Origin of the sequence: Sorangium sp. So ce381, assembly GCF_051473845.1 — a bacterium.
In the GTDB taxonomy this organism is placed as follows: Bacteria; Myxococcota_A; Polyangia; order Polyangiales; family Polyangiaceae; genus Sorangium; species Sorangium atrum.
On record NZ_CP150336.1, the window covers coordinates 2,418,356 to 2,533,698 of the forward strand.

Here is a 115,343-nt window from a genome sequence, read left to right on the forward strand (position 1 = left end):
AGCCCGAGCGCGCGCGGCCTCGCCGAGGCGCAGCGCGAATTCCTCGACGCGCTCGGCGAGCGCCTCCGCTTCTTCGAGGGGCTGATGTCTTTCCGCGATCTCCTCGGCCCCGGCGCGGCGCTCGGGCCGCCGCGCGCGCAGGGGGAGCCGGCGCCGCCCGACGAGGCGCGCGCGGATCTGCAGGCGGCTGTCGCGTTCCTCCTGGACGCTGCGCCGTGGCGCGAGTCCTGGGAGGTGCAGCGCTTCGGCGTTCTCGGATCGAGCGAGCAGCCGGTCGGGCACTGGTTCGTCCGGGCGACGATCCTGAGAGCGCTGCTCGAGATCGGGGAGGTCGGGCGCGACGTCCGCGCCGACGCCGCGGCGTTGCTCGATGAGATCCCGGCGGGAGAGCTCCGCTACTTCGGCGGGTTCCGCGACGTGCCGCCGGACGCCGACCTCCTCGGCGTCGTGCTCGAGCTGGTCGCCGAGACGGGCGCCGCGAAGGAGCGGGCAGCGTCGTGGATCGAGGTCATGCTGGCCAACGTGGGTGAGGACGGCGTCGTTCCGACCTGGTTCTACCGCGGGCCCGCGGGGCCGACCACGCCGGGCGTGGCGTGGGCCGGCGACGACTGCGCGACCGTCCGGCTGAACCTCCTCGTGGGCCTGCTCTCGTTCGACGCGGAGCGGTTCGCGCGGCTCATCGACGCGAACGCGCGGCGCGTGCTCGACGCCGCCTCGGAGGGCGGCATCGAGGGCGCTTGCTTCTATGATGCCTCGTACACGGATCTCGCGTTCCTCCGCTTCGCGCGGCTTTACCGGGAGAGGGCGGGGGACGCGCGGTGGGCCGACGACGTCGCGGCGGTCGAGGCCGCGACGCTGTCGCGGATGCTCCGATCGCAGCGGCTCGACGGCGGCTTCGGGGCGCCGCTCTCCACGGCCGCGTGCCTCGAGGGCGCGGCGATGATGGAGCGGCCCGATCCGCTGCTCCTCACGCGAGGGCTGCGTTACCTCGGCGAGCGCCAGCTCGTGGACGGCTCCTGGCCTGCGGAGCCGCTCTACCGGGTGCCCATGAAGCGCGGTCGCGAGGGGCTCCACCAGGGCAGAGCGCTCACGACCGCGCTCTGCGCGCGTGGGTTCGCCGCGGCGCGGTCTCGGCTGCGGCGCGGAGGGGAGCGGCGCACATGAGCATCGAGAAGTCACCCGAGATCGCGCGGATCATGGAGGCGCAGGAGATGCGCGGGGAGCAGATCGTGAACCACATCCGGTTCGCGTTCGCGCTGCTCAGCGCCGCCACCTTCATGCACGTGTGGCGGATCAACACCCCGGCCGCCAACCAGATCTTCGCGATACTGAACGGCGGGTACCTCGCCTATTCGCTCGTGCTCTACACGTTCTTCCGGCTGCGCCCCGGCGTCTACGTGGGCTGGCTCAAGTACGTGAGCATCTTCGTCGATCTCGCGCTCCTGACGCTCACGGCCCTGGGGACGGCGAGGAACCACTCGGGGATCATCGAGTACTTCACGAGCTACCTCGCGACCGTCTACGTGCTCTGGAACCTGATGTCGGGCTTCCGCTACAGCCTCGCGGCGTGCCTGTACTCGGCGGGGCTGTCGGCCGTCTTCAACTCGATCGTGCTCGCCGTCACGGTCGGCTCCGGCGCGGTCCCGATCAGCTCGGTGTCCGTCTACGGGAAGAACGCCATCAACATCGCGGACCAGTGCCAGCAGATCCTCTTCATCGCGCTCCCCGGCGTCGTCGCCGGCATCATCGCGCGGATGTCGCGCAACCTGGTCGTGCGGGCCGAGGTGGAGTCCATGGCCCGCCTCCGGCTCGAGCGCGAGAAGCAGGAGCTCGGCCGGTATCTATCGAAGGATCTCGTCGACTTCGTCCTGTCCGATCCGAGGCGGCTCAAGCTGGGAGGAACGCGGCGGCACGTCTCGGTGATGTTCACCGACATCCGCAACTTCACCCCGCTCACCGAGTCGGTCGAGCCGGAGGCCGTGGTCTCGTTCCTGAACGAGTACTTCACGGAGATGGTCGACATCGTGTTCCGCTACGGGGGCACCCTCGACAAGTACATCGGCGACGGCCTGATGGCGGTGTTCGGCGCGCCGCTCTCGGTCGAGGACGCGCCGAAGCGCGCCGTGATCGCGGCGATCGAGATGGTGCAGGCGCTCGAGCGCATGAACCAGCGGAAGCTCCTCGGCGGCGGCGAGATCCAGATGGGCGTCGGGATCGCGACCGGCACCGTCATCTCCGGCAACATCGGCTCGCTCCAGCGCATGGAGTACACCTGCATCGGGGATACGGTGAACACGGCCGCGCGCCTCGAGCAGTTCAACAAGGAGCTCGGCTCCAAGATCATCATCTGCCAGACGACGTACGCGACCCTCGACGACTGCGTCCCGGCGCAGCCGACCGGCGCGCTGAGCATCCGAGGCAAGAGCCGTCAGGTCCACCCGTACATCGTGGACCACATGGATCTCTCTCCGGCGCGCCTGGGCGAGCTCCGGCGAGAGCTCCTCTCGAGGGCCCGTCCCATGGACTCGATGCCGCCGCGGGCGCCGGCCGCCCTGCGCAGCAAGGAGTAGCCGAAGGCTCGCGGCGCGCTCCGCGATCGGGTCGAGGGGGGGTGACGAGGGCGTGGCTTACGAGGGCGTGGCGCGGAAGCGCCGGACGCGCGCCGAGCCGGGCCCGCCGTCCTGCGTCGACAGGCCGAGCGCCGTGCGCGCCGGCGCGTGGAGGCGCTGGAGGACGCGATCGAGCAGGCGGAGCGCGCCGTCGCTCATCTTCACGCCGCGCGGCGAGCGGTAGCCGAACGCGACGCCGTCCACGACCTTGTAGGCGTTCTCCGTGGGCGAGGCGGGGCGCATCTCGACGACCAGCGCGCCGTCGCGCGTCTTCATGATGACGACGATCTCGCCCGGGCGCGCCGAGGCCTCCACGAACGTCCACCCGCCGGAGGTCGCCTCCTTGATCCCGAGCTCGAGCACGCGCTGCAAGTCCTGGCCTGCAGGCGCGAGCGTCGTCGCGCCTTCGACCCGGATCTCGGCGCCCGGCGGGACCACGCCGCTGCCGAGCGGCATCGCGGGCCGCCGCATCTCGCGAGGCCCGGGGAACGACCACATGTCCGGCGTGATCTCGCCGCCTTCGCGGTAGGCCATCTCGATGAGGCGGCTGCGCTCGCGAGAGAGCGCGTCCTCGGACCAGCCGAGGCAGGAGCGCATCATCAGCGTGAACGGGTCGAAGCGGAGCTCGAACGAGGCGGGCGCGCGGACCATGAGGTCGTCCGGGAGGACGAGGCTGTGGAAGATGCGGACCTTGCACGGGAGCTCGCGCGCGCGCTCGAGCGTGCGCCGGAACGTGATCGGACCGTCGCCCGGGAGGCCGAGGAGGATGTCCACCTCGATGTCCGTGAACGTCGAGAGCTCCTCGATCACCTTCGCGAACTTCGACTCCCTGAAGGGGCGCTGCGTGCCGTCGCCCGTCTCCTTGTTGAGCGGCGGCAGCCGCGCGTCGAGCGAGACGCGCGCGACGCCGCGGAGGAACTCGAGGTGCTCGTCGTGCACGTGCTCCGGATCGATCGATGCCGTCAGCGTCGCCTGCTTGAAGAAGCCGACCTGCTTCTCCGCGGCCACCAGGTTCCGGAACGCCTCCGCGCTCAGGTTGAGCGGGGCGTCGACGATCTGCGCGCCCGGCGCGCCGGCGGCGCGGAGCGCGCTCAGCTCTTCGACGAGGTAGGCCTCGGAGAAGACGCCGCCAGCGTCGCCCGTGGAGACGCCGCACGTCGCGCAGCTCATGGCGCCCCCGCGGCAGATCTCGAGCGGGACGATGCGATCGCTCGGGAGCAGCTTCATCCGGATCGGCGAGGGGAGCTCGTCGGGCGCCACGTAGGGCGGTTCGCCTGTCGAAACCCAGCCGCCGGCCGTGGAGACGTGCAGCCCCGGCACAGCGCGCAGCGCCTCGGGAGAGCGCTCGCTCAGCCGGACGATGTTCCGGAACGTGAGCTCGTTGCCGTGCACGAGGGCGTCGATGCAAGCGGTGGCGTCGCGCCAGGGCGCGAGCGCGAACATCGCGGGGCGCGCGAGGGGCCCGCAGAGCGCGATCGTGCGCCCCGGCCGGTTGCGCTGCAGGTGGCGCGCGACCTCGATGAACGTGGGGAACGACCAGACGTGCGCGGCGAGGCCGACCACGTCCGCGTCCACGGTCTCGACCTCCGCGACCCACGCGTCGAGATCCCTCGTCTGCGCGTCGATCACGTGGATCGGCACGCCGGCGAGGTCCGGATCGGCGAGCAAGGAGGCCTCGACACGACGGACTCCATGGCTGGACGGCGCTCCCCCCCCGTCCGGCATGGTTGGCTCCATCGCGAGTAGCGCGACGCGGCGTTCGCCAGGCATCCATGAGAGTCTACCAGGGTGTCTCCCCTGTCGGGGAGTCCGTTCGCGCTCTCTGTCTGCTTGCGCTCTGCTCGCGCTCTTCGCCCCCCTGGTGCCCCCCCCCGGCGCCCCCCGGTCGGTTCCTTGCGCCCGGAGTTGCTCCTTCTGCCCGGAGTTGCATCCGGCGCGCAGTCGGGCTTTCATACTGCCCTGGGCGGGAGAGGGGGAACGGAACGTACCGGATCGGCGGACAGCGGCGGACTGTCGGGCTGCGCACTTCGCGGCGTGGTCGTGGGGGTGGCGCACCGCGGCGAGCGCTCCGGTGTGTCCGGGCGATTCGTCACACCGGGCGCATCACCGAGGTTGCTTGCGCTGCGCTGGCCAGTGGAGGCTCGGGCGGCGTCGAGCGCCCATCCAGTCCTCCCCCAGCATGGGGAAGAGAGGGCGCGCTGCCCTGGCGAGCGACCCCCGCTACTGAAGAAAGCCGAGGGGAGCCATGTGTGGCAAGCACGTGATCCTGGTTGCGGAGGACGACGTTGACACTGCGACGATGCTGGAAGAGCTCCTGACCCTGGAAGGGTACGAGGTCGAGCTGACCGCGACCGCGCGCGCGGTGCTCGATGCGCTCGCGGAGCGGCGCTTCCACGCGGTCCTCCTCGATCTGACGATGCCGGGCATGACGACGGACCGATTCGTCTCCGAGATCGAGGGGCTCGGAACGCCTTCGCCCCTCATGATCTTCTCGGCCCGCCTCCCCCACGAGATGCAGGCGATCGCCGAGCGGCTGCATGCGGCCGCGCTCATCCCGAAGCCGGTGGACATCGACGTCCTGCTGGGCACCCTCTCGAAGGTGGTGCTCGGCTCGCTCGGCTCAACAGACATCGACCGTTGACGCTGCCCGTTCGGACCACGCCGCGAGCGCCTCGGGCCGTCGTTCCGGCGGACGCCAGGCTGCTGCGCCCCTCGGCGTCGGTGGTAGGATCGCAGCTCATGACGTGCTGGATGGCGACCAAGCCGTGCTGCGCTCACCCTGGCTGGCCGCAGATCGGGTACAGAGCGGCTTCGCCGGAGCGCCACCGTGCTGTAACATCGGGCTCGACCGCCGACGATCGATCCCCGTGATGCGTACGCCCGAACCCGCCTGCCAGAGCTGCCGGGCTCAACCCACGTCGACCTCGCGCCGCCGCATGGCGGCCCGAGCGACGCGGGAGCGGGCTCCGCTCCAAGGCGCGTTTGCGGCGCTGATTGCCGGAGAGAGACGTAGAGAGACCTTCATGCGCCCCCTTCCTCGCAGAACGAGCCCGATCAAGCGGAACCCGAGCAGGGATTCAGGGCTTTCCCTGTTTCGCCGTGACGTCAGGCTTTCGCATAGTGGTTGATGCACCGTGCCTGCCACTCCCTTGAAGAGGATCCTCGTTGTCGATGACGATCCGGATATTCGAGAGACCCTCGCCGAGCTCCTGCAGGAGGAGGGCTACGCCGTCGCGTCGGCGGCGCACGGCGGCGAGGCGCTCAGCGCGCTTAGAACGGATCCGAGACCCGGGCTCATCCTGCTCGATCTCATGATGCCGATCATGGATGGCTGGCAGTTCAGGGCGGAGCAGAAGAAGGATCCGGAGCTCGCCGCGATCCCGGTGGTGATCATCTCGGCGACGGGCCGCGACGAGTTCGTGTCCTCGCTCGGCGCAGCGCAGTTCCTCAAGAAGCCGATCAACCTCGAGCAGCTGCTCGCCGCGGTCGAACAGCACTGCCGGTGACGGCGCGCCTGTTCGTCTACGGCACGCTGATGCGCGGCGAGCGCGCGCACGCGCTGCTCGGGCGCGCGCGTCGCCTTGGGGACGCGCGCACCGCCCCGTCGTTCGAGCTCGCCGATCTCGGCGCCTACCCGGCGCTCGTGCGCGGGGGCTCGGTCGCGGTCCTCGGGGAGCTGTACGAGCCGGACCCGGAGGCGCTGCCCTCGCTCGACCTCTACGAGGGCTGCCCCGACGTCTTCAGGCGTGAGCCGATCGAGCTCCACGGGGGCGCGCTCTGCGAGGCCTACCTGATGCCCGCCGGGCAGGCGATGGGGTGGCCTCGGATCGCCTCCGGGGACTGGCGGACACGGCGGCGATGAGCGCGTCAGCCGGGGCCGGGGCGGCGCGCTGGCCGCACCCTGGATGGAGCGGCCGGGTCGATCTCGGGCGCCGTCCTGTCCTCGACGACGAGCAGCAGGGCCGGGAGCTCGCCCTCGTCGGCCTGGAGCCGGAAGGCTGAGAACGAGAGCGTCCTGCGGCCGGCGTGCGCGAGCACGGCCTCGAGGCGGAAGTCGACGAGCGCGGCGCGGCGGTGGAGCACGTCCCGGAGCTGCTGCTCCAGCTGAGGGGTGTTCCATCCGGCATCGATGGCCGAGAGCGATCGTCCCTCGATGTCGCCGAGAGGGACCATGAACTGCTCGCAGTAGCGCCGGGTGACCGCCCGGATCCGGAGCTCCCCGTCGAGCAGGAGGAACGGATGGCGCAGCACCTCGAAGACGGCGGAGAGGCCGCCGCGCGCGCCCGCGAGCTCGCGCGCGGCGCTCCTCGGCGCCTCGCTCTCCAGCCAGCAGATCACCGCGCCGTCGACCTCGTCGTCGGTGGTCCGGGAGGGGCGCGCCCGCATGAGATAGCAGCGCCCGTCGCGGTCCTCGACGTGCCGTTCGACGGTGCTCCTCTTGCCGAGCACCTCGGCGACGACGGGCGCGATGTCGGCCACGCTCCTCGACTTCACCTCGAGGATGGATCTGCCCACGTCGCTCGCGGCGAGGCCGAGCAGCTTGTCGGCGGCGCCGGCGACGCGGCGGATCCGCAGGTCCGCGTCGACCATCAGCATCGGGATGTTCATGTCGCCGAGGTGCTTGCGCAGCTCGTCGTTGGCGAGGCCGAGCGCGACGTTGCTGCTGCGGAGCTCCTCGTTGATGGTCGTGAGCTCCTGGTTCGCCGACTGGAGCTCGTCGTGGGCGCCCTCGAGCGCGTCGTTCACCCTCTGCAGCTCGTCGTTGCTCGCGAGGAGCTCGTCGTTCGTGCACAGGAGCTCTTCGTTCGTCGCCTCGAGCTCATCGATGAGCGACTGGAGGTACTCCCTCGTGGTCACGAGCTCCCTGCGGAGCTGGACGATCTCCAGATCCTTCTGGGCGTCGCTCGGGGCCGGGTCGCTGCCCGGCCGGTCCAGCCTCGCGGCGCCCGACTCGGAGAAGGTGACGAGGAAGCAGCGCCCTTGCGGGAGCCGCACCTTGAGCGGCCAGACCTCGACGTCGACGTACCGGATCTTCTCGTCCTGCCTGACCTTGATCTGCTCCCTGCGGGCCATCGCCCCCGAGTTCATCGACGCGTCGATGGCGGCCCGGATGCCGAGGACGAGCCCCTCTCGGGCCATCTTGAAGAGGTGCAGGCTAGCGTCGCCCGGTGACGGCTCGAGGTAGGGCCCCGTCTTGCCCCGGAACTGGACGATCTGCATCTCCTCGTCCACGACCACGCCGGCGGGGGCATAGCGCGCCATGACGATGGCGTCGGCCTCCCTGCGCACCGCCTCCATGCCGAGCCCCTCGGGCTCCCGCGGCCCCTCCGTCGCCAGGGCGACCACCGGCGCGCCGGGCAGAGCGGGCGCGGCGAGGGCGAGCGAGTGGGCCGCCTCCGGCGCGGCGCGCTTGCAGAAGATCCTGTGGGTCCTGTCCACGACCCCGAACAGATCGGGCGTCGTGGTGAGGCTCTCGGACGAGCCGAGGAGCAGGAACCCCGTGGGCTTGAGGGCCTGGTGGAACGTCTGCAGCAGCCGGCGCTGCAGGCTCGGCTCCAGGTAGATCATCAGGTTGCGGCAGCTGGTGAGATCGAGCTTCAACAGGGGCGGGTCGGCCGCGGCGTTGTGGCGCGAGAAGATGCACAGATCGCGGACCGATTTGTTGACCTGAAAGCCGCCTTGTACCCTGACGAAGAAGCGGCGCAGCCGGCTGGGCGAGACGTCCATCGAGATGCTCTCGATGTAGATCCCGGACCGCGCCTGCTGGATGGCGGCCTCGCTCAGGTCGGTGCCGAAGATCTGGATGGCATGATCGGTCGCGTCGGCTTCGAGGAATTCGAGCAACGAGATCGCGAGAGAGTAGACCTCCTCGCCCGTCGAGCAGCCCGGCACCCAGATGCGAACAGGGGAGTCCTGCGGCCTGCTGTGCATGAGCACCGGGAACACGTGGGTCTTCAGCGCGGCGAAGGCGCCCGGATCGCGGAAGAACGTGGTGACCTTGATGAGGAGGTCTTGGTAGAGATCCTCGATCTCGCCGGGGTGCGCTTTCAAGTGCTCCAGGTAATCCTGGAGGGTGGCGAGCCTGTGGAGCGTCATTCGCCGCTGGATGCGCCTCCGCAGCGTGCTCTTCTTGTACTGGCTGAAGTCGACGCCCACCGCGGCGTGAAGCAGCCTCAGGAGCTTGCTGAGATCGGGGTCCATTCCGAGGGGCGCACCCTGCCTGAGCCATGGAGCGAGCACGTGCCCGGGGCGACCCATCCGCACGAGCTCCGCCGCGATCTCCTCGACGCTCAGGACGAAGTCGACGCCTCCGGCCGCGATGGCGCTCCGCGGGAGCGCCGGCCGCTCGGCGCCGCGCGGGTTCTCCGCGAAGGTGACCCCGCCCTCGGCCTTCACGTCCTTCAGCCCCAGCGCGCCGTCGCTCCCGGCGCCGGACAGCACGACGGCCACGGCGCCCGACCCCAGCTCGCCCGCGAGCGAGCGCAGGAAGAGATCACCTGGGCCCGGGCCGCCCTCGCCCCGCGGCGCGAGGTCGACGCGGAGCCCCGCCAGCGTCGCCTGCGCCTCCGGGGGCAGGACCTGGACACGACCAGGCGCGAGCTTCATCCCCGATCGGAGCTCGGCCACAGGGAGAGGGCTGCTCTGCGCCACGAGCTCGAGGAGGGGGAGCTCCCCTGGATCTGCGCTGTAGATCAGGACGAGAGAGAGGCTCGTATCTCTGCTGGGCAACCGCCGGAGGAGCTCCGCGATCGCGCCGCGCCCGCCGGCCGAAGCGACGACACAGACTACGGGAAAGCGCAGCTCGCCCTCGGGGCGCGGCTCGACCGCTGCGGCGCTCTCGCCGGCGCCCTGGAGCGGGACCGGCGCCCGCCCCGGCGCGGACGCCCTGCCGGCCTGGGGCGCGGCGTCGCTCTGGCCCGGTGCCCCGAGTTGCGTCCGGCGTGACTTCTTCTGTTCGGGCATTGTCGGCTTGAACGGTTGGGCGCTCTCTCACGCGTCTCGCTATGGCGAGAGCCTGACAGGGACTAAGCCAGGGTTCCGGTGGGCGGTCGGTCAACGATGGCTGTCGTCGTCCATGTCGCGCATGGGACACGGCGCCTCACGGTCATCTCACCATATCAGCGCGCCCCTTCCAGGCGCTTCAGGAGTTGCTCGAGCCGCTCGATGATGTGTGCGGATCGATCGGATACCATTCGGGCAGAATCGTTGAGCCTCCTCAGGGTCATCTCATCCATCCTCCCGCCGGGCTGGAGCCTGGTCAGGGCCTCCAGCGCGGCGTCGTGGCGCGCTCGGGCGACCTGGGCTGCCGCGATCGCGCGGCGCAGGCGTGCGCGCGGCGGCTCCGGGTTCTCGACCCCGGAGCATCTCCTCTCCGGTGGAACGTGCCGGGCTTCGCCGTCGGATCGCCCCAGGTGATCGGGGGGCGCCGCGAGCGGCGGCGCCGGCGCCTCGAGCGCCGCGAGCAGCGCGGGAGCCTGCGCCCCTCCCAGCGATCGAGCCGCCTCGTTCCCCGCGTCGTGCGTGCGCTCCGTACGCTTGCCATCGGTCGGAAGGCGCATGTCGACGCTGATCTGCCGAGCCTCCCCGGCCTCTCCGGCGTCCTCCCACCCCCGTTCGTCGACGATCTGCCTCGTCGCGTCGTTGACGAGAAAGACCTGATCGGCGTCGTGGAACCGCTCTGCCCGGAAGGACCGCAGCTGGAACCGCGCCGTCTCGAGCGAGCGGATGTGCCTCATGAGCGCGAGCCGCCTGCCCCGGAAGCGAACGTAGATGCTGTAGCTGGTCTGGGGCGCCATCTCTATCGCCTCGTGGGCCCGGTCGCGTTCTCGGCGTGCGTCCTGCTCGCGGTCTCACGCCCCCGGTACCGCCGTCAAAAGCACCAGCGTCCCGGCGGTCTGCTCGGCCGTTCTGCAGGCGGTGCGCACGAGCTGCCACTCTTCCTTCACGAGCTCCGCCATGAGCGATCTGTCCTGACACAGGGCTTTGCTCAGCGACTCCTCGGCGTCTTCGCCGAAGGAGAGCACGCGTATCGCGATGGCGAGCGCAAAGTCCTTGGTCAGCCGGACGCGCAGGTCGACGTCCGGCGTGGAGACGTGGAGCGCGTGCTCGGCGAGGGCGACCTCGATCCTCTCTGCAATCGACGTTGCGGTGTCCGCACGCCATTGGATCGATCGGCAGGTCTGCCGGAGCAGCTCGTGGATTAACCGTCCATCACGACCCGTCTGTATGCCCATTCCGCCCCCCTCGACAGTTCCGTTCCTCTGCGGAGAGCCGTCCAGAGAGTGCCCGTGACCGGCCAGAGCGCGCGACGGTCAGCCTGGCGCGATTGAACGGCAGGACCGCTCTCCAAGGCTGCGCTCTTCCCGAGTTGCCTGAACGGTTCCCCTCCGGCCCCCCGATCCACCCCCTCACTGTCCTGCCGAAAATCCCGTTGACTGCTAGCTGTAGCTCAGCTGCTGCCCGACCGACCGCTAGGGCGATGTGGAATCGTTCGTCAGGGATTCCCTGTAAGCTGTCCTGGTACCGCCGGGTTTCCGGCCATTTCATTCAGGCAAAGCCCTACGGCTGGCGGCGGACTGGATCCTGTTTCCAAGGCTCCTGCTCTATCGGCGGTTCCGACGGCTCCAACGTTTCCGATGGAGGCGGAGTGCGCCGACGACCGCGGGAGCGCGGTGCGCGGTGCCCCCTCGTCAGCCAGGTCACCTAGGTCGTCTTCGCCTTGGAGCGCCGGCGCTCGCTGCTCGACGCCGAGGCAGGCGCCGGATCGGCGGTCTGCCGCGCGCTGCGCGGGGGGGCTTCCATGACCGACTGGTCAGCGACGGCGCGCACCTCCGGGGCGAGCAGGCCGTGCGTGAAGAGCTGGAGCACCTGCGCAGCCCAGGCCGCGATGTCTGGCCTGCACGGCGCGTCGATGAGCTTGCGCACCAGGCGATCGAAGGCGCCGGACATGAGCGCGGCGATGACGCTGGGATCCAGATCGCGCCGGTAGAGGCCGATGTCGATCGCGTACCGGAGGCGGCCCTCCACCTGCCGGGCGACGCGCTGGGCGAACTCGTCGATCAGGTAGGCGTACGGGGTCCCACCGCCGCCCGCCAGCATCATCCTGAGGAGCGCCCGGTTCTGCCAGCAGAACTCGAGCACCTCCATGTCGTGGGCGAGGAGCCGCTTGAAGTACTCATTCACCGACGCTCGCTCGGCCTCGAAGACGACGGGCGGCGGCTCCACGCAGTCGGCGAGGCGCGCGATGAAGGTCTCGACGATCTGCTTGAAGCAGTCGTCCTTGCTCTGGAAGTGCAGGTAGAACGCGCCCTTCGAGACGCCCGCGCGCTCGGTGATGTCCTCGACCCTCGCGGCGGCCAGGCCGCGCTCGGTGAAGGCAGCCTCGGCGGCGCGGAGAAGCTCGATCCTGGCGCGGCGATCGGCGAGGCGGGGCATTCTGACTGGTCGGTCAACGTCGGAGGACCGTGGCACTATGGGAAGGCTGCCGGATGCCGTCAAGACGCTCGTCGGCCGCGCTCCTCGCGACGCGGCGCGTTCGACCGCGCCGCATTGCCCATGGCACGAGCGATGCTGCGGAGGCGGTCATGGCGACCGTGGCGAGACGAAATGCAGCAGGGCGCGGCGTCGGCGAGGCGACGGCGGCGGCGCTCGTCCCCAGCCCTCCCTCGTTGCCGAGCCTGCGCGAGGCCGCCGCGCGGTGCCAGGCGTGTCCGCTCTGGGAGCGGGGGACGCAGACGGTGTTCGGCGAAGGCGCGGCGCGATCGGACGTGCTCCTCGTCGGCGAACAGCCGGGGGACAAGGAGGACCTGGCCGGTAAACCGTTCGTGGGCCCAGCGGGGCAGCTGCTCGATCGCGCGCTCGAGGCGGCGGGGATCGAGCGGCGCCGGGCGTACGTGACCAACGTGGTGAAGCACTTCAAGTGGGAGCCGCGCGGCAAGCGCCGCATCCACATGAAGCCGGACGCGCGCGAGATCCGCGCGTGCCTGCCGTGGCTCGCCGCGGAGATCGCGGTGGTGCAGCCGGCGATCGTGGTATGCCTCGGCGCGACGGCGGCGCAGGCGCTGCTCGGCGGCTCGTTCCGGGTCACGCGCGAGCGCGGCAGGATCGTCGCCTCGCCGCTCGCGCCGCGCGTGCTGGCGACCGTGCACCCCGCGTCGATCCTCCGCATGCCGGACGAAGCGACGAGGCGAGCCGAGCTCTCCCGCTTCATCGAAGATCTCACCGTGGCGGCGCGCGCGCTCGGCTGAGCCGTCGCGCTCCGCCTCCTCGCGAGGCGCGCTCTCGATGGAGTAGGATCCGCCCCCGATGACGATGAGCCCACGACCGGTCCCTGCCGCAGAGCGCCCCGCGCCCTCTCCGATGGCCGAGCGCGCCCACATGGGGAGCTCGAAGAAGATGTGGCCGCTGATGCTGGCCGCGCTCGGGGTCGTCTACGGCGACATCGGGACGAGCCCGCTCTACGCGATGAAGGAGTGCTTCAGCCGCAGCAGCCCGCACCACGTCGCTCCGACGCCCGAGAACGTGCTCGGGGTGCTCTCGCTGATGTTCTGGTCGTTGATGATGGTGGTGACCATCAAGTACGTGACGTTCATCACGCGGGCCGACAACGAGGGCGCGGGCGGCATCCTCGCGCTGCTCGCGCTCGTCCCGAGCGGCGATCGCAAGGGCGACGGCCGCGGCCTCCTCGTGCTCCTCGTCCTCTTCGGCGCGGCGCTACTTTATGGCGACGGCGTGATCACGCCCGCGATCTCGGTGCTCTCGGCCGTGGAGGGCCTCGAGGTCGCGATCCCGAAGCTGGACCCTTCCGTCGTGCCGGTCATCACCTGCGGCGTGCTGCTCGCCGTGTTCCTCGTGCAGAAGCGCGGCACGGCCGGGGTCGGGTCGATCTTCGGGCCCGTGACGCTCGTGTGGTTTGTCACGCTCGTCCTCCTCGGGGCCAAGGAGATCATCGGCAGCCCCGGAGTGCTCCGGGCCGTCTCACCGACCTACGCGGTGAGCTTCTTTGTCGAGAATCAACTGCATGGCTTCCTGATCCTCGGCGCGGTCGTCCTCTGCATCACGGGCGGCGAGGCGCTGTACGCCGACATGGGGCATTTCGGCCGCGTGCCGATCAAGTACACCTGGTACACGATCGTCTGGCCCGGGCTGCTCATCAATTACTTCGGCCAGGGCGCCAAGCTCCTCGCGGACCCCACCGCGGCGGCGAACCCGTTCTATGCGCTGGTCCCGTCGTGGGCGCTCTACCCCACGGTGGCGATCGCCACCGCGGCGACGGTCGTCGCGTCCCAGGCGCTCATCTCCGGGGCCTTCTCGCTGACCCAGCAGGCGGTGCAGCTCGGGTATTTCCCGCGCGTCACGGTGGTCCACACGTCGAAGGACGAGGCGGGGCAGATCTACATCCCCGAGGTGAACAGCGGGCTCCTGATCTCGTGCATCGTGCTGGTTCTCACGTTCAAGAACTCGAGCGCGCTCGCGGCTGCCTACGGCATCGCCGTCACGGGGACGATGGGGATCACCACGGTGGTCTATTACGTGGTCACCCGGAAGACGTGGGGTTGGCCGGTCTGGAAATCGCTCCCGCTCGCCGGGCTCTTCCTGGTGATCGATCTCGCGTTCTTCGCGGCGAACAGCGCCAAGTTCTTCCACGGGGGCTGGGTGCCCATCGTGATGGGCGCGGCGATCTTCACGGTGATGACGACCTGGAAGACGGGGCGCAAGCACCTCGCAGCGGCGATCAAGTCGGCGATCTTGCCGCTCGACATGTTCCTCGAGGACGTGAAGCGCGTGAAGCCGCACCGGGTGCGCGGGACGGCGGTCTTCATGGCGTCGAGCCCGGAGGGCACGCCGCCGATCCTGCTGCACCACGTGAAGCACAACCAGGTGCTGCACGAGCAGGTGGTGCTCCTCTCGATCCAGGTGACGAACGTGCCGGAGGTGCCGGCGGAGCGGCGCACGACGGTGATCCCGCGGGGCGAGGGGATCTACCAGGTCACGGCGTGTTACGGCTTCATGCAGACGCCGAACGCGCCGTCGGTGCTCGAGGGGTGCAAGCGGCACGGGCTCGACATCGATCTCGGGAGGACGAGCTACTACCTCGGCAGGGAGACGCTGCTGACGACCGGGCGCTCGAAGATGTCCCGGTGGCGCAAGGGGCTGTTCGCCTTCATCTCGCGGAACGCGCGGCCGGCGACGGCGTACTTCGGTCTGCCGCCGAACCGCGTGGTCGAGCTCGGAATGCAGGTCGATTTTTGACGGCGGGGGCACGCGCCCCCGCCGCCCCGCCGAGCGAAGCTCGTCGGGGCCCCACCACCCCGCGAACCACGCTTCTCGTCTTGCGCGCAGTGCCGCTTCGGACCTGACGTCGATGGCGTCAGGAGGCTGCGATCAGGGCCCCGTGTACCGGGCGCGCGGCCGGAGCATGTACCCCGCCTCGCGCTGCTCGAACGCGTGGGCGATCCAGCCGGCGGCGCGCCCCACCGCGAAGAGCGCCGCCGCCGTGCCGGCCGGCAGGCCGAGCGCGGCCGCGATCGCGACGAGGCCCAGGTCGAGCGACGGCGGATCGAGGCCGGCGTCGCGCAGCGCGTCGACGAGCGCGAGCACCGTGCGCAAGGCCGTGCTCTGCGGGGCGAGCGCGCGGGCCGTGTCGAGCAGCAGCTGGGCGCGGGGGTCGCCCTCGGGGTAGAGCCTGTGCCCGACGCCTGCGATGGGCTCGCCGCGGCGCAGCCGCTCGTGGACCGCGGCGGCGGCGCGCTCGGGCCGGCCCGCCTCGGCGACCAGGGCCTCCACCCGGTCGGTCATGCCGCCGTGCCTCGGGCCGGAGAGCGCGGCGAGCCCCGCGCTGACGCAGGCGTAGAGGTCGGCGCCGGTGGACGCGGCCACCCGGACCGCGAACGTCGAGGCGTTCAGCTCGTGATCGGCCGAGACCAGGAGCGCCCGGTTCACGGCGCGCTCGGCCTTCTTCGAGGCGTTCGCGCCGAGGGCGATGAGCAGCCGCCGCGCGGCCCCGTCGGCGTCGAGGGCGTCGGCCGCCCTGCGCGCGTCCCGCCCGAGGCCCACGAGCGCCGCGAGCGATCGCACGAGGGCCCGCGCCCGTGTGCGCTCCGCGTCGCCCGTGGGGATGCGCCCGTCGCCCGAGGGGGCGCCCACGTGGCGGGTCGGGTCGTGCGCGCCGAGCGCGGGCACCACGAGCGCGAGCGCGACGAACGGCGGCGCGCCTTCCGGCAGGAGCGCCGCGAGCTTGGCCGGGCGGACGCTCAGCCGGCCTGGCCGCGCCGCCGGCGCGCCCTCCGCCGGCAGCTCGCCCGTCCAGAGCAGCTCGGCGACCGCCTCGAAGGGCACGTCGTCGAGCGCCAGCGCGACCGCCTCCTTGCCCCGGTAGACGGGCCCGCGCGGGCCGATCGCGGTGAGCGCCGACTCGAGCACCGGCTCGCCCCACCGGAGCGCCTCGGCGGCGACAGGGCCGTGGCCGGCGCGCGCGTCGTGCCGCGCCTTGAGCCGCTCGATGTCCGCCCGGAGGTAGAGCCGCGCGCGCCCTCGCCCGCCGGGCACCCCCCGGAGCACGCCCCGGCTCGCGTACGCGTAGAGCGTCTCCCGCTTCACGCCGAGCAGCTCCGCCGCCTCGGCGCCGGTCACGTACGCCGACGGCCGTTGCCCGGAGTCAGGTAGATCCACCATGAGCGCCCATCAACGTCGCATCCATCCTGTCTTCCGATGCACGAGGCGCCGGCGTCGCGCGCGCCGGCGACACCCCTCCCTCCTAGCACCGCCCTCCTCGGCTTCCTCCGGGATTCTTCCTCGACGCGCTTCGAGGCCGTGCATGGTTGATTGTACAATCAAGGTTGATCAACCTCGTGCGGTGCCCAAGATGTCGTCAGCGGAGGTGATCGGAATGAGGGATGTGGCGGCGCCGCTCGCGAGCGGCCTGGAAGGCGTGGTGGTGGCGGAGACGCGGCTCTCGGAGGTGGACGGAGAGCGGGGGAGGCTCACCCTCGCGGGCCACGACGTCGAGGAGCTCGCCGGCGGCGGCGGGGTGACCTTCGAGGACGTGTGCGGGCTGCTCTGGGGCGGCGCGCTGCCCGGGGCGGCGGAGCGGGAGTCGCTCCGGCGAGCGATCGCCGAGGGGCGGACGAGGGCCTTCGCGCTGCTCGGGCGGCTCGGGGACGCGCTCCAGGCCAGCGACGGGATGGATGCGCTCCGCGCCGCGGTCGCGCACCTCTCGGCCGACGTCCCGCCCGCGGCGATCGCCGGGGCGGTCGCGACGTTCGCGGCGGCGTGGGCGCGGCGCTGCGCGGGGGAGGCGCCGGTCGCGCCCGATCCGGCGCTCCGGCTCTCCGCCGACTACCTGCGCATGGCGCGGGGGGCTGCGGCGAGCGAGGCCGAGGCGCGCGAGCTCGACACGTACCTCGTGACGGTCTCGGATCACGGCATGAACGCGTCCACCTTCACCGCGCGCGTTGTCACCTCGACGGGGTCGGACGCGATCTCGGCGGTGGTCGCGGCGATCGGCGCGCTGAAGGGGCCGCTCCACGGCGGCGCGCCCGGGCCGGTCCTCGACATGCTGGACGCGGTCGCGGCGAAGGCGGGCGAGGGCGGCGCGCCGCTCCCGGGCTGCGCCGAGCGCTGGATCCAGGCCGAGCTCGCGGCGGGCCGGCGGATCATGGGCATGGGCCACCGGATCTACCGGGTGAGGGATCCGCGGGCGGCGGTGCTCGAGCGGGCGATCGAGCGGCTCGGGCGGACGGCAGGCGGCGCGCAGAGCGCCCGGCTCGCGCTGGCGCGTGAGGTCGAGCGGGCGGCGGAGGCCGCGCTCCGCGCGCGGCACCCGGATCGCCCGCTGCGCGCGAACGTCGAGTTCTACACGGCGGTGCTGCTCGACGCGCTCGGGCTGCCACGCGCGCTCTTCGCGCCGACCTTCGCGGTGGGCAGGGTCGCCGGCTGGTGCGCGCACATCGACGAGCAGCGGCGCGCGGGGCGGCTCATTCGCCCGAGCTCACGCTACATCGGGGGCGTCCCTGCAGCGGCAGCTCCGCCGCATTGAGGCGTCGGGCCCGCCGCGCGCGCGGCGAGGCTGCTGGCAGGAGCGCTGGTCATCGCCGGCCATGAGGTCGACCTGCCCCGGTCGGACTTATTGAAGAGCCCGTGACGGCATTCGCTTCATCCCCGTCGTCCTGCCATCCTATCTGCACAGAAATTGCCGGAGAGGCCGCTCCAGAGCCCTGGGAGGGCGAAAGGAGAACGCCACGGGCGCAGGTAGGACGTTGTTCGTCCTGCAAAGTTGGCAGCCGCGCGGGGGCACTGTTATCGTGTTCAGTATGTCGTCCGCCGCTCTTGCCGCTCCGCTTGCCCGGGACCTCCTGCGCCATACCCTCCCCGAGTTCGAAGCGCGCGCCAAGACGCTCCCGCTCGGCCTTCGGGAAATCAACGACGCGCTCCCGGAAGGGGGGCTGCCGCGCGGGGGGGTGGTGGAGCTCGCCGCGCCGCGGGGGCTGGGGCGGTCGACCTCGCTCGCCCTCTCCGCGTGCGCTTCGGCGCAAGCGGAGGCGCGGCTGCGCGGGACGAGCGCGACGGCGGGGGCGTGGTGCGCGTGGATCGACCCGAGCGGCTCGCTCTTCGCGCCGGCGGTCGCGCGCGCGCAGGTCGATCTGAGCCGGCTGCTCGTGGTGCGGCCCCCGCCGGAGGTGCTCGCGAAGGTCGCGGTCCGGATGGCGATGAGCCGGGCGTTCGCGGTGCTCGTGATCGATGTGGCCGGGGTCCCGGGGGCCTTCGGCCAGGGCGCGGGGAAGGGGGAGCGGAGCGCGCCCGGGGCGGCGCGCCGCGAGGAGGACCTCGCGCGCTGGGTCAACGTGGTGCGCAAGCTCGCCCTGGCGATCGAGGGGAGCGACGGGACGATCCTGCTCCTCACCGATCGCCAGGCGGCGCGGCCGATGCCCTTGCCGGTCGCGATGCGGCTGGAGCTCGAGCAGGTCGCCGAGAACCGGTTGATGGTCCGCGTCGCCAAGGACCGCCGAGGGCGCGTGACCTCGCCGACGCCGGTGGTGCTCGGGGAGCGGCCCGGGGACAGGGCAGAGCGGACGGCGGGCGGCGAGCCGCGGCCCGCGCTGTCGCGGGCGTGAGGGAGGAGAGGCGATGGCGGTGAAGCGCATTGTGGCGATCGTGCTCCCGCAGCTCGCGTGCGAGCTGGTGAAGCAGCGTGGGCCGGTCTCGCCGAGCGGGAAGGCGCCGCTCGCGGTGATCCTCGGGGGCGACGAGGACCGCCGCGCGGCGGCCGCGCCGCGGCCCGAGCGCGAGCCGCAGGCGCCGGCGGCGGTGATCGACGTGGTCGACGACGAGGCGAGGCGGTACGGGGTGAGGCCGGGGCAGAAGGTCGTCGAGGCGGCGGCGCTGGTCGCCCACCTCGCGATCCACCGGGTGACGTTCGCCGAGATCGACGCGGCGCTCGGCCGGGTCGCCGAGGTGGCGCTCGGGCTCGGGGCGACGGCGGCGATCCAGCTCGGCGAGCAGGGCGCCCCGCGCGCCGGCGCGTCGCGGGCGAGCCGCGCTCCCGAGCGCGCCGCGAGCGAGGCGAGGAGCCCCTGGGGCGACGGCCCGTACGACACGGTGTGGCTCGACATCACCGGGGCGTCGCACCTCGTCGGCGGCGAGGAGGCGCTGCTCGGCGAGCTCGGCGAGCGCGTCGCGGCGCTCGGCCACCGGGCGCGGCTCGCGATCGCCGACGGGCCGCGGCTCGCGCAGGCGCTCGCGCGCTTCGGCGCGCACGCGGACGGCGGGGGAGGGGCGGAGGCCCCGATCGCGCCGCCGGGCAAGGGGGCGCAGGCGATCGGGCCCTTGCCGGTGCAGGCGCTCCCGGTCGAGCGCGAGGTGGCGAGCTTCCTCGTCCGGCTCGGCGTGCTCCGCGTCGAGGATCTCGCGCGCCTGCCGCGGGCGCAGGTGGCGGCGCGGCTGGGGCCGCGGACGGCCGACGTGATGGAGCTCCTCGCCGGGCGCGATCCCGTGCCGCTCCTGCCGTTCGAGGTGCCCCGGCTGCTCGAGGAGGAGGTGCTCTTCGACGAGCCGATCGAGAGCGCCGAGTCGCTCCTGTTCGTGCTGCGCGGCATGACGTCGCGGATCGCTTCGCGGCTCGCCGCGCGCGGGGAGGCGTGCGGGCGGCTCAACGTGGCGATCGCCTACGATCGCTCGATCGCGCGGCTCCGCCTCGGCGAGCGCGAGGACGACGTCGCCGCCGCGGCGCTCCTGGAAGACGACGGGCGCGGCCCTTCGCTGCGCTTCCACGTCGACATGCCGGTGCCCCTCTCGGACGCGGGCGATCTGCTCCGCCCGCTGAAGGCGAAGCTCGAGCGGATCGAGCTCGCGGCGCCCGCGGTGGGGGTCCACGTCATCGCCTCGCGCATCGCGCGGGCTCGTCGGGTGCAGCTCGATCTGTCGCGTGACCGGTCGGTCGATCCCGACAGCCTGCCGGCGCTCCTGGCCGAGCTCTCGGCGGAGATCGGCCAGGAGCGGGTGGGCATCCTGGAGATCGCCGACGCGCACCGCCCCGAGGCGCGCTCGCGGCTCGTGCCGGCCTCCGGCGAGGCGGCCATGACGCGCGCGTCCGCCGCGGCCCGCGCGCGCGCCGCGGCGGATCGGGGCGCGGCGGAGCAGGCGGAGGGCGCGGACGCGCCGGCGCTCGAGCCCGCGCGGCTCCTCGCGCAGCCGATCCCGCTCGGCCGGGTGGGGCGCGGGGCGATCGTGGCCGTCGATCGGCACCTCTACGCGATCGAGCGGCTCTCCTTCGTGATGCGGATCGACGCGGTGGAGTGGTGGACGCCCACGCCGGCGTCGCGCGATTACGCGCGCGCCTGGCTCGTCTCGGGCTCTCCGTCCGGCAAGGCCGCCCCGGCGCGCCTCGGCGAGCTGCGCCCTCCTCGAGACGGTGCGAGCGCGAGCTCCTGCGGCGAAGCGTGGATCTACGTCGACCGCGCGACGGGCGAGGCCTTCCTGCAGGGGTGGTGCGAGTGAGCGCCGGCGCGTCGGTCCCGTTCGTGGAGCTCTGCGGCCGCTCCTGCTTCTCTTTCCTGGAGGGCGCCTCGCACCCCGAGGAGCTCGTGCACCGCGCCAAGGAGCTCGGCCTCGAGGGGATCGCGCTCTGCGATCGCGACGGGATCTACGGCAGCGTGCGGGCGCACACGGCGGCGAAGAAGGTCGAGCAGCGGGTGATCGTCGGGGCCGAGCTGACGCTGGGCGCGCCGCGCGGGGGCGCCGAGCGCGCGCCGGAGGTCCGGCCGTCGGTGGTCCTCCTGGTCGAGGACAGCGAGGGGTACGCGAACCTCTGCCGCCTGCTCACGATCGCGCACGCCGAGTGCGAGAAGGGGATGGCGAGCATCTCGGCGGAGGCGATCGCGGCGGCGCAGCGGGGCCTCTCGGCGATCGTGCCGCTCGACCCTCTCGTGCCCGCGGGCGTCTCCGGCGCGCTCATCGGCACGCTGCGCGACGCGTTCGGCGAGCGCGCGCTCGTCGCGACCTGGAAGCACCTCGACCGCCGCGACGGCGAGCGCGTCGCGGCGGCCCTCGCGGCGGAGCGCCGCTACGGCCCCTGCGTGGTGGCGACGGCGCGCCCGCTCTATCATCACCCGTCGCGCAAGCCGCTCGCGGACGTGCTCGCGTGCATCCGGACCAAGACCACGCTCGATCAAGCGGGGACGCGGATCGCGCCGAACGCGGAGGCGTACGTGCGGTCCGGCGCGCAGATGGCGGCGCTGTTCCGCGATCATCCGGCCTGGATCGCGCGCACGGTGGAGGTCGCGTCCCGCTGCCGCTTCTCGCTGTCCGAGCTCCGCTACAGCTTCCCGAGCGACGCCCTCTGCATGCCGGGGGAGACGTCGGATCAGGCGCTGCGCCGCCTCACCGAGGAGGGCTGCCGCGACCGTTACCCGGAGGGGACGCCGCCTCCGGTGCGCGCGCAGATCGAGAAGGAGCTCGCGTTGATCGCGAAGCTCGGCGTGGCGCCCTATTTCCTCAGCGTGCAGCAGGTCGTGAAGATCGCGCGCGCGCGGCAGATCCTCTGCCAGGGCCGCGGGAGCGCGGCGAACAGCGCGGTGTGCTTCGTGCTCGGCGTGACGGCGGTGGACCCGGCCCGGTCGAGCCTGCTCTTCGAGCGCTTCCTGTCGGAAGAGCGCCACGAGCCCCCGGACATCGACGTCGATTTCGAGCACGAGCGCCGGGAGGAGGTGATCCAGGCGATCTACGAGATGTACGGGCGCGACCGGGCGGCGATGGTCTCGGAGGTGATCGCCTACCGCGGCAAGAGCGCGCTCCGCGAGGTGGGCAAGGCGTTCGGCTTCTCGGCGGATCAGGTCGATCGGCTGAGCGGCCTCGTGCTCCACCATGAGGCGGACATCACCGAGCAGCGGGTCAGCGAGGCGGGCCTCGATCCGGACGACGTGCGCGTCCGGCAGGCCGTCATGATGGCGAGCGCGCTCGAGGGTTTCCCGCGCCATCTCTCGATCCACGTGGGCGGCTTCGTGCTGTCGTCGGAGCCGCTGCACAAGGTGGCCCCGGTCGAGCCTGCGCGAATGGAGGGCCGCACGGTGATCCCGTGGGACAAGGACGATCTCGACGATCTCGGCTTCTTCAAGATCGACGTCCTGGCGCTCGGCATGCTGACGGCGATCCGCAAGGCGCTCGGTTTGATCCACTCGGACCGGTACGCCGGGCTCGCGGGTCCCTTGGTCGACGCGGCAGGGGCCCCTGCGCCCGCGGGGGCGTTGCTCGACGCGGGCCGAGGCGCCGCGTTCGATCCGATCGCGGCGCTCGCGCAGATCCCGCCAGAGGACCCGGCTGTCTACGAGGCCATCGGCCGGGCCGACACGGTGGGGGTGTTCCAGATCGAGAGCCGCGCGCAGATGGCGATGCTCCCGCGGCTGAAGCCGAGCAAGTTCTACGACCTGGTGATCGAGGTGGCGATCGTGCGCCCCGGGCCCATCCAGGGCGGGATGGTGCACCCCTACCTGCGCCGGCGGACGGGGCAGGAGCCGCCGGTGTCCCCACACCCGTGCCTGGATCCCATCCTGGAGCGCACGCTCGGCGTTCCGCTCTTCCAGGAGCAGGTGATGCAGATCGCGATGGTCGGCGCGGGCTACACGCCGGGCGAGGCCGACCAGCTGCGCCGCGACATGGCGGCGTGGAAGAAGCACGGGCGCCTGGAGCGGCACCGCGGGCGGCTCATCCAGGGCTTCGCCGAGCAGGGGATCTCGGCGAAGTTCGGGGAGATGCTCTACCAGCAGATCCAGGGCTTCGGGGAGTACGGCTTCCCGGAGTCGCACGCGGCGAGCTTCGCGCTCCTCGTGTACGCGTCGGCCTGGCTCAAGGTCCACCACCAGGCGGCGTTCACCTGCGCGCTGCTCAACGCGCAGCCGATGGGGTTCTACAGCCCGTCGGCGCTGGTGCAGGACGCGCAGCGGCACGGCGTGGACGTGCGGCCGGTGTGCGTGGTGCAGAGCGCGTGGGACGCGACCCTCGAGCCCGGCGCCGAGCCCTCGGCGGGCCCGGCGCTGCGGCTCGGCATGCGGCTCGTGAAGGGGCTCGGCGAGGCGGCCGTGGCGGCGATCGTGGCGGCGCGCGAGGAAGCGCCGTTCACGAGCCTCCCGGATCTCGTGAGGCGCACGGAGCTGAAGAAGAACGAGGTGGAGGCGCTCGCAGAAGCGGGCGCGCTCGCCGCGCTGGTGCCTGCCCGGAGAGAGGCGCTCTGGCGCGCGCGCGCCCCCCGCGTGGAGGGGTTGTTCGAGGGCGTTCCGATCGAGCAGGACCGGGACGTCGGGCTCCCTCCGCTCAGGCCGCTGGAGCAGCTCGCGCTGGACTACGGGCGCGTGGGTCTGTCGCTGCACGACCACCCGATGCGGCACGTGCGGCGGGTGCTCAAGCGGCGGCGCGGCGCCGGGCGCGTGCGTACCGCCGAGGAGATCAAGGCCGCGCGCGACGGGGAGAGCGTGCGCGTCGCCGGGATGGTGGTCGGACGCCAGCGGCCGGCGACCGCGAGCGGCGTGACGTTCATGACGCTCGAGGACGAGACCGGCGTGGTCAACGTCATCGTCCAGAGGCAGGTCTTCGCGGAGTACGAGCACGTGGCGAGGAACGCGGCGCTCTTGCTCGTCGCCGGGCGGGTCGAGCGGCAGGGCCAGGTCGTCCACGTCCTCGCGCGCGAGCTCGATCGGCTGGAGCTGCCCAGCGGCGAGGAGATCGCGCTCAAGTCGCGCGACTACCGCTGAGGGCGCGCCGGCGTCGCGCTCCCGGAGCGCAGGGCGATCGGCGGCGCGTGAGGAGAGCACGCGCGCTCGTCAGACGGGCGGCGACGACCTCGTCGACCAGCGCGCTCGTCAGAGGGGCGGCGACGACCTCGTCGACCAGCGCGCTCGTCAGCGGGCGGCGACGACCTCGTCGACCAGCGAGAGCAGCGTCGCCGCGTCGAACGGCTTCAGGAGCAGCCGGGCTTCGACCTGCTGTAGGAACGCCTTGCTGCGCTCCGTGAAGGCGCCGCCGGTCAGGAACACGACACGGCGCTGCTGCTCGGGCGCGTGCTCGGCAAGCGAGGTGTAAAAGTCCATTCCCGTCATGTCGGGCATCATGAGGTCGCACAGGATGGCGTCGTACCGCTCTCCGGCGCGGATCCGGCGGAGCGCGTCGCGCGCGCTCGCTGTCGCGGTCGTCTCGTGCCGCGGCTCGAGCGTCCCCGCGATGGCCCGCGTGAGCAGCGGCTCATCATCGATGATGAGGACCCGTTGCCGCGGCGCCGCCTCCGGCGCGAGCGCGGCGAGGCTGCCGCTCTCGCGCGGCCACCTCGACGCGCCGGGGCCGGGCGCCGCAGAGGCGTGCGCCTCGCTGGCCGCGGCGGCGGGGAGGACGAGGCGGAACGTGCTCCCCTTGCCGTGGCGGCTGTCCACCTCGATCCGACCCCCCAGCGCCGTGACGATGGAGTGGCAGATCGCGAGCCCCAACCCGAGCCCTTCGCCAGCTTCTTTGCTCGTGTAGAACGGCTCGAAGATCCGCCCGAGCGACTCGGGCGCGATCCCGGCGCCCGTGTCGCGCACCTCGACGACGACCGCCCCCTCGGCGTCACAGCGCGTCGAGAGCTCGATCTCGTTCTGCTCGGCGAGCCCCTCGGGGATGGCCTGCGCGGCGTTCATGATGAGGTTCAGGAAGACCTGCGCGAGCCGCGGCTCGTTCGCCTGGACGGGCGGCACCTCCTGGAAGCTCCGGACGACGCGGGCGCGATGCCGGATCTCGTTCATCGCCATGTGGATGCAGGAGTCGAGCACCCGCCGGGGGTCGACCGGCCCGCGGCGGTCCTCCTCGGCGCGCGAGAAGCTGTGGAGATCGCGCACGATGATCCGCACCCGCTCGGCGCCCTCGCGCGCGTCCTCCAGCAGGCTCAGCACGTCGGAGAGCTCGCTCGATGACGCGCGGCCGTCGCCGTGAGAGCGAGCCCAGGGGCCGCCGCGCGCAGCGCTGTTCCGCCGATCGAGCGAGCCGATGCGCCGGATGGCCGCGTCGACGTTCGTGATGACGAAGGCGAGGGGGTTGTTGATCTCGTGGGCGACGCCGGCGGCCAGCGTGCCGACGCTCGCCATGCGACCGGCGCCGACGAGGCGGACCTGCGTCTGCGCGAGCGCCCGGCGCGAGACGGCGTCGCGCGCGGCGCGCTCGCGGACGACGGAGAGCCGCGCCCGGGGGCCCGCGCCGTCGCCGCCCGCGAGCAGGAAATCGCTCGCGCCGGCCGCGAGGATGCCGTCGATGTCCGCGTCGCGCTCGGTGATCGCGAGGACGAACACCGCATCGCCGCCGGGCTGCGCCCGCACGCGGCCGCAGAACGCGGCGGCGCTGGCGGGCTCGCTCCAGTCGACGGCGAGCACCGGCGGCGCCTCGCCGAGGCACCGCTCCAGGGCGTGCGCGGGATCGGAGGTGACGCCGACGTCCGGCACATGGCGTCGGATCAGCGCTTCGAATCGCTCGCTCGCCGCGGCGCACCCGCGGAGGAGCAGGATGGCGGCCGGCTCCGCGCAGCCCATCGACGTCCTCTCAGCTGTCCTTCGAAGACCCGTTTCAGGAGTCCTTCGAAGATCCTTACCGCATCTCCATCCCGGCGTGCAGGCATGGTGATCCGTTCCGCTGCGCCTGCCAGGCACCTCGCCGCGTCGCCGGTCTCCTTCGAGCCGCTCGCCAGCCGCTCGGCTCGTCCGCTTCGCGCGGCTATCGAGGGCTGGCCGTCGCGTCGTCGTCCGGATCGCCGTCGTCGGCGACCCTCGTCGCGTCGTCCGTGAGCGGCGGGTACAGGCTCTCGACGAACTTCTCGGAGAGCCGCCCCGCGAGGTGCGCATCCATCCGCGCCATCGCCTCGCGCAGCCGATCGATCTCGGCCGAGAGCGCTGCCTTGAGCGGCTGGCGCTGCGCCTGTTCCATCCAGGTGAGCTCCACAAGCGCCTCCTCAAGGTGCGCGCGCGCCGCACCAAGGTGCGCGCGCGCCGTGCCGCCCGCCTCGCCCGCGTCGGATTCTCGGACCAGGTACTCCGCGACGCGCACGCGCCCGCGGTGGCGGACCCGCGTCCGCTCGAGGAAATCCCGGTACGGCTTCACCGCCCCGCTGAGCGCCTGCACCGCCGCCGCGAGCGCGCTCGCCTCGCCCTGGAGCGCCTCGCGATCGGCGCCGGAGAGCGCCGGGTTGTGCTCGAGGTGGGCCTCGAGCGTCGCCAGCACCTCGCGGGCCCAGCGGAGGTGCCGGAGCCCCGAGGCGCCGCGCGACAGGCGCTGCACGGCCGCCTCCTCCGCGCTCACGCCACCGCCGCCGCCGGCGTCGCCTCGCGCTCCGGGCGCTTCGCCGTCTCGTTGATCTTCACGCTGACGAGCTTCGAGACGCCGGGCTCCTGCATCGTCACGCCGTAGAGCACGTCGACCGACTGCATCGTGCGCTTGATGTGCGTGATGAGGATGAACTGCGAGTGGCTCGTCATGCTCCGGATCGCCTCGTTGTAGCGGGCCACGTTCGCCTCATCGAGCGGCGCGTCGACCTCGTCGAGGATGCAGAACGGCGACGGCTTGAACTGGAAGATCGCGAAGATGAGCGACACCGCGGTGAGCGCCTTCTCGCCGCCGCTCATGAGCTCGATGTTCCCGAGCTTCTTGCCCGGCGGCTGCGCCAGGATCTCGATCCCCGTCTCCAGCATGTCGTCGGGGTTCGTGAGCCTGAGCTCCGCCTGCCCTCCGCGGAACATCTTGGGGAACAGCGCCTTGAAGCGCGCGTTGATGCCGTCGTACGTCGTCTTGAAGAGCCGCTTCGACTCGCGGTTCATCTGGGCGATCGCCTTCTCGAGGTCGTCGAGCGCCTTCTCGAGATCGGCCTTCTGGCTCGAGTAGTACGTGTACCGCTCCTCGGCCTCGGCGTGCTCGCGCACGGCGTCGAGGTTGACGGGGCCCATGCGGTCGAGCAGCTCCGTCAGCTCCTGGATGCGCGCGCGGTGCGAGGCGTCGGCGGGCGGCCGCTTGTGGTAGTCGCCGACCACGCGGGCGAGCTCCAGCCCGCGGAAGCGCTCGCGCACCCCCTCGATGAGGTGGTCGTGCTCGACCCGCAGCCGCTCGAGCGCGAGCTCGTGCTTGCGGAGCCGCTCCGACACCTCGGCCAGCTCCTGCCGCAGCCCGCGCAGGTCGGCCTCGCGCACCCCGTGCGCCTGCCGCGCCTCGTCCAGCGAGCGCCGCGCCTCGGTCAGCGCGGCCTGCGCCGCGTGCGCCTCCGCGACGGCGCGGACCAGCGCCTCCCGCGCGATCATGATCGTCGCCGCGGCCTTCCCCGCGCCCACGGCGCTCTCCGTCCGCTCCTGGTCGAGCCGGGCGATCCGGCCCCGGAGCTCGTTGCACGACCGCGTGAGCCGCTCGACCGTGCCCCGCGCCGCCGCGGCGCGCTCGCGCACGCGCGCGAGCTTCACCTTGCGCTCGGTCACGACCGACTGCTGCCCGAGCACCCGCTCGCGCCACTCGGCCGCGACCTGCTCGGCGTGCTCGAGGCCGGCCGCCGCCGCCTCGCGCGTCGCTCGCCCCGCCTCGAGCTTGTCGCGGGCCGCTTGCTGCTCGCTCCCGCCGGCGTCGAGGTTGTCGGCGAGGTCCTCGAGCTCGGAGCGCACCACGCCCTCGCGCTTCTGCGCCGCGGCGAGCTGCTCCTCCGCGCGGCGGAGGTCCTTCTCGGCCGTCACGAGGGCGAGCTCTCCCTCGTGCGCCTCGCTCCGCGCCCGCTCCAGCGCCGTCCCCACCTCGGTGATGCGCAGGCGGAGCTTCTGCTGCGCGTCGAGCAGCGCCGTCACCTCCTCCGACTTGGTCGCGACGAACTCGTGCAGCGCGCGCATCTCACGCTTCTGCTCGATCATGCCGGCCGCGACCGCGTCGCCCGAGCCGCCGCTCACCACGCCGTCCTCGCGGAGGACGGTGCCGTCGAGCGTCACGAGCGTGCACCCCGCGCCCTCCGCCGCGAGCCGCGCCGCGACCTCGGCGGAGGCGACGACCACCGCGTCCCCCACGAGCGCGCGCGCCAGCGCCTCGTCCTCGGGCGCGAAGACGAGCCGGTCCACGAGCGGCCCGAGCACGCCCTCCCCGCGAGGGGGCCGCCGCGTCGCGCCGGCCACGAACGAGGGCCGCGCCGCGATCACGCTCGCCCGCCCGCGGTTGTTCTTCGAGAGATCCGCGAGCAGCGCGATCCCGCGCTCGACGTCGCTCACGACCGCGCACTGCAGCCGGTCCCCGAGCAGCCCCGCGAAGGCCGCGGTCAGCTCGGCCGGCGCCTCGATCCGGTCGGCCACGAGCCCGAGCAGCGCCGGGTCCTTGGTCTTGAGGAGGTTCTTCACCCCGGCGCCGACGCCCTCCAGCCGCGCGTGCAGCTCCTCGAGCGCGCGGAGCCGGTTGCGCCGCTGCCCGAGCTCGTTCTTGGCGTGCTCCACGGCGCGGTCGCTCGAGACCGCCTGCTCGCGCAGCGCCTTCATCTCGACGTCGAGCCGCGACCGCTCCTCGGCCGAGAGCCGCTTCCCCTCGGCGAGCTCCGCGACGTTGCGCGTCAGCGACGAGCGCCGCCGCTCGAGCTCCTCGGACTCGTACATCAGCCGCCCGAGCTCGTCCTCGAGCTTCGCCCGCCGCTGGCTCATCTCCGTCATGCGCCGATCGAACCCGGCGAGCGACGCCTCGGCGGCCGCGACCGCCGCGGTGGCCTCGGCGGCCCGCCGGCGCAGGGCGGCGACCTCGTGCTCGGCGGTGCGCTCGCCGTGGCGCAGCTCCTCGAGCCGCTCGTGCTGCTCGAGCGCGAGCTCGCTCTCCCGCGCCTCTTCCTCGTCGACGCCGGCGAGCTGCGCCTCGAGCTGCGCCTTCTCTGCGCTGAGCTCCTCGACCGTCTTCTCGAGCTCCCCCTGCTCCTTGGCCGCGGTGACGAGCCGCTCCTCGAGGTGCCGCAGGCGGTCGCGCGCCCGCGCGATCTCCGCCTCGTGGGTGCGCACCTGGTTGTCGGCCGCGAACGCCTCATTCTGCGCGCGCTCGGCCCGCTCCTCGCAAGCGAGGGCCTCGAGCCGGGTGACCTCGATCTCGGCCTCGCGCGCCGAGAGCGCCGTGCGCGACGCCTGCTCGCGCTCCGCGTGCGCGGCCCTGCCGAGCGACTCGTGCTGCGTGAGCACCGTGAGCTCCAGGAGCTTGTGCGACGCCTCGTGGAGCACGAGGTCCTCCAGCTCCTTGCGGTAGTTGACGTACCGCTCGGCCTTGGCCGCCTGGCGCTTCAAGGACGCGAGGTTCCGCTGGATCTCGGAGACGATGTCCCCCACGCGGAGCAGGTTCTGCCGCGTCTGGTCCATCTTCTGCTCGGCCTGCTTCTTCCTGGCCTTGTATTTCGTGATGCCGGCGGCCTCCTCGATGAGCATCCGCCGGTCCTCGGGGCGCGCCGAGACGATGAGCCCGATCTTGCCCTGCTCGACGATGGAGTAGGCCTTCGTGCCGACGCCGGTGCCGAGGAAGAGGTCGGTCACGTCCTTGAGCCGGACCTGGGTCTTGTTGATGAGGTACTCGCTCGTCCCGTCGCGGAAGAGCCGCCGCGTCACCGCGATCTCCGCGTAGTCCCGGTACTCGAGCGGCAGCTGCGACGCCGCCGTCGGCTCGCTGTTGTCGAAGGTGAGCGTCACCTCGGCCATCCCGTGCTGGGCGCGGGTCTCGGAGCCGTTGAAGATGACGTCCGACATCGACTTGCCGCGCAGGTGCTTCGCGCTCTGCTCGCCGATCGCCCACCGGATGGCGTCGACGATGTTCGACTTGCCGCAGCCGTTGGGACCGACGATGCCCACCACGTCCGTGTCGAAATGGACCACCGTCCGGTCGACGAACGATTTGAACCCGCTGATCTCGAGCTTACGAATGCGCATGACGTCCCTGGGACCGGCCGGGCGGGCTTAAACGTATCGTCACAGCACGCCACGTACCGTCACAACTGGCGTCTCGGGGTCTACGTGGGCTGGCGCCGCGCGGCAAGCTCGGAATCCTGGCTCCGCCCGCGCACCGAGGACCAAGTCTTGCGCATCCCGCGGGTGGTGCGATGTCCACGGCGCAAGGTGTGCTTTTGGCAGCCGCCTTGACAGGTGGCTAACGTGACCATACTCCTCGGGTTGTTCCGAGGAGTAGAAACGTCATGCCGACTTACGAGTACGCCTGCACATCTTGCGCGCATGAATGGGAGGCCGAGCAGTCCATCAAGGAGGCGCCGCTCTCGGAGTGTCCGTCGTGTCACAACGCGACAGCCCGGCGGCAGATCTCGCGCGGCACGGGCTTCATCCTCAAGGGCAGCGGCTGGTACTCCGACCTCTATGCGTCGGGCTCGAACAAGCCGCCCGCGAAGTCGGACGGCGGGTCGGGCAGCTCGTCAGGGTCGGAAGGGGCGAGCTCGGACTCGGGGTCGAGCAGCGCCTCGTCGGCGAGCGGCGGCACCAAGAGCGACTCCAGCGCGTCGTCCGCCTCCTCCGCGGCGGCCTGACGCCAGCTCGGCGAGCAGCGACGGGGGTGTGGCCAGCGCGGCGCAGCGCGCAGCGGCGCCGTCGTGGTGCGCCGGCAGTGCTGCGTGCCCACCGGCGCCGGGCGCGGTGCTAGGGTGCCCTGGATGGATGAGAGAAAGCGACTTGAGGAGCTCCGCCGGCAGCTCACGGAGCTGGATCAAGAAATCCTTCGCAGCATCGAGCGGCGGGCTCGCATCGCGCACGAGCTCGCCAAGCTGAGGACGGGCACAGCCCGGTTCGCCCCCACGGCCGACGCCGCCCACGTGCAGGCGCTCGAGCGCGCCGTGACGCCGCCGTTCCCGCAGCGCGCGGTGCGGCCGATCTTCGTCGCCATCGACGCGGCCTCGCGCGCGTTCGAGGTCGCGCCCCGGGTGGCGTACCTGGGGGCCGAGGGCGACTACGGCTGGACCGCGGCGCACGATCACTTCGGGATCGGCGGCGAGTTCGTCCGCGCCGACAGCCCCCTCGCCGCCATCGAGGAGGTCGCGCGCTCGCGCGCAGACTTCGCGGTGGTCCCGTACGAATCGCTCAAGGAAGGGCCGATCTTCCCGACGATCCAGGCGATCGGCGGCGCCGACCTCAAGGTGGTCGGCGAGCGCCAGCTGGTGCAGGCGCTCGACCTCGTGAACCGGACGGGCAACCTCGCCGACGTCGAGCGGGTGTACGCCTCGCCCCAGGACCACGTGGCCTGCGTGAACTACCTCGAGCTCCAGCACCCGCGCGCGCTGGTGCTCGACGTGCGGGGCCCGCAGGCCGCCTGGGATCTCGCGGCGGAGAACGAGGGCAGCGCCGCCATCGTCCCCCGCGGCTTCGCGGGCGGCGGGCAGGAGCTCAGGGTCGCGCGCGAGAACGTCGGCGACGAGGGGGAGCTCCGGATCCGCTACGCGGTGCTGTCCCGGCTCCCCTCGCCGCGCTCGGGCCACGACGCCACGGCGGTCCTCTTCAGCGTCCACGATCGGCCCGGCGCGCTCCACGACATCCTCCAGCACTTCAAGGAGCGCAGCTGCAACCTCCGGCGGGTCCACTCCCGCCCCGTCCCCGGCGAGGGCTGGGACTACGTGTTCTACGTAGAGGTCAGCGGACACACGACCGATCGGGCGCTCGTCGCGGCGCTCGAGGGCGTGAAGCGCGAGACGAAGATGCTGAAGATCATCGGCTCCTTCCCGCTGGAGCGCCCCGACCCGCCGCACGAGCGAGCTTGATGGCGAGCGCGATGGTGCGGACGCTGTTCCATTCCCGAGGCGCTGCCGCCCTGCGCCGCGCGGCGGGCGCGATCGCGATCGCGGCGCTCGCCCTCCCGGCGCTCGGCGGCTGCGGTGGCGCCGACGACAGCCTCGCGCTGGTCGGCGGAGAGAAGATCGACGCGACGGCGATCGATCGCGACCCGCTGGCCGTCCTTCCGAGCGGCGCGGTGATGCTCGGTTACCTCGACGCGGCGGCCATGTTCACCTCCGGCCTGGGAGGCGAGGTCAACCAGATCGTCACGAGCCTGCTCCCGCTGGGCCCCGAGTCGAACTTCGTCCCGTCGCGCGACATCGTGAAGGTCTACGGCGGTCTCTACGCCATGCAGGGCGCGGACTTCTGCGCCGTGATGCAGGGCAACTTCGACGTCGACGCGATCCGCCGCTCCGCCGACGCCAGGTCGGTCACCGTCATCGGCGCGCCGCTCGTGAAGACGCGCTACGCGGACAACGATCTCTTCACGGCCGGCAACGTCGGCTTCGTCGTGCTCACGCCGCACACGATCCTCACCGGCAACGAGACCGGGATGCGGCGGGCCCTCGATCGGCTCCGCTCCGGCAAGCTGAAGCGCTCCGTGCCTTCGTGGATGGTCGAGCTGCTCGGGACGAAGGGCGCGTCGTTCGCCGTGGCCGGCGACCTCTCGAGCCAGGCGGCGGTCTCGTCTGCGGCGGGGCAGCTCCCCTTCCTCGCGGGGCTCCAGTACGTGCGCGTCATCGGCAACTTCCAGCCGCCCGGGGTCAACTTCGCCGGCGCCCTCACGTACACGGACCCGCAGAGCGCGGCGAACGGCGCCGTCGCGCTCCGCAACCTCGAGCAGATCGCCAGGATCGCGAGCGTGCTCTCCTCGTGGGGCTTCGGCTACGGCTCCGTCCCTCCGATGCAGGTCGCGCAGCGCGAGAGCGACGTCGCGTTCACGTTGCCCCTCGGCGAGGGGATCGTGCGCATGCTCCTCCGCACGGTCGCCGACACGGCGCGGAGCGTGGCGGTCGTGCGCTGACTCAAGCCTTGCGGAGCGGCGCGCGCGAAGGCGGCGCGGCGTGGGCGGGGTCGTCCGGCCACGCGTGCTTCGGGTAGCGGCGGCGGAGCTCCTTCGCGATGGCGGGATAGTGGCGCGCCCAGAACCCCGACAGATCGGTCGTGACCTGCACGGGGCGCTGGTTCGGCGCGCACAGGTGCAGCACCACGGGCACCCGGCCACCGGCGACGCGCGGGCCCTCCGCCATGCCGAAGAAGTCCTGCAGGCGGGACGCGAGCGACGGCGGCGCGCCCGCCGCGTACTCGAGGCGCGCCCGTCGGCCGCCGGGCAGGACGATCGACTCGGGGGCGAGCTCGGCGAGCGCTCGCGCCTTCGCGGGGCTCAGCGAGGCCTGCACGGCGCTCGAGAGATCGGCGTCGCGGAGCTCGGCGAAGCTCCTGCGCCCGTCGCAGAGCGCCTCGAGCGTTGCGAGCACCGCGTCCTCGTCCACGTCGGGTAACGCGGCGTCGGGGCAGTGCGCGCGCACGAACGCGACCCGCAAGAGCCAGCCCTCGAGGGCGTCGCCCTTCACGAACGCCCGCCACCCCTTCGCCCTCGCCTGCGCCGCGAGCTCCCGCGCCGCCGCTTCCGCCAGCGGACCGCCCGCGCCCGCGGCCGGCCGCGCCTCCTCGAGCACGAGGGCGTCGTACGACAGCCGGCGCACGACCTCGGCGCGCTCCGCGGCGGCGTTCCACGTCGCCTCCGTCGTGTCCCGGATCGCGTCCGTGAAGAGGTCGAGCAGCCAGTCGGCCTCGATCGCGCTCGCCGCCCGGACGACCGTGCGCGCCGAGCGCCCCTCGCTCCGCTCCTCGATGTCGACCGCGACCACGAGATCGACCTCGTCGATGACGCTCGCCTCGGAGAGCGCGGCCGTCCCGCCGGCGGCGAGCACGACCTCCCGTCCGGTCCGCCCCGTCGCGCTGGTCGGCCGGCGGAGGCGCCCGACACGGTCGGGGTATCCGGAGAGGATCGCGATGCGCTGGGCGATCTCGCGGGCCTCGACGGTCTCCGGCGGCGCGGCGCTGCGGTGATCGGCGAGCCGCGAGAGCTGCTTGCGCGTCCGCTCCACGGTGAGCGCGCGCGCCGCGTCCACGCCCAGCCACCGCAGGCGGTCCACCGCGAAGCGCGCGCGATCCGCCTCCTCGAAGGCCTGGAGCGCGGCGAGCAGGTCGGAGCTGTGCCGCGCGTCGCTCCTCCGACCGTGGGGCTCCCGCGCGCCCGACGGCGCGCCGAGGTCGCGCTCCGCGACGAGCGCCGCGAGCGTGCAGCCGTCGTCGGCGACGCCGCGCCGCTCGGCCTCGACGATCATCCGCGCCTGGCGCGGGTGCGCCGGGAAGCGAAGCATCCGCCGTCCGGTCGGCGTCACGCGCCGCCCCGCGTCGAGCGCGCCGAGCCGCACGAGCAGCGCCTCGGCCGCGGCGAGCCCGGCGGCGGGCGGCGCCTCCAGCCACCCGAACCCCTCGAGATCCGTGACCCCCGCGGCGCAGAGCTCGAGCACCGTCTCCGCGAGGTCGAGCCGGCGGATCTCGGGCGCCTCGTGCTCCGGCCGCGAGGCGAGATCCCCGCGCGTGTAGAGCCGGAGGCAGCGGCCGGGCCGCGTCCGTCCGGCGCGCCCCGCGCGCTGCGCCGCGGAGGCGCGGGCGATGGGCGCGACGCGGAGCGTCGGCAACCCAGACCACGGCGCGTGCGCGGCCACGCGCGCGAGGCCGCTGTCGACGACCGCGACGACGCCGTCGATGGTCACGGAGGTCTCGGCCACGTTGGTCGAGAGGATGATCTTGCGCCGATCCGCGGGGCGCACCGCGCGGTCCTGCTCCGCCGCGGACAGCGAGCCGTGGAGCGGCAGGAGCAGCAGGTCCTCGCTCTTCGCGATGGCTGCGCACGCGTCCATCGCCCGCCTGATCTCCGCGGAGCCTGGCAGGAATACCAGCACGTCGCCGTCGAGCCCCTCCTCGACGAGCTGCCGCACCGACGACGCGACCAGGCTCTCGAGCGTCCTGTCGCCCCAGTGCGCCCGGGCGCGGCGGTCGCCCGCGGCGTGGGTCGACGCGCTCACCCCGGCGCTCGGCAGGTACTCGATCGCGACGTCGAACATCCGCCCCTCGGCGCGCAGGGTCGGGGCCATCGAGGCTCCGGCCGCCGTCGCGTCGTGGCCGCGTCCAGCCTCGGCCGCCGGGGCGGGCTGCGCCTCCGGCCCGCCGAGGAACGCCGCGATCGGCCCGGCGTCGAGCGTCGCGGACATCACCACGAGGCGGAGATCGGGCCGCGCGCCGCGCTGCAGGCGCCGGAGCAGCGCGAGCGCGACGTCGCCGGCGAGGTGCCGCTCGTGGAACTCGTCGAGCACGACGGCGCTCACGCCCCGGAGCTCGCGGTCGACGAGGAGCCGCCGCGTCAGCACGCCCTCGGTCACGAAGCGGACGCGCGTGGCCGGGCTGGACGCCTCTTCGAAGCGCATCGTGTAGCCCACGGTCTCGCCCACGCGCTCGCCGAGCTCTTCGGCCACGCGCCGCGCGGACAGGCGCGCCGCGAGCCGCCTCGGCTCGAGCACCAGGATCTCGCCGCGCTCCGCGAAGCCCGCGTCGAGCAGCGCGCGCGGTACGCGCGTCGTCTTGCCCGCCCCGGGCGGGGCCTCGAGCACCACGCTCGGGCGCGCGCGCAGGGCGGCGCAGAGATCGGGGAGGATCGGATCGATCGGCAGCGGCTGCATGGCTTCGGCGCTCTCCGCGCGATGGGCGCGCGGCAGCGGAGCCTAGCAATCCTTGGCGCGCGCGGACCTGTGATACTCGTCGAATCGCCGTGAGCGCATCGACCGATCCGACCCATCTTTCAGCGACCGTGCTCGCCGCGCTCCTGGCGGCGCGCGAGATCAGCTCCGAGGAGCTCACGCGGGCGCACCTGGCGCGCATCGACGCGCTCGAACCGCGGCTCCACGCGTTCACCCAGGTGCTCCACGACGAGGCGCTCGCGGCCGCCCGCGGCCTCGACGAGGAGCGCCGTCGCGGGGACATCCGCGGCCCGCTCCACGGGCTCCCGATCACCGTGAAGGAGTCGCTCGACATGGCCGGCATGGCCTCCACGCTCGGCGTCGCTTCCCGCAGGGGGCACCGGGCGACCAGCGACGCGACGGTGACGGCGCTGCTCCGCCGCGCCGGGGCCGTGATCCTGGGGCGCACGAACGTCTCGCAGCTGCTCCTGTACAACGAGGCGCGCAACCCGCTCTTCGGGCAGACGGCGAACCCGTGGAGCCTCGATCACAGCCCGGGCGGCTCGTCCGGCGGCGAGGCGGCCGCCATCGCGGCGGGGATGTCGCCGCTCGGCATCGGAACGGACATCGGCGGCAGCATCCGCGTCCCCGCGCACTGCTGCGGCATCGTCGGCCTCAAGCCCACGCTCGATCGCTGGACCAACAAGGGGAGCAACACGGCGCTCCTCGGGCAGGAGGCGATCCGCGCGCAGATCGGACCGATGGCCAGGAGCGCCCGCGACGTCGCGCTCGTCATGTCCGAGCTCGATCCCGCGTCGATGGCGGAGCTCGACGTGCGCGTGCCGCCGCTCCCGATGGTCGAGCCGGCGAGCGTCGAGGTGGCGCGCCTGCGCGTCGGGTTCTACTGCGACGATGGGCTGGTCCCGCCCTCGACCGCCGTCGCCCGCGCCGTCGCGAAGGCGGCGTCGGCCCTGCGCGCGCGGGGCGCGACGGTCGTGCCGTTCACGCCGCCCGGGATCCCCGACGCGGTCTACGCGTATTTTGCAGCGCTCTCGGCGGACGGCGGCGCGACGGCGCTGTCGCTCCTCGACGCCGGCGAGGACGGCAGCGAGCGGACGGACATCGACGTCTCGCTCCGCTCGCTCCGCACGATGGCCTCGCTCCCGCCGTTCGCGCGCCGCGCCGCCGCGCGCGTCGCTGGCCTCGCGGGCGAGCGGCGGCTCCAGCGCCTCCTCGAGGTCACCGGGCCGAAGTCGGTCTCGGAGTTCTGGCGCACCACGCACGCCCTGCGCGAGGCGCGCGCCGCGATCGCGTCGGCGATGCGCGCCGAAGCGCTCGACCTGCTGCTCTGCCCGCCGTACGCCACGCCGGCCTTGCCGCACACCGCGTCGCGCGACTTCGTCCTCGCGGGCAGCGCCGCGATGCTCTGGAACCTCACGCAGTTCCCGGCCGGCGTCGTCCCCGTGACCCGCGTGCGGCCCGAGGAGGCGCGCCGCGAGCGGCCGCGCGACCGGCTGGAGAAGCGGGCCGCCGAGATCGATGCGAAGAGCGTCGGGCTGCCCGTCGGGGTGCAGGTGGTCGGCTTCCCGTTCAGCGAACACCTGGTGATGGCCGCCATGATCGCCATCGAGGACGAGCTCGCCGGCGAGAGCGATCGGCCCGTCACGCCTGTCTCACCGCCCTCGCTCACCGGATGACGCGGCGAACGCCGGGAGCCGGCTGACCAAGACGACACCGGAACTCGATGATGCCGCCGCGCGGCCGCTGTCCGGCGCGTTCACAGTCGACAAAAGCTGAAGCCCTACAAAGCCGAAAGGTCCGCCGGAGAACTCTCCGCCGGACCAGTCGGGGCGAGTGGATTCGAACCACCGACCCCTTGACCCCCAGTCAAGTGCGCTAACCAGGCTGCGCTACGCCCCGAGCCACTCCGCCGCCTCGTTTCGCTGCGGAGCGAGGGCGCACCGTAGTCGAAGCCTTGGGAATTGCAAGGGGATCGCATCGAGGATCGTGGACTCGCTCCAGACGGGGCGTTTGGCGCTGGTGCAGCGGGGCGCGTGGCGCGGATCGGCCGGCGAGAACGCCGGGGCTCTCCGCGCGACGCCGCGGGCGCGCGATCCGAGCGGCGCGGTCAGATGCCGCGGAGCGCGGCCGCGAGGCTCTGCGCGGTGCCGTCAGCGACGAGGATCCCGTCGTCGCTCCTCGACCATGCGACCACGTCGCCCGCGTCGCAGGCGATGACGGGCACGCCGAGCGCGCGCGCCTCGCGGATCACCGTGGGGGCGGCCTCGTGCGATGAAGGGTGCAGCAGCACGTCTGCTGCGCCGATCCATGCGAGCGCTTCCCTGCGCGGGAGCGTGCCCGTGAAGCGCACCTCCGCGCTGCCCTCGCTCGTCGCCGTGACGCCCGCGCCGCGTGAGCTCCCTGCGTCGAGGTCGCCGCCGCTCGCGAGGCGCTCGAGCGCGCCGCGCTCTGGACCGTCTCCGACGACGACGAGGCGCAACCCGGGTCCCGCAGCGCGCACCGCCTCGATCGCGAGCTCGACCCGCTTCGTCGGGATCAGCCGGCACGCGACGACGGCGAGGCGCTCGCCGGGGCCCTTCACGATCTCGCGACGGAGCGCGGCAGCGCGCCCGGCCACTGGCGGCAGATCGAACACGGGGGGCTCGACGCGCGAGGCGAGGTCCAGCGCGCGAGCCTGCTCCGGGGCGAGCGAGCCTGCGAGCGCATCGCGCAGCGCGCGCGCCGCGAAGACGAAGCGCGCGTCGCGCCGGAGGAGCGCGCTCACCACCGCGGCGCGCGCCGCGCGCGGCGCGCGGAGCAGGAGCCGGACGTCGGCGCCGTGCGCGTGCACCTCGAGCGGCGTGCGCGGCAGGGCGAGCAGGAGCGGCCACGCGCACGGGATGATCCAGTGCGCCACCGCGCGGTCGACCGGCCCGATCTCACGGAGCCGATCGAGCACGCCGGCCGCGAACGGCGCCGCGGAGAGCAGCCGGAGCGGCGACTCGCGCGCGCGGGCCACGGCGCCGGGCCACGAGAACAGCGCGCCCCCGCCTGCACGATGGACGACGAGCCGGCCGTCTCGATGAGGCGGATCGAGCACCGAGCCCCCGGCGGCGATCACGTGGACCTCGGCGCAGCTGCGCGTGAGCGCCTCCGCCGACGACCGCACGAAGTGGCCGGAAGGATCCTCGTCGCTGACCGGATAGGACGTCGTGAGCACCACGGCGCGCATCGGGACCTCGCCAGGCTGGACGCGGCGCGGGCACCGCCGCCGCGTCGCTCAGGCGCGGTTGCACCACGCCGCCGGGGCGACCGCTGGACGAACAAAATGACAAGACGCAGAGCACGCCGCGGACGCTCGAATCAAGCGTCCGTGTGCGTCTTCTGCGTCTTGGCCGGCTGCTCTCGCGCGGGGGCGGTCGCTCCAGTCGCTCCAGTCGCGCTAGGCGACCATGTCCATCTTGGACCGCTTCCGGCGGCGACGAGCGGCCTCCGAGGCCTTCTTCCGTCGCTTCACGGACGGCTTCATGTAGTGCCGACGCCGCTTCAGCTCGCGGAGGATCCCCTCGGCAGCCATCTTCCTCTTGAGATGTTTGATGGCGCGCTCGATGCCCTTGTCGCCCACGGCGACCTCGAGCGGTTTGCACTGAATGGCGTCGGTCGGCATGTCTAGAAGCGTCCTCTGCTGGGAAAAAAACTGGCCCAGTTGGCGGGCAGAATGCAAGCCGGCGGGGGCCGGCAGCGCGGGGCGCGCACTATGGCAGAGGCCCTCTAGCCTCGCAAGACCTCCCGGCGGCCGCAGAGCATGGCGTCGCGGCGCGACGTCCGGGTTGTTTCGTCAGCTTCGTCAGCTTCGTCAGTTTCGTCGGTTTCGTCAGCCCCGACAGTTTCGCCAAGCTCATCCAGCTCGCCAGGCTTCGCCCAAATCCGCGTCAGCCCCGGATTTTTCTGGCGGTCCGTCGGCAATTATTAGGACTTGCAGCTGAGAAACCTTCTAAGTACACATCTCGCTGTGGCTACCTCGCGGATAGCTGCTGCAAAGGGGGCCGCGCCCCGCGATGCCCGGGGGCGCGCGGTCGGCTTCGAGCGCAGGGCGGTCGAGGAGGATACCCGGATCGCTTCCATGCTGGCGTGCGTGCGAGCGTCGGGGCTCAAGCTGACGCCGCAGCGCCTGGCGATCGTGCGCGAGCTCGCGGCCGATCCGACGCATCCGACGGCGCAGGAGCTGTTCGAGCGGCTCCGGCCGGCGCTGCCGACCATGAGCTTCGCCACCGTCTACAACACGCTCGACGCGCTGGCGTCCGCGGGGCTGTGCGTCGCGCTGTCGCTGTCGCCGGGCGCCTCGCGCTTCGACCCGAACATGGCGGCGCATCATCACGCGGTCTGCGATCGCTGCGGGCTCGTCCGCGATGTGCCGTGCCAGCCGGGCGACCCGTCCGCCGAGCGCTCGGACGAGATCGTCCCCGCGCCCCTCGCGGCCGCGCCGGGCTTCGAGGTCCGCGCCGTCGAGCGGATCTACCGGGGGCTCTGCGCTGCCTGCGCGAAGGGCACCCGGGGTGGCGAAAATGCGCGGGGCAAGGCGCAGGACGCCGGGCGAAGCGCGGCGAGCAGTCGAGTTCGCCCCGCAGGGGTTCGAGGAGCGCGGCGCCCTGGACGTGTCTAGCGGATCCACCGCGCCGCCGAGCTGACCTGCGCGGGCATCAGGGACCTATCATCGCAGCCGTTCAACCGAAGGAGAGCGAACCCATGACAACCAAGCAGCTTACGGGCACGAAGACGCACCAGAACCTGAAGGACGCGTTCGCCGGGGAGTCGCAGGCGAACCGCCGCTACCTGTACTTCGCAAAGGTCGCGGACGTCGAAGGTCGCCCCGAGGTCGCCGGTCTCTTCAAGGACACGGCGGACGGCGAGACCGGCCACGCGCACGGCCACCTCGACTACCTCAAGCAGGCGGGCGACCCGGCGACCGGCCTGCCGATCGGCAGCACGGAGAAGAACCTGAAGGCCGCCGTCGCCGGCGAGACCCACGAGTACGAGACGATGTACCCGGGCTTCGCGAAGGAGGCCCGCGACGAGGGCTTCGAGGACATCGCAGAGTGGTTCGAGACGCTCGCGAAGGCCGAGAAGTCGCACGCCGGGCGCTTCACGAAGGCGCTGCAGTCGCTCGACTTCTGAGGGCGACCGACGCGAGAGCGCGAGCGCTCCGGGGCGCGCCGAACCGACGGCGACTCGACCCGGGGCGCACGCGCCATCGCGACCTCGACGGCCGTCCGGCGCCGGGCCGCGCGGCGAGCCGTCCCTCCGCGCCGTACCCCAAGTTGAAGCTTTTGAGAGGAGCCGACCAGTGAGCGTCATCCGGCGTGCACCAGACCGTCCACCGGCGACATCGCCGAACGACGAGCGATATCTCGAGCCCCGCGATCTCGAGGCAGAGCTGCGGCGGACGTTCCAGATCTGCCACGAATGCCGCATGTGCGTCGGATACTGCGGCTCGTTCCCCGCGCTCTTCGCCCGCGTCGACAGGGACATCGAGGCCGGCGTCGCCGAAGGCGCCGAGGCCCTCACCTACGATGACTTCAAGGCCGTCGGCGACGAGTGCTGGCAGTGCAAGCTCTGCTACATCAAGTGCCCGTACACGGCCGACGAGCACGCCTACGAGCTCCTCGATTTCCCGCGCGTGCTCGCGCGAGAGCGCGCGGTGCGCGCCCAGCGGGACGGCATCCCGCTGGTGGACAGGATCCTCGGCGAGCCGCAGCTGATCGGCGAGCTGGGCTCCGGCGCCGTCGCGCCGCTCGCGAACCTCGTGCAGGCGAGCCGCCTGCTGCGCAAGGTGCAGGAGAAGGTGACCGGGATCTCGTCGGAGTTCCCGCTCCCGGAGATGGCGCGCAAGCCGTTCTCGTCCTGGTTCGCGGAGCACGGCGCCGCGGCCGACGCCGGCAAGCAAGGCGACGTGGTGCTCTTCGCGACCTGCTACGGCGAGTACAACACGCCCGCGGTCCCCGAGGCGGCGGTCCGCGTCCTCGAGCACAACGGCTACGCGGTGCACGTACCGGGCTGCTCCTCGGCGGACGAGCCGCGAGGCACGCCGGCGGGGGCGCTGACGTGCTGCGGGATGCCGAACCTCGACGGCGGCGATCTCGCGGCCTTCACCGCGAAGGTGAAGCACAACGTCGCGCTCCTGCTCCCGCACGTGCGCAGGGGGAGGAAGATCGTCGTGATCGGCCCGACGTGCGGCTACACGATGAAGAAGGAGTGGCCGGAGTACCTGCAGACGGCAGAGGCGCGCGAGGTCGCGGCCGCGACGGTCGACATGATGGAGTTCCTCGTCCAGCTCGGCCGCGAGAAGAAGCTCAACCGCGAGTTCAAGAAGGGGCTCGGCACGATCGCGTACCACGCCGCGTGCCACCTGCGCGCGCAGAAGATCGGCTTCCCCGGCGCCAGGGTGCTCGGCGTCGTCCCCGACACCGACGTGCGCGTCATCGAGCAGTGCTCGGCGGTCGACGGCACATGGGGGATGAAGGCGGCCCACTACGAGACCGGGCGCAAGTACGCGTCGAAGCTCGTGCGCGGCGTCGGCGGCGCGGACGTCATCGTCAGCGACTGCACCCTCGCGGGTCTCAGGATGGTCAAGGAGAACGGCGCGAAGGTGCTGCACCCGGTCGAGGCGCTCGCCCACGCGTACGGGCTCGGTCCGACGCCGTGAATCTCGGTCCGAAGTCGTCAAGGAGAGGAGCGTCATGCGTCCCATCGATCGCAACGAGGTGCTCGGGATCGGCGAATACGAGGCGATCCGCGAGCGGTTCCGGAGCCGCATCATCCAGGAGAAGCGGCCCCGCCGCGTGCCGATCGGAGACCACCTGACCGCGGTGTTCGAGAACCGCGACTCGGTGCTCTTCCAGATCCAGGAGATGCTCCGCACCGAGCGCATCACGAGCGAGAGCGGCATCCTCCACGAGATCGAGACGTACAACGATCTCATCCCGGGCGCAGGGCAGCTCAGCATGACGCTCTTCGTCGAGATCCCCGATCGAGCGCTGCGCGACCGGATGCTCGTCGATCTGGTGGGCCTCGAGGACACGGTGTCGATCGAGGTCGACGGCGTCGCCGCGCGGGCGCTCGGCAAGCGCGACGGATCGATGGAGGATCGCACGACGGCCGTGCACTACCTCAAGGTGGATCTCCCGGCCGAGGCGCAGGCCGCGATCAAGGCGAAGAAGGCGACGGTGTCGATCGTCGTCGGGCACCCGCGCTACGCGGTGAAGGCGCCGCTCGGGAGGGCGACCCTGGACAAGCTCGCCGAGGACCTGTCCTAGCCGCGATGGTCTCCCTCGAGCGCCCGATCAAGTTCGAAGACGTGGACGCCGCGAACATCGTCTTCTTCGCGCGCTTCCTCAACTACGCGCACGAGGCGATGGAGCGGTTCTTCGCGCCGCTCGAGGGAGGCTACGCCGGGCTCATCCTCGAGCGGCGGATCGGGCTGCCGGCGGTGCGGGTCGAGGCCGACTACGCGGCGCCGGTGCGTTACGGCCAGGCGCTCCGGATCGAGACGTCGGTCGTCCATATCGGCCGGCGGAGCGCCACGCTCCGGTACCGCATGCACCGCGCCCACGACGGCGTGCTGTCGGCGGAGCTGCGGCACACGGTGGTGACCACCGACCTCGTGCAGCTGGTGTCGGTCCCGATGCCGGAGGACGTCCGGGCCCTGCTCAGCGCCCATCTCGAGCTCGATCAGGCGCCTTCCAGCGCCGGTCGACGGGCGTGAGCGCTCGGCCGGCGCGCCCGCGGGCGCGGGCACGCGCGGGGACCGAACCCGAGGCGAAGGCGCGATCGCCGCTGAAGCGGCGCGTCGAGCTGACGCTCCTCCGCGACAGGGCGCACTACGACGCGCTCGTGATGGGCGCCGTCGCGAACGCGCGCGTCTCCGTGTGGATCGCGACGGCCAACGTGAAGGAGCTGCGCGTGGAGGCGCCCATCGGATCGAGGGCGCGGGCGCGCGGCCGGTACATGTCGTTCCTCGACCTGCTCGACGCGCTCGCCGCGAGGGGGGTCGAGCTGCGCCTGTTGCACGCCGGCGTCCCGTCGCGCGCCTTCCGCGCCGAGCTCCGCCGGCGGCCCCGGCCGCCGATCGAGATGCGCCGCTGCCCGCGGGTCCACCTGAAGATGATCGCCGTCGACGGCGCGCTCCTGTACCTCGGCTCCGCGAACCTCACCGGCGCCGGGCTCGGGGCGAAGGGCGAGGGGCGGCGGAACTTCGAGGCGGGCGTGCTCACGGACGACGACCTCCTGCTCGACGAGATGCAGGGGACGTTCGAGGCGATCTGGACCGGCGCCGAGTGCAAGGGCTGCAGGCTCCGGCCGCTCTGCCCGGGGCCGCTCGACGAGCTCGACAAAATCCCGTTGCGCTGACGGTCCCGATGGCCGATGAGCAGCGCATGAGCACCGCGGGACCGGACCCCTCCGACCTCGATCGAATCGCCAACGCCGCGCTCGCGCGCGTGGACAGCGGGATGCTGCTCGGGCTCGGCACCGGGCGCGCGTCCGAGGCCTTCATCCGCCGCCTCGGGGAGCGCGTCCGCCGTGGGCTCCAGATCAAGGGCGTCGCCACGTCGGAGCGCTCGGCGGAGCTCGCCCGCCGCGAGAACATCCCGATGGTGTCGCTCGAGGAAGTCGAGCGCTTCCACGTCGCCGTCGACGGCGCCGACGAGGTGGCGCCCGACCTCGGCCTCATCAAGGGCCTCGGCGGCGCGCTCCTCCGCGAGCGCGTGGTCGCCTACGAGGCCGCGGAGTTCATCATCCTCGTCACGCCCGAGAAGCTCGTCGAGAAGCTCGGCTCGCGCGTGCCCATCCCCGTCGAGGTGGTGCCCTTCGCGAGCACGACGGCCGCGCGGCACCTGACCGCGCTCGGGGGCAAGCCGGCGATCCGCAAGAACGCGGACGGGTACCCCTTCCAGACCGACAACCACAACTGGATCCTCGACACCGCGTTCGGCCCGATGGACGCGCCCGCAGCGGTCGACGCGCGCATCCGCAAGATCCCCGGCGTCGTCGACACGGGGCTGTTCCTCGACATGGCGACCCTCGTGCTGGTCGCGGACCCAGGCGCCGTCCGCGAGCTGACGCGGAAGCGCTAGCTCCGCGCGTCAGGAATTCCATCAGGGATCGCTGACACGCGGAGCCGGGCCCCTGACCTCGGGCGGGCGGCGACGGCGCGGCGCGCGCGCCCACCGCGGGAGCTCTGACGGGCGGAGCTAGCGGGCGTGGCGATCGAGCCTGCGGGCCAGATCGTCCAGCGCGAGGTTGCCCGGAGCTCCGAGCGACACGCGCGCGCGGAGGCTCGCCGCGGCGTCGCCGGCCGGCAGCGCCGCGATCTCGGCCGCGACCTTGCGGTACGCCTCGCGGAAGGGGACGCCCTCCACGGCGAGCTCGACGGCGCGATCCGTGGCGAAGCACTCCGGCGTGATCGCGCGGGCCATGCGCTCCCGGTCGAACGCGAGCCCCTCGACGAGCCGCGGCAAGAGGCGCGACGTCGCGAGCGCCTCGTCGAGCCCGCGCATCGTGGGGCCCTTCGTGAGCTGGAGGTCGCGGTGGTAGCCCGACGGGAGCGCCACGATCGACTGCACCTCGGCGAGCGCCCCCTGGACGACGGAGCACGCGGCGCGCATGAGCTCGACGACGTCGGGGTTGCGCTTCTGCGGCATGATCGACGAGCCGGTCGTGAACGCCTCCGGGAGGCGGATGAACGCGAGCTCGCTCATCGCGAACAGGCTGAGATCCCACGCGAGCCGGCGGCTCACGGCCATCACCTGCCACGCGGCGGCGAGGATCTGCGCCTCGATGATGCCGCGCGACGTCTGGGACGCGAGCGGGTTCAGCGCCACGCCGGCGAACCCGAGCTCGCGCGCGACGCCGACGCGATCGAGCGGGAGGTTCACGCCGAAGCCCGCGGCGCCCCCGAGCGGGCAGCGATCGACGAGCGCCCGCGTCGCGCGCACCACGTCGATCGCGTCGGTGAGCCCCTCGACGAACGAGGCGGCCCAGTAGCCGACGGACGACGGTACCGCCCGCTGCAGGTGCGTGTAGCCGGGCATCGGCGTCTCCGCCTCGCGCCTGGCGAGATCGAGCAGCGCGCGGGCGCCGGCCGTCGCGTTCTCGGCGAGCTCGTCGAGCGCGTCGCGCTCGTACAGGCGCGTGGCGACGAGCACCTGATCGTTGCGGCTCCGGCCGGTGTGCACCTTCTTGCCCGCGTCGCCGATGCGGGCGACCAGCGCGGCCTCGATCGCGCTGTGGCCGTCCTCGTCGTCCTCGGTGAGCCGCAGCTCGCCGGCCTCGTTCTGCGCCGCGAGCACCTCGAGCTCGCGGACGAGCGCGTCCCGCTCCGCCTCGCTGAGCACGCCGATCCGCGCGAGCCCGCGGACGTGCGCGACGGTGGCCCGCAGGTCGTACGCGAGCAGGCGCTGATCGAGCTGCCAGTCGTCGCGCGAGGTGTAACGCAGCATTTGGGCGTCGGTCGCGCCCCCTTTGTCCCAGAGTCGTACGCTCATTCAGCTCCCCAGGCTCTCGTCCACGAGAGCACGGATCTCGGCAAGCTTCTTGGCCTTGCCCTCGTCCAGCGGTCGCGGCTTCGCCGCGCCGGCCGCGGGCGCGAGCTCTCGCTCGAGCTCGCGCAGCTCGTCGTCCGCCGTCCGCGCCGGCCGGCGCTTGCCGAGGCCGAGCGCGCGGGCCAGCCAGCTCCTCGACTCGCCGATCGCGTAGTCGTCCGCGGCGATCCGGTCCGGCGCGGCGCGCAGCATGCGGACGAGCGCGGCGTTGGAGCTGGCCCAGACGGCGGACTCGTCGAAGTGGGCGCGCGGCGTCACGTCGAGGTGCCGCGCGGCGGTCCGATCGGGCACGTCGTGCAGCCGGCAGTAGATGGCGAGCGCGAGCGCGAGCTCGTCGACCGGCATCTTGGTCGCCGAGTGCACCTGCACGCCGCCGCAGCCCTTCGCGTACAGGTAAGAGCCGTTCGTCGCGAGGACGCCGAAGCCGAGCAGCACGGCGGCGAGATCCACGGCGGGCTCGCGGTCCGACGGCGCGAGCGCGTCGAAGGCGCCGGCCTCGCTCAGGAACATGTACGCCACGGCGCGCACGAACGCCGTCGTGAGCACCGTGGGGTTGCGGAGCTCGCCCGCGGAGAGCGCGACCCGGTACCCGCCGTCGCCGCGCGGGGCGACGCGCTCCAGCTTCGACTCCAGCGCCATCCCGCCGCACGCGCCGCTCGAGCAGCTCACGGTGCTGGCCTGCCCCTCCGGGGTGACCACCGCGAGCTCCACCGGGAGATCCTGGAGCCCGGCGTGCTCCTGGACCCGCAGCATCAGGGCGGCCACCGTCTTCGGCGAGCCGTCGAACGCGTCCGGGAAGAACTCGGCCGTCGGCTGCACCAGCCCGCGCACCGGCTCCGCGCCGTGCTGGAGGAGCGCTGCGGTCGTGCGAAGGATCCAGCGGATCTGCGGTTCGTCCGGGAGGTCCATACAGCTACTGTATGCCACCGCCGCGCGGCGGTCGCGCGGTAGTTCCCCCGTAGCTACAGCAGAAGGCGGACCGGGCGGCAACGCCTGGCCCGGGGGGGCGAATTTTGGCGTTTCTTTGTCCATGCCACTTCCTTTTCGACGGCGGTCGGCGACCGCGTAAAGTTGTGCCCCCATGACGGAAGAGGCGAAGGACATCTCCGAGAGGAAAGCGGACCACATCGAGCTCTGCGCGACCGGTGATGTCGGGTTTCGAGCCAAGACCACGCTGCTGGAGCAGGTCGAGCTGATCCACGACGCGTTGCCGGAGCTCTCCCTCGACGCGATCGACACCTCGGTGCTGCTGCTCGGGAAGCGGCTCCGCGCTCCGCTCCTGATCGCGGCCATGACCGGCGGGACGGCGCGCGCGCACGCGATCAACCGGGAGCTCTCGCAGATCGCCGAGGAGCGCGGGTACGGCTTCGGGCTCGGGAGCCAGCGGGCGATGCTGAACGGCGACGCCTCCGCGACGTACGAGGTCCGCGCGCACGCTCCGACCACCCTCCTCCTCGGGAACATCGGCGCCGTGCAGGCGCGATCGCTGTCGACGGAGGCGGTCGCCGAGCTCGTGGCCCAGGTCGGCGCCGACGCGCTCTGCGTCCACATGAACCCCGCGATGGAGCTGGTCCAGCCGGGCGGCGACCGGGACTTCGCCGGCGCGCTGGACGCGATGGCCCGGCTCGCGAGCGGCCTCAGCGTGCCGGTCATCGCGAAGGAGACCGGCTGCGGGATCGGCCCGGGGACGGCGTACCGCCTGGTCCGGGCAGGCGTCCGCGATCTGGACGTCTCCGGGTCCGGAGGCACCTCCTGGGTCGCCGTCGAGACGGCGCGCGCCGAGGGAGCAGCCCGCTCCCTCGGTGAGGCGCTGCGCGAATGGGGTGTGCCCACGGCCGCCTCGGTGCTCATCGCCCGCGCTATCCGTCCTCGTTTCAAGACCATCATCGCGACCGGGGGCGTCACGAGCGGCCTTGACATCGCTCGAGCGATTGCCCTCGGCGCGCATGCTGCCGGGATCGCGCGTCCGGTCCTCCAGGCGTTCGTCTCGGGGGGACGGGACGGAGCGGTGCGGTACCTCGAGACCGTCGAGGCCGAGCTCCGGGCGGTCATGCTGCTCGTCGGGGCGCGCGACATCGCGTCGCTCCAGAAGTCACCCGTGCTGCTCGGACGGGAGCTGCGCAGGTGGACCAGGTTGCTGAAGCAGATGAAGCAGCTGGAGAGGGCGTAGTCGTGGCGGTGGGGGCAACGGGGGCAGGGGGGCCGAGACGGCGGGGTCCGGTCCCCGGGGTAGGGCCGGCGGGGCCGAACCGACGTTGTCCGCGGGGACGGCGACGCGGCTGCCGGTCGCTGCCCTCGGCGGGGGCGCCGGGCACCCCTCTGGCCCGCGCTCGACGCTTCCGTCCGGTCAGCCCCGCATGATACGGTCCGAAGCTCTGGAGAACCCCGGGATAAAATGACGGAGAAAAAAGGGCGTCCGAGCGATCGTCCCCCCGAGGACCTGAAGAAGGAGCGCGATGCCTTCATTCAGCAGTTCTTCCGCAAGGGGGCGCAGCTGACCGAGGAGCTCCTCCGCGAGAACGAGCGCCTTCGCGACAAGATCTCCGAGCTCGAGTCGGAGAACGGCAAGCTCCGCGCGCACCTCGCGAGCGACTCGGCCATCCGTGATCTGCTCCGCAAGATCGAGGAGCTCGAGCAGGAGAAGCGCGACCTCGTCACGCAGTCGGTGCGGATGGTGGCGGCCTCGGACCGCTTCAACAGCCGCTACTCGGAGGCGGAGGGAGAGCTAGCGAACCTCGCGAACCTGTACGTCGCGCTGTCGCAGCTGCACGCGGCGCGCAACGTGCGCCATGTCCTCCGCAACCTGAAGGAGCTCCTGGCGCAGTTCCTCGGGGCGGGCGCCTTCTCCGTGTACCTGGCGTCTCCCGATGGTAAAGAGCTCGTCTCGATCGCGAGCGAAGGCGTCGCGGTGGAGGAGATCGTGCGCATGCCGGTGACCGAAGGCGTCGTCGGCCAGGCATTCTCGAAGGGGGAAATCTTCTTCGACGAGACCAAGGACGTCTCCAAGGGGAGCATCGAGGATCCCGCTGCAGTGATCCCGCTCGACTTCAACGGGCGCACCGTGGGTGTCATCGCGATCTTCAGCACGCTCCCGCAAAAGACGGAGTTCGTGAACGTGGACACCGAGCTCTTCAAGCTCCTCGGGGCCCAGGCCGCCCCCGCCCTCATCAACGCGCGGCTCTTCACCGACGCCGGCCGGAAGGTGCCTGGCGTCCAGGCATTCCTGGACCTGGAGGACTGATCATGGCCGAGTACTCGTGTCTGATCGTTGAAGACTCGCCCATGATGCGGCAGCTCTTGGTCTTCGCGCTGGCGCGCGTGAAGAACCTCCGCGTCACCGAGGCGGACGATGGCGTCGACGGTCTCCGCAAGCTCGCCTCGACCAAGTACGACGTGATCATCACCGACATCAACATGCCGATCATGGACGGGCTCAAGCTCGTCAAGCGCGTGCGCACGGATCCGGTCCACAAGGACACCCCGATCATCATCATCACCACCGAGGGGTCTCAGGAGGATCGTCAGCGCGCGCTGCAGCTCGGCGCGAACGCGTACATCACGAAGCCCATCCAGGCCCCGCAAGTCATCGCCAAGGTCAAGGAACTCCTCAAGATCGACTGAGGCGCGCGCCAGCGGCCGCGCGCTGTCGCCCGGTCGCCCCGCGTTCTGCGGGCGCATCGTCCGAGATGCCCCGGTGGCGCGGCGGCGTGGCGCGGAGCCTTACCGCGGCCGCGGCCGCGCGGGTCGGCGCTGCGATGATCCGGGCCCCGCTCTACGGCTTCGCGCCGAACTTCAGGAGCACGCGGTTGCGGCCGGTGCGCTTCGCCTCGTAGAGCGCCTCATCGGCCGCCGCGATGAGCTCCATGCCGGTCTGCACCGAGAGCTCGGGGTGCGCCGCGACGCCGACGCTGATCGTCGTCGGCATGCGAACGCCCTCGTGCTCGAAGACCGACCCCTCGATGAGGAGGCGCAGCCGCTCGCCGAGGATGCCCGCGTTCTCGAGCCCCACGCCGCGGCACAGGATGCCGAACTCTTCACCGCCGTAGCGCGCGAACACGTCCTCGGTCCGCACCGTGTGGCTCGCGATCTTGGCGATCCTCGCAAGCACGTAGTCGCCGGCGAGGTGCCCGAAGGTGTCGTTGATCCTCTTGAAATGATCGACGTCGAACATGAGCAGCGACAGGTGCGCGCCGTGCCGCCGGGCATAGGAGACCTCGGTCTCGAGCCGATCCAGGAAATACTTCTTGTTGAAGGCCTTGGTGAGGGCGTCGCGCAGCGCGGCGTCGTACATCTGCTGCTGAAACGACTCATCCAGGTGGTCGTGGTAGGTGAACTTGAGGATGGTCGTCGAGCCCAGGCGGATCTTGTCGCCGTCGTGCAGGGCGACGCGCGTGACGTGCTCGCCGTTCACCATCGTCCCGTTCGAGCTGTTGAGATCCTCGATCAGCACCTGGCTGTCCATCTGGAGGAGGCGCGCGTGGCGCCGCGAGATGCCGTCATCGTTCAGCCGGATGGTCGCCCCGGATGCCCGGCCGATCACGATCTCGGCGCCCTCGACCCGGTACATCTCGCCGACGTTCGAGCCAGCGAGCACGATGAGGTAGGCGCGGTCCTTCGGCGAGCGCGCCGGGATCTCCTTGTGGAGCTCCCCAACGTTGGCCACCCGCGTGGCCTCGAAGTCATCGTCGGGGAGGTAGCTGCCCATGCTCCCTGAGGATGATCCTAAATCCTTGAAATAGGTTCAAGCGGGAGGGCATGGCACAGGCGATGTTCCCTGTCGGGTAGGGTGCGTGACGGAGCGTCGCGCGCGGTTCGCGTGGTCCGCGTGGTCCGCGTGGTTCGAGCGTTTCCCATGACTTGCGCGGCGCTCCCGACGGAGCGCACCCGCGCACCTGCTCACCCGCGCGCTCACGCAGCCCTGCCGAGCGGCACCACGACCTGCTCGACCCAGAGCTCGCCCGCCCGGATCTCGATGAACGTCGCGTCGGCGTGCATCGCGCCATACGCGGTGACGGAACCGCTCCGCACAAGCTCGCCAAGCTCGCCAGGGGCGCGCGCACCGACGCGCACGTGATCAACGGCGCCCCGCACGTCGCTCCGCAGCGAGCACGGCGCTTCACCCACCGAGCCGACGTTGATGATGCGCACGCCGCCCACCATCCGATCGAACGGGACGTGGGAACCACCACAGATCACGACATCCGCCGGATCGTCGCCGAGCAGGGAGAGCACCTCCTCGTCCGTCATGTCGTGAGAGATCGGCTCGAGCGGATCCGCCGGGGAGCCGTGGACCAGGACGAGCTCGCCGCCGTCCTCGAGCGGCAGGCGGTACGTCGGGGCGAGCCGCGCCAGCCGCGCAAGGATCAGCTCGCCGAGCTCGGTGCGCGTCTGGGACAGGCGATCGAGCCGCGCTCGCTCGTGCTCGCTCCGCGCCCTGACCTTGTCGAGGTCCAGCGTCGCCAGGGCGCGATCCGATACGCCCTGTACGCAAACCGCCTTGGCCTGGGTGAGCCGGCGCCACGTCTCGAGCGGCTTCGGGCCGGGAAAGCAGAGATCCCCGGCGACCAGGAGCTGGGTGTACCCTCGGCGCTCGGCCGTGGCCAGGACCGCCGCGAGCGCGTCGGCGTGGCCGTGAATATCCGAGACGCAGAGCAATCGCACCCGGCGAGCATAGGATCTGAGAGCGACGCCGCCAAGGCGCGAGGTGGGGCCAGGTCGCGATAAACCGGCGGTCGGGCCCTGCGGAACCGCCGTTCACGCCCCCACGGTCTTGCTAGCCTCCCGCCATGCAACAGGTCTCGAGGCTCCTGGAGATCGCCAGCGCGATCGATGAGCAACGCGTGAAGGACCGCGCGGAGCGGCTGTCGTCTCGGCTTCGTCCCGGGACGATGCCGTTCGCCATCGCGGCGCTCCTGACGGCCGCCTACCCCGCGATCGGCGCGATCATCGAGGCAAATCCGGACATCGTGGAGCGGCTCGCGGCGGAAGGCCACCAGACGGCCCGCGATCGCGCCACGTACCTGGCGCGGATCCGGAGCCGCGTCGGCGACGTCTCGGACACGGACCGCGTCCGGCGGGAGCTCCGGCGCGTGGCGCGGGAGGAGCGGATCCGCGTCGCGCTGCGCGAGCTGCTCCCGCCGTCGGCGGGCGGCGCGGACATCGACGTCACCGCGCGCGAGCTCACCGCCCTCGCCGAGGCCACGATCGAGGTCGCGCTCGCCGAGGCCGTCTCCGCCGTGACCGCGCGGTTCGGAGAGCCGCGCACCGCGACGGGCGCGCGCTCGAAGTTCGTCGTGCTCGGGATGGGGAAGCTCGGCGGCGACGAGCTCAACGCGGGCTCCGACGTGGATCTGATCTACCTCTACGACACGGACGACGGGCACGTGGGCCTGCCCGGCGATCGCGCCGTCTCGGTCACCCTGCACGACTTCTGGGCCCGCGTCGCGCGCCGCCTCACGTCGACGCTCGAGGAGGTCACGGAGGACGGCTTCGTCTGGCGCGTGGATCTCCGGCTCCGCCCCGAGGGCCGGAGCGGTCCGCTCGTCAACTCGCTGGCCGCCGCCGAGCGCTACTACGAGTCGTTCGGCCGCCTCTGGGAGCGCGCCGCGCTGCTCCGCGCCCGCGAGATCGCCGGCGATCTCGACTTCGGCGCCGAGGCGCTCGGGGTGCTCGGCCCGTTCGTGTGGCGGCGCCAGGTCGATCCGCAGCTCGCCGTCGACATGATCGAGCTCGTCGAGCGCGCTCGCGCGGAGCTCCCGCACGACGCGTCGCGCGACCTGAAGCTCGGCCCGGGCGGGATCCGCGAGGCGGAGTTCTTCGTGCAAGCCCTGCAGCTCATCTGGGGCGGGCGCGAGCCCCGCGCGCGCGCGCAGGGCATGCTCGACGGCCTGCGGCGCCTGCGCGCCCTCGGGTACGTGACCGACCGGGAGGGGCGGGAGCTCGTGGAGGGCTACCTCGCGCTCCGGCGCGCGGAGCACGCCGTGCAATCCGCGACCGGCGTCCAGACGCACCTCCTCCCCGACAGCGAGGCGGAGATCGCGCGCCTCGCGCGGACCCTGCGCTTCGAGGACGCCGCGGCGTTCCTGGCCGACACCGCGCAGCGCCGGGGGCGCATCAAGGCCCGGCTCCTGTCGCTCCTGCCGAAGGGGAGCTCCCGGCCGTCGCGGTGGATCGACGCGATGGCCGCGCTCGACCACGGCGATCGCGACGCGTTCGCCGAGGCGCTGGCGAAGCACGCCGTGCTGGTCCTCGGCGGCGAGCCGGCGGCCGGCGCCGGCGGCGCCGCGCCCGAGCCCGCCGCGCCGCCGGAGCCGCACGCGGCGCTTGCGGCGCGCTTCCGCGACGTCGCCGACGATCTCTTCGAGCTCTCGCGTCACCCGGACGGCCTGCTCGGCGCGCGCAGCCGCGAGGCGTCCTCGTCCCTCGCGGAGACGCTGCTCGCCGCGGTCGTCGACGCCGCCGATCCGGAGCAGGCCGCGCGCTTCCTCCGGCTGTGCTTCTCCCGCATCAGGCACTCCTCCGTCTACGCGCGCATGCTCGGCGACGATCCTCGCGCGCTCCGCAGGCTCGTCGAGGCGCTCGGGTCGAGCGCGTTCATCGGCGACGCCATGGTGAGGTACCCCGAGCTCGTCGACGCCGTCCTGTTCGCGCGCGGCGCGCCGAGCGCCGAGCTGATCCGACACACGATCGAGGCCAGCCTCAGCGAGGCGTCGCCGGACGAGGATCCGGAGGAGGCGCTCATCGGGGCGCTCCGGCGCGCCAAGGCGCGCGTCACGATCGAGGTCGGCCTCGCCGACCTGAGCGGCGAGGTCGGCACGCGCGAGGCGACGCTGGCGCTCTCGGATCTGGCCGACGCGTCGCTCGAGGCCGCGACGCGCTTCGCGCTGGGGACGCCCGCGGGCGAGCCCGTGAGAGGGCTCGCCGTGATCGCGATGGGCAAGCTCGGCGGCCGCGAGATCGGCTACGGCTCGGATCTGGATGTCTTCTTCCTGTTCGACCCGGCGTGCGCGCCGCCCGGCGAGCACGGGGCCGCGTCGGACCCCGGCACGTACTACGCGCGGCGCGCGCGGCAGATCATCCGGCTCATCTCCATGTCGCACGCGGCGGGCCCCGGCTACGAGCTCGACACGCGCCTGCGCCCGTCGGGCAGCCAGGGGCTGCTCGTCACGTCCGTGGACTCGTTCGCTCGCTACCACGGCATCCGCCGCGCCGACGCGGCTTCCCCGGCGCCCGCGGAGCCGGAGTCGTCGCCCGGCGCGCGGCACATGCGCGCGGCGATCTGGGAGCGGCTCGCGCTGATCCGGGCGCGCGCGTCGGCCGGCGATCCCGAGCTCGGGGCGGAGGCGATCGCCATCGCGCACGAGGCCGCGTACCTCCAGGCGGACGACTTCGATCGGATCGCCGAGGAGATCCACAGGCTCCGGCTGCGCATGGAGCTCGAGCTCTCGCACGAGCGCCGCGGCCGCCGCGACTTCAAGCTCGGGCGGGGCGGCCTCGCGGACATCGAGTTCGCGGTGCAGCTCCTTCAGATCCGGCACGGCACCGATCCGCGCGTCAGGACCACCGAGACGCTCGCGGCGATCGACGCGCTCGCCGCGGCCGGACACCTCTCGGCCCAGCACGCCGAGACGTTCCGGGACGGCCACGCGTTCCTGCGCAAGCTGGAGCAGCGGATCCGCATCGTGCACGCCGACGCCTCGCAGCTCCTCGAGGAGGACGCGCCCGGGGTCCCGACCCTCGCGCGTCGGACGGGCATCCGGGGCCGCACCGCGGCCGAGGCCGCGCGCGAGCTGCTCGCGCGCTACGGCGCGATCACCGAGCGCGTACGCCGGGCGTACGAGGCGATCGTCGCGGGCGGCGCGGCGTCTCTCGGCGAGGCGAGAGAGGCGAGCACGGCGAGCGCGGGGGAACCGGGGGAACCGAAGGAACCGGGGCGACCGGGCGAAGACGAGCGCTGACGGTTGCCGTTGACCCTTGTCGGACGCGGTGGAATGCCAGGCGTTCCGATGACCACCCAGAGCGAGCAGAGCGCACGCCCGTCCGTCGGGCACCGTCATGGCACCAGGACGACCTCCCTCGACAGCCTCGTGGGCGCGCACCCGGGTACGCTGAGGCAGTTCTACGAGGCAGGGAAGCCGGCGGATCCGGCGGAGCTCGGCGATCTACCGCGAGGGCGCCTGCTCGCCCTGCAGCCGACGGCCGGGATCCACCTGGCGACGCGCCCGCTGATCACGGCGCTCGCGTCGCGCTGGATGCCCTGGAAAGGGAACGAGTTCGATCATGGCGGCAACTCCGGCACCAACGTGGTCTTCGGGAGCCGGGTGTGCCGCTTCAAGGCGCAGCTGCTCCCTTCGGAGCTCGACGGCGAGCCGACGCTCGCGCTGACGTATGGCGAGAAGGCGTTCGGCAATCCCTGGCCCGTGAGCGCGCTCAAGGACGAGCTGCGGACCGTGGAGCCCGGGCTCGCGATCGGGCCGATGCTGCTGAAGTGGCACGAGCGGTGGCACGCCGTGCTCTGGTTCGGGCTGACCCGCGTCGATCCGCAGTAATCCGCCGGCCCGGCCCGAAGCGGGCTCAGGCGAGCCGGAGGCGCGAGAGGCGCTCGTCGCGGGGCCTCGCTCGCGGCGCGATTGCGCGGAGCGCCAGGGCAACGCGCTCGTCACGAATCATCTATCCGTCAATCCCTCTTGTCATTGCGTCACGCACCATGTCGGACGCACGGAGATCCGCTGTCCAGGCCGTCCGACCGCGCGACACGCGTGTCCCCCGCGGACGCGGTAGTCAGAGGTATCAGGACTCGCCCTAATAACCCATCGCTCCATTCCTGCTCTTTGCTGGACATACTTCCCGATTTCTACAGTCTGGCATACGATAGAGACTGGGCGGCAGCAGAGCACCTTTGCTCGCGTCGCCGGGAGGCTCGAAATGGTGACTTGGTCGGGCAAGGCGGGAGTCTTGATGGCTGCGATCGCTGTAGCACCGGGCGTCATGGCTGGATGCTCCTGCGGAGATACCGGGGGCACGGCGCCCATAGCGTCCGGCGGCGCGGGGCCTGGCGGCTTTGGGCCTGGCGGCGGGAGTGGAAGCGGCGGTGGCTTCGGCGGCTTCCCGGCGATCGCCAGCGGGAGCGGCGTCGGAGGCGCAGGGGGCTGCGAGGGCCTCGAATGCCAGCAGGTCGAATGCGAGAACGGGGCGAAGACCACGGTGAGCGGCACCGTATACGACCCCTCGGGCAAACTGCCGCTCTACAACGTGATCGTCTACGTCCCGAATGCGCCGCTCGATCCCATCCCCGACGGCGCGACCTGTGATCAGTGCAGCGCGACGCTCTCCGGCTCACCCCTCGTGACGGCGCTGACCGATACGGAAGGAAAGTTCGTCCTGGAGGACGTGCCGGTCGGCGAGAACATCCCGCTGGTGGTCCAGGTGGGCAAATGGCGCCGCGAGATGACGCTCCCCGTGGTCAAGCGATGCGAGGACACCGCGACGGACGCCGGGATCATCCGGTTGCCGCGCAACCAATCGGAGGGGCACATCCCGAAGATCGCGCTCACGACGGGCGGCGCCGATCCGCTCGAGTGCTTGCTGCACAAGCTCGGGATCGATGAGAGCGAGTTCACGCCGGAGACCGGGACCGGACGGATCAACCTGTTCGCCGGCCGCGGGGACGTCGATCACGTGGTGACGACGCGCTATGCGGATGGCCTGAATCAAGGCGCGGAGTTCACCCCGGCCACGAGCCTCTGGGGGACCGTCGAGGCCCTGCGCCAGTACGACATGGTGATCCTCGCCTGCGAGGGCGATCCGCACCAGGAAGACAAACCCGGCCCCGCGCGCCAGGCCATGTTGGACTATACCTCGCTCGGCGGGCGCGTGTTCGCGTCCCACTGGCACAACGTCTGGCTGAAGAAGGGGCCGGCGCCGTTCCCGGACACGGCGGTCTGGGACAACAACATCGAGGACCCGGAGAGCCCCCTCACGGCGCTCGTGGACACCACGCTCCCGAAGGGGCAAGCGCTCGCGGAGTGGCTCGTCAACGTCGGCGCGTCGGACGTCCCCGGCGAGATCGTGATCAACGGCGCGCAGCACACGGTGAGCGACGTGACCGAAGGCATCTCGACCCGGTGGATCTATTACGATGAACCCGAGCCGCCCGGGGTCCAGTACTTCACCTTCAACACGCCCGTCGACGCCGCAGAAGATCAGCAGTGCGGGCGCCTCGTGTTCACGGACATCCATGTCTCTGCGGCGGACCTCACGGGCCCGCCCTTCCCTGGGGGGTGCTCCACGGAGGAGCTGAGCGCTCAGGAGAAGGCGCTGCTCTTCATGCTGTTCGACCTGTCGTCCTGCATCGTGCCCGACGACGAGCCGCCGCCGATCCCCATCCCGCAGTGACCTGCCTCGCTCGCGTCCGCCGCTCCGCCGGCGCCCGTGCGCCGGCCCCGGAGCTTCGCGCCAGGGCTGAAGGACGCATGTCGGTATTCTCCTGAGCCACGTCGTCTCCATCCCGAGCTGCCCCGCAAACGATCCTTGACGATGGGCGGAGAGCGTCCTCTCCGCTCGACCCGGCGAGCGCCGCGCGCCATCGGGGCTCGCCTTCGCGCCTCTCCGGGATGTCCTGTTGCTATCCGCCTCGCCTGATCGCTGGAGAGCGCGAGCCGGGGAGCGTCTGTGCTCCATTGCGCGCGAGCCGGCGGCGGGGCACGCTGCCGCGCTGCGCAGCCATGTCGCCGCCCTGCCCTCCGCGTGCGCCTCGGAGATATCGATTGAGCAGGGGGAGCAGACGGCAGCGTACGAGACGACAATCATGACGACAGCCGAGACAACAGGCTGTCGCGGTGGGAAGCACCACGCAGATACGGAATGTCATCCATGCATGGTCCGGGGATCCTGCTAGGATGAACCTCGCCCGCAGTGCGGGGTTACATCCGGAGCCTGGGCCGCTTGTGTTCGGCTCGGCAGAAGGAACATTCCTACGATGGTCCAGCATCGCCCTACGCCAGCGGCTGCTTGTCGGGCCATCGAGCGCTGGCTTCGCGAGGGCGGTCGCGCTCCGCTGTCGCGCGGGGCGTCGCAGGAGATCGGGCGCACGGAGGCGCTTCCGCTGCAGGGCGAGATGGGGGGGTTGCGCGGAGTGATGGAGGGCGATGAAGTTCAGGTCTGTCCTGCGTCGCCGCCGTCCTCGCGCCGGTACCTGTTCGGCCGGCGCGGCGACGCGGGCTGCCCCCTCTGCGCGCGGCGCGGGCGGTCGGCGATACCAGGCCTCGGCGGGGCGCCGTATCCCTTCCTGGCCGCCACCTGGGTGGTCCTCATGGTCGGCGAGCCGTTGCCGTCACCGCCCTGATCGCGGCCGGGCGCGGAGGCTCGACAGCCGAGCCTCTGCCGGCGCCTTCTTCGGATGTCCGTGATGGGATGCGACGGGAAAGGTGCGGTTGGGCGCTCCGCGGCGAGCGGCGCGCCCGATGCTGCAGCTCAGCTGGCCGCCGACCGCTTGCCGGCGGTCGCGCGCTTCTGCCCCGCCCTCTGCGCGCCCGGCTGCGCCGCCTTCGTTCGCCGTGCTGCTCCGCGCCCGACGCGAGCGCTGGCGGACGGCTTCCTCATCGCTGCTGCGCGCTGCGGCGTCGCGCGCTTCGCGCCCGCCGCGCGCGTCGTCTTGCGCCCGCCGGCAGGCGTCGCGCCGGCCGAGCTCCGGCCGCGCCCCGCCGCGCCACCGGTGGCGGTCCGCTTCCTCGTCGTGGCCGCCCTCTTGGCCGCGCCGCTCTGCTGCCGGCTCGTCTGTCCGGCGGTCGTCTTCCTCGACGCGCTGCCGGTCTTCTTCTTCTGCGCCGTCGCGGTGCTCCGCGGCGCGCTCGGTCGCCCCGCGGCGCTCGCTCCTGCCTTGCTCGCTCCCTTCTTCGCCCGGGTCACCCGCCGGGTCGACCCAGCGGCCATCCGTGCGCCGGCAGCGGCGTTCGTCCGCCTGCGCGGCGCCTTCCGACCGGCCTCACCCTGGGAGCTCGCAGGCGCAGCTTGCTCGCGCTCGCTGCTCTGAACCCGCTTCCTCTGCTTGGACGTATCCTTCGATGTCTCGCCTCTCGGCATTGAGCCCTCCCCCCGAGCTCTCTCGACATGAGCTCGCTCGTGGACTCATGGTGCCACAGCCTTCCCTCTTTCCCGGTCGGAAAGTCGGCGGGAAGCACCGGAATCGAAATCAGGATCCGCTGTAGCCAACCCCGGCGGAAGCGCCTATTGCGCGTCAGGCGCCCGGCAAATCCGCGCTCCAGACGCGCTCGGAGGAGCCGCAGGCGCGGCGAGCGCGTCGCCCGCGCGAGACCCTCTCCCCTCGCGACGCCATCGCGCCCCGCGTCAGAAGCAGGTGCCGCCGCCGCAGCTCGTGCCCACGCAGCGCAGCAGCTGCAACGTCTCCGGGCTGTGGATGCACTCGAAGCCGCAGACGGCGGGGCCGCTCCCCTCGTCGAGGCAGCCGAAGAAGCACGCCACGTCGTCCGCGCAGGCGGAGCGGAGCAGGCACTGGTTCAGCTGCGCGCAGCAGCTCTCGGCCACACATCCTCCGCAGCCCGTCCCGTCCGATGGGCAAGCGGGGCCGCCGCAGAGGCCGTCCTGGCAGCTGCTGTTGCAGCACTCGCCGGCGTCCGCGCACGGCTGGCCATCGGGCGTGCACGGGGGCCGGCAGACGCCGTCCTCGCACGCGCCGCTGCAGCACGCCTCGCCGGACGCGCAGCGGCTGCCGTCTTCGGCGCACTCGGCGCAGACCAGCCCGCAGAGCCTGGGGACCTCGCCGGCGCAGATCTCGTCCCAGCTGGTGGTGCAGCAGAACGGATCGAACCGGCAGAGCTCCGCCGCGCACCCGCCGCACTCCGCGGCGAGCGGCGCGCCGATCTCGCAGGGCGCGTGCGAGCACGCCGCGCCCCCGCACACGCCCTGCGCGCAGGCGCCGGAGCAGCACGCGTCGGCCGAGCCGCACGCGTCCCCGTCCGAGATGCACCCGCCGCAGATGCCCGCGTTGCAGCGCCCGGTGCAGCAGTCCGCCGCGCTCTGGCACGGCGCCCCGTCGGCGGAGCAGCCCTGCCCGCAGAGCCCGCCTGTGCACAGGCCGGCGCAGCAGTCGCCCGGGGCGGCGCACGGCGCGCCGTCCCGCGCGCAGCTGTCGCCGCCGCAGATCCCCTGCGCGCACACGGCGCTGCAGCAGTCCGCCGCGCCCTGGCAGGGGAGCCCGTCCTCCCGGCACACCGGCGGGTCCGGGGGCGGCGCGTCGGGGGCGCCCCCTGCGCCCGCGAGATCGGGCAGCCCGGCGAGCTGCTCTCGGGAGCCGCACCCGAGGGCCGGCCCCGCGAGGACCACGAGCACGAGGAACACGAGGAGGGAGCGCGCTCGGAAAAGCACGGCGCCGAGGCTAACACGGGGTCAGTTCACGACGGGCGGGCGTGGCGGTGGGGCAACGGCGGGGACGTGGGGAAGGGGAAGTGGAGATGGAGATGCCGAACGGAAGCGGGGAAGCGGCGAAGCGACGCCCCCGGGGCGGGAGACCTCGGCGGCCCGCCGAACGTGCGGACCCGAGGCGGCTTCCGATGCTACACTCGCGAGCGTGTCGTTGAAGATCGACCAGGATCACGGGCGCTTCCGTCAGATCGTTCGCGGCCGCATCCGCGAGAACCTGCGCAAGTACATCTCGCAGGGCGAGCTCATCGGGCGAAAGGGGAAGGACCTCGTCTCGATTCCCATCCCTCAGATCGACATCCCGCGCTTCCGCTTCGGCGACAAGCAGCGCGGCGGCGTGGGGCAGGGCGACGGCAACCCCGGCGACCCCGTGGGGGGCTCGGACGACAAGCAGCCCGGCCAGGGGCAGGCGGGCAGCGGCGAGGGGGACCACCTCCTCGAGGTCGACGTCACGCTCGAGGAGCTCGCCGGCATCCTCGGCGAGGAGCTCGAGCTGCCCGACATCCAGGACAAGGGCAAGAGCAAGATCTCGAACGCCCACGATCGCTACTCCGGCATCCGCAGGGTGGGCCCCGAGTCGCTGCGCCACTTCAAGCGGACGTACCGCGAGGCGCTGAAGCGGATGATCTCGAGCGGGACGTTCCGCCCGACGGCGCCCGTCGTCGTCCCCGTCCCGGACGACAAGCGCTACCGCTCGTGGAAGACGATCACCGAGCCCGTCGCGAACGCGGTCATCATCTACATGATGGACGTCTCCGGGTCGATGGGCGACGAGCAGAAGGAGATCGTGCGCATCGAGTCGTTCTGGATCGATGCGTGGCTGACCCGCCAGTACAAGGGCCTCGAGTCGCGCTTCATCATCCACGACGCGATCGCCCGCGAGGTCGACCGGGACACGTTCTTCCACACGCGCGAGTCCGGCGGCACGATGATCTCGAGCGCCTACAAGCTCTGCTCGCAGATCATCGACAACGACTACCCGCCGGACGAGTGGAACATCTATCCGTTCCACTTCTCCGACGGCGACAACTGGTCGATGGACGACACGCTCTCCTGCGTGGACGTGCTCAAGACCCAGATCCTGCCGCGGGTCAACATGTTCGCCTACGGGCAGGTCGAGAGCCCGTACGGCTCGGGCCAGTTCATCAAGGATCTGAAAGAGCACTTCTCGCAGGACGATCGGGTGGTGGTGAGCGAGATCAGGGACAAGGACGCCATCGTGGGCAGCATCAAGGATTTCCTGGGGAAGGGGAAGTAGAGCGGTATGAGCAAGTTCGCCCTGAACACCGCGCTTCCCCGCTACTTGCGCACCGAGAAGGAGCGCATCGAGAAGATCGCCCAGGACTACGGGCTCGACTTCTTCCCCGTCATCTTCGAGATGCTGACGTACGACCAGATGAACGAGATCGCCGCGTACGGCGGCTTCCCCAGCCGCTACCCGCACTGGCGGTTCGGCATGGAGTACGAGCAGCTCTCGAAGAGCTACGAGTATGGCCTCTCGAAGATCTACGAGATGGTCATCAACAACAACCCTTCGTACGCGTACCTGCTCGAGGGCAACTCGCTCACCGACCAGAAGCTCGTCATGGCGCACGTGTACGCGCACGTCGACTTCTTCAAGAACAACTTCTGCTTCCGCTCGACCGATCTCGACCATCGCGGCCCGATCCTCGACCCCGTGCGGAAGAGCGACGCCTACGATCCGGACCGCAAGTGGATCGACAAGATGGCGAACCACGGCGCGCGCGTGTCGCGCCACATCGAGCGCTACGGCATCAACAAGGTCGAGGCGTTCGTCGACCACTGCCTCTCGCTCGAGAACCTGATCGACCCGTGGGCCCCCTTCAGCGGCCGTCCTGCGCCCAAGGAGGACGAGGAGCCCACGGAGGAGCCGATGGACACCTACAAGCTCCGGGCCAAGGAGTACATGGACTCCTTCATCAACCCGGAGGAGATCCTCGCGGCGCAGCGGAAGAAGCGGCAGGACCAGAGAAAGCCGGAGCGCAAGGTGCCGGAGCGCCCGGAGCGCGACGTGCTCAAGTTCCTGCTCGATCACGCGCCGCTCGATCGGTGGGAGCGCGACGTGCTCGAGATCATCCGCGAGGAGGCCTACTACTTCGTCCCCCAGCGCCAGACGAAGATCATGAACGAGGGGTGGGCCTCGTACTGGCACTCGAAGATGATGACCGAGAAGGTCCTCGATGCGTCCGAGATCATCGACTACGCCGAGAACAACGCCGGTGTCATGGCGACGGCGCCGGGCCGCTTCAACCCCTACAAGGTCGGCGTGGAGCTCTATCGCTACATCGAGGAGCGATGGAACAAGGGCCGCTTCGGCCGCGAGTGGGAGGAGTGCGCGGACCTCGACGCGAAGCGCACCTGGGACATGCGGCTCGGCCTCGGCCGCGAGAAGATCTTCCAGGTGCGCGCGCTCTACAACGACGTGACCTTCATCGACGAGTTCCTGACGCCGGAGTTCGTGATCGAGCAGAAGATGTACACGTTCGGCTTCTCGGGGCGGAACGACAGGTTCGAGATCGAGAGCCGCGAGTTCAAGGAGGTGAAGGAGAAGCTCCTCTTCCAGCTGACGAACTTCGGCGACCCGTACATCCGTGTCGTCGACGCCAACTACGGCAACCGGGGAGAGCTCCTGCTCGAGCACGTGCACGGCGGCTTCGACCTGCGCGCCGACTACGCGCGCGAGACGCTCGTGGCGCTCGTCCGGTGCTGGAAGCGGCCGGTCGGCGTGGCGACGAAGATGGATAACAAGCCTGTGCTGCTCCGCTACGACGGCAAGGAGCACGCGATGACCCCGTACAAGCTGTGAGCGCCTGCGGAGCGATCCGCCGGCTCGGCGTCCTGCTCGCGCTCGCCGGCTGCGCCCCGGCGGCGTCGCGCTCGCCGGCGCCGGCGTCGCGACCCTCGGCGGAGGTCCCCGCGCCGTCTACCCGGCTCGATCCGCAGGCGAACGCGGCGCCCGCGCCGCCTGCGGGGAGCGTCGCTGCCCCGGGCGAGGTGGGCGCGCCGGTCGGCTCGGGCGTCCCGCTCGACGCGCCGTCCACCAGCGAGGCAGCGGCGGCGAGCCCTCCTCCGCGCGTCGCGCGCGGCACCGGCACGCCGGCGGACAGGAAGCTCGAAGAGGGCGACGCCGCCTATGCGAGCGGCGATTTCGCCGCTGCCGAGGGGGCCTATCGCGCGGCCGCGCAGCTCGACAGGAAGGACGCCGCCGCGATCGTCGGCGCCCAGCGCGCGGCGATCGCCAGGGCCGGCGTGTCCACCGACTACAACGGGGCGCCGGGCGACAGGACGCTGCTCGCCGCGCTCCCGGAGCTGAAGCGCGCGGTGACGCTCGAGCCCGATCACGCGCTCGCGCACCTCGAGCTCGGCCGCACACTCCTCGTCCTCGGCCGCGCCGACGCGGCGCTCGGCGAGCTGACACGTGCCGCGGAGCTCGCCCCGAGCGACGCCGAGGCACACTCCGCGCTCGGCGTCGCTCACCTCGCGCTCGGCAACCTGCAAGACGCCGTCCGCGAGCTGACGCGCGCCGCGGAGCTCGCCCCCGGGGACGCGGAGCGGCAGGCGAACCTCGGGACAGCGCTCCTGGCCGCGGGGAGGACGGCCGACGCGATCCGCGCTTACGAGCGCGCAGCGCGGCTCTCGCCGGCGGACGCGCGCCTGCAGAACGACCTCGGGACGGCGCTCCTCGCCGCGAACGATCCCGCGCGCGCCGTTCCGCATCTGGAGGCGGCGGTGGCGCGCGACCCGGCGCGCGCCACGTACCGCTCGAACCTCGGGTATGCGTACCACCTCCGCGGCGACCTGCAGAAGGCGACCGCGCTCTACCGCGAGGCGCTCCGGCTCGACGACAAGCTCGGGAGCGCCTGGATCAACCTGGGCAACGCGCTGGCGCAGTCGGGCCAGCTGAAGGACGCGCGCGCGGCGTACGAGAAGGCGCGCGCCGTCGATCCCACGGATCCGCGGGTGAAGGCGGTGATGGACGAGCTCGACGCCATCGAGCGGCGCGGCGCTGCGCCGCGGTGACACGGAGGCGCCGGTCGCGCGCGCCGCGGCGGCGCTGCACGGCGCGAGCCCGCGATCGGGCCGCGCTGCGCGCTGCGCTCGGGAGGCGGGGCGCAGCAGCGCCGGGCAGCGCAACGGCGAACACACGTGGCCTCCGTGGTTGATTGTCAAGCTCAATCGTTGCCATGTCCGACCTCGCGCGTTGGTTCGCCGTTCGCGCCGTTCGCGCCGCTCGCGCCGTTCGCGCCGCTCGCGCCGCTCGCGCCGCTCGCGCCGCTCGCGCCGAAGGCAGGGGCGCTCGGTCGAGCGGCGCCCCGCAGCAGGTCGAGGGCCGCGGCACCATCCATATTGTGAAGCGCTCCCGGGGCGCCAGACGACACCCGGCGCCAGCCGCGAGCGCCCGCCCGGCGCGGGCGCGTCGCGGCGCTGCCCCGAGACGCCGACTCCCGCGCGAGAGGCCCGCATACCGAATCCGCGTCCGAGAGACGCACTCGGCCCAGGCGCGCGATGGGCTAGGTGGTAGGTGGGCGCACGGATCTCCTCGCACTCCCGCGGCGACTCGCGGGACCACACGATGTCTGAGCGCGCCTTCGTCGCGCGCAGGAAGGGGTTGACAGCAGCGACGCACTTTCGATTACCTCTCTTCTGCTGCTCTAAATGGTCTGATGGTCAACCACTGTGCGCTCCGCCGATGGCGAGCGGGGAGTACATGTGTAGCGAATTACAAATGGCGCCGCCGGCGCGGGTGCTCTGTGGACAAAATGTCTGCCTGTCGTGGTGACCCACGAACATCGCGTGCCGAGGCAAGCGGAGCCCGTTTCACCCGGATCAGCGCGAAACGGCCGAACGGAACCGTCGACCAGCAGACGGTGCCCTACATCGGTTCACCTGGTCATGGGGCCAGTGATCTTCGATAAATGAGAGCTGCATCACAGAAAGTTTACGGCGCGGTGGCATGCCTGGTGCAACCGACCGGGCGGCCGCTGACGTTTCTGCCGCGTGAAGGCCCGGATGGCGCTCGCTGGAAACCTCGCGATGCACTCGACGGGGCACCCCGAACCCGGGTAACCTCGTTCGTGCCTCACTTGTCAACCAACCCCCGAGGCTTTGATGTCCGTTTCCAAGCAGGCCGACATAGCTCCGACCTTGCGACCGCCGCCCGCATTACCGGCGGACGGCATGGTCATTTCCGCGAACTTCTCGGTCGGTGGCTTCAGTAAACGGTGGAACCACTGTCATCAGCTAGCCAATTTCCTCGCGAGGTACGCGAGCGCCAATGAGGATGACCCCGAGCGCCACGCGACCTTGCTATCGACGTTCTTCAACGAATTGCTGGAAGCGATATACCGGAATCACGGCGCCACCGGCGAGATCAAGATGCGGTTCCGCAAGAAGCAGAACCACATCCTCGTCGAGGCGGAGGTCCCGATCAACGAGCAGAGCGCCAAGTTCTACAACCATGCTGTCCAGCTGGCCAATCAGCCGGACCCGATGGCCTGGTATCGAGAGCAGCTAGAGCACGATGTTCCGGATGATGACGCTCAGGCGCTCGGGCTGCTCGAACTCGCGGTCGTCTACGGCTCGAAGCTCAGTATCTCCGAACCCACGAGCGGGGACTGGCTCCTCCTGGCGATTCAGTTCCCGTTCACTGAGGTAGAAGAACTATGACAGCTCCGATCGGTCGCGAATCCGCCGTACCGCCCTCGTCTGCGAGCGGCCTCCCTTCGTGGCGCTCGCAGGTGACCTTCAGCATGCGCGTCGACCAGACCGACCAGGAGGTTGCGCTCTCGGGCATGCTGCGGCCGTTCGGTGCCGATCAGATGAGGGCCATCCGCGGCACGCTGGAGACCGCGGCCAAGAACGCGAGCGGCGAGCTCTGCCTGGACTTCAAGCGGCTCAAGTACATGAACAACGTGGCATTCCTGGAGATCAACAGGTTTGTCCGTTGGGCCGTCGAGGCTCGTCCCAACCTCAAGATCAGGCTGATCATCTCCAGCGTCATCCCCTGGGCGATCCGCAAGTTTCAGGTCATCGCGGAGATCTACTCGAGCGTCTCCGTCGAGATCTACGACGTCGCGTTCTACCCGAGCCAGGGAATGCTCGAAGATGCCGAGTTCATCGACGTCCTCCGCCTCCAGGAGCGGATCATCTGGGAGCACGAGAAGACGGGGCTGACGAACCACGGCCTCTACCCGGGGATGAAGATCGCCGACATCGCGTGCGGCTTCGGCGACTTCGCGATCTTGCTCCAGAAGGAGTTCAAGCCAGAGCACGTCACCGGGGTCGATCACTCCCGGCCCGCGCTCCGGTACGCGCAGGACCACATACGGAGGCTCGGGCTGGAGAACGTCGAGTATCAGTACGGGGACGCCGCGGCGCTGCTCCTGCCGGACAACTCGTTCGACTTCGTGTCTTGCCGTCTGTCTCTCCAGGTCTTTCCGCAGCCCGAGCGCATCATGCAGGAGCTCTACCGCATCTGCAAGCCGGGCGGCCGGATCTACATCACGAACGAGCTCCTGTCGTGCGCGTACGGCTATCCGGAGCAGGACCTCATCCGCGCGACCTACAAGCGGTTCGTCGAGCTCGGCAGGTCGATCGGGATGGATCTCGATACGGGGATAAAGACGCGGCAGATCCTGGGGGAGGCCGGCCTCGAGGACATCCGCGTCAACCTGATCGACATCAACAACATGAACACGGACTGCTTCGACTTCGCGCGCGTCGTCGAGTGCTGGATCTCCGTGACCGCCAACATGGCCCGGACCGCCGGCGCCCCGCCGGACTACCACGCGGAGCTGAGCACCGGGCTACGCGCTCACATGGCGGCCATCACGCACCCGCACGGCCTCGCCTCGTGGCCGATCTATGCCGGCTCCGGCCGCAAGCCGATGCGGGTCATGTGAGGGGAGGCTGGGTCATCATGCTCCGTCGCGTCGTGATGCCGATCGAGTGGCCCAGGGCCGTGCCGTTAGGAGATTGCCAGCCGTGAGCGTCCAACCTCGGAACCCTGGCGAACAGCGGGCTCAGAGCCTGCTCTTCAGGTTCAGGAAGTTCAGCACCAAGATCATCTTCGTGACGGGCGTCAGCGTCCTGCTCGGTGCCGTGTGGAACGTCGTCGTCGGGCGGCAAGGCATCCACCGGCTGAGCAGCGAGGCCGCCGCGGAGATCGAGGCAGGCCTCAACTCGGCGAACCGCGAGTACCTCACCAATCACCTGGAAGACAAGGCCACTCACGTCAACCTCAGGCTCGGCGAGGCGTACAGGGATCTCCAGACGCTCGCCGGCATCCTTCAGACCGTGATCGATCGCGAGGAGGAGATCGCCCCGTTCCTGCGGACGGCCGCCGACTTCCCGTATTTCCGCGATCAGATGAAGTACAACCCGAAGGGGAACTGGTACCAGAACGATCCGAGCGAGCCGAGCGTCGTCAGCGTCTGGGGTTATCTGGGGAAGGACGGGACGATCCGGCCCGAGGTCCAGAGGGCCGTCGACGAGACGGCGTTTCTCGATCTGATCCTGCCCGCGTTCGGCAAGTACGGCGCCGACAAGCTCCAGATCTATTACATCGGCCCCGAGGACAAGCCGTATGTGCGGCTGACGCCGTACACGGACATGGCGTCGACCTTCGACAGGCTGTATCCGGGGCACAACGACCAGGGGTGGTACAAGTTCTTCTTCCCCGGCATCGCCGAGAGCTGGAACGAGTGGGCGAAGGACCCCGCCGGGCTGGATGCGCACCCGGATCAGACCACGGTCACGGCGCCGTACGACGACGCGGCGGGCGGCGGCATCGTGATGACGGCGTTCCACCCGCTCTGGGCGAAGGACCGCAAGACGTTCGTTGGGTCCGTCGGCCTCGACCTGACGCTCGCGCAGCTCATCGCGTCGATCAAGGACGTCAAGCTGGCCACCGCGGGCTTCGCCTTCCTGGCGCAGGCGGACGGGAACGTCTTCGCGGTCAACGAGCTCGGCGCCAAGACGCTGCGGCTGCGCACGGACGCGGGCGCCGGCCAGAACTCCGGCGTCGGCATGCTGCAGCGCTTCTTCAAGGACAGCGAGGACGCGGGGGTGTCTGGCATCGTCCTCCCGAACGATGATAAGGTCGACTACCGGGAGATGGTGATATCGGGCGAGACGTACATCATCGCCCTCCAGCGGCTCGCGCCGGTGAACGGCTGGGCCGGGCCGGACGCGCGCATCGCCAAGGAGCGGTGGACGATGGGCTTCGTCGTCCCGAAGAAGGAGATGTACGCCTCGCTCCTCGCGGCGCAGAAGAGCATCGAGAAGAGCAGGACGGTGATCGTCGGGACCCAGGTCCTCATCACGATCGCCTCGTTCCTCGTGCTCATGCTGGGCGTCTACCTGATCTCCCGCAAGATGACGGGCGCGCTGGTCGCGCTCTCGACCGGCGCGACGCGGATGCGCGAGGGCGATTACGGCGTTCGCATCGACGTGAACTCCGCGGACGAGATCGGGCAGCTCGGCGTCGCGTTCAACGAGATGGCGAGCGAGATCGAGGCCTACACGAACAACCTCGAAGAGCTCGTCGGCGAGCGGACGAGGGCCCTCGAGAAGGCGAACGAGGAGATCAGCGAGCTGAACGCGAAGCTCGCCCAGGAGAACATCCGGCTCGGCGCCGAGCTCAACGTCGCGCGTCAGCTCCAGCTCATGGTGCTCCCCGCGCCGAGCGAGCTCCAGGAGATCCCGGGCCTCGACATCGCGGGCTACATGGCCCCTGCGGACGAGGTCGGCGGGGACTACTACGACGTGCTCCGGAGCGACGGGCTCGTCAAGATCGGCATCGGCGACGTCACCGGCCACGGGCTGGAGAGCGGCGTGCTGATGCTCATGGTCCAGACGGCCGTCCGGACGCTGCTCGCGGCCAACGAGCGGGATCCGAAGAAGTTCCTGAGCATCGTCAACAAGGTCATCTACCAGAACATCCAGCGCATCCGGTCAGACAAGAACCTGTCCCTGACCCTGCTCGACTACAGCGACGGCGAGCTCCAGCTCACCGGTCAGCACGAGGACCTGATCATCGTCCGGAAGGACGGGACCCTCGATCGTGTCGAGACCATGGGGCTCGGGTTGCCGATAGGCATCGACCTGGATATCAGCGATTTCATCGGTAGCATCGAGGTGAAGCTGGAGCCCGGGGACGTCGTGACGCTCTTCAGCGACGGGATCACCGAGGCGGAGGACTCTGCAGAGGAGCAGTACGGGATCGACCGTCTGTGTCAGGTGATCTCGCGAAACCACGAAAGGACCTCGCGGGAGATCAAGGACGCTATCATCGAGGACGTCTTGGCGCACGTAGGCTACAACAAGATCCATGATGACATCACTGTACTTGTCATTAAGAGGGTATGAGCAAGGGGGAGACTGGGCATTACCATGAGCGAAATCATCGGCGTCTACTCTTTAGACGATTCGTTCAGCGAACACATGTCGCTGACGTTGTACCCCGACTCGTTCGCGGTGAGATGGAGCCTTTGTAACCTGACGGCCAACTTCATGGCCGAGTACTTCGGCGAGCTCTTTCCGGAGATAGACGGCGAGGACCGGCTCATCAGCCGAGACGAGGTCTCAGGCGCCATCGGGTACGTTCTGAACGAACTGGTTGAGAACGCCGTCAAGTTCAATCAGCACGGTGACATCACCGTGACCGTGGGTATCGGGCGTGAGGACCTGGTGTGCCTGGTCAGCAACCAGATCACGAACGCCGCCGTCCCCTCGCTCCGTGAGAAGCTCCTCGAGCTCACGCAGGAGGACCCTGGGGAGCTCCTGCGTCGGCAGGCGGAGGCGAACGCCGAAGACGCGGAGAACGCCGGGTCGGGGCTCGGGTATCTCATCATCATGAATGATTACGGTGTGAGTCTTGGGTGGAAGCTGGACCCGATCTCGGTCAACAGCTTCAGCATCAAGACCATGGCCAGGATTCCTATTTTGAATGAAAGGTCGAGAATGGAAATCAAAGGTGGTAACTATCGGGTTTGGTACGATCCCTCTGAGGTGGTGGTGTACCTGGAAGGCATCCTTCGTCTTGGCGGCACCACCGAGTACGCCCCCATCGAGGAGCTGCTCGACAAGGTCCTGGCCACGAACCCTCCCACCATCACACTCGACGTAAGGGCGCTGAACTTCCTGAACAGCTCGGGGATCAACGTCCTCTACAAGTTCGCGATCGCCACCAGGAAGAAGGGCGAGCTCCAGCTCATCGTCCGTGGGTCGAAGTCCATCCCGTGGCAGGGGAAGTCGCTGCCCAACCTCAAGAAGTTCAATCAGAACTTCGAGATGATACTCTGTGATTGAGATCGGATGGGTTCTTCCGTCCAACCCGAATCGCGTCCAGGTCGAGCCATGACTGCACCCAAGGACATCAGCTCGATGCACTCCAGAGGCTTCCTGCAGAAGCAGAGCAATCTGGATGCCATCAGGGCGATCGTGAAGGAGCGGCAAGCGTGGAACACGTTGCTCCGCGAGGAGGGGAACTTCACAGACTTCATGGAGCGCTGCAGCGCGCTGCTTGAGTACGTCGACAAGCTGAAGCTCGACTTCGACGACCTCTCGCTGGTGCACGAGGCGATCCTGGAGCACGCGACCAGCATCGAGAACGAGCTCGAAGGGTACAACCGGGCCATCGACGACGACCTCGCGGTGGCGCGGCAGGTCCAGCGCGCCCTGCTTCCGGAGGCGAGCGGGGCCATCGCCTCGTCGTTCGACATGGCGATCTTCCACAAGCAGCTCGCCCAGGTCGGAGGAGACTACTACGACTTCTTCTACCTCCCCGGCGAGCGCCACGCGATAGGTGTTTACGATATCTCAGGTCACGGAGTATCGTCGGCGCTCATCATGGCGTTTCTGAAGGCGCAGTTCGCCCACGCTACCAAGCGGCTCGATAGCCCAGGGGCGATCGTGGACTGGGTGAACCGGAGCGCTTACTCGTTCCTCCGGGAGGTTCGCCGGTACGCGACGGTGAACTTCGTCATGTTTACTGACCGATTCCTCCGCTACGTCTCGGGCGGAGGGTACGGGCTCCTGGTCCGTCGCGGTACGCCTCGCTCGTTCAACCGGGTGAGCAACTTCATCGGTCTGCGCATCAAGCCATTTCATGAGTTCGAGCTGCCGTTCGAGGAGGATGACGTCCTCGCCTTGTACACAGACGGGATGTTCGAGGCGCAGGACGCGAGCGGGGAGATATATTCCGTGCAACGTCTCAACGAAATCGTCGTCAAGCACAGCGAGGAACCGGTGCAGGTGATCCTCGACCGGTGCATCGAGGACTACACGCGGTTCCGGGTCGCGGACGCGGACGACATCACACTGATCATCCTGCGAAGGTGCGCCTGATGAAGCCCGAGAAGAATCATTCGCAGACGTCGGTCGGTGCATCGATATATATCTCTCCGATCGATCACATCACGGGCGACGTGGCCGGCCTGCTTGCGAACTTTTTGGACGCGCTTCTGGTGAGGTTCTATCCCAGACGGATCTGCCAGAAGGTCAACGTGGTGGTCACGGAGCTGGTCACCAACGTGCTCCAGCACGGGACCGAGCGTGAGAGCGAGGTGCGGCTCGATCTGAGCATCGATCCCGATCGATTGCTCATCAAGGTATCCAACCGCGTTACGCCGGAAGAGTACCGGACCGTCAAGGCGGTATTCGACGAGATCTTCGCCGCGGAGGACCCGAGAGAGCTCTTTGCCAGGACGGTGCGCGAGAGGCGCAACGATCGACGCAGGGGCGGTCTAGGGCTCATTCGGTTGACCGCCGAGAACAAATTCCATCTCTCGACGCAGTACGTCGATGGAATCCTCGTCGTCCAGGCTACTTTCCCTTGAAAAGGCTGCGTATGTTTTCCACGAAAGGTCGCGTATGAAGGCTCTCAGCTATGGAGAAATCACGGATGGCGGGCTGAGCGTCTTTCAGTCGGTCGCCCGGCTCGATGACGACAACCGCCTCGTCTTGACCTTCGAGGGCGCTATCCGGATCGACAACCCGTACCGGTACCTGTCGAGCTACCTGGACGAGCTCGCCCGAGTCCTCCCGCAGCACCCGATCACGTCCACGGTGATGGATTTCGTGAAGATGCGGTTCTGCAACTCGAACGGCTTCTACGTCATCATGGATATCGTGGACGCCGTGTACAACCTGGTGCCCGGCCGGGTGACCGTGCGGCGGATCCTCGACGATGACTGGCAGCACGAGACGCTGCCCATCCTGCTGAACCTGAACGAGGAGCACGTGGCCGCGCGGACGACGTTCGAGGACGTCAAGGAGACCTAAGCGTGGGGGTGTGGGCTGGGTAGGGCTGCCGGCGATGGACACACCTTCGAACGAAGCGGACGTAGAGAGGTTCTTCGCTGTCTGTCCCGATCCGCTGTGTGTTTTGCGGAGCGATGGATCGTTCCTGCGTGTGAGCGGCGCCTGGGAGCGGACGCTCGGCCTGGGGACGGAGGATCTCGTCGGCCGGAGCCTCCTCGATCTCGTGCACCAGGACGACGTCGTCGCGACCAGGGAGCAGATGGATCGGCTCCGGCAGGGGCCCGTCACGCTCGGGCTGGAGAACCGGTGCAGGAGCAGGAGCGGCCTCTACGTCTGGCTGTCGTGGTCGATGCTCTCGGTACCGAGCGAGGGGCTCGTGTACGGCTGGGCGCGCAACGTGGGCAAGCAGAAGCGCCTCGAGCGGGCGCTGATGCAGCGGATCGAGACCAAGATGCTGGTCGCGTCGATCTCGGCCCACTTCATCAACGTGAAGCTTTCGGACGTCGACCGAGGCTTCCACTCGGCGCTCGCGGAGCTCGGCAAGGCGCTGCGCGCCGACAGGACGAGCCTCTTCCTCCTCGCGGAGGACGGGCGGCGGTTCCTGAACACGCACGAGTGGTGCGCCGAGGGGGTGCCGTCGCTGCGCGCGGAGCGGGGGGTCGTGTCCAGGGACGTGTATCCGTGGCTCGTCGAGCGGCTGTTCCGCCTCGAGGTGTGCGACGTGCCGCGCGTGGCCGATCTGCCGGATGAGGCAGCGAGCGAGCGGCGGGCCTTCACGGAGCTCGGGATCGCCTCGCTCGTCCGGATGCCTGCAGCGTACGCCGGGCGGCTCGTGGGGGTCGTGGGGCTCGACGCGGTGCGATCCACCCGCGCGTGGGACAAGAGCGTCCGGGCGCTGCTCCAGGTCATCGGCGAGATGTTCGCGATCACGCTGGAGCGCATGCGCGCCGAGGAGTCGCTGCGCGAGGTGGTCGAGCAGCAGGAGTCGATGCGCGCGGTGATCTCGCGGCAGGAGTCCGCGATCGAGACGCTGTCGACGCCGATCATCCAGGTCTGGGACAGCGTGCTCGTGCTGCCGCTCGTCGGCAGCATCGATCGTCACCGGGCGACCGAGATCACGGAGAAGCTGCTGCACACGATCGTCGAGACGAAGTCGCGTTATGCGATCGTCGAGGTGACGGGGGTCGAAGAGGTCGACTCCACGACGGCGCAGCACCTCATCAGCATGCTGCAGACGATCGAGCTGCTCGGAGCGCAGGGGGTCGTGGCCGGGGTCCAGCCGCAGGTGGCGCAGACGGCCTCGTCGCTCGGGGTCGAGCTCTCGTCCGTCCAGGTGCATCGGGACCTCCAGGAGGCGCTGCGGTGGTGCATCCGGGAGCTCCGGGCAGACCGGGGGCCAGCGAAGCAGCGGCGGGGACGGCGGTAGCTCCCGCCTCGCGCCGCGTTCTCCTACCTCCGAACGTTTACGTGGACGTTTACGTGGTCGTGAACGTGGTCGTGGTCGTGGTCGTTCACGGCCTGTCGTTGACGACCACGACCACGACCACGACCACGACCACGACCACGAAAACGTTCACGACGACGTGAACGTTCATGTTGGTGACCGGGGGGCTGCGGTGGGGCAGCGCTCGCTCGGTCGGGGGGCGCGGGAGCTTGACGCAACCCCGGGGAGCGAATATTTCGTACACGAAGCATCGTGACAGCGACCCTGCCGCCGCCCGAGAGGCCGGAGATCGACGCCATCGTGGAGATGATCATCTATCTCTACACGGAGTCGCGCAGGCTCACGAAGGGCATGGCGAGCGGGTTCGGCCTCACCGGGCCACAGCTCACCATCCTCAAGCTGCTCGAGTCGTTCCAGGATCTCTCGCTGTCCACGCTGTCGGAGCGCATCCGGGCGCAGAACAGCACCGTGACCGGGATCGTCGATCGCATGGAGCGAGAGGGGCTCGTCCGGCGCGAACGCTCGAAGGCCGACCGGCGCGTCGTCCACATCCGGCTCAGCGAGAAGGGGGCGCGGCTCGCCCGCGAGATCCAGGTCGAACCGATGGAGATCTTCCGGAGCGCGCTGCTCAGCTTGAGCCCGACCGATCTGCGCGATCTGCTCCGGATCCTGACGAAGCTGCAAAAACAGGTGGTGTCGCGGGTCGGACAGAACCGGACCGAAGAAGAGCGACGGCGCTGAGGACGCGAAAGGGAGGCAGGGGGCATGAGAGAGAAGCCGACGTTCACCGGGGAACCGAGGGATCCGAACGGGCGAGATCCCGATATCTGCGTGGTGACCTGCGCGCTGACAGGGGTGCTCGCCGGCCGCAAGCAGTGCCCGGCCATCCCGTATACGCCGGTCGAGATCGCCGAGGAGGCGAAGCGGGCCTACGACGCAGGGGCGGCGGCGGTGCACATCCACGCGCGCAACGACGACGGATCTCCGACGTTCTCTCCGGCCGTGTTCGCGCGGATCAAGGACGAGGTGCGCCAGCGCTGCCCGGTGATCCTGAACTTCTCGACGGGCACCCTCCTCGACGACGTGAGCGATCAGTGCGCGACCCTCCGGGAGAGCCGCCCCGAGATCGCGGCGCTCAACATGGGCACCATGAACTACTCGAAGTACTCCCGCGCGCGGAAGACCTTCGATTTCGATATGGTGTTTCCCAACACGTACGCGAAGATCGGCAAGCTCCTTCACGCCATGAACGAGGCCGGGACGAAGCCCGAGCTCGAGTGCTTCGATACGGGGCACACCCAGGGCACCTGGCCGCTCGTCGACATGGGGCTCCTCAAACCCCCGCTCCAGTTCTCGTTCATCGTCAACGTGCTGGGCGGCATCCCCGCGCACGTGGAGTCGCTCCAGCTCCAGACAAGGATCATGCCTCCCGGCTCCGAGTGGGAGGTGATCGGGATCAGCCACGGGCAGTGGAGGATGCTGGCGGCGGCGCTCGTGCTCGGCGGCAACGTGCGGTGCGGGCTCGAGGACCACTTCTACCTGCCGAGCGGCGAGATGGCGCGCAGCAACGGTGAGCTCTGCGAGGTGGCCGTGCGCATGGTGCACGACGTCGGCCGCAGGCCGGCGACGGTCGAGGAAGCCCGGCAGATCCTGGGCCTTCACGGCGGCGGCGCGGCAGGAGCGGCAGGAGCGGCCGGAGGGGCGGCCTCGTGACGGCGCGCGCGTACACGCTCATCCAGGCGTTCTCTGCGGGGGGGGTCCTCCGGATCACGCTGAACAACCCGTGGCGCAAGAACGCGATCGGGCCGGCGATGGTGAGCGAGCTCCTCGACGCCCTCGCGGCGGGCGCGGCGGACGAGTCGGTGCGCTGCGTGGTCCTGACCGGCGCGGGCGACGCGTTCTGCGCGGGCGGGGACTTCGCGCAGATCTCGGGCGCCGACGGGGCGCCGCCGCCCCAGATGAAGGGCGATTACGCGGACCTCCTGCTCGCCTTCGCCAACTCGAGCAAGCCGATCGTGGCGCGGGTGAACGGGCACGCGCTCGGCGGCGGGCTCGGGCTCGTCGCGGCGTCGCACTTCGCGATCGGCGCCCGCGGCGCCAAGCTCGGGACGCCGGAGATCAACGTCGGCCTGTTCCCGATGATGATCATGGCGGTGCTCCAGCGGCACGTCAGCCGGCGCAAGCTGCTGGAGATGATGCTCCTCGGGCAGCGCCTCGACGCCGACGAGGCCGCGCAGTGCGGCCTGCTCAACAAGGTGGTCGAGCCGGGCGCGCTCGACGCCGCGGTCGACGAGGTGAGCTCCGCCATCGCCTCGAAGAGCCCGATCGCGGTGCGCCTCGGCCTGGAGGCGTTCGCGGCGCAGGACGATCTCGACCTCGAGTCGGCGCTGCCGCTCCTGCGCGAGCGGCTCGCCGGCTGCCTCGCGACGGACGACGCGCGGGAAGGGCTCCTGGCCTTTCTGGAGAAGCGAAAGCCCCGCTGGTCGGGCAAGTAGGCGCGCCGGGGCGCGCAGGGAGAGGTGGCCCGTGAACATGCGAGAGCTCGTGAAGGACCTCGAGGCCCGCCGGGAGCAGGTGCGGCGGATGGGCGGCGAGGAGCGCGTGGCGAAGCAGCACGCGCGCGGGAAGATGACGGCGCGGGAGCGGCTCGCGGCGTTCTTCGACGACGGCGTGCACTTCGAGGTGGGGATGCACGGCACGCAGATGGGGCTCGCGGCCGGGCCGGACGGGAGCGACAGGCCGCCGGCGGACGCGGTGGTCTGCGGGTTCGGCAAGGTCGACGGGCGGATGGTCTGCGCGGCGGCGTACGACTTCACCGTGAAGGGCGGCAGCATCGGGCACACGGGCGAGGAGAAGGTGACCCGGCTGCGGCAGATGGCGCTCCGCGGCCGATGGCCCATCGTGTGGTTCATCGACTCGGGCGGGGCGCGCATCGATCCCGGCTCGATGCACCCGGACAGCATCTCGCTGTTCGCCGGCTCCGGGCACCTGTTCCGCGAGCAGGTGCACATGAGCGGCGTCGTGCCGCAGGTCGCCGCCATGGTGGGGCCGGGCGCAGCGGGCACCGCGTACATCCCGGGGCTCGCGGACTTCGTGCCGATGGTCAAGGACGTCGGCTCGATGGCGCTCGGCGGCCCCGCGCTCGTGCGCGCGATGACGGGCGAGGACATCTCCGAGCAGGAGCTCGGCGGCAGCAAGGTGCACGCGACGAAGAGCGGCGTCGGGGACGCGGAGTACCCGAGCGACGCCGAGTGCGTCGCCGCGGTGAAGCGGTACCTGTCGTTCTTCCCTTCGAGCTGCGACGAGGAGCCGCCGCGCCTGCCGGTCACGGATCCGATCGACCGGCGGGAGGAGTCGCTGCTCGACCTCCTGCCGGAGAGCCCGCGGCGCGCGTACGACATGCTGAAGCTGATCGACGCCATCGTCGATCACGGCGAGCGGTTCGACCTGAAGCCGCGGTGGGCGCGCTCGATCATCACCTGCCTCGCGCGCATCGGCGGCCAGCCGGTCGGCGTCGTGGCGAACCAGCCGACCCAGATGGGCGGCATCCTCGACGTGGACGCGTCGGACAAGGCCGCGCGCTTCATGCAGATCTGCGACGCGTTCAACATCCCGCTCGTGTTCCTCCAGGACGTGCCGGGGTTCATGATCGGCTCGAAGGTCGAGCACGAGGGGATCATCCGCCACGGGGCGAAGATGCTGCATGTCATGGCGGCGGCCACGGTGCCCAAGATCACGGTGGTCGTGCGCAAGGCGTACGGCGCGGGCTACTACGTGATGTGCGGGCGCGCGTACGAGCCGGACCTCATCGTCGGCTGGCCGACCGCGGAGATCAGCGTGATGGGGCCGGAGGGGATGCTCGGGATCGCGGCGAGGAAGATGTTCGGCGACGCGCCGCCGCCGCCGGAGGTGAAGCAGGGGATGGTCGACGCGATCCAGAAGAACATCGATGTGATGAAGGTCGCCGGCTGGGGGCTCATCGACGACGTGATCGATCCGCGGGACACGCGGAGGGCGATCGCGTGGGGGCTGGAGCTCGCGCGGAAGAAGCGGGTGGAGCGGCCGGAGAAGAAGCGGGGGATCCTGCCGGTGTAGATCGCGCCCGGGACGGCGTTTACCGTCTCAGGGGGTCTACTTCGTTCTACGGGTCGTGATCCTCGTGTTCCGATGCCTGGCCGGCCTCGGGCTTCGGCGTCGGCACGGCTCTCGGCGCGGCCGCGTAGAACGGCTCTGGTGCGCTCTTCACGCGAAGGAGCGTCGTGTTCTTGGCGGGGACGAGGGCCGTGTACGCGTCCAGGGCGAGATCGGTGCCCGGCTCGTTCGCGTGCAGCGTGGCCGTCACCTCGTAGAGGCCCTCGCGGTTGAACGTGTCGGTGGGGCAGATCTCCCGGAGGAGGAGCGAGACGTCGACCGATGCGCCGGGCTTCAGCGTCTTGAAGAGATCGCGCGGGACCGCCCCGGTCGGCGGCGCCGCCGCGCATATCGTCTCGCCGTTCGGGCCGGCGACGTGGAACTCGAACATCCGAGACCGGATGGCGACGGTCATGGGGCGCCTGCCAGCGTTCTTCGCGCTCACCCGGACGACGATCGAGCGAGGGGTCGCCGCGTCGGACCAGGGGTCGCTCGTGAGCTCCAGGCGAGGCGCGTTGGCGTCCACGATCGGCTTGCCCCGCGGACCGGCGCCGTGGTCCTTGTCCGACGGAACGCGCTTTTCCGCGGCCTCGCCAGCGGAACTGTCCGCGGACGTCTGGGCCGCTTTGTCGTCCGTAGGTTGAGCGGCCTTGTCGCTCTGGAGCTGAGCGGCCTTGTCGCCCTGGGGCTGAGCGGCCTTGTCGCCCTGGGGCTGAGCGGCCTTGTCGCCCTGGGGCTGAGCGGCCTTGTCGTCCTGGGGCTGAGCTGTCTGGTCCGCCAGCGACGGCGTCTTGGCGTCGCCCGCGTGTTCCGTCTCCGTGGCCTCCTCGTGGGGCAGGCCGTAGCTCAGCACGACGGTGGGCCCCGCGAGGCCGGGCGCCGGGGCGAACGCCGGCGGATGGTCCGTCGACTCCGCAGCGAACGGAGCCGCTGGCGGCTTCTTCGACCACTTGGGAGGCGGACCCCAGCCATACCAGGCCTTCACCACCGACCCGCCGGCGAGCGCCGCCTCGTCCTTGCCGAAGCAGAGCAGGCGCGGGTCGAAATGCTCCATGTACGACTGACCGGGCGCGAGGAGCAGCGCGCGCCGCTCCGGGAAGCCGCTCGGCTTGAGCCCCGCGGGCGCGGCGCAACGAACCGTCTTCTTCGTGCGCTTGTTCAGCGTGTCGACCTCCAGGCGCAGCAGCCGCACGTCCGCCGGGATGCGCATCGGCCGCTCCCCTTCGTTGTCGATCCGCAACGTCCAGGGTCCGTGCGGCGACGGCGCGATGAGCCACAGGCGCGCCGGCGCAGGCGGCAGCGGCGGGGCTTCGGGCGCCTTCTTCTTCGCGCTCGCCTTGGGCGCACCGACGCTCGCCTTGGGCGCGGCGACCTTGCTCGCTGCGGGCGGCGGGGCCGCGCCTGCCTTCGGCCCCTCCGCGGGCACGGAGGAGCCCGGCCCCTCGGTCTGCTGCGCAGGGGTCGACTTCTCTTCCGCGAGCGCAGGGCTCGACGCGAGCCCCATCACGGCCGCTGCAGCCGGAGCGATCGAGGTGAACAGACAGGCGATCCGGACGAGACGTGTGCGCATGGAGGATCCGTTCGGGAGCGAACGCTTCCGCTTTCTTTCCGGGGGCGTCAACCTTAGCGTGGCCAGCGAGCCTGGCCTCCTCCGGAGCGCACCGGCGCTCTCCCATCGCTCGAAGCGTGATCATGCGCGGCCTGTACGCCATCGTCGACACCGACTCGCTCGCGCGCCGCGGGCTCGATCCTGCGGCGTTCGCCGAGGCCGTCCTCGACGCGCGCCCCGCGGCGATCCAGCTGCGCGACAAGCGGGGCGGCGCGGCCCAGACGCTCTCGCTCCTCCGCGCGATCCAGCCGCTGGCCGCGCGCGCGGGCGTGCCGCTGTTCGCGAACGACAGGGCGGATCTCGCGATCCTCGCCCGCTGCGACGGCGTGCACGTCGGCCAGGACGATCTCCCGGTGGCCGCGGTTCGCAGGCTGGCGCAGCGCGCTTCCGTCCCGCTGCGCGTCGGGCTCTCCACCCACACGTCCGCGCAGATCGAGGCCGCGCTGCGGGCGTCGAGCGAGCTCCGCGATTCAAGCGATCCCGGCGATTCCCTCGATCGCCTCGATTACGTGGCCATCGGGCCGATCTTCGCGACCTCGAGCAAGGAGCGGCCCGACGCCGTGGTCGGTCTCGAGGGGCTCGCGTCGCTGCGCGCCCTGGTCGAGCGGGCGCGTCCCGGGCTCCCGGTCGTGGCGATCGGCGGCATCTCGCTGGAGAGGGCGGCCGAGGTGGGCGCGCACTGCTCCGCCGCCGCGATCATCGCCGCGCTGCTGCCGGATCAGGGCACGCCCGCGCCGCGCGCCCTCGAGGAGGTGAGCGCGCGGGCGCGGGCGCTCCAGGAGGCGCTCGCGCTGGCGGGCGCGGGCGCGGGCGCGGCGCCCGTGGACAGGGGCGCGCGATGAGCCTCACGCTGCTCGCGGCGGCCGCCGCGGCGGTGGCCGCGACCGTGGGCTACATGGCGTCGCGCCGCGAGCGGGAGGCGCCGGGAGGGAGCGGCGGCGAGCGCGCGCGAGGCGCGCCGGCGGCGCCCCAGGGGGACGCGCCGTGGCACGAGCTGCCGCTCGCGCTCGGCGACGTGGTCCTCGCCGGGAGCGAGGAGCGCTGGCTCTCGGGCGCGATCGTCGCGCGCGAGCGGGGCGAGATCGTCGCCGCGGTGTTCCTCGCGCCCGAGGGCGGCGCGCACGGGGCGGTCGTGGCCTTCCCCGCGCCGCGGCGCGAGATCCTGTGGCTCGCGCCTGCGGCGGCCGACTCGCCGGACGAGCCGCCGGCTACGCTCGAGATCGCGGGCGCGACCATGCGGCGGCGGGCGCGGCTGCCGGCGGCGCTCGAGCGGTGCGGGCAGGGCGCGCCCTCCGTGGGCGATGCAGGGATCATCGCCCTCTACGAGGGCGCCGGGCACGACGCGGCCGTTGTGCTCGCCAGCGAGGGGCGGATCCACGCGTGGGCCGGCCGGCGCGTCGAGGACGGCGGATACGACCGGCTGGGCGGAGGCGGCGAGGGCTGACGCCGGCCTGCGCGGCCTGCGCGGCATCGCAGGGTCGCGCGGCGCCTGTCAGCCGACGACGCCGCGCAGCTCCGCGATCAGCGACGCCATCGCGAGGCTCGGCGAGGCGTTGCGCTCGAGCTGCGCCACGGCGCGGGAGACCGCCGCGTAACGCCGGGCCGACAGGCCTGCGCGGCGCGGATCGGACGCGACCGCGGAGCGGGCCTCGCGGGCGAGCGCGGCGCTCAGCGCGCGGAGGTCGTCCTTGAGGGCGCCCTTGTCGCGGTCGACTGACTCGGCGAACGCGACGGCGGGCCCGAGGTCCCGGGCGGCCGCGGCGTCGAGGACACCCTTCACGAAGGCGTCGCGCGAGGCGGTCTGCTCCTCGTCCGCGAGATCGAGCGCCGTGGACGCGCTGCCGGCGGCGAGCTCGACGGCGAGGTCGTGCCGCCCCTCGGGCACGCCGCGACCGCGGAGGACGCGGCGGATGAGGGCCTCGGAGAGCGGGGCGAAGCGCACGGGCAGGGTGCGCGAGCGGATCGTGTTGAGCAGGCGATCGCCGCGCGAGGTCAAGAGGATGAAGTGGGTGCCGGGCCGCGGCTCCTCGAGCGTCTTGAGGAACGCGTTCGCGGCGCCGACGCTGAGGTCCTCGGCGTCGCGGACGATGAACACCCGAGCGCGCCCCTCGTGGGGCGGGTAGGCGGCGTGGGCGAGCACGATGGATCGGACCTGGTCGACCGAGATCTCGGTCAGCTCGTCGCGGCTCCGGCCGATCACGGCGGCGGGGTAGAAGTTCTTCGCGACGATCTGCACGTCGGGGTGGAGCGGCGCCGCGGGGCGCCCGTCGGAGCGCGCGGCCGCGCGCCGGCACGCGTCGCAGCGGCCGCAGCCGAGCGGGTCGCCCCCGGTGCAGACGAGCGCCTGGGAGAGGGCGACGGCCGCGAGCTCCTTGCCGACGCCCGGCGGGCCCTCGAAGCGGTAGGCGTGGTGCACGCGGCCCGCCTCGAGCGCGCGCACGAGCGTGCCGATCGCGGTGTCCTGGCCGAGGATGTGGGAGAACGGCACGGCCCGCTATCTAGCACGACCGGGGGTCGACCTGGTCCCGGTCCGCGCCGCGCGCGGCCGCCCGGCGGCGGCGTCCTTCCTTCCCGCGCGCGATGGCGTCCTCGTCATCGTCATCGTCCCAGCGCGCCCGCTCGCGCCGCGATGTGGCGTCCTCGTCATCGTCATTGCGCGCGGCGGTGATAGGTTGCCGCGCATGCGCGTCCTCGTGCTCGGCGGCACTCGATTCATGGGTCATTTCCTGGTCTATCGCCTGCTCGCGGCGGGCCACCAGGTCACGCTGCTGAACCGCGGCGCGACGCCCGACGCGTTCGGCGATCGCGTCGCGCGGGTCCGCTGCGATCGCGCGGCCGGCGATCTCGCGAAGGCGCTCGGAGGCCGCGAGTTCGACGCCGCGGTGGACTTCACCGCATACACGGCCGCGGACGGCCGCGCGGCGGCCCAGGCGCTCGGCGGCGGGCGCGTCGGCCACTACGTGATGATCAGCACCGGCTCGGTGTACCTCGTCCGGGAGGCGTGCCCGCGGCCGTCGCGCGAGCGCGACTACCACGGCCCCCTGCTCCCGGAGCCCGCGGGCGAAAAGGACCGCGAGGCGTGGTCTTACGGCATGAACAAGCGCGGCTGCGAGGAGGAGATCGCCGCCGCCTGGCAGAGGGACCGCTTTCCCGCCACCGTCCTGCGCATCCCGATGGTGAACGGGGAGCGCGATCCGTACCGCCGCCTCGATCGGTACATCGTCCGCATGCTCGACGGCGGTCCGCTGCTCGTCCCGGACGGCGGCGGACACCCGGTGCGGCACGTCTACAGCGGCGACGTCGTGAGGGCGATCGTGAAGCTGCTCCTCCTGCCGTCGACCTTCGGCGAGGCGTACAACCTCTGCATGGACGAGGCACCGACGCTCCCCGAGCTGCTCGAGCTCATCGCCTCGCTGCTCGGCGCGCCGGCGCGGCTCGCGCCCATCCCGTCGGCGGCGCTCAGGGCCCGCGGCATCGACCCGGTCGCGATGTCGCCGTTCAGCGATCGCTGGATGTCGCTGCTGGATCCAGCGAAGGCGAAGGCGGAGCTCGGCTTCCAGCACACGCCGCTCCGGCGCTGGCTGGAGACGGTGATCACGTCGCTGCTCGCGAACCCGCCTTCCGAGCCGCCGGACGGCTACGAGAAGCGCGCCGACGAGGTCGCGCTGGCGGCGGAGCTCTCCGGCGCGGGGAGGGGTGGAGGGCGCTGACCGTGCGCGGGCGCTTTCGCCCCCGAGGGTATAGAGAGGCAGCCGGGCGCTTTCGTTGAACCGGCGTTCGCTTTCTGCGAACCATCGGACGGAGGGAGATCTCGCGATGCACGATGCGCAACCCAAGCGGATCCTGGCGGCCATCGACGCCTTCCTGAGCACGCCGCTCGACGCGGCGCTGTCGCGGCACCGTGAGGCCGATCCGGCCGAGCGCGCGCTCGCGCTGTTCCACGAGGTCGCCGCCGCTGTCCCTGCCTACCGCCGCTTCCTCGCGGAGCACGGCGTGGACCCGGCGGCGGTGCGGACGCCCGCGGATTTCGCGGCGCTGCCGGTGATCACGAAGCAGAACTACGTGCTCAGGCACCCCATCGCGGATCTGTGCCGCGGCGGGCGGGTCGAGCCGTGCGACATGATCGCGGTCTCCTCGGGCTCGACGGGCAAGCCGACGTTCTGGCCGCGCTCCATCACGGACGAGCTCCCGGTCGCCCGGCGCTTCGAGCAGGTGTTCCACGACGGCTTCCGGGCCGACACGCGCCGCACGCTCGCCGTCGTGTGCTTCGCGCTCGGCTCGTGGGTCGGCGGGATGTACACCGCCGCGTGCTGCCGTCACCTCGCGGCGAAGGGGTATCCGATCACGGTCGTCACGCCGGGCAACAACAAGGACGAGATATTCCGTGTCGTGCAGGATCTGGGGCCGGCGTTCGAGCAGGTCGTCCTGCTCGGATATCCGCCGTTCCTGAAGGACGTCATCGACACGGGGCGGGCCCGGGGCGTCGACTGGGCGCCTTTCCGGATCAAGCTCGTGATGGCCGGGGAGGTGTTCAGCGAGGAGTGGCGGACCCTGGTCGGCGAGCGCGTCGGGTCGACATCGCCCTGCTACGACTCGGCTTCGCTGTACGGGACGGCGGACGCCGGCGTGCTGGGGAACGAGACGCCGCTCAGCGTCGCGATCCGCCGGTTCCTCGCGGGGAGGCCGGACGCCGCGCGCGCCCTGTTCGGGCAGGACCGGCTCCCCACGCTCGTTCAGTACGATCCGGCGGAGCGGTTCTTCGAGCAGCGCGACGGGATGCTCCTCTTCTCGGGCGACAACGGCGTTCCGCTCGTCCGTTACGCGATCCTCGACAGCGGGGGCGTTTACTCGCACGCGGACATGATCGCGGCCCTGGCCGGCTTCGGCTTCGACCCGCTGCGGGAGCTCGACGGGGAGCGCGGGGCCCGGGAGCTCCCGTTCGTCTATGTGTTCGGGCGCTCGGATTTCACGGTGTCGTACTTCGGGGCGAACATCTATCCGGAGAACGTGGTCGTGGGCATCGAGCAGCCCGGCGTGAAGGAGTGGGTGACCGGGAAGTTCGTGCTGGAGGTCCGCGAGGGCGCGGACAGGGACGTGGTCCTCTCGGTGGTGGTGGAGCTCGCGCCGGGGGAAGGGGAGAGCGAGGCGCGGCGCGAGGCGGCAGCGCGGTCGATCGAGGAGCACCTCGTCCGGCTGAACAGCGAGTTCAGGAACTACGTGCCGGCGGGGAAGCGGGCGCCGCGGGTGACGCTGAGGGCGGCGGGAGATCCGGAGTACTTCCCGCTCGGGGTAAAGCACCGGTATACGCGTAAGCCGGGGGGGTGAGGGCGGCGCCAATCGGGGATTACCCCTTCCGGCGGGCGGGACCTGCGCAGCGGAAGCCGAGGTGCTCGTTTTGGTACCAGGGTCTGTAGCCGATCCGGCTTGCTGAGCGCAGCCATTTGGGCCTGTCAACGAACGAGCCACCGCGCACCACCCGGGCGGCGTCGCTCGTATGCTGGGTCACTCTCTCCTGGGGCGCCTCGGGTGATGTTATCTTGTCAAGTCCGCGATACGCGTCCCAGGTCCACTCCCAGACATTCCCGTGCATATCGTAAAGATTCCACGGGTTAGGCTTCTTGTGGCCGACTGAAGCCGCCCGGCCTTGGCTGTTTTTGGCATACCAAGCAAAATCCCCTACATGGTGTTCGTTGTCGCCGAAGAAGTACCGAGTCCTCGTCCCGGCACGACACGCATACTCCCATTCCGTCTCCTGCGGCAGCCGAAAGCCATTGGCGTCCTGTATCCAGACCACGCTGTCGGGAGTTAGCGTATAGCAGGGCCGCCTTCCCGCCAGCCTGGAGAGCGCATTGCAGAATTCGATCGCGCCTACCCATGTGACGTTAGTTACCGGCCGATTCGCCCGTCCCTCTGGGACGGTGCCGCCTAGCACCGCCGTGTACTGCCCCACGGTGACGGGCGTGGCGGCCAGCACGAAAGGCGCGACCTCCATGTGGTACTGGGGCCGCTCCACCTCGTGTGATTCTGGATCCTCGTTCGAGCTGCCCATCAAGAACTCTCCGCTGGGAATGTCCACCCACGGCAAGAGCGACTCGAAGAAGTCGCTCTGATAGGTCACGTTCGCTTGGTTCCTGTTCGGCTTCCCGACGATGGTGCAGCGGAAGGTTCCGCGCTCCTGAAAGCGCGCCGCGGCAGGGCCGGGGATCAGAGGCTTCCGCCAGATTAGGCTCCAACCTCCGGACACGACCGTTTGTTCCCCGATCTCGTCGAGGTCTACGACGGTCACCTCCACCAACGGCCTCACTCGCTCCCCCCGCGGGTGCAGGATGGCGTGTTCGATCGCTGCGCGAACCGGGCCTCCTCGCTCGATGTCTCGCTCCACCGCCCTCATGAAGCTGCCCTTTGCTCGCCGCGCACCATCGGTGGCGTTCCCCGGCGCCTCGCCTTCGCTCGCGGCGGTGCTTCTTGGCGCCTCCCGCGGCGCGTCGCCTCCGCTCTCCGCCGCGCCCCTGAGCGCCTCGCAGAAGGCCTCCACATCCGGGAACCGCTCGGACGCCTCGAACTCGATCGCCCGCTCCAGTACCTTCCGCATCGCGGCGCTGCACGGCAGCCGCTCGATCACCCGCCCCGGATACCGCATCATGATCGGCGGCAGCTCACCGCCGTGCAGGCAGAACACGGCCGTCATGCCGAGCCCGTACACGTCTGCGCGCGCGTCCGCGTCCTGCGGGCGGTGCATGAGCTCCGGCGCCGCATAAAGGAAGGTCCCCAGCGCCCCGCTCCTCGTGCCCCCCGTCGTGTCGCGCGCCCAGACGAGATCGAAGTCTGTAATCCGCGGCAGCCCCTCTCCGTCGAGCAGGATGTTCGCCGGCTTCACGTCCCGGTGCACGAGCCCCCTCCCGTGCGCGAACGAGATCGCCTCTCCAGCGCTGAGGAGCAGCGGTATCACTTGCTCTGCTGGCAATCGCTTCCCGACGACCGCGCTGTGCACGTCCTCGCCATGGACGAGCTCCATCACGAAGTAGTGCCAGCCGCTGTCCTCGCCCTTGGGCTCGAGGATGCGCACCACGCCGGGGTGATCGAGCTCCGCCATCGCGCGCGCTCCCCGGAAGAACCGCTCCCGCCGGCTCTCGTCGCCCGCCAGGTTCGGGTGCAGCACCTTGATCGCCACAGGCAGATCGCCCCGCCCCGCGTCGAGCGCGCGCCACACGGTCGCGAATCCGCCGCGCCCGATCCGCTCCAGCAGCAGGTACCGGCCGTCGCCGAGCTCCTCGCCGACGTGGAGCTGGCCGCCTTCCCGGCGCTTGCGCCGGAGGTCGACGATCTCCCGGTCCACCTCCTCGGTGCTCGCGCCGGCGGCCCTCAGCCTCACCCGCCGCTTCTGCGCCGCGGCGATCTGCCTGTCGACAGCGCGGATTGTCTCGTCTGCTTCACGCAGGCTCACGCCGAGCGCGCCGGGCAGCGCGGTCGCGCTGGAGAGCGCCGCCTCCGGCCGCGCGATCGCGGCGGCTTCCTCCACCGCCGCGCGGATGCCCTGTACAACCTCCCTCCACGCTTCATCCAGGTTGGCCCGGCTCATCACAGCCACGCCGTCCCGCGGCAGCGCCTGGAGCTCTGCCAGCGGAGTGCCCTCCAGGACGCATGCGCGCACCAGGATGGGCATCACGCGCGCCGCTCCGCTGCGATGCCGCTCCAGCGCTCGCCCGAGCTCTCGCTCGTAGCAGCTGTCCGAGGCGAGGAACGCCTCGCTTACCAGCAGGAGCACCACCTCGGCGGAGGAGAGCTCCGCTGCGCTCGACTCGTCGCGCATCGCGCCTGGACCGATCCGGCCGCGGTGCCAGGTGCTCACCAGGCCCTGCCGCTTGAGGGAGGCGAGGTGCGCCTCGAGCGCTTCGAGGTGGGACCGATCCGCGGGGGCGTAGGAGATGAAGACGTGGACCGCCATGCGCAGAGGAGCGTCGCTGCGGCGAGCACGCTGCGTCCCGGCTGCCCGCTCCCCGTCGACCAGGCTACCAGACGCGGCGTGGGCCCTCGACCATCCGTTGGATCTTCGCCGTCCCGCGGCCGTGGAAGCGGCTGGGGCGGGCCCCGGGGCGCGGGCCGACGACATCGCGACCCCATCCGTGCACCTCGGCGCGGCCTGCAGCGCCCTCGCGCCGCGGAGGCGTCCGCTCGCGCTTGCTGGTAGAAGCGTCGCCCAGCACCCATGCTCAACACCTCTCCCCCGCTCATCGTCCTCGGCTGCGGCTTCACCGGCGCGGTGGTCGCCGGCCTGCGGAGGGCGTCCGGCGTCCGCGTCGTCGCGACGACGCGCTCGTCCGAGCGCGCCGCGGAGCTCGCGAAGGCAGGCATCGAGGTGAGCGTCCTCCCGGCCCTCACCGCCGAGGCCGTCGACCGGCTCGTGACGGACGGCGCGGACGTGCTCGTCGCCTTCCCGCCCGACGGCGCGACCGACGCCGCGATCGCGCCCTCGCTCCGCCGCGCGCGCGCGATCGCGTACGTCTCGTCGACCGCGGTGTACGGCGACGCGACGGGGCGCATCGACGAGGCGACGCCCACGTCGGCCGACGGCCCCCGCGCCGCGGCGCGCCTCGCGGCCGAGGACGTGTACCGCGCGCGCGGCGCCGTGGTGCTGCGCGCCGCGGGCATCTACGGCCCGGGCCGCGGCCTGCACCAGCGGCTCTTGCGCGGCGACTTCCGCATGACCGGCGAGGGCGATCGGCAGGGGAGGAACGTCGTCTCGCGCATCCACGTCGAGGACCTCGCGCGCCTCGCGCTCGCGGCGCTGGAGCGCGCCGCCCCCGGCGAGGCCTTCCTGGTCGCGGACGACGCGCCCGTGCCGCAGATCGAGGTCGTCCGCTGGCTCTGCGCGCGGCTCGGCCTCGCGCTGCCGGCCGGCGCGCCGCGGGAGGATCTGCACGAGACGCTCCGCCACGATCGCGCCGTGGACAACGCGAAGATCAAGCGCGCCCTCGGCATGGCGCTGCTCTATCCGAGCTACGTCGAAGGGTTCGAGGCGTGCCTGGCCGTCGAGGCCGAGGCGCCGGCCCCCGCGGCGAGCGAGCGCGGCCCGCGGCACCGCGGGTGAGCTGCGCTGGCATCGCGGGTGGACGCCGCGCGACCGCGCCGTTCGCCGCTCGCGCTGCTACGACTCGTCGTCCGCGCTGCCTTGCGGCGGCTCCGTCGCGTCGAGCCGGTCGAGCTCGCGAAAGAGCGCGTCCAGATCGAGCGTCAGCCCCTCGCAGCCCGGGACCTCCCGGAGCACCCCTCCGGGCGCGGTGAGGCGGTGCTGGTAGAGCCCGCCGCGCGCGAGCTCGTGGATCTCCAGGGTGCGGAGCTGCGGATCGAGCAGCCAGTACCAGCGCACCCCGAACGCGGCGTACTCCTCGAGCTTCTCGACGCGATCGCGCCGGCTGTCCCGCGGCGAGGGGGAGACGATCTCGACCATGATGTCCGGCGGGATGCCGACGGCGCCACGGGCCGGGGGCCTTCGCGAGGTCGGGAGGAACGCCGACACGTCGGACTTGCGCCCGCGCCGCGGCTTGAGCGCGTACTTCACCTCGGAGCCGAAGACGAAGCCGCCGCGCGGGATGAGCCAGGCCCGCAGGGTGTGGATGAGCCAGGCGACGGCCAGCTCGTGGACGCAATCGGGCATCTCTTCCTCGACCAGGCGGCCATCGATGAGCTCACCGGCCTCGTCTTCCGGCAGCGCTGCCCACTCCGCGACGGACAAGAGGCGGGCTGCCTGGGGCTCAGGATACGGGCGCTGGCTCACGCCTGGAAACGTACCATCACCGCGCGCCCCGTGCCGGTCATGAGCGGGTTCGCGGGGTCACGCGGCGCGCCTGCACGGCGCGGCGACGCACGATGTCCAGCGAGGCATCCATGCCTGCCGTGAAAATCGGGCATCGACGGACGCGATGGCCGCGACTAGGGTCGAGGCTCTTGGAGGATCGTTGGATGAAGCTTGGGTATTGGATGGTGCTTGCACTTGCGGCTGCCGCGGTGGGCGCAGGCTGCGGTGATGACGAAGGCGCGAGCAGCGGCGTCGGGCCAGGCGGCTCGGGCGGGGCTGGCGCCGGAGGCGCTGGAGGCGGAGGCGCTGGAGGCGCCGGTGGAGAGGGCAGCACGAGCGACGGCGGGAGCGGCGGGCAGCCCCCGACGCCGCGGTGCGAGCCGTCCGACCCCGCGCTGGCCGACCGCGACGCGGACGAGCTGTACGCGGCGGAGGAGGTCCCGCGCTTCGACTTCTATCTTCCGGAAGAGCGCTGGGCGGAGCTCAAGGAGAACGCCCGTGACGAGCAGTATGTCGAGGCCGAGGCCTGCTACAAGGGCAAGAGCCTGGGCGTGGTGGGCCTGCGCTTCAAGGGGGGTTACGGCACCCTGGACATGTGCTTCGACGGGGAGGGAAACCTCACCTGTCCGAAGCTCAGCATGAAGGTGAAGTTCGACGAGTACGTCGACGGACAGCGCTTCTACGCGCAGAAGCGCCTGAACTTCCACTCCATGATCTGGGACCCCACACGGCTTCACGAGCGGATCGCCTATGGCCTGTTCCGGGAGATGGGCGTGGCCGCCCCGCGGAGCGCGTGGGCGACGCTGAGCGTGAACGGCGAGTCGCAGGGGCTCTTCTCGATGGTCGAGGACGTGGATGGCCGCTTCCTGGAACACCACTTCTCCGACGCTCCGGACGGCGATCTCTACAAGGAAGCGTGGCCGGTCTCGGACGACGCCGGCTACTACGCGGAGCGGATCGAGACGAACGAGGACGCGGCCACGCACGAGCGATTCATCGCGTTCTCGACCGCCCTCGCGTCCGCCGAGGGCGCGGGGCGCCTCTCCGCGCTGTCGGAGTGGACGGACATCGAGCAGCTGCAGCGCTACATGGCCGTCGATGAGACGATCGTGAACTGGGACGGCGTCACGACCTACTATGCCAACGAGGCCGGCGTCGCCGCCAACCACAACTTCTACTTCTACGACGAGCCCTCGTCGGGCAAGTTCCACCTCATCCCGTGGGATCTCGATCAGACCCTCGGCCCCAGCACCTACTTCGGCCACGTGCCGCGCTGGACGGAGACGCCGGCGGACTGCAGCGCCGTGGTCCCCGTGTTCATGGGCTCCGAGCACGTGCGCCCGCCGGGCTGCGACGCGCTGTTCGGCGCCTTGAACCAGGACGCAGCGGGCTACAAGGCCGCGCTGCAGGCGCTCTATGAGGGCCCGTTCAGCGAGGGGCGGCTCGAGGAGCAGGTCGACAAGTACGCGGCGCTGATCCGCGCCGCCGTCGAGGAGGATCCGCTCGGGCCCGGGCTCGCCGGGTGGGAGCCCGCGGTGGAGCGCCTCAGGCACGAGCTGCCGATCTTGCGAGAGCGCCTGGGGCGCTTCGCCAGCGACACGCCGCTCGCGCCCTTCTCGTTCACCGCGACGGGGATCAACGACTTCGAGGCCGCGGACACGCTCGGGCTCTACGTCGGGACGGTGGTGTCCACCAACAACGCGTCGAGCGCCGTGCCTGGCCTTTCGCAGGAAGATCCGCTGAACGGCGCGCAGAGCATGCTCCTCCGCTTCGACTTCCGCGACGAGGCGGCTCCCTGGGGGCAGTACGTGTATTTCGGGGTGCCTCTCGCCGAGGGCGTGATCGACGCGACCGCGCTCGAGGGGGTCCGCTTCTGGGCGCGGGCGGAGGCGGCGCGGGGGATGCGCTTCGACGTCGAGAGCCCGGCGCAGAGCGAAGGGCTCACGGGCGTTCGTCACGGATGGGATGTGCGGCTCACCGCCGAGCCGACGCTGATCGAGCTGAGGTTCGCCGACATGGCGCTCCCCGGCTGGGCCATCGATCAGGGGCGCGACCCGGGCGACGACGTGAACGACGTGCTCCGATCGATCGTCGGCCTCTCCTTCAGCGCGGAGATGAACGGCGTTCGCGCGAACGGCTTCCTCGGCAAGGACAAGGTCGACTCGGGCACCATCGAGATCGACGACGTCGAGTTCTTCGGCCCGACGTCCGAATCACCCTGAGCGACGGATGCGGAGGCCCGGAGCCGAGCGCCCCGGGTCTCCGCGCCTCCTGCGGCGGAGCCCGAGGCTCACGGCGAGGAGCAACGCGGCCCCTCCGCCGGCGGAGGGCGCGTCGCCGCCGAGGCTGCAGCTGCAGCCCGCCGACTCCCCGCTCCCGCTCGCGTCCCCGCCGGCGCCGGTGGAGGGAGCCCCGCCCGAGCCCGATCCGGCCCCGCCCGAGCCCGACGCGGCGTCGCCCGCGCCGACCGAGGCGGCCACGTCGAGCGTCGGACCCGCCGACGTCGTGGTGGCGGGAGACGGCGGCTCCTCGGCGCACATGCCGGCCACGCACCGCTCGCCCGCGGGGCAGACGACGCCGTCGCAGAGGTCGACGCACGCCCCGCCACGGCAATAGGTGCCCGCGCCGCACGCCACGTCGGCGCACGCCGCCTCGACGCACCGCCCGGTGTCCGCCGCGCAGCGGTCGTCCGACGGGCAGCCCCGGCAGCCGCACTCGACAACGCACACGCCGCTCTCGCACACCTCGCCGGCGCCGCACGTCACGCCGTCGCATGGATCCAGGCAGCGGTCGCCGCGACAGGTCTGGCCGTGCGGGCACACCACGCCGTCGCACGGGGCGCGGCACACGCCGTCATGGCACACCTGGCCGACATCGCACTTCGCGTCGACGCACGCCTGCTCGACGCACAGGCCCTCCACGCACACGAGCCCAGGATCGCACGGGAACTCGGCCGAGCCGCAGCGGTTCACGCAGCGGCCGCGGCTGCACACCTGGTCCTCCGGACAGGGCGCCTCCTCGTCGACGATGTCGTCGCAGTCGTTGTCGATGCCGTCGCACTGCTCGGCCTGGCTGCCAGGCTCGACGATCGGCGTGCAGATCGCCTGTCCCTGCGCGTCGCAGTCCGAGATGCCCGCGCGGCACGCGCCCACGTTCTCCTCGACCTCGCACGGCTGGCCGGCCGCTGGGCACGTGATGCCGGAGAAGCGGAACAGGAAGTCCTCGTAATCGAGGTCGTTGCCGTTGACGCCCGCGGCGCCGGCGGCGTTCCGGAAGTCGAGATCCTCGAACCCCAGGTAGAACGTGTTGGCGAGCTGGTTCGACCTGTAGATGAGATCGGAGTACCAGGGCCCCGGACTCGCGCACGCCCTACACTCCACGTTGAACCGATGCTCGGTGTAGTGGTACTGCGTGGCGTTTCCATCGCCGGTGCCGTTCGGGTTGGGGATCAGCACGAAGCCGATGAGGCCGCCCGCGTAGGCGGGGTTCTCCCGGATCGAGACGGCCGTCAGCTCGCGCTTCTCTGCGGGCGGCAGAGCGCCAGAGAACGGAAAGAGGATCTGGATATCGCTCTCCGGCGCCGGCGTGCCGAGGTTGGCGCCGGTGTCCACTGGGACGTACCGCGGCGGGTCGCCGCTGTCGCGGGCATCATCGACGTTGTACCAGCCGACCGCGAAGTTGGCGCCTCCTCCCTTGTCGATGTACTTGCCGCTGAACTCGCAGAGCGGCGAGAACACCTGGGGCTCCACCGCGGCGTCGGCCACGACGTCGATCATCTCGTCGAGGCTGTCGTTCTTTGCCGAGCCGTTCAGCAGATCGCTCAATCGCTCCGTGATCACGGGAACGACGGTGCCGTTCGGCTGCACCACATCCGCGCGCGCCGTCCCGCCCGCGGCGAGCGCCACGAGGAGGGCCGCACGCCACGCGAGAGCAGACGGTTTGTTGGGGGTCGACCAGCGCATCGGGCTTCTCCTTCCGACAGGGTATGTGAGTCCGGATCGTAAATTGGACTCGAGTTTTGCTCTCCTGTCCAGATGCCGCGCGCGCCCGAACGCGCCAAGCAACGACGGATGTGGATGATCAACGCACTTGAGGACACCCTGTGTCTGTACGTGCGAAGACGCGTGATCCCCTTTTTCCGTGTGCCGGAAGATGGTTGATGACGCGTGAAGTTGATGACGCGTGATGACGAGCGGACGCGCGGCGCTGGCGCTTCGCCGCCTCTGGCGTCCCCAGCGCCCGCTCAAGCCAGCTCGAGCCAGCGAGCCGGCAGGCTCCGCCGTGTCACCCTGCGCAGACGGCGGCGCTCACCCCGCGCCGTCGGTGCGCGTCGCGCCCGCCGTCCGGGCGGAGGCGCTCAGCCTTCCTGCTCTGCCGGCTCTTCCCGCTTGCGCGCGAGCGCCGCGAGCTCGCGGACGAGCTCCGGCACCCCCTCGCCCGTCGCGGCGCTGATGAGGTGGAGCTTCACCTTCGCCTTCGCGAACCGCGCCTTGAGCTTCGGGTAGGCCTCGCGCACCTCCGTCAGATCGGCCTTCGTCAGGACGACGATCTCGGGGCGCTCCGCGATCTCCGGGCTGAACTTCTTGAGCTCCTTGCGGAGCGCCCGGTAGTCGGCGAGCGGCTCGCGGCCCTCGCCCGGGTCGAGCGTCACGAGGTGGAGGAGCGCTCGTGTCCGCTCCACGTGCCTCAGGAACTGGATCCCGAGCCCGACCCCCTCGCTCGCGCCCGGGACCAGCCCGGGGATGTCCGCGATGACGAAGCTCGACCCGCCCGACCGGACGCCGCCGCCGATCTCGACCATGCCCAGGATCGGGGTGAGCGTCGTGAACGGGTAGTCGCCGATCTTGGGCCGGGCCGCCGAGACGGCCGCGACGAAGGTGCTCTTGCCGGCGTTGGGGAAGCCGAGCAGGCCGATGTCGGCGAGCACCTTCAGCTCGAGGCGGAGCTCGCGGGCCTCGCCCGGCTCGCCCGGCTCGGCGCGGCGCGGGGCCCTGTCGTGCGGCGACTTGAAGTGCAGGTTGCCGCGACCCCCCTTGCCGCCGCGGGCGACGATGACCCGCTGGCCGTGCTCGGTCACGTCGGCGATCAGCTCGCCGCTCTCCGCATCGAAGATCTGCGTCCCAACGGGGAGCTTCTCGACCCGGTCGGCGCCGGCGCGCCCGTGGCAGTCGCTCCCCATCCCGTGCTCGCCCCGGTCGGCCTCGAGCGTGCGCGCGTAGGTGAAGTCGAGTAGCGTGGACAGGCCTCCGTCGCCCACGAAGACGACGTCCCCGCCGCGGCCGCCGTCTCCACCCGCGGGGCCGCCGAACGGGATGTACTTCTCACGACGGAACGCGATCGCTCCATTGCCGCCATCCCCGGCGATCACCTTCAGACGGCACCGATCGACGAACCGCATGACGGCGGCTCATAGCATACAATTTAGGAAAGACCCCAAAGCGGAAGGACGCCCCGCGCCTCGGGCCGCCCGCCGGACCGCTCGCCCAGGAGACCCCAGGTGCCCGCTCGAATCCTGATCGTGGACGACAACACGAGCCTCGCCGGAAACCTCCGCGAGGTCCTCGAGGGAGCGCGCGAGCTCGACGTCGAGGTCGCCCTCGCGCCCAACGGCAAGCAGGGGCTCGCCGCCGCCCGGCGCGACGGGTTCGACGTCGCGGTCGTCGACGTCAAGCTCCCGGACGCGAGCGGCCTCGAGCTCATCGCCCCGCTCCGCGCCGCCGCCCCCCACGGCGAGATCGTCCTCGTGACCGGCTTCGCGACCGTCGACGCCGCCATGGCCGCGCTCCGCGCCGGCGCCTTCGCCTTCATCCTCAAGTCGTTCCGCCCCGAGGAGCTCATCTCCACCGTGGCCCAGGCGATCGAGAAGATCTCGCTGAAGCGGGAGCGGGAAGAGCTCGAGCGCCGGTACCGGGCGATCATCGACGCGGCGGACGTGCTCATCCTCGGCCTGGACGCCGGCGGCAGCGTCGCGCTCTTCAACCCGCGCCTGTCGGCGCTGACCGGCGTGTCCTGCGACGCCGCGCTCGGCATGGCGTTCTGCGAGGCGCTCGTCGACGAGCCCGATCAGCGCCGGTTCAACCAGTCGTTCCTGAGCGTCGTCGAGGGAGACGCCGCCGCCGAGGTCGAGGTCGGGGTCCGGGACGCGGTGGGCGCGATCCGCCGCGTGCGCTGGCACCTCTCCGGCGTCCGCGGCGGCGGGCGCGGCGGCAGGACCGACCTCGTCTACGGCATCGGCATCGACGTGACCGAGCGGCGCGCCCTCGAGCGGCGGGCCGCCGACGCCGAGGCCCTGAACGCCATGGCCCCGCTCGCCCTCGGGCTCGCCCACGAGATCAGGAACCCGCTGAACGCCGCGGTCCTGGAGCTCCACCTGCTCAGCCGCGGCATCGATCGCCTCTCCGACGAGGCGATCCGCGAGCCCATGAAGCGGCGCGTCGGCATCGTCGAGGCGGAGATCGCCCGCCTGGGCCGGCTCCTCGGCGAGTTCCTCGAGCTGGCGCGCCCGCGCGCGCCCCACCGGGAGCCCGTCGATCTGGCCCGCGTCGTGCGCGACGTGCTCGACCTCGAGGAGGAGGCGTTCGCGAGCCACCATGTCGAGGTCGTCCGCGATCTCGCGGACGACTGCTTCGCGCTGGGCGACGTCGAGAAGCTCAAGCAGGTGGTCTTGAACCTCGTCGTCAACGCGCTCGACGTGATGCCCGACGGCGGGGTCTTGCGGGCGTGCGCGTCGGGGGATGCGCACGAGGTGTGGCTGTCGATCGGGGACACGGGGCCGGGGATTGCGCCGACGATCCTCGCCGAGATCTTCGATCCGTTCTTCACCACGAAGGCGGCGGGCACGGGCCTCGGGCTCGCGATCGTCCGGAAGATCGTCGACCAGCACGCGGGCCGTGTGGATGTCGACGCGCACGCCGCCGACGGCACGACGGTCCGGGTGAGCCTCCCCCGCTTCGTCCCCGAGCCCGTCGAGCGCCTGGCTGGCTCATCCCCGCCCCGCGGCGCTGGCGCCTGACGGGGCGGGTGAGGGCCGATCAGCCGACGATGCGCATGGGGGGCTTGAGCGGGAGAGGGGGCTTGGAGCCGGGGGCGGAGGGGATCGCGGAGGGGGCGGGCTTGGGCACCTCGCCCTCGAGGGCGGCGAGCGCCACGAACAGCCGGTCCATGCCGTAGTCGAGGGCCACCTCGCGCTGGAAGACGTGGGCGACCTTGATGAGGCGCAACGACGTCTGCTTGCCGAGGTCGATCTCGCGCTCGAGGAACGCCTCGAACGAGCCGTAGCCCTTCGCCTGATACAGCTCCTGCTGCTGGATCTCGGCGAGCACCACCCCGATATCGAAGAACCCCTTGTCGAGCCGCTTGCGGAGCGTGCGGATCTTCTGGGTCTGGTTGTGGAGCTCGGCGATCTTCGCCTTGATCTCCTCCGCGCCGCTCGGCACGCGGATGGTCGCCCGGGCGCTGCCAGGGGGCGCCGGCTCCGCGGCCCGGGCCCGCGCCTCGGCCGCGTGCTTCGCGGCGTGCCGCGCAGCCCACGGCGCAGCGCCACGGAGGCCGAGCTTACGCTTCGACGCGCTCGACGCCGATTTCGAATCTTCCTTGATTACCGGATTCACGGGCTTCGCAAGCTGAGCTTCTGCGCCCCCCTTGCTGCTCGAAGAGGCCTTCTTCTTCATACCCGTCGCCTTCTCGGAGCTGCCCTGCTTTGTGATCTTCGGCATGTCGCTGCGTCCCCCGCTGGGTACGAGATCGTCGCGGCCCTTCGCCCAAGCGCGCGCCGCCCGCGCGGCGGTAAAGACCCGCACGGCTGTCAAGCCCAATTGGCTCGCCAGGTCGTCGCCTTACCAAAAAATCGACCACCCCGTCCACTAAGTTTCGGGGAGGCTCCTCGCTTTCCCGAAGGGCAGCATGACCCAAGATCGGTCCGGGAGCCAAAACGAGCGAGCATCGCACGCTATCGGACCTCCCGGAAAGGTGGTCGTCGGGCGGGCCGCTGCGTCGCGTCGGCCACATCGGTCCACAATCACCTGCCCCGGCGCGGTCGGCGCTGCGGTCTGACGAAGGCCGCGCTCGAGGCGCTCGTCGCGCGCCGGCCGCCGGCCGGTCGGTTGTCGGTCGGTTGTCGGTTGCACGTTTGTCGGGTGCACGTCCCGCGTCATCCCGCGCTCCAAGCGCAGGGGTGGGTCGTGGTAGATCGCGGTGCATGACCTCTCCGCCCGCCGGTCGCGGCCCCACCGATGACGTCCCCCAGGCCGTGGTCGCTGATGCGCCGCGTCGTGCGAGCGAGTTGCCGCGAGGCGCTGCGAGCAGCCGCATTGCCGTGGTGGTGAACGGCAACGCCAAGAGCGTGACGGCGGAGGTGATCGAGACGCTCGATCAGATCCTTGACACGGGGGATCTGTTCGTCTCGCGGCGGGTGGAGGAGAGCGAGGGCATCGCGCGGATCCTCGTCGACCGGGGTTACGGCACGATCCTCACGGGCGGCGGCGACGGGACGTTCACGGTGGTGGTGACGGCCGTTGTGAACGAGGCGAAGCGGCGCGGGCTGCCGCTGCCGCGGTTCGGGCTGCTCCGCCTGGGGACGGGCAACTCGCTGGCGTGGGTGCTCGGCGCGTCCGGCGGCGCGGGCGCGAAGCCCGGGCTCGCGGTCGACCTCCAGCGGCTGCGCGCCGAGGCCGGGAGCCGGAACCTGCGGCTCGTGGAGGCCGAGGACATCCTGTCGCCGTTCTGCGGCTTCGGGATCGATGCGGTGATGCTCCGCGACTACAACGCGGTGAAGTCGGCGCTCGCGCGCGGCCCGCTGAAGCGGCTCGCGCCGGGGCCGGTGGCGTACGCCGTCGCCGCGACGACGCGCACGATCCCGAGCTACCTCGTGCGGCGCACACCGCACTGCCGCGTCATCAACGAGGGCAACGACGCGATCCGCGTCGGCGAGAAGGGGGCGATGCTCGGGGCGCCCATCAAGAAGGGCGGCGTCATCTACGAGGGGCCGGCGAAGATCGCGGCGCTATCGACGATCCCCTATTACGGCTTCGGCTTCCGGATGTTCCCCTATGCGGACGATCGCCAGGACCGGATGCAGCTGCGCGTCTCGGTGGTCTCGCCGTTCACGTTCGTGCGGAACTTCTCGAGCATCTGGAACGGAGAGTTCGACGACCTGGAGACGGTGTTCGATTACTTCGTGGATGAGGTCACGATCGAGATGGACCCGGCGACGAGCTTCCAGATAGGCGGCGACGTCCGCGGGGAGCGATCACGGGTGCGCGTGCGCCTGACCGAGCCGATCCGGATCGTGGATTTCTACGCGCCGCCGCGCGGGTAAGGCTCACTCGTCCGACTGGGCACCAGGCGCCACGGTTGGATCAGATTGGCACGACTCGCGTCGTGCTCCTGGCGCAGGGTGGCACATTGGCGCGCTTCAGGGGCTCCTGCTGCGCTGATTGCCTGGATTTCATGGGATGAGCGGGCGACGAGGGGCTGGCGCAACGCTTGCTCCTGGTCTGTGCCATGAACATCAAGCTGACCATTCTTCGCTCCGGTTCCGTGGGAACTGCCTCTCTTGCGCTCCTCCTCGGTGCAGGGTCGATCGGTACAGGCTGCGCCGCGCAGGTGACGACCGAAGGGGAACGTGGTGAGGGGACCGACGAGGGCGCGCTCGAAGGCGAGGAGCTCGAAGGTGAGGAGGCCGAGGCGGCGTGTGAGATCGGCGAGTCCCGGAGCTGCACCGTCAGCGGGACAGAGGGCTTCGAGCAGTGCGAGAACATCGACGGGGTGGCGACGTGGACCGGGTGCCAGGCGGGCGGCAGCGTCACCAGCACGCCGCTCGTGCTCTCGTTCGAGCAGCGGCCCGTCGAGTACGTGACCGCGATGAGCGGCGCGTTCGATCTGAGCGGGCTCGGGGCCACGATCGCGACCGACTGGCCGACCGCGGCGACGCCGTGGCTCGCGTTCGATCGGGACGGCAACGGGGCGATCGACGGCGGCGAGGAGCTGTTCGGCTCGGCGACGGTGCTCTCGAGCGGCGCCCGCGCGGACAACGGGTTCACCGCGCTCCGCGAGCTCGACACCGACGGAGACGGCCGGATCACGGCGCGGGACGAGGCGTGGTCGCGGCTCGTGCTCTGGAGCGACCGCGACGCGAACCGCGCGTCGAGCGCCGGCGAGCTCGAGCCGCTCGCGTCGCGCGGGCTGGTCGCGATCGAGCTCTCGTATGCACGCGATCGGCGCTGTGACGGGCGCGGCAACTGCGAGATCGAGCGCGCCTCGTTCACGTTCTCGGAGGGCGCCTCGACGCGGACGGGCGCGGTCGTCGACGTGCACCTCCGCTGGCAGTGACGCCACCGCGGGGGCGGGGGGACCGAGCTCTTCTCCCAGGGCAGCGAGGCCGTGAGCAGGGCGGCGAGGCCGTGAGCGCCGCCGTCGACGCCGAGCCGCCTGGCGATCAGTCGTAGTACTCGTTGCCCAGGTGGGTGATGAGGTCCTCCCCCATGAGCCATCGCATCGTGTTCTTGAGCTTCATCGACTGGATGAAGAGATCGTGCTCCGGGTACAGGGCCGGCGCGGTCATCGGGCTCTTGAAGTAGAAGCTCAGCCACTCCTGCGTGCCCCGCAGCCCGGCGCGCTGCGCGAGATCGAGGAGGAGCGCCAGGTCGAGCACGAGGGGCGCGGCGAGGATCGAGTCGCGGCAGAGGAAGTTGATCTTCACCTGCATCGGGTAGCCCAGCCAGCCGACGAGATCGATGTTGTCCCACCCCTCCTTGGCGTCGCCCCGAGGTGGGTAGTACTCGATCCGCACCTTGTGGAAGAGCTTGCCATAGAGCTCTCCGTGGACGTGCGGCTGGAGGATGTGCTCGAGCACGCCGAGCTTCGAGACCTCCTTCGATCGGAAGGAGTCCGGGTCGTCGAGCACCTCGCCGTCGCGGTTGCCGAGGATGTTGGTCGAGAACCACCCTGCGACGCCGAGCATCCTCGCCTTGAGCCCCGGGGCGATCACCGTCTTCATCAGGGTCTGGCCGGTCTTGAAATCCTTGCCGGCGATGGGGACCTCCTGCTTCCTCGCGAGCTCCCACGCGGCCGGGAAATCGACCGTCAGGTTCGGCGCGCCGTTCGCGAACGGGACGCGCTCCTTCAGGCAGGCCCACGCATAGATCTGGGAGCTCGAGATCGCCGGGTGGTCCTCGGCGAGGCCCGCCTCGAAGCGCGCGACGGAGGAGTGGACCTCCGCGGGCGCGATATAGACCTCGGTCGATCCGCACCAGACGGCGACGGCGCGCGCAGCGCCGCTCTCGCGCAGGAAGTCGCGGATATCCTCCCGGACCTGCTCGACCATCGCGGCCTTGCTCGCGCCCTTCTTCACGTGGTTGCCGTGCAGGCGCCTCACGTACTGCGGGTAGAACACCGCGGGCATGGGGCGGATGCGCTCCAGCTCCTCGCGGACGGCGTCGAGGTGGCGGTGATCGAGCACGTCCGCGTGCCGCGCCGACTCGTAGGCGTTGTCGGGGAAGATGTCCCACGCGCCGAACACCAGCTGATCGAGCGCCGCGAGCGGCAGGAAATCCTTGATCCTGGGCGCGCGGTCGTCGGTGCGCCGGCCGAGCCGGATCGTGCCCAGCTGCGTGAGCGACCCGATGGGCGCCGCGAGCCCGCGCCGCGCGAGCAGGGCGCCCGCGATGGTGGTCGTGGAGACGGCGCCCAGCCCCGGCAGCAGGACCCCGAGCTTGCCCTCCGCGGTCTTGATCTCTTTCGGCTGCTTCACGTGACGTGTTCCCCCCGGTCGTGGTCGTGGGCGCTCGTCGGGCAAGGGCGGGCATCCGCCGGCGCCGTGGGCGCGGCGAGCGCGAGGTCGGTCGAGGCCGCATGGCGCTGCGACCCGCCGGGAGCATGAAGCTCGAACGCCGCGATCACCACGGGCCGGCGCGCGCGCGATGGCGTTTCCCGCGGGCTCCCTTCGCGCGTTTCCGGTGCTCCCTTCCTCTCGGCGCCTCGGACGGCGGCATGCGGTGCTGCCACGAGGCGGCGTGTTCGCGACGCGCCGGGCAACCCCGGCGGGCGATCACGGGGAGGGGCGCGGGTAGCCGGCGGCGGGGGTCATCGCCTCGATCCAGGCGCGGACCGCGGCGACGGCCTCCTCGTCGACGCGCCGGGTCGCGAGCGGCGGCATCTGCTCGGGCGGCGCGCCGGGCGCGTCGCGCCGGGACATGGCGCGGAGCACGGCGCTGTGATCCGGATCGAGGGGCCTCAGCCGGTCATAGCGGGCTCCCGGCGGCGCCCCGGGCGGGCGGAGCTTCGCTGGCTGGTTGATCGCCGTCTGGTAGACGCGCGTGCCGCGCACGTCGCCCACCCGGCCGGCGGCGTCGATGTTGAGGCGCATCTCGAAATGCGTCGCGACGCCGAGCGGGTGGTGGCACGAGACGCCGCAGTTGACGTGCAGCAGGCCGAGGGCGCGCCGCTCCGTCGCGGTCCCGGGCACCTCGAGCGCGGCCGCGTCGGGGAGCGGGACGCCGGAGGTCGTCGACAGGAGGCCGCGCTCGACGAGCTCGGCATACGTCAGGCCGCCGGCGCCCCGCGCGGCGAGCTGGATCGCCTCGAACCCAAGGGGGTTGTCGGTCTTGCCAGCGTGGCAACGGAGGCAGTCGACCTGCGCCGGGATCGCATAGTCGGGGGCGCCGGGGACGTGGGGGACACCGGCCTTCACCTGCGTCGCGCTCGCTCCGTCCTCCGACCAGACGTAGGTGGCGCGCGTCCAGCGATCCTCCGCGGTCTTCCACAGGAACCTCGTCTCGATACGGCGGCTCGCGCCGGAGACGGGCAGACGGAACTCCTTCCACAGCCTGGTGCCGACAGGAAAGGTCCAGTCGTTCATCCGGGAGACATCGATGGTCGCGCCCAGAGGGAGGTAGATCCAACGCGTCTTCTCGGCGCCGTCGCTCCAGAGCTCGAAGGCCGGCTTGAACTCGCGGACGCCCGGCGCGATCGTGCGCGCGCCGGGGTCGCTGTAAAGCCCGGTGCAGTGGAGATCGTGAGGATCGGTGTCGCCGTCCTTGCACGGCGGCAGGCCTCCGGGCGCCTGGACCGCGCCTTGGCCGGGGCGATCGCCTGTGCCGGCTGCGCGCGCGGTGGCCGCGCCCGCCGGGCCGCTCCCGTCCGGCCGGGTGGGGAGAGGCTCGGGCCGGGGTGCCTCCTGCGCGCCGCAGCCGCCGCAGCCGGCCAGCAGCAGCGACGCGAGCACGGCTTGCCAGGCGCGGCCTCTCGTGATGAAGGTGGAGAGGGAGGTGCCCGCTTGCCCGAGAGACCGAGCCACCGGCGCGTTATGGGGCGCGCTGCCTATGTGACGAGAGCGTGCCATCGGACCGCCTGGTGCCTCCTGCTCGCAGGCAGTGTAGCCGCCTGCGACAGGCGCGTGCAGGTCGCGGGGCCTCCCGAAGAGCCTCGAGAGGGCGGCCCGCCCGGCCAGGCCGCGGCGGCGGGGAACCCCGTCCAGGCGGCTCAGGGGGGCACGGGGGCGCCTGGCGCGGCGATCGCCGCGCAAAACACGCCGGCCGCGCAGGGGGCGCCCGCGACGCAAGGCGCGCCCGCGGCGCAGGGGGCGCCCGCGAGCGCCGCGGAGCTCGCCCGCCCGGCGAAGTGCGGAGGCGTCCCGTCGCTGAAGCTCACCATGGTGGCGAGCATGCTCGACCAGCCGACGTATGTGGCCGGTCCGCCCGGCGATCCGTCGCGCCTCCTCGTGCTCGAAAAGACGGGGGTCATCCGGCTCATCAAGGACGGCGCCGTCCAGCAGGCGCCGTTCCTCGACGTGCGATCGCGCGTGTTCTTTCCGGCGCCGAACGCGGAGGGCGGCCTGCTCGGGCTCGCGTTCCACCCGGACTACGCGAAGAACGGGCGCTTCTGGCTCCACTATTCGTCGGCCCCGCGCGGCAACGTGGTGATCGAGGAGTGGAAGCGCGCGGCGCAGGGCGGCGACTCCGCCCATCCCGAGCCGGTCAGGTCGCTGGTCGACGTGAAGCACGGCGCCTGGAACCACGTCGGCGGGATGCTCGCCTTCGGCAAGGACGGCTATCTCTACGCCGCGATCGGCGACTCCGCGCGATCTCCGAGCCCCGCGGCCGATCTCACCTCGAAGCTCGGCAAGATCCTCCGCATCGACGTCGATCAGCCGGGCAAGGCGCCGGCGGGCAACATGACGAGCGGTGACCCGATGATCTGGGACTACGGGCTCAGGAACCCGTGGCGGTTCAGCTTCGACCGGCTCACCGGGGATATGTACATCGGCGATGTCGGCCAGAAGAGCTGGGAGGAGATCCTGGTGGAGCGCCCTGGCCAGGGCAGGAACGATTACGGCTGGGAAGCGATGGAGGGCACCCATTGCTACCCTCCCGGCGCGACGTGCAAGCCGCGCGGCCTCCCGCCCGCGGTCGAGCACCCGAGGAGCGAGGCGGGCTCCATCATCGGCGGCTATGTCTACCGCGGGGCGAAGATCCCGTGCCTGCGCGGCCGCTACCTCTATGGCGACTACGTGACGGGCCGCTTCTTCTCCTTCGTGTGGGACGGCAAGGCCGCGACCGATCCCGTCGAGCTGACCTCGGCGTTGAACCCGAATGGACTCCCATCCTCGTTCGGCGAGGACGCGGCCGGGGAGATCTATGTGGTGATGTTCAACACGGGGCGCATCTACCGGCTCGATCCGGGGTGAGGTGGCTCCACGGCCGCCGGCGCGTCGCCTGCCTCCTCCGGGACGGGCTGTCGACGTGGCGGCGACGGAGGGCTCTGCCGCAGCGCCGCGTCGAGGAACGCGCGCACGTCGCGCTCGAGCCGACGGTGGAACGCCTGGCGATCGAACCCGGCGCGATCGAGCGCCGGTAGGAAGTCCGGGCGCCGCATCTGGGGAGGAAACGGGCTCAGGAACGAGTAGTGGTTCGCGTTCTCGACGACCTTGAACGTGACCCGGCTCGGGTCGGGGACGAGGTCGAGGACGAGCTGCCCTTGCCATCTCGGCGCGATGCGGTCGTGCTCCGCCACGAGCAGGAGGATGGGCGCCTCGACGTCCTTCAAGGCGTCGTTGGGCACGAACCAGCACGCCGCGGGGGCCATCAAGACCAGCGCCTTGACGCGCGGGTCCTTCGTGACCGCGACCCTCTGCCCCGGCCCCGTCCAGGGCTGCCCGCCCGCGAGGGCGAGCGCTGTGTAGCCGCCCATCGAGTGCCCGATGACGGCGATGTCGTCGCGCTGCAGGCGAGGCCCCAGCTCCGCGTCGGAGCAGACAGCGTCCACCGCCAGCCGGGCGTGCCGGGGTCGACGCTCCAGGTTCTCGATCGCCTCGGTCAGGGACCGATCGTTGCGGTTGTCCCCGGGGTGCTCGGGCATCGCGACGACATAGCCGCTCTGTGCGAGGTGGGACGCGAGCGTCCGATACCCGAGCGGCGTCCCGCCGCCGCCGTGCGAGATGAGCACGAAGGGGAGAGGGCCGCCGTGCACGGGCGCATTCCAGGCCACCTCGATCGAGTAAGGCCCCATGGCGACGGCCTCGGCAGGGACGTGCGTCGGGTACATCACGAGGACCGGGAACGAGAGGTCGTTCATCGGGTCTCGAACGGTCAGGCTGCGGCAGCCCACGAATCGATTCATGCTCGTTTCTCCGGACGGTGTCGGGGGGATGGGAAGACCAGGGACGATGCCTGTCTGTTCACGGGAAGCTCACTGGAGCGGGAGGAAGACGTCCGTGACGGCCTCGTGATCGGGCACCTCCGGGAAGAAGCGCACCCGCTGCAGGAAGAGCGGGAAGTCCCGCAGCTCCTCTCCGCTCATGGGGAGCCAGGTCGCATAGAGGTACCTCACCGCCACGTAGAGCGTGTCGTCGCATCCGACGTGCCGGAGGACGGCGCAGCGGCCGCCGGGGATCGCCTTCTCGACGACGCCGTGCGGGTTCTCTGCAATGGGGCGGTGGATGCCCGCGCAGAGGTCCGCGCGGTAGGCCTCCGGCGGGGACTCGGCCGGGTCGTCGTACAGGATGTTGAAGGTCGCGCTGACCCTCGGCGGGAGCTTGTTCTCCTTGCGCCACGTGATGAACCGGCGCACCGATTCCAGGATCCGCTTCGGGTCGCCGCGGTGCTCGAAGGCCGCGACGCGCGTCTCGTTGAACCGCACGATCGCCACGTCCTCGGCGCGGTGAGCGGCCTTCATGGGGAGGGCCCTTGTCTCTCTCAGGCGCTCATGGGTCGCGTGCCAAGGATCCCACCGGGGCTGCTCCCGGAACTCGGAGGGGGACTGGCCGAACGCTCTCTTGAAGGCGCGCGAGAAGGCCTCGGGGCTCTCGTAGCCGCTCGCCATCGCGATATCGATGATCCGGGCGTGCTCCCGGTCCGGGAGCGCGAGCCGGTAGGACGCGCTCCGCAGGCGGAGGAGCTTCACGTACTCGTGAACCCCCATTCCGAACAGCTCGGAGAACTGCCGGTGAAAATGGTACTTCGAGAACGCGGCGATGCCGCTCAGCCGCTCGAGCGTCAGGTCCTCGTCCAAGTGCGCGTCGATGTGCTCGAGCACCCTGCGGAATCTGGCGATATACGCGTTCTCGGCGGCTTCGGTCAACGCGGTGTCCTCCTCGGCGAGAGGCAAGGTAACGAGCCGTTACACGCCGTGCCTGACCGAAATTGCTGAACTTCGGGGCGACGGGGCCCGGGGGCGCTCGGAAAGTGCGGCGGCGGCTCGGGCTGGCCGGAGGCGACGCGTCTTTGTGGTCGGGGAGAAAAATTCTGCCTTGGCTGTGGCCGTTTCTGGCGCCTCGCACAGGCCTGAGCCACCGGCCTGGCGCTTCACCCGGCGCGGGTGAGCTCGTCTCGCGCCGCGGCCGTGAGCTCGAGCGAGCGCACGCGCGCGGCGTGATCGAAGATCGGCGAGCTCACGATGATCTCGTCTGCGCGGGTGCGGGTGATGAAGCCGTCCAGCCACCGCCGCACGGTCTCGGGCGAGCCGGCGACCGAGCAGGCCAGCGCCTGCTCCAGGCCGGCGCGGTCGAGGGGACTCAGGTCGCGCTCGAAGTCGTCGACGGGCGGCGGAAAGGGCCCCGGCCGGCCGCGGCGCAGGTTGACGAAGGCCTGCTGGAGCGAGGTCCACAGCCGGCGCGCCTCCTCGTCGGTGCCGGCGGCGACCACGTTGATCCCCAGCATGACGCGGGGCTCTGCGAGCTGATCCGAGGGGCGGAACTCCCTTCGGTACAGCGCGATCGCCTGCGCCATCTGGCCCGGCGAGAAGTGCGAGGCGAAGGCGTAGGGGAGGCTGAGCGCCGCGGCGAGCTGCGCGCCGAAGAGGCTGGAGCCGAGGATCCAGATCGGCACGCGGAGCCCGGCGCCGGGCACGGCCTGAACCGGCTGGTCAGGCTCCGCCGGGCGGAAGTAGCCCATCAGCTCCAGGACGTCCTGGGGGAAGCCGTCGGCGTCGCCGGCCAGGTTGCGCCTGAGCGCGCGGGCGGTGAGCGGGTCGGAGCCCGGAGCGCGCCCGAGGCCCAGATCGATGCGCCCCGGAAAGAGCGACGCCAGCGTGCCGAACTGCTCGGCGATCACGAGCGGCGCGTGGTTCGGGAGCATGATCCCGGAGCCCGCAGGCGCCGACGCGGATCGTCGAGGTGCCGTCGGTCACGTGCGCGATCACGACCGAGCGCGCCCTCGTGACGCCGAAGCCGCCCGCGAGCGGCACGCGGCCGAAGCCGCCCGCGAGCGGCACGCGGCGCGCGGAGAAGAAGGCGTGTGACGACGCAAAGGCGGACGAGAGAGCGCCGGAGCGCGAGTCCACCAAGGCGCCGGAGCAGACGGAGAACGAAGCTCCGGCGGCGCCGAGAGGGGGCGACCGCCTCGTCACGGAAGCTCGACCAGGGGTCATCGCGGCGGGTCGACACGCAGCGACGCGCGCCGGTGCGCACCATGCCGCGGCGAGCGAGGCGCTGCTGCGTTACGTGCTGTGACCCACGATCGCAAAGGAGCGCGTCGAGCCGCAGCAGGACGGCCTGCTGCGGCTCTCGCTCAAGCGCGCCTTTGCGGACGGGACTGTCGCGGTGGATATGGATCCGGCTTGATTTGACTACGCGCTTGCGCTTCCTACACCCTAGTGGTAGTGCCTCCTCGAGGTGAGGGATTACTGGTTATTTAGAGCGTGGAGGCTCTACGGCTTCGGCGGTGAGAGGACCTATGTGCTGCGAGCGCGTGATGCACCGGCCGAGCCGGCTGGGGCCCACCTCGAGCCTATTCCTGCCGTGTTCGCTTCGTTAGCCGTCGATGACTGGCGGGACGACAATGTTCGCGTCCTGCAGGACATGTTCTGCGAGCTCACGCTCAGCAGCTTGTCGAGCTTGCACGCCTATGACCAGAGAGTGGCTCGCGAGCTGATCGGCGTTCGCCTGCGGCAAGCCCTGCAGAGGGGAGAGCTCGTCGCCTTTCGCGAGGCTCGCACGCCGGCATCGTTCGTGCCGCGAGGCGTGGGTGCGAAAACACCGGAGCCGCGACAGCCGCCTCTGGAGGCGCCGGCCACGCTTTCGTTCTACGAGATCACCCTGCTCGATGAACTCGATGCTCCCATTGCGGGCGTGCGCTTCTCCATGCGCACGCCGGCCGGCACGTTCACGAGGACGACCGATGCTGGCGGCGTCGCCCGCGTCGATGACCTACCGCCTGGCATCGGTAACGCGTCCGTGGTCGGCTTGGCCGAGCTGCGGGAGAGCTTGAAGGAGCGCGAGCGCAAGCCACGCCGCACGGCTCCACCACCCGACGGGGACGCGTGGCACATTCGCACGCTCGCGCGAGCGCTTGATCCGATCACGGTGCCCAGCGGCGAGCGACAGCACCTCATGCTGGTGACACGAACCGACGTGTTTGCGCTTGTCGCAGGTTGGGAAAGGCTATCACTTGCCGATGCGGCAGGCCCCTGGACCTTCCATGGGGGCACCGAGACGGTGCTGAGCCTGCATGCCGATTCGGCGGAGCGAAAGGTTCAAGTCCTTGGCCAACCGTTCTCCCTACCCGAGTTCCTGCCCCCGAAGAACGATCCTCTACCAGGCGAAGCGGAGCGCTGGGAACCACCCAATATCTATATCGTCCAGCCGGGAGATACACTGAGTCTCATCGCCGCGCGCCATCTTGGCGCCGTGGATCGCTGGGGTGAAATCTGGGCACGGAATCGAGCATCGTACGAGGGTCGAGCCCCCGACATCATCTATCCGGGCGACCGCTTCGTCATGCCTGATGATGCCCTTCCCCCCTGGTTGCGCGCTGCCTCAATCGATGCGCCCCCACAGCCCGCCGGCGACCTGACGGCGCCGGAATGGCTCAGCATCGCCGTGGACTGGATTCATGAAGCGCTGTTTGACAAGGACTTCGACACGGTCATCTCCCTCCTGGAGAGCCTGCCCATCGAGCCCTCGCCGCCCCCAGCGCAGGCACCAGCGCCCATCCTCGAAGAGCTCATTTTTCGAGCTCACTTGACCCACCTGGCCTTCGAGGGGCAGGTCGATCCGCCCTACTCGGCGTCGGAGGAGGGATGACCCTGCACATCGCGGTCACCTGGCCAAACGCAAACAGCCCGCTTCTCCCGGACAATCTCGCTGACGTGAGATTGGAAGCCGGAGGCACACCGCTCACGCCGAAGCAGACTGCGCCGGGGCGGCGGGAGTACGAGATCCCGGACGGTGCGGCGAAGCTCTCGCTGAAGGCGAGTTTTTCGGTTGCGTTCGGCCCGGTCAAGGGTACGGCCAAGAACCCGGATGTGCTGATCGACGTCGGAGCGATGACCCATGTCGTGCTCCGAGCCCAGCAGGAGTTCGATGTAGTCGACGGCGGAACGCGGCTACGGCCGGTGAATCAACCGGCGTACGCAGGCCCGCATCCGCTCGTTCACATGGTCGGAGCGGCTAATCTTCATGCCGCTGTCTCCATCAAGCTTCGCACGGAGTTCGTCGGCATCACGCCGTTCTGGAAAGTCTACGCGGCGGTCTGGAGCTATTACGAGACCGAGCATAAGCCGGGTACCAGGCTCCTGGTGCTCGGCGCGACGGGCGCGACACCGATCATCTGGTTCGCGAGCATCCCGGACGCCTGCCTTCATTGCACCAACGGCTTCGCCTCGTGTCTTGTATTCTTCCGCCCGGAAAACTATATCTATACCCAGGTGAACCAGCCACACCAGATGGCCGCACTGGCCCGGTATCTCCTTAAACCCAAGGAGGCGGACGATGCAACGGCCCAGTCGTGGGAACGCGACTACATCGCCGGCGACGGATACAACCTCATCCGCTGCGGGTTCGAGGATGCGCTCGCACGGAGCCAGCGCGCTGTGGTGATGCTTCACCCGTGGCCGAGCGGCACGGCTTTCGGCGGCGCAGCGGGCAGCGAGCTGCCAGCTCTCTGCTCCGGCGCGCTTCGCCTGCTCTGGGCCGATCAGCACATCTTCCGGGGGACAGCCAATGTTCGACTCGGCCGTCTCGGTATCTCCGGCTTCAGCCGGGGTGGCGGTAGCCTGTGGCCCGCGCTGACCTCTAACATTGGTCGGGTCGATGAGGTGTACGCCTTCGATTGCGTCGGCACGGACACGAGCGCCGGAATGATCGTGCAATGGTACAATAGTCGTCCCGAAGCACGGCTCCGGATGGTGGGTGGCGCGTACAACGTCGCGAAGCACCAAGCCATCTACCGAACGATTCAAACTACGAACGGGGTGACGGGGCCGCTCACGCACGTGACAGCGATCCCCGAGAGCAACGAGGGGTATGCGCCCAGGGTCAACCCGCTCTGGGATCACGTCCTCAAGGAGCGGGAGGACCTGCGAAGCCATCCCGATACACGGCATCAATTTGCGATTTTCGGCGGCTACATAGCCCTGCCCGGACCGTTCGCGCTGACGTTCCTGCTACGGTTCCTCAAGGAATCGCTGTTCATGGTCCCTTGAGTGCGCTGAATGCGCCTCTCAGGGGGCGCGCCGGAGGGCACGGCCTTGCCAGGTATAACGACCGCGGCCGCTGCAGACGCGCCGGTACACGTCGCGCGCCGATTGCCATGCCGCACGGCTTTCAGGCGCGGCGCCGCGGTGGGCCGCGTCGACGGCGTTGAGGGCATCATCGCAGGACGAGCCGGCGGCAGCGGCGGCCGAGTCCGAGAACCGGAGCACGCCCTCCTCGACCCGCGGCACGATCGCGACCCTGCAGATGGCCGGGTTCTGGGGAGCGCAATCATCAAGTGCCGCCGAGGAGGGCACGTCGAGTACTGGCCGGAGGGCGCTGCCCTCCGCGACGTAGAGCACCGTGTGTGCGACAAAGGGGACGAGCGCGGCCTTCTGCTCGCGCCCGCGCCAGCAGACAAGCAACTCGGCATCGGGCAGAACGAGCGTCCCGCTGCAACTGCAGTCGTTGACCGGCTGAGGTGGGCTGACGGCGAGCGTCGACCAGCAGGCAGCGTCGGGCCGCCACCGCACGCCGCGGGCCGTGAGCCAGTCATCAACGTCGAACGGCGTGGCTGCATCGACCTTTGGACGCCCACCCGTCATCGCGGGGATCGGCGCGACAGCGGACGGCGGAGCGAGAACGCCGGCAGATGTCGCGGCGCCACCGGATGCGGTTGGAGTGACGCTGGACGAGGAAAGCGGAGACGTCCCAGACGGCGGTGGGCCGGTGGTGGATGCGTTCGGCGGCACCGGCGACGATAGGTCGCACGCGATTAGGCTCGACGCGGCGAACAGGCGGGTGGTGAACGCGAGGAGGAAGCAAGCGGCTCGGTGCATGTCGGACGCAGGGTATAGCGCGGGGGCGGGTCAGGTCCTGCATGCAAAGGAGGTCTTACGGTGAGCAGCGTGGGTGCGCGCGTGGTCCACGTGATCGGCCTCGGCGCTCAGACGTCGGTCGGCCTCACGTGCCCTCCACGATCGCGCCGGTCCGCGGCGCGATTTGCCGGTTTCGCACTTGGGACCACCTGCGCAACTGCCGCACCGACGACGCGTACGCCCGCCTCGGTCCGGTCCGAGCGTGAGCGTGCTCGAGCACCGTCGCGGGAGCCCGGTGGGCTTGGCCGGAGGTGGTCGAGCACCGCCCCGTGAACGAGCCGGGCTGCGCGCCGAGGCGCCTTCGGCAAGGCGCTTCAGCCGGGGCGGGTGAGCTCGTCTCGCGCCGCGGCCGTGAGCTCGAGCGAGCGCACGCGCGCGGCGTGATCGAAGATCGGCGAGCTCACGATGATCTCGTCTGCGCGGGTGCGGGTGATGAAGCCGTCCAGCCACCGCCGCACGGTCTCGGGCGAGCCGGCGACCGAGCAGGCCAGCGCCTGCTCCAGGCCGGCGCGGTCGAGGGGACTCAGGTCGCGCTCGAAGTCGTCGACGGGCGGCGGAAAGGGCCCCGGCCGGCCGCGGCGCAGGTTGACGAAGGCCTGCTGGAGCGAGGTCCACAGCCGGCGCGCCTCCTCGTCGGTGCCGGCGGCGACCACGTTGATCCCCAGCATGACGCGGGGCTCTGCGAGCTGATCCGAGGGGCGGAACTCCCTTCGGTACAGCGCGATCGCCTGCGCCATCTGGCCCGGCGAGAAGTGCGAGGCGAAGGCGTAGGGGAGGCCGAGCGCCGCGGCGAGCTGCGCGCCGAAGAGGCTGGAGCCGAGGATCCAGATCGGCACGCGGAGCCCGGCGCCGGGCACGGCCTGCACGAGCTGGCCAGGCTCCGCCGGGCGGAAGTAGCCCATCAGCTCCAGGACGTCCTGGGGGAAGCCGTCCGCGTCGCCGGCCAGGTTGCGCCGGAGCGCGCGGGCGGTGATCGGGTCGGAGCCAGGCGCGCGACCGAGGCCCAGATCGATGCGCCCCGGAAAGAGCGACGCCAGCGTGCCGAACTGCTCGGCGATCACGAGCGGCGCGTGGTTCGGCAGCATGATCCCGCCCGCGCCGACGCGGATCGTCGAGGTGCCGGCGGCCACGTGCGCGATCACGATCGACGTCGCGGCGCTGGCGACGCCGCCCATGTTGTGGTGCTCGGCCAGCCAGTAGCGGTGATAGCCGAGCCGCTCGGCGTGGCGCGCGAGATCGAGCGCGTTGCGGAGCGCCTGCGCGGCGTCTCCGCCCTGGACAATCGGAGCTAGGTCGAGAACGGAGAAAGGAATCATGTTGGACACCTCGCCAGACTGTTGCACGCCACGGACGGTTGCGGCAGCGCTCGGGGACCGGCGCGGCTCGCGCGCGGTCTCCGCGCGGGATCGCGGTGAGGAGGCGTCCCCCGACGGCGCGCCCGGCCGGCGCGCCCCGCGGCGCGTCGCCCCCTGGCGCTCGAGCCCGTCTGGAACGCCATGACGTGGCCGCGCCCGCTGTATTACGCTCGGCCCGTGCGCCGTTCGTCCTCGCCGCTGCGCCGCCTGCCGCAGGTCCTGCTCGTCGTCGCCGCCTCGGCCGCCGCGGTCGCGTCGCCCGGGGGAGCGGCCGCGACCCTCTGGCCCAATGTCCCGGAGCAGATCGCGCGTGCGCTCACGTCGGGCGACGCCCTGGAGCGGCGCCTGGCCGCGACCCGCGTCGGCGAGCTCGCCCCGGAGACGGCCATCCGGCTGATCCAGCGAGGCATGAGCGATCCGGACGTCGAGGTGCGGCTGCACCTCGCCGGGGCGGCCGTGCGCCTGCGGATGCCGCGCGCGGGGGACCTCGTGATCGAGTGGCTCGGCGAGGGCGACGCGCGCCTGCGGCTCGCGGCCTGCGACGTGATCCGCGCGGCGCCCACCGACCGCTCCGTCGTCGCGCTCGGGCGGGTGCTCGGCGATCCCGATCCGCACGTCCGCCTCGCCGCCGCGACCGCGATGGGCGCGGCGGGGCTCCCGGACGCTGTCTCGCCGCTGCTCGGCCACCTCGACGACACCGCGCCGGAGGTGCGCGCGGAGGTCGCGCGCGCCCTCGGCCGGATCGGCGACGCGCGCGCCGTCGTGCCGCTGATCGGCAAGGTGCAGGACTCGGTGCCGGAGGTCCGCAAGGCCACGGCGCGCGCGCTCGGAGAGCTCGGAGACCCGCGCGCGGTCAGCGCGCTGCTGCTCGCGCTCCAGGACGCATCCCAGGACGTGCGCGTCGAGGCGGTGACCGCGCTCGGCCGGCTGCGCTCGGACGACGCGACGTCCGCGATCGCCGATCTCGTCACGGCGTCGCCGGGGGCCGCCGGCGCGTTCCCGGGGGCGCGGCCGTCCGACAGCGCCGCCTCGAGCAACGACGTGCGGGAGGCGGCGCTCCGGGCGCTCGGCCGCATCGGCTCCGAAGCGGCCGTGAAGGCGCTGCTCGCGGCGCTCGCGAAGGACAACCCCGCGGCGCCGCGCTCCGCGGTCCGCGACGCCCTCGTCAGCGCCGGCGCCGCGGCCGTCCCCGCGCTCGTCGCCGCGCTCTCGGCCGCGCCGTCGGCCAACACCGCGGCGGGCGCCGCCCTCGTGCTCGGCGAGCTCAAGGCGAGGGAAGCGCTGCCCGCGCTCGTCCGGGGGATGCAGCGGGGCGTCGTCCCCCTCCGGCACGGGCTCCGCGCCCTGGGCGCGCTCGGCGATCCCGCGGCGCTGCCCAGCGTGCTGGAGCTGCTCGGCGACGCCGACCCCGCGGTCCGCGCGGAGGCCATCCGCGCCGCGACCGCGCTGCTCGATCCTGCGCGGCCCGACGGGCGCGCGGTGGATCCCGCGCGCGCCCTGCTCGTCGATCCGGCGACCGCGTCCGACGAGAAGCTCGCCCTCGTCCAGCTGCTCGGGCGCACCGGCTCGCCGCGCGCGCAGGCGGCGCTGCTGCCGCTCGCCAAGGCGCGCTCCACGCCGCTCCGCCTCGCCGTGATCGAGGCGCTCGGGGCCGCGCGCGCGGCCGGGACGCTCGGCGCGGCCGTGGACGCCGCCCTGCTCGCGGCGCTCGACGACGAGTCGGCCGACGTGCGCCTCCGGGCGGCGATCGCGCTCTCCCGCGTCGCCGGCCCAGGGAGCGCCCGGCCGCTGCTCCAGCGCCTCACGGTCGCGGCGGAGCAGGACCGCGGCGCGCTCGGCATCGCGCTCTCGGGCGCCCTGTCGCGCGCGGACGACGCCGGGAGCGCCGGCGGCGCGACGGACGCGAAGGCCGCGCGCGACGCGAGCGGCAAGGGCCTCGTCCACGAGGTCGCGGCCGCGATCGCGAGCGCGCCGGACGCCGCGCGCGACGCGCTGATCGAGGGGCTCGGGCGCATGCCGGGGCAGGCCGCGGGCGCCGCGCTCGCGCGGATGGCCTCGGCGGCGCCCATCGACGATCGCCGCAAGATCGCCGAGGCGCTCGCGGGGCACCCGGAGGCCGCCGCCGCGCTCCGCACGCTCGCGGGCGATCCGGATCCCGGCGTCCGCGCCAACGCGGTCTGGTCGCTGGGCGCGGCGGGGGACAAGGACGCGCTGCCGCTCCTCGTGCCGCTCCTCAAGGACCCCGACGCCGCCGTGGCGGGCAACGCGGCGGGCGCGATCGGGCGCGCCGCGGGCCGCGCCGGGCAGCCGG

90 protein-coding genes, 1 tRNA gene and 1 pseudogene (2 of these 92 running past the window's edge) are annotated in these 115,343 nt (G+C 71.2%); 59 read left to right on the plus strand and 33 right to left on the minus strand.

Going from position 1 to position 115,343, the window contains the following annotated elements; translation table 11 throughout:
• On the plus strand, positions 1–1,164 hold the 3' portion of the coding sequence (locus tag WMF29_RS09235) for a hypothetical protein (RefSeq protein ID WP_437328488.1). It extends 687 nt beyond the left edge of the window; the window shows 1,164 of its 1,851 coding nt (coding positions 688–1,851); its start codon lies off the left edge, out of view; its stop codon occupies positions 1,162–1,164.
• Positions 1,161–2,570: an adenylate/guanylate cyclase domain-containing protein gene (locus WMF29_RS09240; RefSeq protein ID WP_437328489.1), complete on the plus strand. Its 1,410-nt coding sequence runs from the start codon at positions 1,161–1,163 to the stop codon at positions 2,568–2,570. The genes WMF29_RS09235 and WMF29_RS09240 overlap by 4 nt, the downstream gene beginning before the upstream one ends.
• 57 nt (positions 2,571–2,627) lie before the next feature.
• On the opposite strand, the gene WMF29_RS09245 is transcribed toward WMF29_RS09240, so the two are convergent.
• Entirely contained in the window at positions 2,628–4,334 is a 1,707-nt protein-coding gene (locus WMF29_RS09245; RefSeq protein WP_437328490.1) for a B12-binding domain-containing radical SAM protein, read from the minus strand.
• A 520-nt stretch (positions 4,335–4,854) separates the two neighbouring features.
• On the opposite strand from WMF29_RS09245, the gene WMF29_RS09250 reads away from it, so the two are divergent.
• From WMF29_RS09250 to WMF29_RS09260, 3 genes are all read left to right on the plus strand, one after another.
• The gene (locus tag WMF29_RS09250; RefSeq protein WP_437328491.1) at positions 4,855–5,250 is read left to right on the plus strand and encodes a response regulator; all 396 of its coding nucleotides are present in this window, start codon (positions 4,855–4,857) and stop codon (positions 5,248–5,250) included.
• 508 nt (positions 5,251–5,758) lie between these two features.
• Positions 5,759–6,115 carry a response regulator gene (locus WMF29_RS09255; RefSeq protein ID WP_044964390.1) on the plus strand — a complete coding sequence of 119 codons (357 nt, stop codon included), beginning with the start codon at positions 5,759–5,761 and terminating at the stop codon, positions 6,113–6,115.
• The gene (locus tag WMF29_RS09260; RefSeq protein WP_437328492.1) at positions 6,112–6,471 is read left to right on the plus strand and encodes a gamma-glutamylcyclotransferase family protein; all 360 of its coding nucleotides are present in this window, start codon (positions 6,112–6,114) and stop codon (positions 6,469–6,471) included. Before WMF29_RS09255 ends, WMF29_RS09260 begins: the two co-directional genes overlap by 4 nt.
• Before the next feature lie 5 nt (positions 6,472–6,476).
• On the opposite strand, the gene WMF29_RS09265 is transcribed toward WMF29_RS09260, so the two are convergent.
• From WMF29_RS09265 to WMF29_RS09280, 4 genes are all read right to left on the minus strand, one after another.
• Positions 6,477–9,572: a CheR family methyltransferase gene (locus tag WMF29_RS09265; protein ID WP_437328493.1), complete on the minus strand. Its 3,096-nt coding sequence runs from the start codon at positions 9,570–9,572 to the stop codon at positions 6,477–6,479.
• A gap of 155 nt (positions 9,573–9,727) precedes the next feature.
• Complete coding sequence (locus WMF29_RS09270) at positions 9,728–10,405, minus strand: hypothetical protein (protein ID WP_437328494.1); 678 nt, start codon at positions 10,403–10,405, stop codon at positions 9,728–9,730.
• Positions 10,406–10,459: 54 nt separating this feature from the next.
• Positions 10,460–10,843 carry a hypothetical protein gene (locus tag WMF29_RS09275; protein ID WP_437328495.1) on the minus strand — a complete coding sequence of 128 codons (384 nt, stop codon included), beginning with the start codon at positions 10,841–10,843 and terminating at the stop codon, positions 10,460–10,462.
• Positions 10,844–11,312: 469 nt separating this feature from the next.
• Positions 11,313–12,044 (minus strand): TetR/AcrR family transcriptional regulator, encoded by a 732-nt coding sequence (locus WMF29_RS09280; RefSeq protein WP_272101415.1) that lies wholly within the window; start codon positions 12,042–12,044, stop codon positions 11,313–11,315.
• A gap of 149 nt (positions 12,045–12,193) precedes the next feature.
• Between WMF29_RS09280 and WMF29_RS09285 the strand changes: the two genes are divergently transcribed.
• Both WMF29_RS09285 and WMF29_RS09290 read left to right on the plus strand, forming a co-directional pair.
• Entirely contained in the window at positions 12,194–12,856 is a 663-nt protein-coding gene (locus tag WMF29_RS09285) for a UdgX family uracil-DNA binding protein (RefSeq protein ID WP_437328496.1), read from the plus strand.
• A 58-nt stretch (positions 12,857–12,914) separates the two neighbouring features.
• Entirely contained in the window at positions 12,915–14,861 is a 1,947-nt protein-coding gene (locus WMF29_RS09290; RefSeq protein ID WP_272101417.1) for a potassium transporter Kup, read from the plus strand.
• A 132-nt stretch (positions 14,862–14,993) separates the two neighbouring features.
• Here WMF29_RS09290 and WMF29_RS09295 read toward each other — a convergent pair whose 3' ends face one another.
• Positions 14,994–16,283 carry a citrate synthase family protein gene (locus tag WMF29_RS09295; RefSeq protein WP_437328497.1) on the minus strand — a complete coding sequence of 430 codons (1,290 nt, stop codon included), beginning with the start codon at positions 16,281–16,283 and terminating at the stop codon, positions 14,994–14,996.
• A gap of 214 nt (positions 16,284–16,497) precedes the next feature.
• Between WMF29_RS09295 and WMF29_RS09300 the strand changes: the two genes are divergently transcribed.
• From WMF29_RS09300 to WMF29_RS09315, 4 genes are all read left to right on the plus strand, one after another.
• Positions 16,498–17,646: a citrate synthase gene (locus WMF29_RS09300; RefSeq protein ID WP_437328498.1), complete on the plus strand. Its 1,149-nt coding sequence runs from the start codon at positions 16,498–16,500 to the stop codon at positions 17,644–17,646.
• Positions 17,647–17,920: 274 nt separating this feature from the next.
• Entirely contained in the window at positions 17,921–18,721 is an 801-nt protein-coding gene (locus tag WMF29_RS09305) for a recombinase A (RefSeq protein WP_437328499.1), read from the plus strand.
• A 13-nt stretch (positions 18,722–18,734) separates the two neighbouring features.
• Positions 18,735–20,603 (plus strand): DinB/UmuC family translesion DNA polymerase, encoded by a 1,869-nt coding sequence (locus WMF29_RS09310; RefSeq protein ID WP_437328500.1) that lies wholly within the window; start codon positions 18,735–18,737, stop codon positions 20,601–20,603.
• Positions 20,600–23,848: an error-prone DNA polymerase gene (locus WMF29_RS09315; RefSeq protein ID WP_437328501.1), complete on the plus strand. Its 3,249-nt coding sequence runs from the start codon at positions 20,600–20,602 to the stop codon at positions 23,846–23,848. Before WMF29_RS09310 ends, WMF29_RS09315 begins: the two co-directional genes overlap by 4 nt.
• 147 nt (positions 23,849–23,995) lie before the next feature.
• Here the strand turns inward: WMF29_RS09315 and WMF29_RS09320 are convergent, their stop codons facing one another.
• The 3 genes from WMF29_RS09320 to smc form a co-directional block, all read right to left on the minus strand.
• Positions 23,996–25,645: an ATP-binding protein gene (locus tag WMF29_RS09320; protein ID WP_437328502.1), complete on the minus strand. Its 1,650-nt coding sequence runs from the start codon at positions 25,643–25,645 to the stop codon at positions 23,996–23,998.
• A gap of 181 nt (positions 25,646–25,826) precedes the next feature.
• On the minus strand, positions 25,827–26,387 hold the full coding sequence (locus WMF29_RS09325; protein ID WP_437328503.1) for a hypothetical protein: 561 nt from the start codon (positions 26,385–26,387) through the stop codon (positions 25,827–25,829).
• A gap of 17 nt (positions 26,388–26,404) precedes the next feature.
• Positions 26,405–30,010, minus strand: coding sequence for a chromosome segregation protein SMC (gene smc / locus WMF29_RS09330; protein ID WP_437328504.1), 3,606 nt, complete (start codon positions 30,008–30,010; stop codon positions 26,405–26,407).
• A 263-nt stretch (positions 30,011–30,273) separates the two neighbouring features.
• Here smc and WMF29_RS09335 point away from each other — a divergent pair, with 263 nt between their 5' ends.
• From WMF29_RS09335 to WMF29_RS09345, 3 genes are all read left to right on the plus strand, one after another.
• The gene (locus WMF29_RS09335) at positions 30,274–30,615 is read left to right on the plus strand and encodes an FmdB family zinc ribbon protein (RefSeq protein ID WP_272101426.1); all 342 of its coding nucleotides are present in this window, start codon (positions 30,274–30,276) and stop codon (positions 30,613–30,615) included.
• 123 nt (positions 30,616–30,738) lie between these two features.
• Positions 30,739–31,836 (plus strand): bifunctional chorismate mutase/prephenate dehydratase, encoded by a 1,098-nt coding sequence (locus WMF29_RS09340; RefSeq protein ID WP_437328505.1) that lies wholly within the window; start codon positions 30,739–30,741, stop codon positions 31,834–31,836.
• Positions 31,836–32,873: a hypothetical protein gene (locus WMF29_RS09345; RefSeq protein WP_437328506.1), complete on the plus strand. Its 1,038-nt coding sequence runs from the start codon at positions 31,836–31,838 to the stop codon at positions 32,871–32,873. The genes WMF29_RS09340 and WMF29_RS09345 overlap by 1 nt, the downstream gene beginning before the upstream one ends.
• 1 nt (position 32,874) lies before the next feature.
• Here WMF29_RS09345 and WMF29_RS09350 read toward each other — a convergent pair whose 3' ends face one another.
• On the minus strand, positions 32,875–35,598 hold the full coding sequence (locus WMF29_RS09350; protein ID WP_437328507.1) for an ATP-dependent RNA helicase: 2,724 nt from the start codon (positions 35,596–35,598) through the stop codon (positions 32,875–32,877).
• Positions 35,599–35,687: 89 nt separating this feature from the next.
• On the opposite strand from WMF29_RS09350, the gene WMF29_RS09355 reads away from it, so the two are divergent.
• A complete protein-coding gene (locus tag WMF29_RS09355; RefSeq protein ID WP_437328508.1) occupies positions 35,688–37,292 on the plus strand; it encodes an amidase family protein in 1,605 nt (534 codons plus the stop codon).
• A 148-nt stretch (positions 37,293–37,440) separates the two neighbouring features.
• On the opposite strand, the gene WMF29_RS09360 is transcribed toward WMF29_RS09355, so the two are convergent.
• The 3 genes from WMF29_RS09360 to rpsU all read right to left on the minus strand — a co-directional run bounded on the left by WMF29_RS09360 (position 37,441) and on the right by rpsU (position 39,262).
• A tRNA-Pro gene (locus WMF29_RS09360) sits at positions 37,441–37,515 on the minus strand.
• Between the two features lie 208 nt (positions 37,516–37,723).
• A complete protein-coding gene (locus WMF29_RS09365) occupies positions 37,724–38,827 on the minus strand; it encodes a glycosyltransferase (RefSeq protein WP_437328509.1) in 1,104 nt (367 codons plus the stop codon).
• 210 nt (positions 38,828–39,037) lie between these two features.
• Complete coding sequence (gene rpsU / locus WMF29_RS09370; protein ID WP_012234386.1) at positions 39,038–39,262, minus strand: 30S ribosomal protein S21; 225 nt, start codon at positions 39,260–39,262, stop codon at positions 39,038–39,040.
• 345 nt (positions 39,263–39,607) lie between these two features.
• Here rpsU and WMF29_RS09375 point away from each other — a divergent pair, with 345 nt between their 5' ends.
• The 7 genes from WMF29_RS09375 to rpiA all read left to right on the plus strand — a co-directional run bounded on the left by WMF29_RS09375 (position 39,608) and on the right by rpiA (position 44,726).
• Positions 39,608–40,258 carry a Fur family transcriptional regulator gene (locus tag WMF29_RS09375; protein ID WP_437328510.1) on the plus strand — a complete coding sequence of 217 codons (651 nt, stop codon included), beginning with the start codon at positions 39,608–39,610 and terminating at the stop codon, positions 40,256–40,258.
• An 83-nt stretch (positions 40,259–40,341) separates the two neighbouring features.
• Positions 40,342–40,770, plus strand: a complete 429-nt coding sequence (locus WMF29_RS09380; RefSeq protein WP_272101433.1) for a rubrerythrin family protein — start codon at positions 40,342–40,344, stop codon at positions 40,768–40,770.
• Positions 40,771–40,939: 169 nt separating this feature from the next.
• Positions 40,940–42,298, plus strand: a complete 1,359-nt coding sequence (locus tag WMF29_RS09385) for a hypothetical protein (RefSeq protein WP_437328511.1) — start codon at positions 40,940–40,942, stop codon at positions 42,296–42,298.
• Between the two features lie 34 nt (positions 42,299–42,332).
• Complete coding sequence (locus WMF29_RS09390) at positions 42,333–42,908, plus strand: DUF3501 family protein (protein WP_437328512.1); 576 nt, start codon at positions 42,333–42,335, stop codon at positions 42,906–42,908.
• A 5-nt stretch (positions 42,909–42,913) separates the two neighbouring features.
• Entirely contained in the window at positions 42,914–43,357 is a 444-nt protein-coding gene (locus tag WMF29_RS09395; RefSeq protein ID WP_437328513.1) for an acyl-CoA thioesterase, read from the plus strand.
• Positions 43,354–44,001: a phospholipase D family protein gene (locus tag WMF29_RS09400; RefSeq protein ID WP_437328514.1), complete on the plus strand. Its 648-nt coding sequence runs from the start codon at positions 43,354–43,356 to the stop codon at positions 43,999–44,001. Before WMF29_RS09395 ends, WMF29_RS09400 begins: the two co-directional genes overlap by 4 nt.
• A gap of 26 nt (positions 44,002–44,027) precedes the next feature.
• Entirely contained in the window at positions 44,028–44,726 is a 699-nt protein-coding gene (gene rpiA, locus WMF29_RS09405) for a ribose-5-phosphate isomerase RpiA (RefSeq protein WP_437328515.1), read from the plus strand.
• Between the two features lie 117 nt (positions 44,727–44,843).
• On the opposite strand, the gene argH is transcribed toward rpiA, so the two are convergent.
• Both argH and WMF29_RS09415 read right to left on the minus strand, forming a co-directional pair.
• Complete coding sequence (argH, locus tag WMF29_RS09410; RefSeq protein WP_437328516.1) at positions 44,844–46,136, minus strand: argininosuccinate lyase; 1,293 nt, start codon at positions 46,134–46,136, stop codon at positions 44,844–44,846.
• Positions 46,137–47,102 carry a hypothetical protein gene (locus tag WMF29_RS09415; RefSeq protein WP_437328517.1) on the minus strand — a complete coding sequence of 322 codons (966 nt, stop codon included), beginning with the start codon at positions 47,100–47,102 and terminating at the stop codon, positions 46,137–46,139.
• Positions 47,103–47,274: 172 nt separating this feature from the next.
• On the opposite strand from WMF29_RS09415, the gene fni reads away from it, so the two are divergent.
• From fni to WMF29_RS09430, 3 genes are all read left to right on the plus strand, one after another.
• The gene (gene fni / locus WMF29_RS09420) at positions 47,275–48,363 is read left to right on the plus strand and encodes a type 2 isopentenyl-diphosphate Delta-isomerase (protein WP_437328518.1); all 1,089 of its coding nucleotides are present in this window, start codon (positions 47,275–47,277) and stop codon (positions 48,361–48,363) included.
• Positions 48,364–48,588: 225 nt separating this feature from the next.
• Positions 48,589–49,434 (plus strand): GAF domain-containing protein, encoded by an 846-nt coding sequence (locus WMF29_RS09425; protein WP_272101442.1) that lies wholly within the window; start codon positions 48,589–48,591, stop codon positions 49,432–49,434.
• A gap of 2 nt (positions 49,435–49,436) precedes the next feature.
• Positions 49,437–49,814: a response regulator gene (locus tag WMF29_RS09430; RefSeq protein WP_012234398.1), complete on the plus strand. Its 378-nt coding sequence runs from the start codon at positions 49,437–49,439 to the stop codon at positions 49,812–49,814.
• A 151-nt stretch (positions 49,815–49,965) separates the two neighbouring features.
• Here the strand turns inward: WMF29_RS09430 and WMF29_RS09435 are convergent, their stop codons facing one another.
• Positions 49,966–50,898 carry a diguanylate cyclase gene (locus WMF29_RS09435; protein WP_437328519.1) on the minus strand — a complete coding sequence of 311 codons (933 nt, stop codon included), beginning with the start codon at positions 50,896–50,898 and terminating at the stop codon, positions 49,966–49,968.
• Positions 50,899–51,101: 203 nt separating this feature from the next.
• Positions 51,102–51,854, minus strand: a complete 753-nt coding sequence (locus WMF29_RS09440) for a metallophosphoesterase family protein (protein ID WP_437328520.1) — start codon at positions 51,852–51,854, stop codon at positions 51,102–51,104.
• Positions 51,855–51,979: 125 nt separating this feature from the next.
• Between WMF29_RS09440 and glnE the strand changes: the two genes are divergently transcribed.
• The 5 genes from glnE (at position 51,980) to WMF29_RS09465 (ending at position 59,223) form a co-directional block, all read left to right on the plus strand.
• Complete coding sequence (gene glnE / locus WMF29_RS09445) at positions 51,980–55,150, plus strand: bifunctional [glutamate--ammonia ligase]-adenylyl-L-tyrosine phosphorylase/[glutamate--ammonia-ligase] adenylyltransferase (RefSeq protein WP_437328521.1); 3,171 nt, start codon at positions 51,980–51,982, stop codon at positions 55,148–55,150.
• 48 nt (positions 55,151–55,198) lie between these two features.
• On the plus strand, positions 55,199–55,741 hold the full coding sequence (locus tag WMF29_RS09450; RefSeq protein WP_437328522.1) for a hypothetical protein: 543 nt from the start codon (positions 55,199–55,201) through the stop codon (positions 55,739–55,741).
• Between the two features lie 439 nt (positions 55,742–56,180).
• Positions 56,181–57,587: a carboxypeptidase-like regulatory domain-containing protein gene (locus tag WMF29_RS09455; RefSeq protein WP_437328523.1), complete on the plus strand. Its 1,407-nt coding sequence runs from the start codon at positions 56,181–56,183 to the stop codon at positions 57,585–57,587.
• A gap of 742 nt (positions 57,588–58,329) precedes the next feature.
• The gene (locus tag WMF29_RS09460; protein WP_437328524.1) at positions 58,330–58,536 is read left to right on the plus strand and encodes a hypothetical protein; all 207 of its coding nucleotides are present in this window, start codon (positions 58,330–58,332) and stop codon (positions 58,534–58,536) included.
• A 63-nt stretch (positions 58,537–58,599) separates the two neighbouring features.
• Positions 58,600–59,223, plus strand: a complete 624-nt coding sequence (locus WMF29_RS09465; protein WP_437328525.1) for a hypothetical protein — start codon at positions 58,600–58,602, stop codon at positions 59,221–59,223.
• Positions 59,224–59,537: 314 nt separating this feature from the next.
• On the opposite strand, the gene WMF29_RS09470 is transcribed toward WMF29_RS09465, so the two are convergent.
• The gene (locus WMF29_RS09470; RefSeq protein ID WP_437328526.1) at positions 59,538–60,575 is read right to left on the minus strand and encodes a hypothetical protein; all 1,038 of its coding nucleotides are present in this window, start codon (positions 60,573–60,575) and stop codon (positions 59,538–59,540) included.
• 202 nt (positions 60,576–60,777) lie between these two features.
• Between WMF29_RS09470 and WMF29_RS09475 the strand changes: the two genes are divergently transcribed.
• The 3 genes from WMF29_RS09475 to WMF29_RS09485 are packed head-to-tail and all read left to right on the plus strand — an operon-like array spanning position 60,778 to position 64,670.
• Positions 60,778–61,887, plus strand: coding sequence for a DUF444 family protein (locus tag WMF29_RS09475; RefSeq protein WP_272101451.1), 1,110 nt, complete (start codon positions 60,778–60,780; stop codon positions 61,885–61,887).
• A gap of 6 nt (positions 61,888–61,893) precedes the next feature.
• Positions 61,894–63,456 (plus strand): SpoVR family protein, encoded by a 1,563-nt coding sequence (locus WMF29_RS09480; RefSeq protein WP_437328527.1) that lies wholly within the window; start codon positions 61,894–61,896, stop codon positions 63,454–63,456.
• Positions 63,453–64,670: a tetratricopeptide repeat protein gene (locus WMF29_RS09485; RefSeq protein ID WP_437328528.1), complete on the plus strand. Its 1,218-nt coding sequence runs from the start codon at positions 63,453–63,455 to the stop codon at positions 64,668–64,670. The genes WMF29_RS09480 and WMF29_RS09485 overlap by 4 nt, the downstream gene beginning before the upstream one ends.
• A 152-nt stretch (positions 64,671–64,822) precedes the next feature.
• Here the strand turns inward: WMF29_RS09485 and WMF29_RS09490 are convergent, their stop codons facing one another.
• Complete coding sequence (locus WMF29_RS09490) at positions 64,823–64,996, minus strand: hypothetical protein (RefSeq protein ID WP_437328529.1); 174 nt, start codon at positions 64,994–64,996, stop codon at positions 64,823–64,825.
• A gap of 763 nt (positions 64,997–65,759) precedes the next feature.
• Here WMF29_RS09490 and WMF29_RS09495 point away from each other — a divergent pair.
• From WMF29_RS09495 to WMF29_RS09550, 12 genes are all read left to right on the plus strand, one after another.
• Entirely contained in the window at positions 65,760–66,317 is a 558-nt protein-coding gene (locus WMF29_RS09495; RefSeq protein ID WP_272101454.1) for a hypothetical protein, read from the plus strand.
• A gap of 71 nt (positions 66,318–66,388) precedes the next feature.
• Entirely contained in the window at positions 66,389–67,552 is a 1,164-nt protein-coding gene (locus WMF29_RS09500; protein WP_272101455.1) for a methyltransferase domain-containing protein, read from the plus strand.
• 82 nt (positions 67,553–67,634) lie between these two features.
• Positions 67,635–70,019, plus strand: a complete 2,385-nt coding sequence (locus WMF29_RS09505) for a PP2C family protein-serine/threonine phosphatase (protein ID WP_437328530.1) — start codon at positions 67,635–67,637, stop codon at positions 70,017–70,019.
• A gap of 24 nt (positions 70,020–70,043) precedes the next feature.
• Complete coding sequence (locus WMF29_RS09510; protein ID WP_012234413.1) at positions 70,044–70,961, plus strand: slr1658 superfamily regulator; 918 nt, start codon at positions 70,044–70,046, stop codon at positions 70,959–70,961.
• A 48-nt stretch (positions 70,962–71,009) separates the two neighbouring features.
• Positions 71,010–71,999 carry a PP2C family protein-serine/threonine phosphatase gene (locus WMF29_RS09515; protein ID WP_044964406.1) on the plus strand — a complete coding sequence of 330 codons (990 nt, stop codon included), beginning with the start codon at positions 71,010–71,012 and terminating at the stop codon, positions 71,997–71,999.
• Complete coding sequence (locus WMF29_RS09520) at positions 71,999–72,490, plus strand: ATP-binding protein (RefSeq protein ID WP_231864758.1); 492 nt, start codon at positions 71,999–72,001, stop codon at positions 72,488–72,490. Before WMF29_RS09515 ends, WMF29_RS09520 begins: the two co-directional genes overlap by 1 nt.
• Positions 72,491–72,524: 34 nt before the next feature.
• Positions 72,525–72,935, plus strand: coding sequence for a hypothetical protein (locus tag WMF29_RS09525; RefSeq protein ID WP_012234416.1), 411 nt, complete (start codon positions 72,525–72,527; stop codon positions 72,933–72,935).
• Positions 72,936–72,969: 34 nt separating this feature from the next.
• Entirely contained in the window at positions 72,970–74,340 is a 1,371-nt protein-coding gene (locus WMF29_RS09530) for an STAS domain-containing protein (protein WP_437328531.1), read from the plus strand.
• A gap of 270 nt (positions 74,341–74,610) precedes the next feature.
• On the plus strand, positions 74,611–75,099 hold the full coding sequence (locus WMF29_RS09535; protein WP_272101458.1) for a MarR family winged helix-turn-helix transcriptional regulator: 489 nt from the start codon (positions 74,611–74,613) through the stop codon (positions 75,097–75,099).
• Between the two features lie 24 nt (positions 75,100–75,123).
• Complete coding sequence (locus WMF29_RS09540) at positions 75,124–76,071, plus strand: 3-keto-5-aminohexanoate cleavage protein (RefSeq protein WP_437328532.1); 948 nt, start codon at positions 75,124–75,126, stop codon at positions 76,069–76,071.
• Complete coding sequence (locus WMF29_RS09545) at positions 76,068–76,853, plus strand: enoyl-CoA hydratase/isomerase family protein (protein ID WP_437328533.1); 786 nt, start codon at positions 76,068–76,070, stop codon at positions 76,851–76,853. The genes WMF29_RS09540 and WMF29_RS09545 overlap by 4 nt, the downstream gene beginning before the upstream one ends.
• Positions 76,854–76,890: 37 nt before the next feature.
• On the plus strand, positions 76,891–78,453 hold the full coding sequence (locus WMF29_RS09550) for an acyl-CoA carboxylase subunit beta (protein WP_437331099.1): 1,563 nt from the start codon (positions 76,891–76,893) through the stop codon (positions 78,451–78,453).
• A gap of 46 nt (positions 78,454–78,499) precedes the next feature.
• Here the strand turns inward: WMF29_RS09550 and WMF29_RS09555 are convergent, their stop codons facing one another.
• On the minus strand, positions 78,500–80,059 hold the full coding sequence (locus tag WMF29_RS09555; protein WP_437328534.1) for a hypothetical protein: 1,560 nt from the start codon (positions 80,057–80,059) through the stop codon (positions 78,500–78,502).
• 122 nt (positions 80,060–80,181) lie between these two features.
• Between WMF29_RS09555 and WMF29_RS09560 the strand changes: the two genes are divergently transcribed.
• Positions 80,182–80,940, plus strand: a complete 759-nt coding sequence (locus WMF29_RS09560; protein ID WP_437328535.1) for a thiamine phosphate synthase — start codon at positions 80,182–80,184, stop codon at positions 80,938–80,940.
• Complete coding sequence (locus tag WMF29_RS09565; protein ID WP_437328536.1) at positions 80,937–81,542, plus strand: hypothetical protein; 606 nt, start codon at positions 80,937–80,939, stop codon at positions 81,540–81,542. Before WMF29_RS09560 ends, WMF29_RS09565 begins: the two co-directional genes overlap by 4 nt.
• A gap of 48 nt (positions 81,543–81,590) precedes the next feature.
• On the opposite strand, the gene WMF29_RS09570 is transcribed toward WMF29_RS09565, so the two are convergent.
• Positions 81,591–82,586 carry an ATP-binding protein gene (locus WMF29_RS09570; RefSeq protein WP_437328537.1) on the minus strand — a complete coding sequence of 332 codons (996 nt, stop codon included), beginning with the start codon at positions 82,584–82,586 and terminating at the stop codon, positions 81,591–81,593.
• A gap of 193 nt (positions 82,587–82,779) precedes the next feature.
• Between WMF29_RS09570 and WMF29_RS09575 the strand changes: the two genes are divergently transcribed.
• Positions 82,780–83,808, plus strand: coding sequence for an NAD-dependent epimerase/dehydratase family protein (locus WMF29_RS09575; RefSeq protein WP_437328538.1), 1,029 nt, complete (start codon positions 82,780–82,782; stop codon positions 83,806–83,808).
• Between the two features lie 106 nt (positions 83,809–83,914).
• Positions 83,915–85,423 (plus strand): phenylacetate--CoA ligase family protein, encoded by a 1,509-nt coding sequence (locus tag WMF29_RS09580; RefSeq protein WP_437328539.1) that lies wholly within the window; start codon positions 83,915–83,917, stop codon positions 85,421–85,423.
• A gap of 19 nt (positions 85,424–85,442) precedes the next feature.
• On the opposite strand, the gene WMF29_RS09585 is transcribed toward WMF29_RS09580, so the two are convergent.
• Entirely contained in the window at positions 85,443–88,043 is a 2,601-nt protein-coding gene (locus WMF29_RS09585) for an SUMF1/EgtB/PvdO family nonheme iron enzyme (protein WP_437328540.1), read from the minus strand.
• 261 nt (positions 88,044–88,304) lie between these two features.
• Between WMF29_RS09585 and WMF29_RS09590 the strand changes: the two genes are divergently transcribed.
• Positions 88,305–89,186 carry an NAD-dependent epimerase/dehydratase family protein gene (locus tag WMF29_RS09590; RefSeq protein WP_437328541.1) on the plus strand — a complete coding sequence of 294 codons (882 nt, stop codon included), beginning with the start codon at positions 88,305–88,307 and terminating at the stop codon, positions 89,184–89,186.
• Positions 89,187–89,243: 57 nt separating this feature from the next.
• Here WMF29_RS09590 and WMF29_RS09595 read toward each other — a convergent pair whose 3' ends face one another.
• The gene (locus WMF29_RS09595) at positions 89,244–89,873 is read right to left on the minus strand and encodes a Uma2 family endonuclease (protein WP_437328542.1); all 630 of its coding nucleotides are present in this window, start codon (positions 89,871–89,873) and stop codon (positions 89,244–89,246) included.
• 185 nt (positions 89,874–90,058) lie between these two features.
• On the opposite strand from WMF29_RS09595, the gene WMF29_RS09600 reads away from it, so the two are divergent.
• Positions 90,059–92,116: a CotH kinase family protein gene (locus WMF29_RS09600; RefSeq protein WP_437328543.1), complete on the plus strand. Its 2,058-nt coding sequence runs from the start codon at positions 90,059–90,061 to the stop codon at positions 92,114–92,116.
• Here WMF29_RS09600 and WMF29_RS09605 read toward each other — a convergent pair.
• A complete protein-coding gene (locus WMF29_RS09605) occupies positions 92,108–93,856 on the minus strand; it encodes a hypothetical protein (RefSeq protein ID WP_437328544.1) in 1,749 nt (582 codons plus the stop codon). The two genes, WMF29_RS09600 and WMF29_RS09605, sit on opposite strands and share 9 nt — an antisense overlap.
• A 395-nt stretch (positions 93,857–94,251) precedes the next feature.
• Positions 94,252–95,292: a GTPase ObgE gene (gene obgE / locus WMF29_RS09610; protein ID WP_437328545.1), complete on the minus strand. Its 1,041-nt coding sequence runs from the start codon at positions 95,290–95,292 to the stop codon at positions 94,252–94,254.
• 99 nt (positions 95,293–95,391) lie between these two features.
• Between obgE and WMF29_RS09615 the strand changes: the two genes are divergently transcribed.
• Entirely contained in the window at positions 95,392–96,906 is a 1,515-nt protein-coding gene (locus WMF29_RS09615; protein ID WP_437328546.1) for an ATP-binding protein, read from the plus strand.
• Positions 96,907–96,925: 19 nt separating this feature from the next.
• Here WMF29_RS09615 and WMF29_RS09620 read toward each other — a convergent pair whose 3' ends face one another.
• Positions 96,926–97,609 carry a hypothetical protein gene (locus tag WMF29_RS09620; protein ID WP_012234436.1) on the minus strand — a complete coding sequence of 228 codons (684 nt, stop codon included), beginning with the start codon at positions 97,607–97,609 and terminating at the stop codon, positions 96,926–96,928.
• A gap of 482 nt (positions 97,610–98,091) precedes the next feature.
• Here WMF29_RS09620 and WMF29_RS09625 point away from each other — a divergent pair, with 482 nt between their 5' ends.
• Together WMF29_RS09625 and WMF29_RS09630 are read left to right on the plus strand one after the other, a co-directional pair.
• Positions 98,092–99,210: a diacylglycerol/lipid kinase family protein gene (locus tag WMF29_RS09625; protein ID WP_437328547.1), complete on the plus strand. Its 1,119-nt coding sequence runs from the start codon at positions 98,092–98,094 to the stop codon at positions 99,208–99,210.
• A gap of 185 nt (positions 99,211–99,395) precedes the next feature.
• Positions 99,396–100,223, plus strand: a complete 828-nt coding sequence (locus WMF29_RS09630; RefSeq protein WP_437328548.1) for a calcium-binding protein — start codon at positions 99,396–99,398, stop codon at positions 100,221–100,223.
• A 106-nt stretch (positions 100,224–100,329) separates the two neighbouring features.
• On the opposite strand, the gene WMF29_RS09635 is transcribed toward WMF29_RS09630, so the two are convergent.
• The gene (locus WMF29_RS09635) at positions 100,330–101,643 is read right to left on the minus strand and encodes an inositol-3-phosphate synthase (protein WP_437328549.1); all 1,314 of its coding nucleotides are present in this window, start codon (positions 101,641–101,643) and stop codon (positions 100,330–100,332) included.
• Positions 101,644–101,940: 297 nt separating this feature from the next.
• On the minus strand, positions 101,941–103,188 hold the full coding sequence (locus WMF29_RS09640; protein ID WP_437328550.1) for a hypothetical protein: 1,248 nt from the start codon (positions 103,186–103,188) through the stop codon (positions 101,941–101,943).
• Here WMF29_RS09640 and WMF29_RS09645 point away from each other — a divergent pair.
• Positions 103,168–104,577 (plus strand): PQQ-dependent sugar dehydrogenase, encoded by a 1,410-nt coding sequence (locus WMF29_RS09645; protein ID WP_437328551.1) that lies wholly within the window; start codon positions 103,168–103,170, stop codon positions 104,575–104,577. The two genes, WMF29_RS09640 and WMF29_RS09645, sit on opposite strands and share 21 nt — an antisense overlap.
• Here the strand turns inward: WMF29_RS09645 and WMF29_RS09650 are convergent.
• The 3 genes and pseudogenes from WMF29_RS09650 to WMF29_RS09660 all read right to left on the minus strand — a co-directional run.
• Positions 104,556–105,509, minus strand: a complete 954-nt coding sequence (locus tag WMF29_RS09650; RefSeq protein WP_437328552.1) for an alpha/beta hydrolase family protein — start codon at positions 105,507–105,509, stop codon at positions 104,556–104,558. The genes WMF29_RS09645 and WMF29_RS09650 overlap by 22 nt on opposite strands.
• A gap of 69 nt (positions 105,510–105,578) precedes the next feature.
• Positions 105,579–106,469 carry an AraC family transcriptional regulator gene (locus WMF29_RS09655; protein WP_437328553.1) on the minus strand — a complete coding sequence of 297 codons (891 nt, stop codon included), beginning with the start codon at positions 106,467–106,469 and terminating at the stop codon, positions 105,579–105,581.
• A 224-nt stretch (positions 106,470–106,693) separates the two neighbouring features.
• A pseudogene (locus WMF29_RS09660) lies at positions 106,694–107,540 on the minus strand (LLM class flavin-dependent oxidoreductase); the annotation flags it as partial.
• Between WMF29_RS09660 and WMF29_RS09665 the strand changes: the two are divergent.
• From WMF29_RS09665 to WMF29_RS09675, 3 genes are all read left to right on the plus strand, one after another.
• On the plus strand, positions 107,503–107,838 hold the full coding sequence (locus tag WMF29_RS09665; RefSeq protein ID WP_437331266.1) for a hypothetical protein: 336 nt from the start codon (positions 107,503–107,505) through the stop codon (positions 107,836–107,838). The pseudogene WMF29_RS09660 and the gene WMF29_RS09665 sit on opposite strands and share 38 nt — an antisense overlap.
• A 162-nt stretch (positions 107,839–108,000) precedes the next feature.
• The gene (locus WMF29_RS09670) at positions 108,001–109,410 is read left to right on the plus strand and encodes a LysM peptidoglycan-binding domain-containing protein (protein WP_437328554.1); all 1,410 of its coding nucleotides are present in this window, start codon (positions 108,001–108,003) and stop codon (positions 109,408–109,410) included.
• The gene (locus WMF29_RS09675; protein WP_437328555.1) at positions 109,407–110,810 is read left to right on the plus strand and encodes a hypothetical protein; all 1,404 of its coding nucleotides are present in this window, start codon (positions 109,407–109,409) and stop codon (positions 110,808–110,810) included. The genes WMF29_RS09670 and WMF29_RS09675 overlap by 4 nt, the downstream gene beginning before the upstream one ends.
• 18 nt (positions 110,811–110,828) lie before the next feature.
• Here the strand turns inward: WMF29_RS09675 and WMF29_RS09680 are convergent, their stop codons facing one another.
• Positions 110,829–111,404: a hypothetical protein gene (locus WMF29_RS09680; RefSeq protein WP_437298848.1), complete on the minus strand. Its 576-nt coding sequence runs from the start codon at positions 111,402–111,404 to the stop codon at positions 110,829–110,831.
• 587 nt (positions 111,405–111,991) lie between these two features.
• Positions 111,992–112,993, minus strand: a complete 1,002-nt coding sequence (locus WMF29_RS09685) for an LLM class flavin-dependent oxidoreductase (RefSeq protein ID WP_437328556.1) — start codon at positions 112,991–112,993, stop codon at positions 111,992–111,994.
• A gap of 216 nt (positions 112,994–113,209) precedes the next feature.
• Here WMF29_RS09685 and WMF29_RS09690 point away from each other — a divergent pair, with 216 nt between their 5' ends.
• On the plus strand, positions 113,210–115,343 hold the 5' portion of the coding sequence (locus WMF29_RS09690) for a HEAT repeat domain-containing protein (RefSeq protein WP_437328557.1). It continues 503 nt past the right edge of the window; 2,134 of the gene's 2,637 nt are visible here — the first part of the coding sequence; it begins with the start codon at positions 113,210–113,212; its stop codon lies beyond the right edge, outside the window.

Coding starts and splice junctions, on each gene's coding strand:
- WMF29_RS09240 (WP_437328489.1), top strand. CDS start 1,161: ATGAGCATCGAGAAGTCACCCGAGATCGCGCGGATCATGGAGGCGCAG.
- WMF29_RS09245 (WP_437328490.1), bottom strand. CDS start 4,334: ATGCCGGACGGGGGGGGAGCGCCGTCCAGCCATGGAGTCCGTCGTGTC.
- WMF29_RS09250 (WP_437328491.1), top strand. CDS start 4,855: ATGTGTGGCAAGCACGTGATCCTGGTTGCGGAGGACGACGTTGACACT.
- WMF29_RS09265 (WP_437328493.1), bottom strand. CDS start 9,572: ATGCCCGAACAGAAGAAGTCACGCCGGACGCAACTCGGGGCACCGGGC.
- WMF29_RS09270 (WP_437328494.1), bottom strand. CDS start 10,405: ATGGCGCCCCAGACCAGCTACAGCATCTACGTTCGCTTCCGGGGCAGG.
- WMF29_RS09275 (WP_437328495.1), bottom strand. CDS start 10,843: ATGGGCATACAGACGGGTCGTGATGGACGGTTAATCCACGAGCTGCTC.
- WMF29_RS09280 (WP_272101415.1), bottom strand. CDS start 12,044: ATGCCCCGCCTCGCCGATCGCCGCGCCAGGATCGAGCTTCTCCGCGCC.
- WMF29_RS09285 (WP_437328496.1), top strand. CDS start 12,194: ATGGCGACCGTGGCGAGACGAAATGCAGCAGGGCGCGGCGTCGGCGAG.
- WMF29_RS09290 (WP_272101417.1), top strand. CDS start 12,915: ATGACGATGAGCCCACGACCGGTCCCTGCCGCAGAGCGCCCCGCGCCC.
- WMF29_RS09295 (WP_437328497.1), bottom strand. CDS start 16,283: ATGGTGGATCTACCTGACTCCGGGCAACGGCCGTCGGCGTACGTGACC.
- WMF29_RS09300 (WP_437328498.1), top strand. CDS start 16,498: ATGAGGGATGTGGCGGCGCCGCTCGCGAGCGGCCTGGAAGGCGTGGTG.
- WMF29_RS09305 (WP_437328499.1), top strand. CDS start 17,921: ATGTCGTCCGCCGCTCTTGCCGCTCCGCTTGCCCGGGACCTCCTGCGC.
- WMF29_RS09310 (WP_437328500.1), top strand. CDS start 18,735: ATGGCGGTGAAGCGCATTGTGGCGATCGTGCTCCCGCAGCTCGCGTGC.
- WMF29_RS09320 (WP_437328502.1), bottom strand. CDS start 25,645: ATGGGCTGCGCGGAGCCGGCCGCCATCCTGCTCCTCCGCGGGTGCGCC.
- smc (WP_437328504.1), bottom strand. CDS start 30,010: ATGCGCATTCGTAAGCTCGAGATCAGCGGGTTCAAATCGTTCGTCGAC.
- WMF29_RS09335 (WP_272101426.1), top strand. CDS start 30,274: ATGCCGACTTACGAGTACGCCTGCACATCTTGCGCGCATGAATGGGAG.
- WMF29_RS09340 (WP_437328505.1), top strand. CDS start 30,739: ATGGATGAGAGAAAGCGACTTGAGGAGCTCCGCCGGCAGCTCACGGAG.
- WMF29_RS09345 (WP_437328506.1), top strand. CDS start 31,836: ATGGCGAGCGCGATGGTGCGGACGCTGTTCCATTCCCGAGGCGCTGCC.
- WMF29_RS09350 (WP_437328507.1), bottom strand. CDS start 35,598: ATGCAGCCGCTGCCGATCGATCCGATCCTCCCCGATCTCTGCGCCGCC.
- WMF29_RS09365 (WP_437328509.1), bottom strand. CDS start 38,827: ATGCGCGCCGTGGTGCTCACGACGTCCTATCCGGTCAGCGACGAGGAT.
- rpsU (WP_012234386.1), bottom strand. CDS start 39,262: ATGCCGACCGACGCCATTCAGTGCAAACCGCTCGAGGTCGCCGTGGGC.
- WMF29_RS09380 (WP_272101433.1), top strand. CDS start 40,342: ATGACAACCAAGCAGCTTACGGGCACGAAGACGCACCAGAACCTGAAG.
- WMF29_RS09390 (WP_437328512.1), top strand. CDS start 42,333: ATGCGTCCCATCGATCGCAACGAGGTGCTCGGGATCGGCGAATACGAG.
- WMF29_RS09395 (WP_437328513.1), top strand. CDS start 42,914: ATGGTCTCCCTCGAGCGCCCGATCAAGTTCGAAGACGTGGACGCCGCG.
- rpiA (WP_437328515.1), top strand. CDS start 44,028: ATGAGCACCGCGGGACCGGACCCCTCCGACCTCGATCGAATCGCCAAC.
- argH (WP_437328516.1), bottom strand. CDS start 46,136: ATGAGCGTACGACTCTGGGACAAAGGGGGCGCGACCGACGCCCAAATG.
- WMF29_RS09415 (WP_437328517.1), bottom strand. CDS start 47,102: ATGGACCTCCCGGACGAACCGCAGATCCGCTGGATCCTTCGCACGACC.
- fni (WP_437328518.1), top strand. CDS start 47,275: ATGACGGAAGAGGCGAAGGACATCTCCGAGAGGAAAGCGGACCACATC.
- WMF29_RS09425 (WP_272101442.1), top strand. CDS start 48,589: ATGACGGAGAAAAAAGGGCGTCCGAGCGATCGTCCCCCCGAGGACCTG.
- WMF29_RS09430 (WP_012234398.1), top strand. CDS start 49,437: ATGGCCGAGTACTCGTGTCTGATCGTTGAAGACTCGCCCATGATGCGG.
- WMF29_RS09435 (WP_437328519.1), bottom strand. CDS start 50,898: ATGGGCAGCTACCTCCCCGACGATGACTTCGAGGCCACGCGGGTGGCC.
- glnE (WP_437328521.1), top strand. CDS start 51,980: ATGCAACAGGTCTCGAGGCTCCTGGAGATCGCCAGCGCGATCGATGAG.
- WMF29_RS09450 (WP_437328522.1), top strand. CDS start 55,199: ATGACCACCCAGAGCGAGCAGAGCGCACGCCCGTCCGTCGGGCACCGT.
- WMF29_RS09455 (WP_437328523.1), top strand. CDS start 56,181: ATGGCTGGATGCTCCTGCGGAGATACCGGGGGCACGGCGCCCATAGCG.
- WMF29_RS09460 (WP_437328524.1), top strand. CDS start 58,330: ATGGAGGGCGATGAAGTTCAGGTCTGTCCTGCGTCGCCGCCGTCCTCG.
- WMF29_RS09465 (WP_437328525.1), top strand. CDS start 58,600: ATGGGATGCGACGGGAAAGGTGCGGTTGGGCGCTCCGCGGCGAGCGGC.
- WMF29_RS09480 (WP_437328527.1), top strand. CDS start 61,894: ATGAGCAAGTTCGCCCTGAACACCGCGCTTCCCCGCTACTTGCGCACC.
- WMF29_RS09490 (WP_437328529.1), bottom strand. CDS start 64,996: ATGGATGGTGCCGCGGCCCTCGACCTGCTGCGGGGCGCCGCTCGACCG.
- WMF29_RS09495 (WP_272101454.1), top strand. CDS start 65,760: ATGTCCGTTTCCAAGCAGGCCGACATAGCTCCGACCTTGCGACCGCCG.
- WMF29_RS09510 (WP_012234413.1), top strand. CDS start 70,044: ATGAGCGAAATCATCGGCGTCTACTCTTTAGACGATTCGTTCAGCGAA.
- WMF29_RS09515 (WP_044964406.1), top strand. CDS start 71,010: ATGACTGCACCCAAGGACATCAGCTCGATGCACTCCAGAGGCTTCCTG.
- WMF29_RS09520 (WP_231864758.1), top strand. CDS start 71,999: ATGAAGCCCGAGAAGAATCATTCGCAGACGTCGGTCGGTGCATCGATA.
- WMF29_RS09525 (WP_012234416.1), top strand. CDS start 72,525: ATGAAGGCTCTCAGCTATGGAGAAATCACGGATGGCGGGCTGAGCGTC.
- WMF29_RS09530 (WP_437328531.1), top strand. CDS start 72,970: ATGGACACACCTTCGAACGAAGCGGACGTAGAGAGGTTCTTCGCTGTC.
- WMF29_RS09540 (WP_437328532.1), top strand. CDS start 75,124: ATGAGAGAGAAGCCGACGTTCACCGGGGAACCGAGGGATCCGAACGGG.
- WMF29_RS09550 (WP_437331099.1), top strand. CDS start 76,891: ATGCGAGAGCTCGTGAAGGACCTCGAGGCCCGCCGGGAGCAGGTGCGG.
- WMF29_RS09555 (WP_437328534.1), bottom strand. CDS start 80,059: ATGCGCACACGTCTCGTCCGGATCGCCTGTCTGTTCACCTCGATCGCT.
- WMF29_RS09560 (WP_437328535.1), top strand. CDS start 80,182: ATGCGCGGCCTGTACGCCATCGTCGACACCGACTCGCTCGCGCGCCGC.
- WMF29_RS09565 (WP_437328536.1), top strand. CDS start 80,937: ATGAGCCTCACGCTGCTCGCGGCGGCCGCCGCGGCGGTGGCCGCGACC.
- WMF29_RS09575 (WP_437328538.1), top strand. CDS start 82,780: ATGCGCGTCCTCGTGCTCGGCGGCACTCGATTCATGGGTCATTTCCTG.
- WMF29_RS09580 (WP_437328539.1), top strand. CDS start 83,915: ATGCACGATGCGCAACCCAAGCGGATCCTGGCGGCCATCGACGCCTTC.
- WMF29_RS09585 (WP_437328540.1), bottom strand. CDS start 88,043: ATGGCGGTCCACGTCTTCATCTCCTACGCCCCCGCGGATCGGTCCCAC.
- WMF29_RS09590 (WP_437328541.1), top strand. CDS start 88,305: ATGCTCAACACCTCTCCCCCGCTCATCGTCCTCGGCTGCGGCTTCACC.
- WMF29_RS09600 (WP_437328543.1), top strand. CDS start 90,059: ATGAAGCTTGGGTATTGGATGGTGCTTGCACTTGCGGCTGCCGCGGTG.
- WMF29_RS09605 (WP_437328544.1), bottom strand. CDS start 93,856: ATGCGCTGGTCGACCCCCAACAAACCGTCTGCTCTCGCGTGGCGTGCG.
- obgE (WP_437328545.1), bottom strand. CDS start 95,292: ATGCGGTTCGTCGATCGGTGCCGTCTGAAGGTGATCGCCGGGGATGGC.
- WMF29_RS09620 (WP_012234436.1), bottom strand. CDS start 97,609: ATGCCGAAGATCACAAAGCAGGGCAGCTCCGAGAAGGCGACGGGTATG.
- WMF29_RS09625 (WP_437328547.1), top strand. CDS start 98,092: ATGACCTCTCCGCCCGCCGGTCGCGGCCCCACCGATGACGTCCCCCAG.
- WMF29_RS09630 (WP_437328548.1), top strand. CDS start 99,396: ATGAACATCAAGCTGACCATTCTTCGCTCCGGTTCCGTGGGAACTGCC.
- WMF29_RS09650 (WP_437328552.1), bottom strand. CDS start 105,509: ATGAATCGATTCGTGGGCTGCCGCAGCCTGACCGTTCGAGACCCGATG.
- WMF29_RS09675 (WP_437328555.1), top strand. CDS start 109,407: ATGACCCTGCACATCGCGGTCACCTGGCCAAACGCAAACAGCCCGCTT.
- WMF29_RS09680 (WP_437298848.1), bottom strand. CDS start 111,404: ATGACGGGTGGGCGTCCAAAGGTCGATGCAGCCACGCCGTTCGACGTT.
- WMF29_RS09685 (WP_437328556.1), bottom strand. CDS start 112,993: ATGATTCCTTTCTCCGTTCTCGACCTAGCTCCGATTGTCCAGGGCGGA.